Consider the following 111,803-nt stretch of genomic DNA (forward strand, 5'->3'; position numbering starts at 1 on the left):
GCGCCGGCAGCAGCGGACGGACAAGTCCCGCCAAAGGCACAAAGCCAGTCAGGGTTAGAGTCACATCTACTGCCACCAGGCATCAGCCCATCACCTTCCGAGCCGACACGGCTAGCCTCACAGTCAGGCTTGATCCCTCCGCGGGCGGGCCCCGGCGAACCCCTGACGCGGCCCCGGTCCGCATGATTGCGCCGGGCTCCACCCGCCTCTGACCGGTCGACCCGCTCGCCGGTCGGTCGGCGACGCTCCCCGGGGCCCGCCCGCTCCGGCTCGCTTCTCAAGCGGTAGATCTTGGTGGGAAACGGCCCCTCTGGGGGCCGAAATGCACCAAGATCTATGCGTGGCTCGGATTCATCGTCTGTCTGAGAGGGGGGCGGTGGCTGTTGCTGCGCGTTTGTCTGTCGCGGAGTGGTGTCGTGTTCTCAGGCTTTGTGGCACACCCGCATCGATTCGGTTCCGTCGTATGCTGTGCGCGGCCCGAAGCGGCCGAGAATGGTGTGAGGCAGCAGTCGATCTTGCGCAGGCAAGTGAAGGAAGACTGCACGCTTGATCTTCAGTGCTCCAGGCCAAGAAGGCTGCTCCCCGCGTAGGCGGGGGTGGTCCCACCGTGGTGGAGCTGACCCCCTCAGCGCCTTCCTGCTCCCCGCGCACGCGGGGGGTCCCATTTCCCGGGTCATCGCCACCGCCTGGACGTCCTGCTCCCCGCACGCGCGGGGGTGGTCCGGGCGTCGCAGGGGGTTGGTGTGTGTGCTCTTTGCCCCTGCTTTGCGCCCCTGCTCCTGTCGGTATCCCACGCATGGCGTTGGTGCAGGTCGGTGTGGACGGCCTGTTGGCTTGTATCCGGTGTAGAGGGTCGTCGATCGATAGGGTTCGAGGATGACTCCGGACGAGTTGGTAGGGGCCGCGCTGAAGGTCGCCGAGGAGGGGCTGGCTGCCGGCGAGCAGCCCATCGGGGCGGTGGTGCTGCTGGGCGACGAGATCATCGGTCGGGCGTACACGCAGGAGCGGACGAGCGGGCGGCGACTCGTGCACGCCGATCTGCTCGCCATGATGCAGGCCGACGAGGCGTTGGGCTGGCGTCGCCGTCCGTACCCGGTGCGACTCGCGGTGAGCCTGGAGCCCTGCGTGATGTGCCTGGGTGCGGCCATGGCGATGAGGGTGGACGAGTGTTACTTCGCGTTGGAGTCGCCGAGTGACGGCGGGGCCGCGCTGGCGGCTGCCTGGCGGCCGAGCCCCGACCTGCCCTGGTTCGCCCCACCGAAGTTGTTCGGCGGCATCCGCCGCGAGGAGAGTCGCAGTCTCTTCCGCCGCTACTGCGAGACCGCCCCGGAATCCGGCGCGCGCCGTTGGGCCCAGTCCCTCCTGACCGTGTCGTCGCCCTCGGTGGGTCCTTGATCGTCTGCTGAAAGGTGAGACGACGCACCGGCGGGAGTGTCTGAAAACGACAGACGATCATGAAAGTGCTCGTCGGGTGAGCCGTGGAGGCGGCCGGCAGGACGGGCGGCAGGAGCCTCCTGCCGCCCGTCCTGCCTGGTTCGGGCGTACCGTCGTGGGTTGACTCTCAGTCATGAAACGAACCTGGAAGGTGACCTCTCGCCTCCTCGCCGCAGGGGTCCTCGCCGGTGCCACGGCGTTGGCCGGCCCGGCGGCGGCCCCCGCCTCCGCGCAGGCCGCCCCCGCCCCGGGGGCGGGCGGCACGACGATCCTCGACCTGATCCCGGGCGGCACCCGGGACCGGATGATCGCGCAGGTGCCGCTGGTCGACGCGGCGACCGGGCTGCGGGCCGCCGTCGAGCGCGCCCCCTCGCGCGGGTACGCCGGGATCGGGCTGGTCGGCGACCACGTCACGCTCTGGTGGAAGGGCAACCTCCCGGCCGACGTCGCCTCGGCCGTCGCCGTCGCCCGCCGGATCGCGCCGGTCGAGGTCGCCAAGGCGGCGTACGCCAAGACCGAGCTGGCCGCCGCAGCCGCGCGGATCGCGCCCGTGGTGGACGGCGACGCGCGCGACTCGGCGCACGACGTGCGGTTGCGTACCGATGGTTCGGGCATCGAGATCGCCGTCGACGACGCCGACGCGGCGCTGCCGAAGCTGCCGGCGACCGGGGTGCGCACCACGATCGTCGAGCGGGACCCGCTGGTTCCCCGCTCGCGTGAGGACGACTCCGCGCCCTGGAACGGCGGGGCCCGGATCTGGAACGACTCCGGTGCCGGCTGCACCGTCGGCTTCGGCGTGCGCGAGGTGGCGACCGGCACCAACCACCTGCTCAGCGCCGGGCACTGCGGCTCGGTGGGGTCGCAGTGGAGCGACGGTCAGGGCGAGCCGATCGGCGTGCAGACCCACAAGAACACCGACCACGACACGATGCTCATCAGCACCCCGTCGGCCGGCGGCTGGCTCTACGTCGGCGGCTCGAACGACGAGGTGAAGGCCCGGGTGGTCGGCTGGACCGAGGTGTTCCCCGGCCAGATCCTCTGCCAGTCCGGGGCGACCTCGGCCTGGGAGATCGGCGTCCCGGTCTGCGACCTTGAGGTGCAGTTCCACTACGACGACCGGGAGGACCTGGTCGAGGCCACCCAGCTCGACGGCGACGAGTCGGCCCGCAGCGGTGACAGCGGCGGCCCGGTGTACGCCGTCAACGCCAACGGCACCGTCCTGGCCGCCGGCACCACGACCCGCTCGGCGGGGCCCGGGTTCGGGTTCCAGGACTTCGCCACCGCCCGGGACGACTTCGGCGACATCGTGCCGGTCACCGGGGCGGCCGCTACCTGCCGGGTGTCCTTCGCCGTCGTCAACTCCTGGGGCACCGGCTACGAGGCGGCCGTCACCGTCTACAACGACGGCCCGCAGGTCACCGGCTGGAACGTGGGTTGGACGTTCGGCGGGAGCCAGGTCGTGCAGGGGCACTGGAACGGCGTCTTCCAGCAGACCGGCGCGACCGTCACGGTCAGCAACGAGAACCACAACGCGACGATCGCGTCCGGTGGCTCGGTGAGCTTCGGCTTCACGGCCGACGGGGCCCCCACCAACCCGGCCCCGTTCGCCCTGAACGGCGCCACCTGCTCCTGACCTCAGCTTCCCACCACGGGCGGGTCCCATCGGGCGGGCACCCGGTGGGACCCACCGCTCTGCCGTCCACGCCCAGCATGCCGAGCTGAGCCCACCGCGCCCGCCTGCGTCGCGCCCGCCCGGGTGTGAGAAGGGGACCCTTCTCTACCTCAGGCGTTAACAGGGGGCCCTTCCTTACTCCTCCAGCGCGAGGCGTTCGCGGGCGTAGATGCGGGTCAGGCCGTGGAAGGTGTACCGGTCGCCCCGGGGCAGCAGCAGGCCGGCGTCGACCAGCTCCTCGGCGGCGGCCGCCGCACTCTCGACGTCGACGTGCGTGACGGCGGCGAGTAGGCCGGCGTCGAACTCCGCCCCCGGCACGAGGGACGCCCGCCGGAAGACCCCGGCGATCGTCGCGCCGAGCCGGCGGTACGACACATCGAACGTCGCCCGGACGTCGAGGTCCCCGGCGGTCAGCGCGGTCAACCGGCGGCGTGGGTCGGCGAGTTGGGCGACGAGTTGGCCGACGGGCCAGCCCGGCCGGCTGGCCAGCCGGTTCCCGGCGACCCGGATCGCCAGCGGCAGCCGGCCGCAGAGTTCCACCAGTTCGGCCGTGCCGGTCGGGTCGGCGGCCAGCCGGTCCTCGCCGGTGATCGAGGCGAGCAGCCGCCAGGCGGCATCCGGGGCGAGCAGCCCGACGGGGACGCGGACGGCGCCGGTGAGCCCGGTCAGCGGTCGCCGGCTGGTGACCAGGGTCAGGCAGTGCCGCCCGGCCGGCAGGAGCGGGCGTACCTGGGCCTCGTCGGCGGCGTCGTCCACCACGATCAGCAGCCGCCGGTCCCGGGTGAGGGTGCGGAACAGCCGGCCGCGCTGCTCCGGCTGACCCGGGATCGCCTCCTCGGGCACTCCGAGCGAGCGCAGCAGCCCAGCCAGCGCCTCGGCCGGATCGACGATGCCGGCGAACGCACCGCCGGTCCGCCCCGTGTCGACTCGCCCGGTGTCGACCCGCGCGCCGTCGGCCCGCCCGGTGTCGGTGGGCGCGGTGCCGTGCAGGTCGAGGAAGAGTTGGCCGTCGGTGAACGCGGTGCCGAGGCGGTGGCCGGCGGCGACGGCGAGGCTGCTCTTGCCGGTGCCGGGCGGGCCGTGCAGCACGACGACGGAGGCGGTCGTGGCGCTGCCGTCGGTGACTCCGGTGGTGAGCCGGGCCAGCACGGTGAGTTCGGCCTCCCGGCCGACGAGGTTCGGCACGGCGGCGGGTAGCTCCGAGGGGAGCACCGGGGCCGCGGCGACGACCCCTGGGTCGGGCTGCGGGCGGTGCCCGGCGCGGGCCAGCCCGACGAAGCGGTCGCGGTCCGCGCCCGCCAGGCCGAGCGCGTCGGCGAGCAGTGCGACCGTACGACGTTGGGGTGTGCGGACCCGGCCGCGTTCCATCTCCCGGATGGTGCGGACGCTGGAGCCGGACGCCTCGGCCAGCTCCTCCTGGGTGAGGCCGCGGGTGTCCCGCAGCGCCCGGAGCCACTGCCCGAAACCAGCGCGATGCTGCATGCCGACGCGCATGTCCCCCCACAACCGCTGACACGTCTGCGCTCACTGAGCGTGTGTCGATCGTGGCACGGCGCGATGGGGCGACGATATCCACAGTGGCGTGAGCATCGCCATAACAACTGGTGAGTAACCGGCCGCCACCGCCGGCCGCCGCCACCGCCGGCCGCCGCCGCGTGCGGATAGGTCCACCTGCGACGGACTCCGGCTCGATACGATGACCCGTTCCGGATCCCGGCACCGCAGGAGCCGCACATGCACCACACCGCACCGGCGCCGATCGCGGCACTGCTCGCCGGCTACCGGCCGCGCACCGCCGCCGAGAGCGCCGACGTGCGCCGGGTCCTGGACCTCGTGGCGGCCGGTGACCCCTGGTCCCGTGAGCTGCCGCTGCACGTCACCGCGTCGGCGTTGGTCGTCCATCCGCCGACCCGGCGCGTGCTGCTGCGGTGGCACGTCCGGATGCGGTCCTGGTTGCAGATTGGCGGCCACGGGGACCCCGGCGAGCGCGACCCGCTCGACGTCGTGCTGCGCGAGGGGGCGGAGGAGACCAGCCTCGACGACCTGGTGTGCTGGCCGGACGGCGCGGTCCGGCAGGTGGTGGTCCTGCCCGTGCCGGCCAGCGCCACCGAGCCCGCCCACGAGCACGCCGATCTGCGGTTCGTGCTGGCCACCGGGCAACCCGAGCGGGCCCGGCCCGAGCAGCCGGCCGCCGCGCTGCGCTGGCTGAGTCTGCCCGAGGCACATGCCCTCACCGCCGAGCCGAACCTGCGCGAGCTGTTCGCCCGCGTCGAGGAGTTGCTCGACCAGCACGGTTGACCCTGCGAAGGAACCCCTTGAGCTATCTCGACCTGCTCCGCCGCTCGTCCGTCGCCCGGTTGCTGCTGGCCGCCGTCGTCGGACGCCTTCCCACCTCGATGGTCGCGCTGGCGTTGACCCTGACGCTGCGGGAACACGGCATCGACTTCCGGTTCATCGGGGCGGCCCTGGCGGCACTCACCGTGTCCCAGGCGGTCGGCGGCCCGGTGTTGAGCCGGCTCGTCGACCGGCGGGGCCAGACCTCCGTGCTGGTGCTCGCCGCGGTGGCGTCGTCGGCCGCCGTGGTGGCGGTGGCGCTGCAACCCGACAACCGGGCCGTGGTGCTGGCCGGCATGGCGGTGACCGGCTTCGCCACGCCGCCGTTGGAGCCCTGCCTGCGTGTGCTGTGGCCCGGGCTGGTCGGGCCGGAGAACCTGCAACGGGCGTACTCGCTGGACTCGGTCGGCCAGGAGATCATCTTCGTGGCCGGCCCGGTGCTGGTTGCCGCGACCGTGGCGGTGTGGTCGCCTGCCGTGGCGCTGGTGCTGACGGCTGCGCTGTGCCTGGCGGGCACCGCGCTGTTCGCGTCGTCGGGGCCGTCGCGGTTCTGGCGGGGCGCCCCCGGCAACGCCGGGCTGCTCGGCCCGCTGCGCAGCCCGCTGCTCGTGCTGCTGCTGGTCGGCGTGGGAGCCACGGTGGTGCCGATCGGCGCTCTCAGCATCATCATGGTCTCGTACGCGGAGCAGCGCACCGTGTGGGGCGGTGCGAGCATGCTGCTGGGTGTTTCCGCTGTCGGAGCGCTGGCCGGCGCGCTCGTCACGGGTCGCGTCCGGTGGAAGAGCACCGCCACGAGCCGGGTCATCGTGTTGAGCGCCTGTCTCGGCGGGGCCTACCTGCTGGTCGCGTCGCTGGCGCCGGTGTGGGCGATGGTGGTGATCGTGTTCGTCGCCGGGTTCTTCCTGCCGCCGTTGCTGGTCATCGCGTTCTCGCTGATCGACGAGCTGGCGCCGCCCGGGACGATCGTCGAGGCGTTCGCGTGGCTGGTGACGCTGTTCGCGATCGGGTCCGGGTGCGGCGCGGCCATCGCCGGCGCGGTGCAGGACCAGTCGGGTACGCGGGCGGCTGCCGTGGCGGTCGGCGGCCTGGCCTTCGTCGGCACCGCCGTGCTCGCGCTGTTCCGCCGCGCCCACCTGGCCCGCGCCCGGGTGGCGGCGACCTGATCGATCCACGGGGTGCGGAAGAGCCGGCGCGCGGCAAGAGCACCGCCGCGCTCGGTGTGGCGACGCACGAGGTCGCCAGGGCCTGCCCTTTGTCAGCCCCCGCTGACGCTGGTCTGGTCCACCGGCCCGATCCGGTGGGCGCCCGTGTAGACGTTCATGGTCCGGCCGCGCAGGAAGCCGACCAGGGTCATGCCCGCCTCCTCGGCCAGGTCACCGGCCAGGGTGCTGGGGGCCGAGACCGCCGCGAGCAGCGGCAGCCCGGCCATCCACGCCTTCTGGGTCAGCTCGAAGCTCGCCCGGCCGGAGACCAGCAGCAGGTGCCCGGCCAACGGCAGACGGCCCTGCCGGACGGCCCATCCGACGACCTTGTCGACGGCGTTGTGCCGGCCGACGTCCTCGCGTAGCACCACCAGCTCCCCGTCGCCGGTGAACAGCCCGGCCGCGTGCAGCCCGCCGGTGCGGTCGAAGTGGCGCTGGGCGGCACGCAGCCGGTCCGGCAGCTCGGCCAGCAGGGCGGCCGGCACGGTGAGCGGGTCGTCCGCGACGGCGTACGGCGAGCGGGTCCGCACCGCGTCGATGCTGGCCTTGCCGCAGACCCCGCAGGAGCTGGTGGTGTAGAAGTTGCGGGTCGGGTCGGCGGCCGGCTCGGGCACGCCGGGGGCGAGCACCACGTCGACCACGTTGTAGGTGTTCGGCGTGTCCGGGCCGGCGCAGAGCTGCGCGGTGCGCACGTCCGCGTCGCTGCGAATCAGCCCCTCGGTGAGCAGGAACCCGATCGCCAGGTCCAGGTCGTCGCCAGGGGTGCGCATGGTGACCGCCAATGGCCGCCGCCGGCCCGGCCCGGCGGGCCCGACCCGGATCTCCAGCGGCTCCTCGACGGAGAGGCTGTCCGGTCGGCGGGTCGCGACGCGGGCCGGGTCGGCCGTGTCGAGGTCGATCCGCAGCACGTTCCGCCGGTCAGTCGCCCGTCCCATCCCGCCATCCTGCCTGACCGGCCGCCCCGGCGAGGTCGCGGACCCTGGCCGCCGCCTGTTGCGGCCGCGCCGGAGAGGAGGCCGGTGCCGACGAGGCGCAGACCGTGGCCGGCTGACCCACCGGCCGGCCACTGGCCAGCGCCCCGACGGGACTCAGGGTTCGGGTTCAGACGTTCGGTGACTGGCCGAGGTCCACACCGCTGACCGCGCCGATCGAGTTCACCGGACTGCTATGGGTGAGGGTCCGCCCGAAGCACACCGACCACGAGTTCGCCCCGACCCCCGACGACGAGCAGACCCAGTCGCCCAGGTAGGCGCCCGAGGAGGTGTACAGGTCCATCGCTGCTGTCACGGAGTAGAGGCTGGATCGGTTGTTGCGCACGATGACCGCCGCCTGCACGGCTCCCCCGCCTGCCGACCTGATCGCGCAGACCTGGGCGAGCACGTTGGTGACCACCGTCTTGGTGGCGGCGCAGTGCCACGTGCTGGGGCTGGAGGTGATCGGGTTCGTGTTGCCGTAGGCCCGCCAGGAGCCTGACTCCGTGGCCGCGGCGGGGCCGGCGGTCGCCACGCTCAGCCCGACGACAGCGGTGGTTGCGGCCGTCAATTGCGCGGCCATCCGTGCGATTCCCATGTCGATCCCCTTCTGGCTGCGAGACGAAAGGAACAGGTCGAAGCCTAGTGGGGAATTCCCGATTGTGGTGAGACGCACTTTTTACATTGACTTTACTTAATGACCTTGTTTGTCGGTCGGCTCCTCGGAGTCGCCGGCCAGGATGCTCTCCAGCCAGCTCACCACGAGTTCGGCCACGGCGTCCGGCGGGGGCATGGCGATGCCGAGGGCGTTCTCCCGTCGCCACAACTCGAAGATCACCCGCTCCTGCGGTTCGACGACGGTGTGGCCCTCGTCGCGCAGCGCCTCCACGTGCCGCCGGGTGGTCTTCTTCGTCCACATCGACCTGTTCATGCTCGGGAAGAAGATCGCCGGGCGTTCGCTGGCCAGCAGGGCGGTCTGCGCAGGGGTGCCGGCCAGGCCGAGTGCCGCGGCGGCGATCGTGGCGGCGGTCGCCGGCAGGACCACGATGCCGAGCGAGCGCCGGGCGAACTCGGTCGGGTTCAGCGCGGGGTCGCCGCTGGCGTACACCTCGTCGGCGTACCAGGCGGCGACCTGGGGCTGCACGAACCGCTCGGCGCTGGCGGTGAGCAGCACCCGCAGCGGCAGGTCGATCTCCTGGCGCAGCCAGGACAGGTAGCCGGAGGCGGCCATGGCGGCGCTGGAGCCGCAGATGATCACCGAAAGCGCGTCGTCTCGCATCCGGACAGCGTCGCGGCGCGGCGACGCCGGGGACATGGGGGAACGGCCCCATCTTCGCCCCCGCCGCGGAGCGGGAGTTTGGGTGTCGCTCCCCATGCCGCCGGGCGCGCCCGGCTGGCAGGTTCGTCCTCAGCCGGCCGCCCCAACGACCAGCCGGCCGAGGAGGTGAACGGAAATGAAGAAGATCACGATCCGCAAGACGGGCTCCATCAAGCTCACCACGTCGGCGCCGCTGTACTGCACCGACTGCTGCTGACCGGTCCGGCCGTCCCGGCTCCCGAGCCGGGACGGCCGTCGCCGGGTCCACCCCTGGGAGGCCACCCCGAAAGGCCCGGTCCACGCGCTGGAGGAGCGATGTCAAGCACCCGCCTGGAGTTCCATCCGCTCACCTACGTGCCGGAGCGGGACGGGGTGACGGTCGGCCGGGTCGACGCCACGTCCTTCGCCCTGCTGCCCGAGGACGGCGTCGCGCTGCTGCGCCGGCTCGCCGACGGGATGCCGGTCGGTGAGGCGGAGCAGTGGTACCAGCGCACCTTCGGCGAGCCCGTCGACATGGCCGACTTCGTCGACACGCTGCGCGAACTCGGCTTCGTCCGCGCCGACGGGGAACCGCCGGCCACCGCGCCGAAGGTACGCTTCCGCCGGCTCGGCCGGGCCGCCTTCTCCCCGCCGGCCTGGGCGGCGTACGCGCTGATCGTGGTCGCCGCCGCCGTGGCCATGGTGTCCCGGCCGGAGCTGCGACCGCACGCCTCGAACGTGTTCTTCGTCCCGTCGCTGCTGGCCGTGCAGCTCGGGCTGGCCCTGTGCCAGTCGCCGGCCATCCTGTGGCACGAGTGGTACCACCTGCTCGCCGCCCGCCGGCTCGGCCTGCCGACGAAGATGCGGGTCGGCCGCCGGCTCTACTACGCGGTGGTGGAGACCGAGCTGGACGCCCTGCTCACCGTGCCGGCCCGGCAGCGTTACCTGCCGATGCTGGCCGGGCTGCTGGCCGACGCGGTGCTCTTCGGCGCGCTGGTGCTCGTGGCCTGGGCCGGCCTGTCCGACGGCCTGTCCTGGCCGGGGCGGCTCGCGCTGGCGGTGGCGTACACCGTGCTCCTGCGGATGTCCTGGCAGTGCTACGTCTTCCTGCGCACCGACCTGTACTACGTGGCGACCACCGCGCTGGGCTGCACGAACCTGGACGAGGTGAGCCGCGCCTGGCTGCGCGACCGGCTCGCCTGGCTGCCCGGGGTGCGCCGGCCGGACCTGGCCGACGCCGACTGGTCCCCGCGCGACCGGCAGCTCGCCCCCTGGTTCGCGCTGATCACCTGCGGGGGAGTGGCGGCACTGCTGATCACCGTCACCCTGTGGACCGCGCCGCTGGTGCTGGAGTTCGCCTCCCGGGTCTTCACCGCCCTGGCGCACGGTTCGCCCACCGGCCCCGGCTTCTGGGACTCGGTCGGCTCGCTGCTGCTGGTCGCGTTCGAGATCGTGCTGCTGCCGCTGCTCGCCGGGCGTACCCGACGGCGGCCCGCCCCCGCCACGGAGCCGGCAGCGGCCGGCTGACGGCCCCGCCCGGCCCACCTCCCCCGACACCCACCGCGAACAAGGCCCACCAAGCGAGGAGCAACGGCATGACTGCACATCAATGGCGGATCGGGCCGGCGCCGGTCGACGGCGAGCAGGTCGATCTCGCGGTCGACTCGCACCGGGGCCTGCGCGGCCCCTACACCGGGCTGGGCAGCGTGCTGCGGCAGCTCGTGCCGCAGGCGTACGAACGCTGGCCCGACCTCGTGCAGCGGCACCTGACCGAGATCCTGTCGGCGGCCCCGGAGCTGCGCGGGACGCTCGACGCAGCCCCCGAGACGCTCACCTCGTTGGCGGTGCCCGAGGAGCGGACCCGGATCTATCCGGCCAACCGCACCCGCCGGCTGGCCCACGGCGCGACGGAGTTCCTCGCCGGGTACGCCACCCGCGCCGGCCGCCTCCCGCTGCGGCTCGCGTTCGACCGGGTGGACCAGGCGGACCCCACCGACCAGGAGTTCCTGGCCATCTTCCTGCGGCGGGTGCGACCCGACGTGGTGCGGGTGCTCGTCGGCACCGACGGCGCACCGCTGGAGCCGGAGCTGACCGGTGCCCTCGACCGGTACGCCGACCGGCTGCCGGAGCTGCCCCGCGCCGCCAACCCCGCCGGGCGCGGGCCGGAGGCGCTGCTTCGGGCGTACGTCGACGCCGACGGCACCTCCACCGACCCGGCGGAGTCGGCCGCGTACCGGCAGGCCGACCCGCAGGTGCGGGCGGCGTTGCACGACGCGCGCGCCGCGCTGCTGCGCGAGCGGGGCGAGTGGAGCCTGGAACTCGGCGCGATCCCCTGGCACCTGGAACGCGGCAGCGACCCCGCCGGGGCCGGCGCGGAGGCGCTGTACGAGGCGGCGCGGCACTGCGGCGCGCTGGGCTACTACCACGCGGTGATCGACTACGGGACCCGTGGCCGGGCGATCGTCGACCCGGACACGCAGATGGAACGGTTCTGGCTGCTCAGCACGCGGGCGAGTTCGGCCATGGTGGTGCTCGGCCGCACCGTCGAGGCGGAACCGACGTACCTCGACCTGCGCAGCCGGTACGCGGACCCCGAGCTGCAGATGTCCACCGGGTACGCGCTGGCGATGCTCTACACCCGTTTTCATCCCGAGGAGCTGAAGGACCACCACCTGGCCCGGGGCTACATCAACAACTCCATCGCGCTCGCCTCGCTGCTGCCCGACCCGCAGAAGCGCGCCTTCCACTCGGTGTTCCAGAACAACGGGCTGGCGCTGATCGAGATGCGGCTCGGCCGGGTGGCGGCGGCGCTGCGGCTGGTCGACGACGGGCTCGACCGGCTCGACCGCGAGCTGCCCGGCGACAAGCACCGGCTGCACCGCTCGGTGCTCGTGCACAACCGGGGCAAGGCGTACCTGGCCCTGGGCCGCCTGGACGAGGCCCTCATCGACCTGACCCGGGTCATCGAGCTGGACCCGAACTACGCCGACTACTACTTCGACCGGGCCGACGTGCGGCGGCGCCTCGGCGACCTCACCGGCGCGGTCGCCGACTGCGACACGGCGATCAGCCTGTCGCCGCCGTTCTTCGAGCTGTACTACAACCGGGCCGACCTCAAGGCCGAGCTGGGTGACGTGGCCGGGGCGATCGCCGACTTCGGCTACGTGGTGGAGCTGGAGCCCGACCAGCTCGACGCCCGGGTGAACCTGGTCAGCCTGCTGCTCGACGACGGGGCCGTCGACGCCGCCCGGCCGCACGTCGAGGAGGGCCTGCTGCGCCACCCCGCCGACGCCCGGCTGCTGCACCTGCGGGGTGTGCTGGCGCTGGCCGACGGGGCGGAGGCGGAGGCCCGCCGCTACCTCGACGAGGCGCTGGCGGCCGACCCGGGGCTGGTCGCCGCGCTGGCCAGCCGGGCCGCCCTGGCGTTCGACGGCGGGGACCACGGGAGGGCCGTCGCCGACCTGACGGCCGCGCTCGCGGTGGACGGCGACAACCCGGACCTGCTCTACAACCGGGGGTTCGTCCACGAGGCGGCGGGCCGGTGGGCGGAGGCGGTCGCGGACTACGGCCGGGCGCTGGAGCTGCCCGGCGCGGACCGGGCGGAGCTGATCGGCCGCCGCGCCCGCTGCCAGGCGGAACTCGACGGGACGGCCGCCGGAGGGCCCGGCGGGGCAGCGGGGCGGCCGGACCTGGCCGGCGCGCGATGACCACCGTGGTCCCCCGGCACGCGGTGACCGGACCGGAGCGGGCCACCCCCGCCGACGGCGCGGGGCCGGACCGGGCGGCTCCGCGCGGGTCGGGCCCGGAGCGGGCAACCCCCGTCGGCGGGCCGGAGCTGCGGGAGTTCATGCGCAGCTGGGCCACCGGCGTGGCGGTGGTCACCAGCCGCGCGGCCGGGCACCCCGTCGGCTGCACCGTGAACGCGTTCACGTCCGTGTCCCTGCATCCGCCGCTGCTCCTCGTCTCGCTGGCCCGGACCAGCCGCACCCTCGCCGCGATCACCGCCGAGGGCGGGTTCGCGGTGAACCTGCTGGGCCGCCGGCAGCGCGCACTGGCCGACCGGTTCGCCACCGGCGCCGTCGAGGACCGGTTCGCCGGGGTGGCGCACCGTGCCCTCGACGGGATGCCGCTGCTCGACGGGGCGATGGCGGCGGCCGTGTGCGCGGTGACCCAGCTGATCGCCGTCGCCGACCACGTGCTGGTGCTCGGCTCCCCGTACTGGTGCGAGGCCACGGACGACGCCGACCCCGCCGTCTTCCTCGGTGGCCGCTACCGGACGGTCAGTCCGGCCTGACCTCCTCGCGGACCCGGGCGGCGTATCGGTTCAGCGCCGCCCGGTTGGCCTGCTCGGTCTTGGCGATCAGGCTCGCCACGTGCTTCTCCACCGTGCGTGGGGAGATGAACAGCTCGCTGGCGATGCTCCGGTTGTCGGACCAGTCCGCCATGAGCTGGAGCACCTCGTATTCCCGCTCGGTCACCCCGATCATCCGCAGCGGCTGCGGGACCTGGCTGTCGGTGCGCCGGTGCGGCACCACCACCCCGAGGTCGCGCAGCTGGGCCCGGCAGGCGCGGGCCGGTGCCGGCACCCCCGCCAGCCGGAAGTATTCCTCCGCGCCGCGCAGCCAGTCGACCGGCTCACCCCACCGGTCCGCGTGGGCGCAGGGCGCGACGAGCCGCAGGCCGAGGTGGAGCGCCACGGGGTGGGCGGGGGTCCGGCGGAGGGCCGCCACCGTCGCGCCGGCCGCCTCCCGGTCACCCCGCCGCCCCAGCAGCACCGCCCTCGCCAGCAGGGCGAACTGCCGGTTCCAGTGCAGCCGCCCGGCGGGCGTGCCACCGGCGTCGTCGCCGAGCCGCCGGTCGGCGTCGCCGGGCAGCACCGCCAGGAGCAGGGCCAGCCCGTGCTGGCCGGCGAGCGGATAGGGCGCGGGACAGCCTGCGTCGTACGCCGCCGCCCGGTCCAGCTCCCGGCGCGCCCGCGCCGGGTCCTCCTCCAGCAGCGCGCACACCGCCGCGGCCATGCCGTGGGCGAGGGCCGCCACTCCCGCGCCGTCGCCCGACAGGCCGGTCAGGGCCGCGTCCAGCTCGTGCCGTCGCCCCCGGTGCCCCGCGCAGACGGCCCGGACGAGCGACAGCAGCGGCGCGGACTCGCCCAGCCCGAGCCGCTGCGCGTCGGTCGTGCACTCCTCGACGAGCCGTTCGGCCTCGGCGTACTCGGCCCGCAGCGCGTGGTCCCAGGCGAGCCGGACGTCGACCGCGTGGCGCAGCGCGTGGGCGCCGAGCTGCCGGGCCCGTTCCGCGCTGCGGGCCAGCGCGTCGGCGTCACCGGTGAGCAGCCACCGCTGCTCGGCGAGCAGGGCGGCGGCCCGGGTGCGCCACAGCGGCAGGTGGTGCCGCTCGGCGATCCGGCGCATCCGGGTGAAGCAGGGCTGGGCCCCCTCCGGCCTGGTCCGGCGGGCCAGCACCCCCCGCGCCTGCCAGCTGAGGCAGGCGACGCCGGGCAGCCCGGCGCTCTCCGCCGCCGCGGCGGCACGCGTGGCGAGCCGGGTGGCCCGCCCCGGGGCGTCCAGGCCCAGGTGGGCGGCGACGGCGTCGACCGGCGCGGTCTGCCGCTCGGACGCGCCGGGGCCGAGCAGCGTCCGGGCGGAGTCGAGCTGCGCGGCGGCGTCGGTACGCCGCCCGGCGAGCAGGGCGAGCCGGGCGAACAGGACGTGTACGGCCGCCAGCCGCTCGGGCGGGACCGCCGGGTGGCACAGGTCGTCGAGGCTGTCGAGCAGCCGCAGCCCGCGTCCGGCCTCGCCGCTCTCCAGCAGCGCGCACAGCAGCTCGTGCAGCACGTCGGCGCGCAGCGCGACGTCGACCCCCGTCGCCGCCAGCCGCCACGCCCCGTCGAGGGTCTCGGCGGCCGACCGGAGCCGCCCGGCGTTGAGGTCCCGGCGACCGGCGAGGGCGAGCAGCCGTACGGCGCCAGGCACGTCGCCCGCCAGCCGGGTGAGCCGGGCCGTGAACCGGCACCAGTCCCCGGGCAGGCCCGGGTGCAGCTCGTTCACCGCGTCCACCGCCTGGTGTGCCAGAGCGGCCCGGTCGGTGGGGGTGAGCTGGCCGAGCAGGGCGACGGCGGTGGTCATGGTGCGGAACGCGTACCAGTCGTGGTCGCCGCCCTCGGCGGTGACGAGTCCGGCCGTGACCGCCGCGCGCAGGTGTCGGAGCAGGTCGTCCTGCCCCATCTTCAGCGCCAGGCCGAGCACGGAGACCGGGAACCGCTCGCCGATCACGGCCGCGGCGGTGAGCAGGTGCCGTCCGGCGGGGCCGAGCCGGTCGGCCTGGTCGGTGACGCTGCGCCGCACGGTCGGCGGCACCTCGGTGCGGACGCCGTCGACCAGCCGGCACCCGTCGCCGTGCACCGCCAGGTTGCCGCTGTCGAGCATGGCGTGGAGCAGCTCCGCCGCCAGGAACGGGTTGCCGGCGCTGTCGCGGCAGAGCCGGTCGAGAACCGGCTCGGCGATCCGCTCGGGGGCGAGGCCCAGCCGGGACGCCACCAGCAGGCGCACGGCGCGCCGGCTCAGCGGTTCGAGGCGCAGGACGGTGCCGCTGCACCGCCGGCCCAGGGCCTGCGCAAGGTCCCACGCCGGCCCCGGCTCGGCGCGGAGGGTGGCCAGCAGCAGCACGCCCTGGTCGGCGAGGTTGTCGGCCAGGTACTCCACCACGGCCAGGGTCGCCGGGTCGGTGTCGTGCAGGTCCTCCAGGGCGAGCAGGCAGCCCCGCCCGGCCCCGGTGACCGAGAGCAGCCGCAGCACCGCCTCGGCGAGCAGCACGGGCGACGGTGGACCCGCCGTCCCCACCGACAGGTCCTGGGGGATGAGCCTGCCGAGGGCGGACCGGTAGGGCCGCAGGCTCGCGTGTTCCAGGGCGGGCTCGGTGCGGGACAGGGGGGCGAGCGCCTCGGTCAGGGGGCGCAGGGCCACCGCCGGGCCGGTCGAGCCGGCGCGGCCCACCAGCACCGCCATGCCGGCCTGCCGCCCGTGCTGCGTCGCCTCCAACGTCAGCCGGGACTTCCCCAGGCCGTCGCCGCCGACCACGAAGATCGCGCCGCCGCATCCCAAGCGGGCCTGGTCCAGCGCCTCGCGCAGCAGCGCGCGTTCGGAATCCCGGCCGACCAGGACGGGCAGCTCGGTGTGGTCACCTGCTGGCATGTGGCACCTCCGTCCACCTCGAAGAACGTCACGCCCGGCTGAAGGAGCGGTCGTGATCGGCCGGACCCGACGAGTGGGGCGGACTTCGAAACGTAACGTTCCTGAGTCGTCACTTTAGGAAGTAAGCAACAAGATTTACAGGCCCGCCGGATCGACCTGCGGCGCTCCGCCTGTCGACTGCGCGACATGCCCCCTCGGCCCCACCGGGCGGTACGGTGGCCGCGTGGGGGACTGGGCGGCGGTCGTGCTGGCGGGCGGGGCCGCGCGCCGGATGGGCGGCGTGGACAAGCCCGGGGTGCCGGTCGGCGGCCGGCCGATGCGCGACCGGGTGCTCGACGCCGTCGCCGACGCCGACGTCCGGATCGTGGTGGGCCCGGCCGGCCCGGTGCCGCCGGGCGTCCGGTCGACCCAGGAACGCCCCCCGGGAGGCGGGCCGGTGGCCGCCGCCGCGGCCGGCGTGTCCCTGCTGCCCGTCGGCACGACGACCGTGGCGCTGCTCGCCGCCGATCTGCCCCTGCTCACCCGCGACGCGGTACGCCTGCTGCGCGAGCAGCTCGCCGACCCGACCGTGGACGGGGTGTGCCTCGTCGACGGCGACGGCCGGCGGCAGCAGCTCTGCGGGGTGTGGCGGGTCGCGCCGCTGCGGGCCGCGTTCGGCCGCCTCGCCTCCGCCCGGGGCGGCTCGCTCGGCGGCGCGGCGGTGCGGGTCCTGCTCGCCGGGTTGACGGTGCGCGACGTGCCCTGGTCCGGGACGGGCCCGCCGCCCTGGTTCGACTGCGACACTGACGAGGACGTACGCCGGGCGGAGGGGTGGACACGTTGACGACGCTGGAGGACTGGGTGACGGCGGCCTGCGCGGAGCTGGGCCTCGACCCGGCCGAGGTGCCGGTGCCGGTGGTGCTCGACCTGGCCCGGGACGTCGCGCACCAGGTGCTGCGGCCCGGTGCGCCGGTCTCCGCGTACCTGCTGGGGGTGGCCGTGGGACGCGGGGCCGATCCGGTCGCGGCGGCCGACCGGCTCAGCGCGCTGGCGGGCGGTTGGCCGGTCGAGCTGGGGGAACGGCCCCCGGCCTGACGGCTGCCCCGGCCCCGGCCTGACGGCTGCCCCGGCGCGTCGATGTCCGATCCCGGTCCGGCCTGATCCGGGTTCCGGGCGGCCTGGGTAGGGTGACCGCAACGGACGGAGGCGATCATGACGGTAGGCCACCCCTCGACGCCGGCCTCGGACCCGCCCGGCGGCACCCCCGGGCACGACGGCGAGCCGGAGCACGGCGGCCCGTCGGCGTCCGGCGGCCCGTCGGAGCACCAGCACGAGTCGATCCTGCTGGACGAGCCGACCACGGCCGACCTGCGGGCGAAGGTGACCCAGGCGTGGCGCGAGTTCGCCCGGGCGCTCGCCGAGCGGCTGCGGGAGCTGCCCGCCGGCACGCACGTCGAGCTGACCCTCGACCCCACCGCCTCCGGCACGGGCGACGCCATCTACTCCATCAGCATCGACCTCGCCGACGACGGCCGGCTCTCCGCGTGGGCCGTCGGCAACGCGACCCTCCCGCAGGGCTACCGGCTGGACCGGGCGGCCGTCGCCGACATGGTGGCGCTCGGCTGGTCCCCGCCCGGGGTGGTCGAGGGCTCCGGCGAGCACTTCGGGCTGACCGGCGACACCACCGAGGCGACCCGGCTGGCCGCCCTTCTCTCCCGCACCCTGCGGGACGTCTACGGGGCCCCGCACCCGGCGTTCCTGGTCTATCTGGTGCACGACGCCGAGGGCGGGCCCGTGCCGATGGAGCCGCTGGGCACCGCGCGCAGCGAGTTCGGCCCGGACCAGGACGTCGAGGCGGACCTCGACGAGGCGCTGGCCGCTGCCCAGGGGCCGCGCACCGACGTGCTGGCCCTCGCCGAGCAGGTGCGGACCGTGGTGTCCGCCATGCTCAAGTCCGACTCCGACAAGTTGCAGGTCGACTCCGACGGCGACATCAACATCCGGGCCGGATCGGCGATGGTCTTCGTCCGGGTCCGCGACAACCCGCCGCTGGTCGACGTCTTCTCGCCGGTGCTCACGGAGGTCGAGCCCACCGAGCGGCTCTACGTGAAGCTGTCCGAGCTGACCAACCGGATGCCGATCGGGCGGCTCTACTGCGCCGACGACACGGTCTGGGCGTCCATCCCGGTCTTCGGTCGCGACTTCCAGGCCACCCACCTGATGCTGGCCGTGCAGGTGATGACCGGCCTCGCCGACGAGCTGGACGACCGGCTGCACGGCGAGTTCGGCGGGAAGCGGTTCTTCGGCGAGGGCGACAAGCCCGGCCGGCGGGACCAGGGCGAGCACCGCACCGGCATGTATCTCTGAGACCGCCGGCAGGGCTCTCCGCGGCCGGCTGACCTCTGCCGCCCGCAGGGCTCCCCCGACGACGCGGAGGCGGGTGGGGCCCGGTCGGCCCGAGTGCCGGGCCCCACCCGCCGGCTCGGAGGGTCAGGTCGCCGGGAGCCAGGCGATCCTGACCGGCCCGGCGACGCCGGCCGGGTCGTCGGCCCGCAGGCCGGCGTCGGAGACGGTCCAGAGGACGCCGCCGACCAGCAACGACCGGCTCACCGGGGCGCGGCCGGGGTGGGTGACCGTGCCGGCCGGCACGATGGTCGCCCCGGCGACCCGCAGCAGGAGCAGCCCGCCGTCGTGGACGGGGAGCGCCACCAGCCCCGTCCCGGGGTCGTACAGGAAGGCGTGCGGGTCGAACTCCACGGCCGAACCGGCTCCCGGCACGTGGTGGCGGGCCAGCCGGGTGGGCCGGGTCGGGTCGGCGACGTCGAACAGCGAGACCTGGAGGCCCTGCGCCCGCCCGTCGGCGTCCGCCTCCTGGCCGACCCCGAGCAGCCGCCCCGGCCCCGCCGGGTGCAGGTACGCCGAGTACCCGGTGATCTTCAGCTCGCCGGTGACCCGGGGCGCCGCCGGGTCGGTCAGGTCGAGCGTGTAGAGCGGGTCGGTGCGCCGGAAGGTCACCACGTGACCGGTGGGGCCGAGGTAGCGCACCGAGTGGATCCGCTCGCCCCGGCCGAGGCCGGTGACCGCGCCGACCCGGGTCAGCAGGTCGCCCCGCCGGGCCAGCACGTACACCCCCGACTCGGTCGTCGGGCGGGACCACCGGTCGTCGCCGCTGGTGGTGGCCACCCGCAGGTGGCCCTGCCACTCCGACAGGGCGTACTGGTCGAGCAGCGTGCCCGGCACGGTGCCGGCGGCCAGGTAGCGGGGGCGGCCCGGCGCGCGGGTGTCGAACTGGTAGATCGCGGTGCCCGGGTCGCGTCCGGCCGGCCCGCCCCAGCCGCGCGGCCGGAGCTGGCCCGGCCGCTGCCGCTGCCCGGCGAGGTAGAGGCTGCCGGCGGTGCCGTAGACGGTGTCCGCGTCGCCGGCCACGCTCACCGGGTCGCCGTCGCCGAGGCGGCCGGCGGCCAGGTCGAAGCTGAGCACGGTCAGCAGGGCCGTGCCGGTGGTGTCGGCGGTGGCGGCCAGCCGGTCGCAGCCGACCCGGCCGCCGCCGCGCCGGTCGCCCTCGGTCCAGTCGTACGCCGGCAGCCACGCGTCCAGGTCGGCCCGGCCGATCGCCGCCCGGTTCGCGGCCAGCCGCTGCGCCTCGGTGGACTCGTCGCCCGGCTCGGGGAGGACCAGCCGGGCCTCGGAGCGGACCACGACCCGGGCCGTCGGGCCGGTCAGCCGCGCGTCGAGCAGGCTCCCGTCGATCCGGTACGTCCCGATCAGCGCGGGCCGCCCGGCCAGGTCCACCAGGAGCAGCCTGGCCCCGGTGGGCCCGCCCGCCGGCCGGCGGGCCGACGTACCGTTCGGGAGCATCGGCGTGCTGCCCCGGAGCAGCACCAGCGCCCGGTCGCCGTGCAGCAGCAGGCTGCCGTCCCCCGGCCCGGGTCGCGCGTCGTCGCCGGTCAGGTCCAGCCGCCCGCTCGTGCGCCGGGTGGCCGGGTCGACGACCCGCAGCACGCCCCCGGTGACGGTGACGATCCGCCGGCCGTCGGTCTTGACCAGGTCCGGCTCGTCGGCGCCCGGCTCGTGGACGTTGGTGCCGGAGTGCTCCGGCGTCGCCCGGGCACCGTCTCCCGCCCTCGAAAGCGCCAGCGGCTCGCCGGCCCCGCCCGTGGCGAAGCCGGTCCGCCAGCCGGGCTGGAAGCCCCAGGGCCCGACCGAGGCGGAGGCGGCGGCGCGCAGCCGGGCCAGCGCGTCGGCGCAGGTGTCGAAGGAGACCAGCCGGGGCGCGGCGGTCGGCGGCGCCGGCTGCGGGGCCGGCCCCGCGGGGGCGCTGCCGGCGAGCAGGGTCAGGGCGGCCAGCGTGCCGACGGCGGTGACGGTTGCCCGGGTCATGCCGCTTCGACGCCGCGTGCCCGACTCCGGTTCCCGCGCCGCCCGAGCGGCTCAGGCCGGCGTCCCTCAGGTGGAGGGGCCGACGCCGGGGGACTCGGCGAGGCGGGAGAGCACGATGGTGCTGCGGGTGGAGGTCACGAACGACTCGGCGCGCAGCCGTTCGAGGGCCTCCTCCAGGTGCGAGATGTCCGCCGCGCGCAGGTGCACCAGCGCGTCGGCCTCCCCGGAGACCGTGTACGCCCCGACCACCTCCGGATGCCGGCGCACGGCCACCCCGATCTGGGCGGGGGTGGTCCGCCCGGCGCAGAACAGCTCGACGAAGGCCTCCGTGGTCCAGCCGACGGCGGCCGGGTCGACGACGGCCGTGAATCCCCGGATCACCCCGGCGGCGCGCAGCCGGTCCACCCGGCGCTTGACGGCCGGGGCGGAGAGCGAGACCCGGCTGCCGATGTCGGCGTACGAGGCGCGGGCGTCCGCCACCAGCAACGCAATGATTCGCTGATCCACCGCGTCTATCTGCAACGTTCCGCCCTCAGGAAGCAATGGTTGTGGCTGTTACCAAGGTTCAAGGCTACCTACTCTTGGTTTCCGTGAACCAGCACCGGATCCCCAGAAAGCGGACATATCTCATGTGTTCGCCCGAGCATTTCGCCGTCGCGTACGCGATCAATCCGTGGATGGACGTCACCACGCCCGTCGACGCGGCGCTGGCGGTCAAGCAGTGGGACCGGCTGCGCGAGACGCTGCTCGGCCTCGGCCACGACGTGCACCTGCTCACCCCCGAGGCCGGCCTGCCCGACATGGTGTTCGCGGCCAACGGCGCGTTCGTCGTCGACGGGACGGTCTACGGCGCCCGGTTCAAGCACGAGCAGCGGGCCGCCGAGGCCGCCGCACACCGCGCCTTCTACGAGGAGCGGGGCTGGCACTTCATCGCCCCGAACGAGACCAACGAGGGCGAGGGCGACTTCGCGTACCTGCCGGAGGCGCACGGCGGGCTGGTCCTCGCCGGCCACGGCTTCCGCACCGAGCTGCCGGCGCACGCCGAGGCGCAGGAGGCGCTCGGTCGGCCGGTGGTGTCGCTGCACCTGGTCGACCCCCGCTTCTACCACCTCGACGTGGCGTTGGCCTCGATCGACGACGGGAACGTCGTCTACTACCCGGGCGCGTTCTCGGCGGCCAGCCAGCGGGTCCTCGCCCAGCTCTTCCCGGACGCGATCGTCGCGGACGACGTCGACGCCCTGGCGTTCGGCCTGAACCTGGTCAGCGACGGGGCGAACGTGGTCCTGAACAGCGAGGCGTCCCGGCTCGCCGGCAAGCTGAAGGCGGCCGGCTACACCCCCGTGCCGGTCGAGTTGACCGAGGTGCGCAAGGGCGGCGGCAGCGTGAAGTGCTGCATCGCGGAACTGCGCGACTGACGGGCGCGACCCACCCGCGTACGGGCCGGTCCCACCTGGGGGTGACCGGCCCGTGCGGTGTCGTCGGGCGGGCGGTCAGCCGAGCGTGGCAAGCTCGTTGATCAGGACGTTGGAGAGCACCTGACCGTCGCGCTGCACCTTGCGCAGGTACCACTTCTGCTGGGGTGTTCGTGGCTGGTTGAACTGCCATGCCCCGCGCGGGCTGTCGATCTGGCCGATCTTGCCCAGCGCCAGGTTGACCTGCTGCGGGGTCGGGTCGCCCCCGGCCAGCCGGATCGCCTTGTCCAGCACCTGCGCCGCGTCGTACGACGCCATCGCGTAGGTGGTCGGGGACGCGCCGTGCGTCTTGCGGTACGCCGAGGCGAAGGTGCGGTTGGCGGTGTTGTTCAGGTCGGCGGAGTAGTTCAGCGCGGTCACGATGTTGCGCGCCTCCACCTCCTGCACCTCGTCGAGCACGGTGCCCTCGGTGAGGAAGCCGGGCGCGTAGATCGGGCCCGTCCACCCCTCGCGGTAGAGCTGCTTGATGAACTGCACCGCCGCCGGCCCGGCGAAGTGGCAGAAGATCGCGTCCGGCTGGCGGGCCAGGGCGGTGCGGATGTCGGCGGTGTACGCGGTGCCGCCCGGCGTGCTGCTGGTGTCGGTCCAGATCACCGGGTCGGCGATCCGGGGATCGCCCGTTCCGGCGGTGCTGAACTGGGCCTGGAGCCCTTGGATCACGTCGCGGGAGCCGAGGTTGTCGGGGGCGATGATGGCGACCCGACTGCCGGTGGGCAGCCGCTGCGCCATGTACGGGCCGATCGCCCGGCCCGGCTCGTCCAGCACGTAGGAGGTGCGCCAGATGTAGACGACGCTCTGGAGGCTCTTCGGCGAGGCGTTGGAGCCGACCAGCGGCACCCGGGCCTTCTCGACGGTGTCCCGGATGCCCACCATGACGGCCGAGTTGACCACGCCGGTGAGCGCGAGCACGCCCTGCTTGAGCAGGCTGTCGACGGCCGCCTTGCCGGTCTTGGCGGTCTCACCCTCGTCGGCGGTCACCACCGTCACCGGATGCCCGCCGAGCTGCTGGCCGTTGAGGGTGAGATAGAGCTGGAAGCCGTTGACGATCTCGTCGCCGATGGCCTTGAAGCCACCGGTCTGCGGTGCGATGAGACCGATCTTGACCGGCTTGCCGGTGGGGGCCGCCGGCCCTTCGTCGCCGTCCGTGGCGCAGGCGGCGGTCAGGCCCGTGGTACCGAGGGCGGCCAACAGTTGGAGTGCCCGCCTGCGGTTCATCTGGGACACCGAGTTCCTTCCGGGAGCTGAGCAGGGCCGATACCGTCCCCTCGGCGTTCTACCCGTTCGGCGACGCTGCGTCAATGTTCAGTGATCAAAGTGCAAGGTTCGCAGCCCACGGGCCACCTCCGGCCAGGCGGCGGACTCGGGATCGATAAGACCGAAATGCTCGCATTCGGGAAGCTCCACGAGCGTCACCGGGCCGCCGGCCGCCCGCGCGGCGGCGGCATATGACCGGCTCACCCCCACCGGCACCTGCCGGTCCAGCAGGCCGTGCAGGATCACCGTCCGTGTCGGGGCGGGCACCAGCAGGCGGGGGTCGGCGGCGGCGTACCGCTGCGGGTGCTCCGCCGGCCCGCCGCCGAGCAGCGCGGCCACCGCCCCGCCGTCCAGGTCCAGCCGGTACGCCTCGGCCAGGTCCGCGACCGGGGCGAGCGCCAGCACCCCCGCCACCGTCCCCGGTGCGGTGGCGGCGGCGTACAGGGCGAGATGGCCGCCGGCCGAGTGGCCGACCAGCAGCGGCGGCCCCGGGCGCAGCCGGTCGCCCATCACCGGCCCGGCCAGCCCGGGCAGCGCGGCGACCCCCGCCAGCACGTCCGCGAGGGTGCCCGGCCAGCCGCCGCCCGGCTGTCCGGTGCGCCGGTACTCCAGCTGGGCCACCGGATAGCCGAGCGCGGCCAGCGCCGCCGCGAGCGGCCCGGTGTGGCCGCGGTCGTACTCGGCCCGCCAGAAGCCGCCGTGCACCACCACGACCAGGGGGAGCGGCGGGCCGTCCCCCGCCGGGCGGCGCAGGTCGGCGACCTGGTCCGGGTGCCCGCCGTACGCGACGGTGGCGTCCGGCGCGGGGGCGGGGCGGTCGAGCACGGAGCGCGGGTCGGCGGGCATGCCGGCGACGGTAGCGCGGCAGAAGGCCCCGAGGGTGCCCGGTCGGGGAACACCCGCGACCGGTGCCGGTCCCGGCGAGCGGGCGGCCCGTCGCCTGGGTCAAGATGGAACGCATGACCGAAGCGCACTCCGCTGGACAAGACGACGAGCCGGGCCACGACGGCACCGGGCGATCCGGCACCGTGGTGGTGGTCGGCCCGGACGGCCGCCCGGTCGGCACCGTGCAGACCGACGAGGCCGCGGGCGAGGACCCGACCCGCCTGGTCGAGCAACCCGCCAAGGTGATGCGGATCGGCAGCATGATCAAACAGCTGCTGGAGGAGGTCAAGGCAGCCCCGCTCGACGACGCGAGCCGGCACCGGATGCGCGAGATCCACGAACGGTCGATCGTCGAGCTGAAGGAGGGCCTCGCCCCCGAGCTCCGCGACGAGCTGGAGCGGATCTCGCTGCCCTTCACCGAGGACAAGGCGCCCAGCGAGGGCGAGCTGCGGATCGCCCACGCCCAGCTCGTCGGCTGGCTGGAGGGGCTGTTCCACGGCATCCAGGCGGCCCTGGTGGCCCAGCAGATGGCCGCCCGCGTGCAGCTGGAGCAGATGCGCTCCGGCCGGCAGGCGCTGCCCAGCGGCCCCGCCGGGATGATGCCGGGCATGCCGGGCATCGGCCAGCCGCAGGGCGGCGAGGGACACAGCACCGGGCAATACCTCTGACACCGTCGCGGGGCCGGCGGGCGCGGGGCCGACGCAGGCCCGGCGCGCGTCTCAGCCCACCCCGAAGACCTTCTCCAGGTACGCGGCCACGCCGTCGGCGGAGTTCGCCGCCGTCACCTCGTCGGCGATCGCCAGGACGGCGGGGTGCGCGTTCGCCACCGCCACCCCCCGGCCGGCCCAGGTCAGCATCGGCACGTCGTTGGGCATGTCGCCGAAGGCCAGCACGTCCTGCTCGTCGATCCCGAGCCGGGCGCAGTACCAGGCCAGGCCCGCCGCCTTGGTCACCCCGGCCGCCGAGATCTCCACCAGCCCCGTGTACGACGAGTGGGTCGCCTCGGCCAGCCCGCGCAGCGCCCCGGCGACCACCTCCACGAACACGTCCGGGTCCTGCTCGCCGGCGCGGGCCAGCAGCTTCACCGCCGGCACCGAGTGCAGCTCCTCCGGCGAGGTGATCGCCCGGATCGCCTCCGCGTCGGCGTCCCAGCGCAGCGGATAGCCGGCCTCGTGCCGCATCTCGCGGCTGTCCACGATCTCCACCGCGAAGCTGACCCCGGGCACCTCGGCGCGCAGCCGCCGGGCCACCTCGGCGAGCAGCTCCGGCGCGAGCGGGTCGGCCCGGAGCACCTCGTCGGCCACCGGGTCGTACACCACCGCGCCGTTGGCGCAGATCGCCGGCAGCGGCTCGGCGAGCTGCTCGTACACCAGTTGGAGCCAGCGGATCGGGCGGCCGGTGACCAGCACGACCGGCGTGCCCCGCGCGGACATCCGGGCCAGCGCGTCGCGGGTGCGGGGGCTGAGCGTCCGCTCGTCGGTGAGCAGGGTCCCGTCGATGTCCGTGGCGACCAGCCGAGGTGTCTCTCCCATCACCGGGAGAGTAGTCGGTCCAGGTAGACCGCGACTCCGTCGTCGTCGTTGCGCAGCGTCACCTCGTCGGCGGCGGCGCGGACGGTCGGGTGGGCGTTGGAGACGGCCACCCGGGACCACCCGGCCCACTCGAACATCGGCAGGTCGTTGGGCATGTCACCGAAGACCAGCACGTCGGCCGGGTCCACCCCGAGCCGCTGCGCCACGACGTGCAGCCCGGACGCCTTGTCGACCCCGGGCGGGGAGATCTCGACGAAGCCGAGCCCCGCCTGGGTGAGCGCGGCCACCTCCGGGCCGACGATCCGGCGGGCGGTCTCCAGCAGCGCGTCGACGTGGTGGTCGGCCGTCCGGGCGAACGCCTTGATCACGTCGGTGGCGAGGCACTCGTCGCGGGTACGCGGCTCGAACAGGTCCGGGTACGGCCAGCTCGGGTGGTAGTCGCCCCAGAGCGGGGCACCGGTCTCGCCGGACGCCTCGACCATCACGGTGAGCGGGCCGACCTCGGCCTCCAGGTCGGCGAGCAGCCGCGCCAGCACCTGCCGGGAGAGCCGCTCCTCGCGCAGCACCTCCGGCCCGGCCGGGTCGCTCTGGTCGACCACCCAGCCACCGCCGGCGAGCACCAGGAAGTCGGCGGCGCGGATGTCGTTGCGGGTCAGTTCGGTGAGTCGCGGGCCCCGGCCGGTCGCGCCGACCACCGGGATGCCGGCGGCGCGCACCCGGTCGAGCACCTCATGGGTGTACGCGGAGACGGTCTCGTCGCTGCGGACCAGCGTCCCGTCGAGGTCGGTGGCGATCAGCTTGGGCAGCCCCGGGCGGGTCATGGCTCCTCCTTCGCCCGCCGCCGTCGCGCCGGCCCTGTCTCTGGGTCGTCGGTGCCTCGACCAGCAGTGACGGCGGGCAGCCACCGTACCTCGCGTAACCGGGCGCGGCCATGGCTTCCCGACGAACCGGGCGGCAACTCGACACCACACCCAGGTTGCGCGCGCCCCGGGCGCTATTCCGGGCGGGCGAAGGGGACCGTCGGCTGCACCGTGAGGTCGGCCGGCCCGGGGGGCAGGTCGGCCTCCTCGGCGGGCGGGTGCTCCGCCCGCGGCGCGCTCTCGTCCGGTCGCCCGGCGTCGGTCCGGCCGGCGAGGTACAGCGCCGCCGCCAACAGCACGCAGGCCGCGAAGGCCGCCACCAGCCCCCGGCCGTACTCGACCTGGAAGCCGTCCTCCGAGGAGTAGAGGGCCCGCCGGCCCGAGTCGTCCAGCGACACCGACGTGGCGACCAGGACGCCGATCAGGGCCGTCGACAGGGCGAGGCCGGCGACCCGCGCGTCGTGCCGCACGGCGGCGCTGCCCCGCAGGGCCAGGGCCGCAGCCGTGACCAGCGCGAACAGGCCCACCAGATAGCCCAGCCCGAAGCCGCCGACGTCGGACACCCCGCCCGGCACCCGCAGCGTGTCGCCCTCGGCGGGCCCCCCGGTCGGCACGGTCATCACCAGCCACTCACCGACCAGCGAGGCGAACGCGGCCACCCCGCCGAGGCCGGCCGCCACCAGCGGGATCCGGCGGTCCCGCCCGAGCCGGGACAGCGGGCGACCCACCCGCCCCGGCGGGGCAGGCTCGGACCCACCCCACTCCACGACGGTGGCACCGCCGGCCCGGCTGTCCTGCCGGGGAATGGAAAGATCGTCGGACATCGGCCACCTCTCCGCGTTCGCGGGCCTGAACATCGTGGTCCTGAACCTCGTGGGCCTGAGCCGAATCATGACACAGCAGGCACCGCGTGGCCGGGAACGCGACCGCCACGATCGGTGTGGCCGGATCACGGGCAGCGGGTCGCCCACCGCCCGGCTTTCGGTTAGCGTCGGCTCATGCCTATCCGTACCGCTTCCGCACGCTGGCAGGGCGATCTCACCGAGGGTTCCGGCACGGTCCGCACCGGCAAGGGCGGGCTCCAGGGAAACTACTCCTTCAAGTCGCGGTTCGAGGAGGGCGAGGGCACCAACCCCGAGGAACTCATCGGGGCGGCCCACGCCGCCTGCTTCTCGATGGCGTTCTCCAAGCAGCTCGCCGACGCCGGCGCGACCGGCACGTCGGTGGAGACCACCGCGAAGGTGCACTTCGACAAGACCGACGCGGGGATGACCGTGACCCGGATCGACCTGGAGACGGTCGGCCAGGCCCCGGGGCTCGACGAGGCCCAGTTCGCCAAGCTCGCCGAGACCGCCAAGGAGAACTGCCCGATCTCGCGCCTGCTCTCCCCGGGTGCCCAGATCAGCCTCACGGCCCGCCTCGCCTCCTGAGGCTCCCCGCACCCACGTGACACGGAACGGTCCCCGTCCGTACGGACGGGGACTTTTCCGTACGAGAGGGATCTTGGGCCCCGTTCGCGGGGCCGGCTCGGGGACAATGGGGGCGTGGCGGTCCAGATGAGCCGGGAGCGCTTCGAGGAACTGGTCGGGGACGCCCTCGACGAGGTCCCCGAGGAACTGCTGCGGCTGATGAGCAACGTGGTGATCCTCGTCGAGGACCACCCGCCCCCCGGCGACGAGGACCTGCTCGGCCTCTACGAGGGGCACGCCCTCACCGAGCGGGGCTGGGACTACGCGGGCGTCCTGCCGGACCGCATCTTCATCTACCGGCACCCCATCCTGCGCATCTGCGACAGCGAGGAGGACGTCGTCGACGAGGTGGCGGTGACCGTGGTGCACGAGATCGCCCACCACTTCGGCATCGACGACGAACGGCTGCACGACCTCGGCTGGGGCTGACGGGTCGGCGTCGGAGTCCCCTCCGTCCGGTCCGCGTCGGCGTCCCCGTCCCCGTCCGTCCGGTCCGCGCCCCGCGACGGCGGGCCGGCCCCGCTCGGCCGATGTCACCGGTTGCGCTGGTCACCTACCCTCCGGGCAGAAACCCCGAGTCAGGAGGCACTTCCATGCGCAGCGCGCTGTTCTCCGCCGAGAACCTGGAGAAGGAGTCCACCCAGCCCGGCATGCGGCTGCAGAACTCCAAGATGTTGAAGATCGAGCTGAACGGTGAGGCGATGGCCCGGGTCGGGTCGATGGTCGCCTACCAGGGTCAGGTGCAGTTCCAGGCGCTCGGCTCCGGCGGCCTGGGCAAGTTCCTCAAGCAGAAGCTCACCGGCGAGGGCGTCCCGCTGATGAAGCTCACCGGCCGGGGCGACGTCTTCCTCGCCGAGCTGGCCAAGGACGTGCACATCATCGACCTGGAGCCCGGCGACGCCCTGTCGATCAACGGATCCAGCGTGCTGGCCTTCGACTCGACCCTGCAGTACGACATCCGCATGGTCGGCGGCGCCGGGATGGCCTCCTCGTCCGGCCTGTTCAACTGCGTCTTCACCGGCCACGGCCGGATCGCGATCACCACGAAGGGCACCCCGGTGGTGCTCAACGTCGACGCCCCGACCTACGTCGACCCGCAGGCCGCCGTCTGCTGGTCGGCCAACCTCCAGACCGGCTACCACCGGGCCGAGCAGCTCGGCCTGGGCACGCTGCTGGGCCGCAGCACCGGCGAGGCGTTCACGATGAGCTTCGCCGGGCAGGGCTTCGTGGTGGTGCAGCCCTCCGAGGAGCCGCCGATCGCGGGCAGCGGCGCCCAGGAGCAGCAGGGCGGCCTGCTCGGCGGCCTGCTGAGCTGACCCGTCGCCGCGCCGTCGACGAGCTGACCCGGGCGGGGCGCCCGACACGGGGCGCCCCGGTCTCAGCTCGCGCCGCGAGCCGGGCCGGCGAGGCCGGGGTCAGCTCAGCTCGCCGGCGCGCAACCGGGCCAGCCAGGCCGCCGCGTCGGCGTAGTCGGCGTCCGACAGGCCGGCCGGCGCGGGAATGGGCCGGTCGCCCGCCGGCTGCGCCCACCGGTGCCGGGGGTACGACCCGAGGAACCGCACCTGGGCACAGACCCGCCGCAACCCCTGCAACGCCTCCCCGAGCCGCGGCTCGGCGACGTGGCCGGTGCAGTCGAGGAAGAAGACGTACCGGCCCAGCGCCTCGCCCGTCGGGCGGGACTCGATGCGGGTCAGGTTCACCCCGCGCACGGCCAGCTCCATCAGCACCGACAGCAGCGCGCCCACCCGGTCGTGGGCGATGTAGACGGCCAGCGACGTGAGGTCGTCCCCGGTGGGGGGCGGGGGCGGGCCCGGGCGGGACAGCAGCGCGAACCGGGTCACCGCGTCGGGATGGTCGGCGATCTTGTCGGCGAGCACCGCCAGCCGGTGCCGGGCGGCCCCGATCGGGGCGCAGATCGCCGCGTCGTACTCGCCCGTCGCCGCGCCCGCCGCGGCGGCCCCGTTGGAGAGCACGTCGACCACGACCGCGTCCGGCAGGTGGGCGCGCAGCCAGCCCCGGCACTGCGTGGACGCCTGAGGATGGGCGGCCACCGAGCGGATCTCCTCCGGCGACGTCCCCGGGCGGGCGCCGAGCACGAACTCGACCGGCAGGATCACCTCGCGGGTGATCACCAGCGGTTCCCCCTCGGCCAGCTCGTCCAGGGTCACGCCGACCGCGCCGCCGATCGAGTTCTCCAGCGGCACCAGGGCCGCGTCGGCCTCGGAGGCGCGGACGCTCTCCAGGGCCTCGCCGACGCTGCGGGCGGGCGTGCGGGTGCCGCGCTCGGCGGCCGGCACGGTGCGCAGCGCCTGCTCGGCGAAGGTGCCCTCGGGGCCGAGGTAGACGAAACGGGTGGGCGGTGTTCCCGGCATGCCGCCAGCCTACGCACCCGGTACGGCACCGGGGACGGCGTCGCAGGCGAGTGCCCGGATGCCGGGCGGCCCGGCCACCCGTACCTCGATGGTGCAGACGTCGGTGCCGGCGGTGACCAGCTCCAGGTCGCCCGGCCGGCCCCGGGTGACCACCTGCAGCTCCTCGTGCCCCGTCACCCGCAGCACCGTGTACTGCCAGTCCCCGGCGCAGAGCGGGCCCTCGCCCGCCCGTACCGCGACCGAGCGGGACAGCACCCCGGCCGGGCCGCGCAGCAGCGCGACGACCCGGTCCACCGACGGGCCGTCGGGGCAGGGGCCAGCGACCAGGTCGGCGGCCGGGGTGGTCGGCGGCCCCGCCGCCGGTGGGGTGGGCGGCGTCGCCAGGCCGGTGGGCGGGGCGGAGGCCGACGGGGTGGGGCCGGGCGTGCCGACGCTGGGCAGGGTGGCGGGCTGGCGCAGCTCCGGCGGCGTGCCGCAGCCGGCGAGCGTGCCGGCGAGGACGGCGAGCAACACGACCGCGCCGGGCACCCGGAGCGCACCGGAGCAGCCGGGCACCCGGGAGTAACCGGTGTGACCGGGCGCGCGGGACGGACCGGGGGCGCCGGGCGCGCGGGACACCGGTCGGTGCGGTGCGGTTGGCGGCACGAGCCGATCCTTGCATCGGAGAACGTCGTTGTGGCCGGGTGGCCGAGCTCATCGTAGGAGCGATCGGTGCGGCCGTGAAGGCCCACCGGGCGGGTCTCGCGCGGGCGACCGCCCAGGGGGCGTCAGTCGAGGACGCGGTGGCCGGCGCGGCGCAGCGCGGCGGTCGCCTCGCCCAGCCGCACGGCCGGGACCAGCACGTGGTCGGTGTCGTACGTGGAGAACGCCACCGGATCGACCCGCGCCTCGGTCAACGGGCCGATGAGCGCGGCCAGGGTGCCGGTGACCGCCTGGCCGAGCGGGCCGACGATCCGCAGGCACCGCCAGTCGGTCTCCACCTCGGCCGGCGCGCGGGGGACCGGGCAGATCACGGAGACCCCGTCGGCGGCCCAGCTCACGCTGACCACCTCGGCGTCGCCCAGTTCGCCCCAGAGGGCGGGCCCGAGGACGGCACCGGCGACCAGCCGGCACACCGCGTATTCCCCCGGCAGCAGAGCGACATCGACCATGAGGGCACCCTACGGCCTGGCGGGTGTCCGCCACAGCTCCCGGGGGTGCGGCGGATGCCACATTCGCCCAGGTCAGGCCCGCAGTGCGGCCATCGCTCCACAGGGCAGCCGGGATCGGGCCGCAGCGGAGCCGGGTCAGACCTCGGAGAAGAAGGTCAGCGACCCGGCGACCCGTCCGTCGGTGAGCACCGGCGTCGAGATGGCGTCGACCGTCGGGTCCGTCCGGCCCGCCGCCGCGGCCTGCACCCGCAGCAGTCCCCGGGCGAGACGCCCGGAGTGCAGGGCGAGCAGCGGCGGGATCTTGTCGGTCTCCTGCTCGGTCAGCTCGCCCCGGTGGGCGGTGAAGTCGAGCAGCCGCAGGCAGCCGTCGAGCAGCGGCAGGCCGATCACGTCGTCGGGACAGCCCAGGCAGAGCAGCTCGCAACCGGACGCCGACACCGCGACGACCCGGGTGTCGGCGTCGATCAGGAGGCAGGGCTCGTCGGCCCGGGTCACGGTGACGGACCACTGCCCGAAGTTGTCGGACTCCTGCTCCAGCGGTGTCCGGGCGGTGGGCGCGAACACTTCCGAGAGCGAGAGTTCGACGTGGGCCACCGCGCCTCCTATGTACACCGACGGTCTGTCCACGCTAACCGGTCGTCGTGGGTGCCGCCGACCGCGCTGGGGCCGCCGGGACGCCGGGGATCGGTTGCCCTCACCCGGGCGTCCGGCGCCGGCGCGGCCGGTGGTTGCTCCGGGTGCGGGCCGGACCGCGTGGCGTCGCGGGAGACGTTACCGGCGGTTGGCCGGCTTGTCAGCCGCCGTTCGGCCGCCGTCGTACCACCGGTAGTCGCCCGCTGGACGGTACGTGCCGTTCATCCAGGTCCCCGGGTGCTGCGCCACGCGGGCGAGTTTCTCGGCCGTGGCCGGGGTGATCCGGTTGCCCCCGGCCACGAGCAGGCGGTCCAGCTCGCGGTGGGTGGCCATGAGGCAGTCCTTCGGCAGGCCGTACACGCTGATGACGCCGGAACCGACGAAGGTCAGCACCGGCGTCACGGGAATGGGCAGTCCCACCGCCTGGGAGAGCACCTTGCTCGCCCGCTTGGCGTCCCGGCGGGCCTCGGCCACGTACGGCGGGCGCTTGCCGTTGATCTGCACCACGTCACCGGCTACGAGCACCCGGGCGCGACCGTGGTCGGCGATGGTCACCGCGAACAGGCCGCCCGGCCCGATGGCGAGGAACCCGGCCCGGTCGTCCTGGGCGGGGTCGAGGAGGAGATCCGTGGTGTCCGTGCGGGGCCACTCGACGACGTGCCACCCCGGCCCCAGATGGTCGAGCCGGCCCAGGGCGCGGGCCCCGGCCGCTTCCAACCGGCGGGCCCCCCGCTCGGCGCGCCGCCGCCGGGCCCACTCCAGGGGGCTCGGACGGGTCGGGTCGAGCACCCCGGGGGCATCCGCCCTGGGGTGTGGCACCGAGACGGGCGGCAGTGCCCGTGCGGTGGGTGCGGCTCGACGTGCGGGAAAGACAGTCATCGCGACCTCCGGCAAAAGGTCCCTCGAAGTTATGTCCTCACTACCCTACGTTGACATACCGGGTACCCGGCAAGTCGGAGCGCCGGAGTGAGTGCGGATGAATGCCATATTCATCCACAGACGTTTTACCGGATGCCGCCAAACCCTGCCCTACCCTTGGCCGGGTGACCCACTACGTGGACAGTGAAGTCGGCCGCCTCGGCACCGTGCTGCTGCACCGGCCGGGCCCCGAACTGGCCCGACTCACCCCCCGGAACAACGACTCGTTGCTGTTCGACGCTATCCCATGGGTCGGACGGGCACAGGAGGAGCACGACGCGTTCGCCGCCGAGCTGCGCGCCCGCGGGGTGGAGGTGCTCTACCTCGCCACCCTCCTCGCCGAGACCCTCGCCGTCGCCGAGGCCCGCACCGAGCTGACCGAGCAGGTGCTCAGCTCGCCCCGGCTCGGCGACACCCTGCGCCGCCGGGTGGCCGACCACCTCGCCTACCTCGACCCCGCCGCCCTCGCCGACGTGCTCATCGCCGGGCTCGCCCACGAGGAGCTGCGGATCAGCCGGGAACGGCCCGGCGGGCTCGTCTACTCCCTGATGGACCGGCACGACTTCGTCATCGATCCCCTGCCCAACCTGCTGTTCACCCGCGACTCGTCACTGTGGATCGGCGACCGCGTCGGCGTCACCAGCCTGGCCATGCCCGCCCGGCGGAGAGAGACGAGCATCACCGACGCGATCTACCGGCACCACCCGCGCTTCGTCGGCACCGAGTTCGTCTACCACCCGGGGCTGGAGCACCTGGAGGGCGGCGACGTGCTGCTGCTGGCCCCAGGCGTGCTCGCGGTCGGGGTCGGCGAGCGCACCACCCCGGCCGGCGCGGAGCGGCTCGCCCGGCAGGTCTTCGCCGCCGGGCTGGCGCACACCATCCTGGTGGTGCCGATCGCCCAGGAACGCGCCACCATGCACCTGGACACCATCTGCACGATGGTCGACGTCGACGCCGTGCTGATGTACGCGAACGTGGCGAGCAGCCTCGTCGCGTACACGGTGGTCGCCGGCCCCGACGGCGAGCCGCAGGTGGACGGCCCCGCGCCGTTCCTGCGGGCCGCCGCCGACGCGATGGACCTCGACCAGCTCCGGGTGATCGACACCGGCCTCGACCCGGTCACCGCCGAGCGGGAGCAGTGGGACGACGGCAACAACACCCTCGCCATCGCCCCCCGGCTCTGCGTCGGCTACGAGCGCAACACCGGCACCAACGCGCAACTGGAGCGGGCCGGCATCGAGGTGATCCCGATCGCCGGCTCCGAGCTGGGCTCCGGCCGGGGCGGCCCGCGATGCATGTCCTGCCCCCTGGTCCGGGAGTAAGGAAGGGCCCCCTGTTAACGCAAAACGTTGTACAGGGGGCCCTTCCTAACACTTCGCTCAGCGCAGGGTGAGCTGCCGGCCGAGCAGGCCGTGCCGGGCGCGGCGGCCCGCCGCGTCCAGCGGCTCCTTCTCGGCGAGGGCCTCGGCGTAGCGCTCGGCGAACTCCCGCACCGGCTCCTCCCAGTCGGCCGCCGGGACGTCCTCGGGCAGGTCCCAGACCGGCACGAGGCGGCCGTGGGCGCGGAACATGCCGGCGAACTTCGTGCCCCCGGCGAGGGGCAGCGTGCCGGCGGCGCTCAGCCGCGCCAGGGCGTCCAGCGCGGCGTCCTCGTCGTCGGGGAGCACCCAGCGCACGTGCGCCTTCTCCGGCACCTGACACCAGTACGCCGCCCGCGCCGCCGCCAGCCGCACGGTCGGGTAGATGGCCGCGTTGGCCCGCTCCAGCGACGCCTGGACGGTCGGGTCGTCGGCCGCCCCCGGGTCGAGCCAGAACTCGAAGCCCTCGTGCATGCTGATCTCCAGCGGCCCGTCGACCAGGATGTCCTGGAGGCGGGGGCCGGGGCCGGGCAGCGGCGGCACGGTGACCGTCCGGCCCGGCTCGGTGCGCAGCGCGCAGAGCAGCGCCTCGGCCAGGTCCCGGGAGACGTCGCCGGACTGTTGGTGGCGCTGGAGCCCGACGAAGACCCGACCGTCCGCCTTGGTCATCGCCGGGGCGGCCATCGGCAGCACGGTGGCCAGGGTGACCGGGCGGTCGCCGTGCTCCTCGACCAGCTCGGGGACGAGCCGCAGCGGCGCGGACGCGGCGGGGACCAGCTCACGCAGGGCGATCCACTCCGGCTCGTCGGCCAGCCCCTCGAACGGTCGGGGCACGAAGACGTCCCGCACCTTCTCCCGCTTCCCGGTGGCGCTGACGTCGGCGGCCCGCTGGATCCTTCTACGCTTGCTCACGGCGAGACAGCCTAGAGCCCACGCCCCGCCGGGGTGGGGAGGACCCGCCCCGCCCGCCCGGCCCGCGTGGCTCAGCCGGTGGCCCGCGTGGCTCAGCCGGCGGCGACGAGATCGGTGCGGGGCGTGGCGGCGGGGTCGAACTCGGCCCACACGCACTGCCCGAGGCCGTCCCGGTCGACGCCCCACCGGCTGGCCAGGCCCGCGACGATGTGCAGGCCCCGGCCGTCGACCGCATCGGGGCTGGCGGCCCGCACCAGGGGCCCGGCGGCGGCCCCGCCGTCGGTGACCCGGAGCTGGACGAACTGCCCGTCGGGGGTGCGGCGCAGCCGCCAGGCCACCCGGACCACCCCGCCGGGGAGCGCCTCGGCATGCCGGACGGCGTTGCCGACCAGCTCGGCCAGGACCGCCACCAGGTCGGCCAGGAGCATCGACGGCACGACGTCGGCCAGCTCGTCGGCGAGCCGGTGCCGGGCCAGGCGCGCACCGGTCGGGTGGTGCGGCACCACCACGCACCACGACCTCTCGACCGGCTCTCCCGCCACCGTCGCTTCCTCTCGCCCCACCACACCCCGGCCGCGGAGACCTGCCTCGCCGCCGCGGCCCCGGCCCCGCCGGCCGGGCTCACCCGCGTGGCAGCCGGACCTCTGCGACCGTACCGCCACCTTCCCTCGGCCGGAGGGACACCCAGCCGTTCTGTTGTTCAACGATCCGGCGGACGAGATAGAGGCCGAGCCCCGCGCCCGGATATCCCCGGCGGTCGCCGGACTCGCCCTGCCAGAACCGGTCGAACGCCCGCTCGACGTGCTCCGGCCGGATGCCGATGCCCCGGTCGCTGACCCGCAACGACACGGTCCGCTCGTTGCCTCCGGCGGTGATCTCGATCGGGGTGCCGGGCGCCGAGTACTTGTCGGCGTTGGTCCCCAGCTCGGTCAGCACCGTCGTCAGCGACTGCCGGCTGCCGAGCGCCTTCGGCAGGCCCTCGGGCACGTCGAGGACGACCCGGCGGCGCAGGTCGGTGGGCAGGTCGGCGACGGCGGCCCGGAGCGCCTCGCCCAGGTCGAACGGGACGGACGGCTCGCCGGGCCGGCCCTCGGTGGCCGAGGTGAGCAGCCGGTCGACCAGCCGGGCCAGTTCGTTGGCCCGCTGCCCGATGACCCGGGCGGCCTGCCGCCGGTCGGCCTCGGTGAGGGAGTCCCAGTGCTCGGTGAGGGTGTCGGCGTACCCCTTGATGACGGTGACCGGCGTGCGCAGCTCGTGGCTGGTCACCGCGACGAAGAGGTCCCGGTCCTGGTCGCGGAGCTGCTGGTCGGTGATGTCCCGGAAGGTGACCACGCGCAGCGCCCCGGGGCCGGGCAGCTCCCCCGAGGTGATCTTGATCCAGCGGCCGTCGGGCAGCCGGTGGTCGAGGACCTGCCCGGACGGGGGGAGGGGGAACGGCAGGGCGCGGTTGAGCGACTCCGCGACCGACCGGCCGGTCACCTGGGCGGCGGCCGGGTTCCAGAGCCGGACGCGCCCGTCCCGGTCGACCACGGCGAGCCCGTCGGCCAGCGCCGCGACCACCGGGCCGTCGCCGTGCACCGGCAGCCCGCTCTGGTCGCTGTACATGTGGGCGATGCAGGAGGCGATGTACGCCACCACCTCGTGCTGCCCGGCGGCCGTCGAGTCGTCGTCGTCCGGGTAGAACGCGTGCAGGCTGCCGACGGTCAGCCCGCCGATCTCGGCGCGGGCGGCCACCATCCGGCGCAGCCCCCGGTCGACCAGCTCGGCGCCGATCGGGCCGGGGATGCGGTCCACCCGGATGTCGCGGACCCGCGGGCCGGAGAGCAGGCAGACGGTGGCCGGGTCGGTGGGCGACACGGGCCGGCCGACGGCCCACTCGGCGCCCCCGGTCGCGGCGATCACCCGGCCGCCGGTGGGCGCGAACTCCACGAAGGCGGTGCTGGCCGCCCCGATCGCCGGCTGGACCACCTGGAGCAGCCGGGCGAGGACGGGCAGACCGGCTTCACCAGAGTTGATCATCTCGATAACCCTGCCATGGCCGGTTATCAGGGCGGCGAGGTCGGTACGGTCCGGCATGTCCCGAGTGTGCCGCGCCGGCCCGCTCCCCGACACCCCCGCGCGGGCGGCCCCGGCATCCGCGCCGCCCGGCGAACCCGGCCTGACCAGCCAGCGGACGACGCCGCCCCGCCGGTTCACCGGCCCCGTCCGGTGCGGAGGCGACCTCGGCGGCCGGTGCCGCCCGCCCCGTTCACCGGCCCAGCCGGGCCAGCGCGTGCGCCGGCCGGTCGGTGATGATCCCGTCCACCCCGACGTCGAGCACCAGGTCCAGTTCGGCGGGCTCGTTGACGGTCCAGACGTACACCTGGTGGCCGGCGGCCCGCAGCGCGGGAACCAGGCGCGGCCGGGCCCGGACCAGCTCGACCCCCGGCCCGGCGATGCGGGTGCCGAACGGCAGCCGGCCGAGCCGCAGCCAGCGCGGCAGCACCTCCAGCAGGAGCACCGTGGGCAGCCCGGGGGCGAGGTCGCGGACGCGGCGCACGGCCAGCGGCGAGAAGGACATCACGGTGACCTGGACCAGGGCGTCCGGGTCCGGCTCGGCCAGGCCGTAGCGGCGCAGCAGGGCCACCAGCCGGCGCTCCACGTGCCCGCCGTACCGCGAGGGGTGCTTCGTCTCGATCAGCAGCCGCACCGGGCGGCCGGCGGCCAGCACCGCGTCGAGTAGCCGTTCGAGGGTGAGCAGCCGGGTGTGCGACTCGTCGGGCAACTCGTCGCCGTCGGGCGGCACGCAGCCCGGGTGCCAGGAGCCGAAGTCCAGCGCCTCCAGCTCCGCCAGCGTGCGGACGCTGACCAGGCCGGTGCCGTTGCTGGTGCGGTCCAGCCGCCGGTCGTGGACGCAGACCAGGTGCCCGTCGCGGGTCAGCCGGACGTCGCACTCCAGCCCGTCGACGCCCTCGTCGAGGGCCCGCAGGTACGCGGCGAGCGTGTGCTCCGGCAGGTCCGCCGAGGAGCCGCGGTGCGCGAAGACCAGGGGGTCACCCATGCCCGTCGCCCGTCGCTCTCAGATGACCTGGCCCGGCCCGCCGTCCCCGGTCACCACGGGTCGGCCGACGGCCGCCCACTGGCGCATTCCGCCGTCGGCGTTGCGCACCTGGTCCCAGCCGTTGTTCCGCAGGTAGGCCACCACCTGCGCCGAGCGCCCGCCGGAGCGGCAGATGACCGCCACGTCGCGGTCGGTGGGCACCTCGGCCATCCGGGCGGGCAGCTCCATCATCGGCAGGTGGTGGGCGCCGGGAGCGTGCCCGGCGGCCCACTCGTCGTCCTCGCGGACGTCGAGCAGGTAGGTGTCGTCGGCGATCTCGGTCACGGGCACGGTGGGAACCTGGGGTCCGAACACGGTCACCAAGCCTAGAGCCTCGCCCGGCCGTCCGGTCGGGGGCGTGCGAATCCGGGCGGGTCGGGACGAATCCGCAGGTCAGAGGCGGGTCACCCAGCGCGGGTTGGCCTGGACCCAGCCGGGCATCCGGGCGCCCCGGACCGCCTCGAAGAGGGCGCTGCCCCCGCCGTCGAGCACGACGTACGAGATGCCGTCGATGGTCTGGGGGTGGGAGGGGATCTGTACGCCCGTCAGCGCGTTCGGGGGGAGGTCCCGGAGGGTGAGCAGCAGGTCCTCCAGGGGCACGCCGTTGGTGTCGACGGTCAGCGACGCGCCGACCGCCCGGATGAGCCGGTCGAGCCGCACCGGGTCGCGACGCAGGTTCGTCTCGCCGGCCCGGTCCAGCATCGCCCGCAGGAGCTGCTGCTGGTGGCGCTGCCGGTCGTAGTCGCCGCCGGGCAGGTCGTAGCGCTGACGGACGTAGTCCAGCGCCCGCGCGCCGTCCATCTGCTGGCAGCCGGGGCTGAACAGGGTCTGGGTGTGGATCGAGCGGACCTCGGTGTCGACGCACATGCGTACGCCGCCGAGGAGGTCGATCACCTGCCGCAGCCCGGCGAAGTCGATCAGGGCGGCCCCGTCGAAGCGTAGCCCGGTGAGCCGGGTGAGGGTGGCCGAGAGGAGCTGGACGCCGGCCTCGCCGCCGCCACCGTGCTCGTACGCCGCGTTGAGCTTGTCGCTGCCGCCCCCGTAGCCGTTTCCCCCGGGCGGGATGCTGACCAACAGGTCGCGGGGGAACGAGACCAGATAGGCGCTCTTCGTGTCGGCCGGCACGTGCACGACCAGGATGGTGTCGGAGCGTTGGTCGTCGCCGGCCGCGCCGGGCCGCCGGTCCGAGCCGACGAGGAGGTAGTTGAGCGCCCCGTCGAGGTCCGTCCGGTCGCGCCGGGCGTCCGCGTCGAGCAGGTCCTCCTGGGTCACCGTGCGCTCGTACCGCTGGCCGAGGGCCCGGAGCCCGACCACGGTGCCGGCGGCCAGCAGCGCCAGGGCGAGGCCGACCCCGAGCAGGACCCGGCTCCAGCGGGGTACGCCTCGACGGGCCGGTCCCCGCCGTCCCCGTCCGGTTTCCCCCGACCTGGCCGTGACGCCCCCCGTCGCCGTACGTGAATGGTTCTCACGTCAGGCTACGGGGGGCGTCGGGTCCGGCGGAGGGTTTCCCCTGATCAGGGTGCTACTTGCGGGTCGACAGCACGCTCGGATTGGCGTAGACGAACTCGGCGAGCTTGTCGTCCTTGATCGCCTGGAACATCTCCATGGTCTGCGGGCTCAGCGACTCCTTCGTCCCGCTGGCGTTCGCGTGGAACGTGCCGCCGTTGGTCCGCAGCGTGGTCAGGTCGTTGCCGGTGACCCCGCGCATCGTGTAGATGAAGTCGATGATCGGCACGCCGCCGGTGTCCAGGACGAACGCCTTGCCGGCCGCCTTGATCAGCCCGTTGAGCTTCACCGGGTTGGTCAGCGTGCCGTTCTCGGTCGCCTTCTTCGCCATCGCCTTGATCAGCTGCTGCTGGTTCTGCTGGCGGTCGTAGTCGCTGTTCGGCAGGCCGTAGCGCTGCCGGGCGTAGTCGAGGGCCGCCCAGCCCTTCATGTCCCGGCAGCCCTTCTTGTGCACCACCGGGGTCATCGGCTTGCCGGTCTTCCTCGCGTCGGCGTTCCACATCGGCTTGCCGTCGACGTACGACATGTGGTGCGACTTGACCTCGTGGCTCACGCAGATCCGCACGGTGCCGAGGGCGTCGATGACGCCCTTGAATCCGCCGAAGTTGATGATGGCCGCGCCGTCGAAGCTGATCCCCGTCATCTTCTTGATCGTCTGGGCCATCAGCTGCGCGCCGCCCTCCCAGCCGCCGCCGTTGCGGGCGCCCGCCTGGAAGGCTGCGTTGATCTTGTCGGTGCCGCCGCCGTAGCCGCTCTTCTTGAACGCCGGGATCTGCGCCTCGGTGTCGCGCGGAATGGAGATCAGGTACGCCTGGTCGTGCGAGGCGGGGATGTGCAGCACGATGATGGTGTCGGCCCGGACGTCGTCGGCGGCCCAGCGCTCGCGGGCGTCCACACCCAGCAGCAGCATGTCGATCGGGCCGTCCAGGCTCGCCCCGCCCTCGGCGTCGGACTTGCCGGCGTCGCCGAGCAGGTTGCGCTGCGCGATGTTGCCGGTGGCCTGGCTGATGAACGCCTTGCTGCCGACGATGGCGATCCCGCTGGTCATCATGAGGATCGCGCCGAAGACGACGGTGAGGCGGGCCCACAGCGGGTCCTTGCGGCGCTTCTTGCGCTTACGGGCGGGGACGTCGGCGGGGGGTCGGCCGCCGCTGCGGGGTTGCGACGGGATGGCCGACGGAACCCGTGCGACCGCGCCGACGGGCTCCTGCGACGGAGGGCGACGGCTGGTATGAACCGGCATGCGTGCTCCAGCTCGCGTGATCGGGGGGCGGGACCACTGTACGTACCGCTTCCCGTCAAGGCGAGTTCGTCCGCCGGCTATTCGCAGTTATCCTGGCAGTTGCCTGCGGAATTCACCCGTTCGGTCAATCGAAAGCAGCCGGTCGGCGGTAGGGCCCCCGGTGGAATGGGGTCCGACCGCCGACCGGCGCTGACGTGTGTCGAAGTAACGACCAGCCGAATCCGTCTCCGTTACCGGAAACTCGTCACCCCGAGCTGCCCTCCGGCGGGTTGGCCTTCACCCACTCGGCCATCTTGTCGGCCGTCATCGCCTGGTACATGGCCAGCGCCTTCTCCCGGTCCGAGACCACCACCGACTCGCCGTTGATCGTGTCGCTGCCCGAGTTCGGGCTGGTGACGAAGATCAGGTTCTCCCCGCGCAGGCTGCGGAACTGCAGCGCCATGTCGACCAGCGAGAAGCCCTGGTCCACGGTCACCGCGTCCGTCACCGACTGGAGGAACGCGTTGAGCTTCTTCGGGTTGGTCAGCGTGCCCGTGCTGGCCGCCTTGTCCATCAGGGCCTTGAGGAACTCCTGCTGGTGGCGCATCCGCGCGAAGTCGCCGTCGGGGAACTGCTTGCGCTGCCGGATCCAGTCCAGCGCCTCCGCGCCGTTCATGTGCATGGTGCCCTTGGTGAACTTGCGGAACGGCTTGTGGATCGAGGTGATCGACCGCTCCACCTTCAGGTCCACCCCGCCGAGCGCGTCGGTGACCTGCTTGAACCCGGCGAAGTCGATCGCCATCACGTTGTCGATGCGGACGTCGGTGAAGCACTCCACCGTCTTCACGGCCAGCGGCAGGCCGCCGAACGCGAACGCGGCGTTGATCTTCGCCCGCTGCCCCGAGGCGCAGTCCGCCTGGGCGTTCTCGGGGATCGGCACGTACAGGTCGCGGGGGATGGAGACCAGGTAGGCGGACTTGTGGTCGGCCGGGATGTGCATGACGATGATCGTGTCGGCCCGCCACTGGCTCTGCTGGTCCACCGGGGCGTCCGGGTCCCGCGAGTCGCTGCCGACCAGCAGGATGTTGAGCGCACCGTCCACCGCCTTCGGCGGTCGGCCGCCGGTCAGCTCCGAGAACGGGTCGGTGCGGGCCAGGTCCTGGTTGAGGTTGCGGGTGTAGAACCACGCCCCGGCCCCGCCGAGCAGCGCGAGGACGAGCACCGCCACGCCGGCCACCAGGCCGATCCGGCCCCACCTCGGGCGCGGCCCGCGCCCACCGGCCCGCCGGGGAGCGCCCGGTCCCCCGGGCCCGCCGGGGCCGTCCGACCCGCCGAAGCCGCCGCCCCGGGGCCGGTCGTCGTGGGTGGGATACCACTGGGCCCCGGGCACGCGGGCGCGCCCCGAGCCCTCCTGGCCGGGGCCGGGCACCGGGGCACGCCCCGCGCTGCGACGCAGGTGTGGGATCGGAACGCCGGCGGAAGCGGTCGCTGACATGTACCCGAGGGTACGTAGCCCCGTCGAGTGTCGCCCTCAATCGCAGGTCGGCCGGCGGGCCGCGTCGCGCCGACCGGCTACCCTAGCCGCTCGCGGAAGTGCTCGATCGTGCGTCGGAGGCCGTCTTCGGGCGCCACCGCCGGCTCGTATCCGAGCAGTTCACGGGCAAGGGTCAGGTCGGGGCGGCGCATCTCCGGGTCGTCGGCCGCCCGGGTGACGTACGTCACCTCGGACGTGCTGCCGGAGAGTGACACGATCAACTCGGCCAGTTGCCGCATGGTCAGCTCGTGCTCGGTGCCGCAGTTGACCGGGCCGGTCTCCGTCGAGTCGAGCAGCAGCAGGATGCCGCGCACCAGGTCCTCGACGTAGCAGATCGACCGGGTCTGGTTGCCGGTGCCGTGCACGGTGATCGGCTCGCCGCGCAGCGCCTGCGAGATGAACGTCGGGATCGCCCGGCCGTCGTCCGGCCGCATCCGCGGGCCGTACGTGTTGAAGATCCGCACGATCGCGGCGTCCAGCCCCCGGTACCGGTGGTAGGCCATCGTGGCCGCCTCCGAGAACCGCTTCGCCTCGTCGTAGACGCTGCGCACGCCGATCGGGTTGACGTTGCCCCAGTACGTCTCGCGCTGCGGGTGCTCCTTCGGGTCCCCGTACGCCTCGGAGGTGGAGGCCATCAGGAACCGGGCGCCGTCGGCGACCGCGCGGTCCAGCAGGTGCAGGGTCGCCACCGACCCGACCCGGAGGATCTCCACCGGCAGGGTGGCGAAGTCGGTGGGGCTGGCCGGGGAGGCCATGTGCATGATCGCGTCGAACCGCTCGGCCAGCGCCGGGTGGTGGGTCGGCAGCCCGTCGGAGATGTCCGCCTCGACCAGCGTGAAGTTCGGCTTGTCGTGCAGGTGGGCCACGTTGTCCTTGGAACCGGTGACGAAATTGTCCAGCGCCACCACCGTGCAGCCGCGGGCGACGAGTGTGTCGACCAGGTGCGACGGCACGAAGCCGGCGCCGCCGGTGACGAGGACGCGGTGACCGGGACCGAAGCGCGGGGCAACCTTCATGCCGACCAGCCTATACAGGCACGAGATGGAAGGAAGGGCCCCCTGTTAACGCGAAACGTTGTACAGGGGGCCCCTTTAACCAGCTCGGCCGGTGCGGAGCCGAGCAGGCTCGGTACGCACCCGGGCCGGTGCGTACCGGCCTCAGTGCGCGCCGGCGCCGGTGAGGGAACGCACCTCCAGCTCGGCGTACTTCTCCTCGTCGCTCTCCTTGGAGATCATCGTGCCGATCCACCCGCACAGGAACCCGAACGGGATGGAGAGGATGCCCGGGTTGGACAGCGGGAACCAGTGCCAGTCGTGGTCCGGGAACATCGACGTCGGCGCCCCGGAGACCACCGGCGAGAAGAACACCAGCAGCACGGCGGCGAGCAGTCCGCCGTAGATCGCCCAGACCGCGCCGGAGGTGTTGAACCGCTTCCAGAACAGGCTGTAGAGGATCGCCGGCAGGTTTCCGGAGGCGGCCACCGCGAACGCGAGCGCCACCAGGAAGGCCACGTTCAGGCTCTGCGCGTAGATCGACAGGGCGATCGAGACCGCGCCGATGACCAGCGCCGAGACCCGGGCCACCCGGACCTCCTGGCGCTCCGATGCCTGCCCGTTCTTGAGGACGTTGGCGTAGAAGTCGTGCGCCAGGCTGGACGACGAGGCCAGGGTGAGCCCGGCGACCACCGCCAGGATGGTGGCGAAGGCCACCGCCGCGATGATCGCCAGCAGGGTCGCGCCGCCGAGGTCGCCGCCGAGGAAGGTGATGCCCAGCTTCTCGGCGAGCTGTGGCGCGGCCGTGTTGCCGGCCTTGTCCTGGGCGGTGATCGCCGGGCCGCCGACCAGGGCCGCCGCGCCGAAGCCGAGGGCCAGGGTGAGCAGGTAGAACGCGCCGATGATGCCGATCGCCCAGAGCACGCTCTTGCGGGCCGCCTTGGCGGTCGGCACGGTGTAGAAGCGGATCAGGATGTGCGGCAGGCCCGCCGTGCCGAGCACCAGCGCGATGCCGAGCGAGAGCAGGTCGACCTTGTTGTAGAACGTCTGCGTCGCGTTCCCGGCCACCTCGACGCCGTAGCGCAGGCCGGGTTCGAGGAAGGCGCTGCCCTTGCCCGAGGAGGCGGCGGCGTCGCCGAGCAGCGACGACAGGTTGAACTTGTACTTCGCCAGCACCAGCAGGGTCATCACCAGCGCGCCGGTCATCAGCAGGAACGCCTTGACGATCTGGACGTACGTGGTGCCCTTCATGCCGCCCACGGTGACGTAGATGATCATCAGGGCGCCGACCATGATGATCGTGGCGACCTTCGCGGTGTCGGCGTCCATGCCGAGGAACGTGGTGCCCGGCTTGATGCCCAGCAGCAGCGCCACCAGCGCGCCCGCGCCGACCATCTGGGCCAGCAGGTAGAAGATCGACACGGTGATGGTGGAGACCGCCGCCGCCGTGCGGACCGGCCGCTGGCGCATCCGGAACGCCAGCACGTCCGCCATCGTGTACCGGCCCGAGTTGCGCAGCAGTTCGGCGACGAGCAGCAGCGCCACCAGCCAGGCGACCAGGAAGCCGATCGAGTAGAGGAAGCCGTCGTAGCCGTAGAGGGCGATGATGCCGGCGATGCCGAGGAACGACGCGGCCGACATGTAGTCGCCGCCGATCGCCATACCGTTCTGGAAGCCGGAGAAGGACCGGCCGCCCGCGTAGAAGTCGGTGGCGGTCTTGGTCTGCCGGCTGGCCCAGATGGTGATGGCCAGGGTCACCGCCACGAACACCAGGAACAGCGTGATGGTGAGGTTGCGGGCGGTGCCGCTGCCCGCCTCAGCCGCGAGGACCGTGTTCATGGGTCACCTCCCCCATCTCGGCGCGGATGCGGTCGGCGACCGGGTCGATCTTCCGGTCGGCGAACCGGGAGTAGAGCCAGGCGATCAGGAACGTCGAGACGAACTGGAGCAGGCCGAAGATCAGGGCGACGTTGATGTTGCTGCCGAACAGCCTCGTGCCCATGAAGTCCCGCGCGTACGCGGAGAGGATCACGTAGAGCGCGTACCAGAGGAAGAACGCGACGGTCATCGGGAAGATGAAGCCGCGCAGAGCGCGACGCAACCCGGCGAACTCGTCCGAACGCTGTACGGCGAGGTACCGGTCCGCCGTGGACGCGGCCGGGCCCGCCGTCTCCGGCTCGGCCGGTGCGTCCGGCGGGGGTGTGTCCGTGGACATCTGTGGATCACCACCTTCACAGGCGTAGGGGGTTTCGCGCACGGTAGGAACCGCGCGCCCCGCCCGGGAAGACGTGGATCGACGAGGGTCTCCACCTGCGCCGAGCGGTCGCCTGCCTGCGCCGAGTGACCCAGGTCACTCCGGTGACCGGTAGTGGCTGGTCAGGTCAGCTCGTGGTAACGACCCCGGTAGTGCAGCAGCGGGTCGCTCTCCCGCGTCAGGTCGATGCACTCGATGGTGGCCTCGACGAGCAGCGCCCAGCCGTACTCGCGGGCGGTGTCGAGCCGGCACCCGGCCCAGCCGGCGGCGTCGGTGGGCACCGGGCCGTACTCGGTCTCGGTCCAGACGCCGGTGGCGAAGAGGCCGCCCGGCGACGGGAACAGGCCGGCGAACCGGTCGGCGAGCTGCCGGTGCGGCGGACCCAGCGGCGCGACGGCGAACCGCCCCGCCGCCTCGACCGCCGCCCACAGGTCCGACTCCGCGTCGACCAGGCCCAGCAGCCGGTCCGGCTCCCCCTCGGCGACCAGCGTGGAGGACACGGTCAGGCCGGCGGGACCCGGCGCGGTCCACAGCGTGACCGGCGCGGCGAGCCGACCCCGCAGCCGCCGGGCCGGGGAGCGCTGTCCCGCTGGTACGGCGAACGGGTCGACATGGTGGATCTCGGCACCCGGCTCTGGATTCACGTGAAACATTGTGCAGCCCTGGACGCGTGCCTGCCTCGGAGATCGCTTTCTCGAAGCCAAAGCTCTGTGCCGCCGCAAGCCCCGACCGCCGCCTCCCCTCCTTCGGTGACAACTTGTCCCCACGCAAGCAGCCTGAGCCCGCGACCGGCAGGCAGCCAACAGATCGAGCGGACGTTCCTGTCCGCGTACGCATCCTGGCTTAGGTCGAGTTCGTCGCCGTTCGCTGCTTCGTCCTCTCGGCGTGGGCCGCCATGCTCCGTGAAACACGACACCTTCATTCGTGCCCAAGCTTGGTTGGCGAAAGCAGTAAAGCCAAGCTCAGGGCGGTTGGTGGCGCTTTCAAGATCCGCCATCAGGTTTCTTCAGTGCGCTCGCTGGATGTGGAGGTCAACCACTGCAGCTAACAATGAATGACTTGTTTCCAGAATAAGTCATCGACGTGCTTCGAAATACATGTTAGGCTATCGGTGATGTTCTTGCCCTCCGAACCTCCCTGTCGCGGAAAGGACCCAATGAGCATCAAGAGGCTTGCTGCAGTTACCTCGACCCTGCTGCTGGTGTCAACCGGATCCACCGTCCTGGGTGCTGCAGCTCCGGCCAGCGCTTCATGTAGTCATGCAAATACTTATGGCGACGGGCGTTACGGGAACTTCTTTGAAGTCAGTAACGCCAGTATCCGTACGGGCCCGCACACGTCCTGCGGTGTTGTTGCCTATGGGCAAACTTCTCACCTCGTGGATTACTATTGCTTCGTCACCGGCGATTCGGTAACGGCGAATGGTCGTACGTCCAATACCTGGACCTACCTGCGGGATGTAACCACTGGCTACAAGGGTTGGGTGAGCGACACTCTCCTCTGGGACTGGGGGAGCGATACGACTTGCTGACATGCTGGCTGGATCAAGATCTATGGTAATGAAGATTACTGGCGAGGTGTTCGACCGAAGAATCCGGTCGAACACCTCGCGCTGCTTGCGTCCTGGACGTGCATTCGGTTAATTTGTTTACCTGATGAGCTGGCGCATTGAAATGGGCCCTGCGCAAGGTCAGAGGACTTCATGTGCAGGTTCCTGTGGGTGGCTGTCCGCAAGGCTTGCGACTAAGGGTTGTTGTTTTCGGCGCGTCAAGGATGCTTCGGCTTCTGCGTAATCCGTCGTAATCTGATAGATGCTTTTCTTGTTGCGACGGAGTGCGTAAGCGAGTAGCTCTAGGTCGAAACCTGGTCGCCCGGATGGTCTTTGGCAAGACAGTGGCGGGCGGCGGCCAGCACCTCCGGGTCGGTGCAGCCGGCGGCGTACCCGGCGATCCGGCGGCGGATGTCCCGGCCGAGCAGCCAACTCCCGACCCGATGCGCGACGGGGCGCAGGAACGCCGGCCGGCAGCGGAAGTGGTACCGCCAGGTGGCGACCGACGTGCCGGGCTCCGGGCCGGGGGCGAACCGCCACCCGCCCGCGAACATCTCGAAGAACCACGGGCCCCGGACCATCTTCATCCCGACGTGGCTCGGCGGCGCGAAGGAGACGTACTCGCTGACCATCGTCAGGCCGTGCCGGGATCGGGTGAAGGTGCGCACGCCCTTGCCCGGGCGCGTCGCCCCGTCGGTGAAGTGCTGCTCGCGGACGAACGGGTCCCAGCGGTACCGGGCCGGCGCGACGGTCTGCGACACCGCGAAGGCCAGCTCGGGCGGCACCGGCACGGTGATCACCGACTCGACGACAGGCATCGTCCCATTGTGCCGGCACGCGTGCGGGGGGCTCCTATCGTGCCGGGCATGAGTCCCGTGACGCCGCAGCAGCTCGCCCAGACCCGCGTCGTGGCCGCCGACGCCGTGCTCCGCAACGAGGTGGACTTCCGGGGCTATCCCCACCGGCACCTCGCCATCGCCGCCCGCCCGCGACTCAGCAGCAGCGGCGTCACCCAGCTCCTGGAGGCCGTCGAATACCTCGCCCACTACGGGTGGGAACTGGTCAACGTCAGCTCCTCCAGCAACAGCGGCCTGTTCTACGCGTTCCTGCGCCGCCGCTGAACCGCGGCCCCGCCGCTGGGCAACGCTCAGCGGCGCGGGGTCACGGCCGTCAGCAGCTCGGGGGCCCGCCGGTCCAGCACGTCACCGGCCAGGTACGCGCCGAGCAGCGCCGCGCCCAGCCCGTACGCCAGCCCCAAGGGCGTGGCCAGCCAGAGCCAGGCGTCGCCGAGCAACGCCGCGGCGACCACCATCGGCACGCTCGCCACCGCCGTGCCCAACATCGACAGCAGGGTGAGGAAGCTCTTCGCGACCCCGGCCCCGCTGTTCATCGCGAACGGGTTGCTCGTCTCCGGCAGCGAGTACGCCCCCAGCACCGAGACGAAGGCGCTGATCGCCAGCCCCGCACCGTACGTGGCGAGGAGGCTGCCCGCCATCACGCCCAGCCACGCCGGCCGACCCAGCAGCATCCCCAGGATCACGGTGACGACGGCGAGCATCGGCAGGACGTACACCGAGAAGGCGGCCATCCGGGCCCGCAGCTCCAGCCGGCCGGGGACCCCGGCGACCACGTTCGCCGCGTACGCGCTGCCGTCGAAGCCGAACTGGTTGGCCAGGGTCACCGAGGCGAGCAGGCCGACGAAGACCATCGAGATGCTGACCAGCACCGGGGACGAGTCGGGGGCGGCGAACTCCATGCCCTCCCCGGTGGAGAAGCTCGCCCCGCCGAAGTTGACCATCACCGGCACGAAGATGCCGACCACGGCGATCGTGATCAGGTTGGCCCGCCGCCGGGCGTCCCGCCACCAGTAGCGGCACTCCCGGGCCACCAGCGCGCCGAACCGGTCCCGCCGCGCCCAGCCGACCGCCTTCGGAAAGAGCTGCCCGACCGCGCCGGAAACAGCCCCCGCCGCGCCGCCCGCCGCCGCGCCGCCGCCGGTCTTCGCCGCGCCGCCGCGCACCCTGATCCGGCCGCCGCTGGCCGCCCCGACCATGGCCGACTCCAGCGACCGGGACCACCACCACAGCAGCGCGCCGATCGTCAGCGCGGTGATCAGCAGCTTCACCGGCACGGCCCAGGCCCGCCCCTCGGCCACGTCGATGCCGACCGTCCACGGCGCGCCGAACGGGGTCCAGCCGACGACCCGGGCCACCCCGGTCAGCCGGTCCCAGTCGGCCTGCTGCACGGCGGCCACCACCACGATCTGCAGCGGGCCGAGCAGCGCGGCGAGCACCGCCAGCAGCACGGCCGCCAGGTCGCGTACCCGACGGGAGCGCAACATGGTCGCGAACGCGCTGGTCATCGCCCGGCTGGCCGCGACGCAGAGCAGCAGCCCGGCGACCACCCCGACGGCCGCGACGAGCGCCGCCGCCGCGCCGCCGAGCAGGCCCGAGGTGAGCACCAGCCCGCCGGTCGCGATCAGCGCCGCCACCGCCGGCACGCTGACCAGCGCGGCGGCGAACAGCCCGGTGACCAGGGTGCGCCGGGACAGCGGCAGCAGGGCGAACCGGGCCGGGTCGAGCGTCTCGTCCACCCCGAAGAAGACCAGCGGCAGCAGCAGCCAGCCGAGCACCAGCAGGCCGCCGCCGAACGCGGCGGCCATCAGCGCGTACGTCGGCTCGTCGGCCAGCCCGGGGGCGGCCAGCAGGAAGAAGCCGGTGGCGGCGAACCAGAGCCCGGCGATCATCCCGCCCACGAACATGGCGATGCGCCAGCCCTGGCCCCGGAAGTTGTTGCCCATCACCCGCAGCTTCAGCCGGACGAAGTGCCGGGCCGAAACGGGGCGGACCCGCTCGGCCGGCTGGCCGCCCGGCCCGGTCACCGCCGTGGTCGCGCCCCGCTGGCCCGCGCCGGTCACCGGGACAGCCACGCCAGCTCCTCGCCCGTCGCTGTGCGCCCGCCGACCACCTCGACGAACACGTCCTCCAGCGAGCGGTCGCCGCGCACCTCGTCGAGCGTGCCGACCCGCTTGATCGTCCCCTCGGCGAGGATCGCGACGTGCGAGCAGAGCCGCTCGACGACCTCCATGACGTGGCTGGAGAAGATGACCGTCCCGCCGCCGACGACGTACCGGTGCAGGATGTCCCGGATCAGGGCCGCCGACACCGGGTCGACCGCCTCGAAGGGCTCGTCGAGCACCAGCAGCCGGGGCCCGTGCAGCAGCGCGCAGGCCAGGCCGATCTTCTTCTTCATGCCCGCCGAGTAGTCCACGACCAGCGTCCGGCCGGCGTCGCCGAGGGCGAGCACGTCGAGCAGCTCCGCCGCGCGCTGGTCGACCACCGCCGGGTCCATGCCGCGCAACAGACCGTGGTACGCCAGCAGCTCCGCCCCGCTGAGCCGGTCGAACAGCCGTACGCCGTCGGGCATCACGCCGAGGAGCTGCTTCGCCCGGACCGGGTCGGTCCACACGTCGTGCCCGAGCACCCAGGCGCCCCCCGCGTCGGGGCGCAGCAGTCCGACCGCCATGGACAGGGTGGTGGTCTTGCCGGCCCCGTTCGGGCCGAGCAGCCCGTAGAACGAACCGGCCGGCACGTCGAGGTCGACGCCCGCCACCGCCACCTTGCCGTCGAACCGCTTGGCGAGGCCACGCAGCGCGAGCGCGGGGTGCTCATCAGTCATGTTCCGACCGTATCCGGCGCTGGCCAGCGACCGCTCCCGCCCAGGGACGACCTGCGCCTCCTCCCCGGGCAGGAGGCGGCTCGGGTAGGTTGACGAAGGTCGTTCTTCGGATCCCGGTGCGAGGTGGCAGACAGTGCGGACGAGACTGGTGAACCCGAGCGGAGCGCCCGCCCCGGCAGGGCCCTACTCCCAGGTCGCCGAGGTGCGCCTCGGCGGTGCCACGCTTCTCGTGCTCTCCGGTCAGGTCGCCCTCGACGACGACAACCGCGACATCGTCGGGCCGGGCGACATGACGGTGCAGGCCGAGCGGACCCTGGACATCATCGGTCAACTGCTCGCCGCGCGCGGCGCGACCTTCGCCGACGTGATCAACATCCGGACCTACCTCACCGACATGGCCCACCGCGCCGAGTACGCGGCGGTGCGCGGGAAGTACTTCACCGGTGATCTTCCGACCAGCACGACCGTCGAGGTGTCGAAGCTGTTCCGCGACGACGCGCTGATCGAGATCGAGGTCACGGCAGTCGTCAGCGCCACCTGAGCGCCGGAGTGTGAGAGGGGAACCCTTCTCTACCGGATGCGTTAAGAAGGGGCCCTTCCTTCGGAGCGGAGCGCCTCGGGGGAGTGCAGGCGCAGCATGGTGCCGGCCACGTCGGCCGGCAACCGCCGCCGGGACGCCACCGACACCGCGATCATCACCGTGAACGCGAGCGGCACCGTCCACGCCGCCGGCTGCGCGGTCAGCGTGGCCGGCCAGCCGGACAGCGGCGGGCCGAGCACCGTGACCAGCACCGCCCCGATCGCCGCCCCGCCGCCGGCCAGCACCCCGGCGGCGGCCCCCACGTCGGTCAGCCCCCGCCACCAGATGCCGAGCACCAGCAGCGGGCAGAAGCTGGACGCGGCGACGGCGAAGGCCAGCCCGACCACCTGGGAGACGTCCATCCCCGACACGTTCAGCGCGAGTGCCGCCGGCACCCCGCCCGCGATGACCGTGGCCAGCCGGAAGCCGCGCACCGAGCCCCGCCCCAGCACGTCCGTGGAGATCACCCCGGCGACGCTGGTGAGCAGCCCGGACGACGTCGACAGGAACGCGGCGAACGCCCCGGCGGCGACGAGCGCGGCGAGCAGCCGGCCGGTCAGGCCGTCGCCGAGCGCCGCGCCGGGCAGCAGCACCACCACCGCGTCGGTCTGCCCGGTCACCAGCAACTGCGGGGTGTAGATGCGGCCCAGCACCCCGTAGAGGGTGGGCAGCAGGTAGAACACGCCGACCAGGGCCAGCACCACCAGCGTGGTGCGCCGGGCCGCCGCCCCGTCGGGGTTGGTGTAGAACCGCACGAGCACGTGCGGCAGCCCCATGGTGCCCAGGAACGTGGCCAGGATCAGCGAGTACGTGGCGAACAGCCCCCGGTCGTCGTCCCCGGCGGCGCTGGGCAGCAGCCAGTCCGCGGCGTCGGTGGCCGTGCCGGAGACCTGCGGCACCGGGTCGCCGGCGGCGAAGTCGAGCCGGTCGCCGGGGCGTACCTCGCGGATGTCGCCGTCGGGGAGGGTGAGGGTCGCGCGGTGCTCGACCACGACGGTGGTCGCGGTCCGGAACGCCGGCCCGTCGGGCGGGGTCACCGCCGGGCGGGCGTCGGCCTGCCACTGCAACACCAGGAAGATCGCGGGTACGGCGAGCGCGGTCAGCTTCAGCCAGTACTGGAACGCCTGGACGAAGGTGATGGCCCGCATCCCGCCCAGCGCCACGTTCGCGGTGACCACCACCGCCACCACGAGCGCCCCGACCGGGTACGCCGCCCCGGTCAGCGTGGCCAGGGTCAGCCCCGCCCCCTGCAGCTGCGGCACGAGGTACAGCCAGCCGATGAAGATCACGAAGGCGGTGGCGAGGGTACGCAGCCGCCGCGACCCGAGCCGCACCTCGCAGAAGTCCGGCAGGGTGAACGCCCCGGAGCGGCGCAGCGGCGCGGCCACGAACAGCAGCAGGGCCAGGTAGCCGGCGGCGAAGCCGACGGGGTACCAGAGCACGTCCACGCCGTACTTGAGGATCAGCCCAGCCACGCCCAGGAAGCTCGCCGCCGACAGGTACTCCCCGCCGATCGCGGCGGCGTTCCAGGTCGGGCTGACCGAGCGGGAGGCGACGAGGAAGTCGGAGGTGGTCCGGGCCAGCCGCAGCCCGTAGAAGCCGATCCCGACCGTTACCAGGGTGACCGCGACGATCGCGGGGACGACGTACCCGTTGCCCATCTCAGCGCTCCGGCCGCTGGACCAGGTCGGTGAAGTCCTGCTCGTTGCGCTCGGCGAGCCACACGTACGCCCAGCCGACGGCGATGAGGAACGGGAAGGAGACCAGCCCCAGCAGCAGCCAGGGCAGGTTGATGCCGAACACGGTGACCCGGCCGACCGAGGGCGCGATGGCGAACAGCCAGGGCAGGCCGCCCAGGCCGATCAGCACCACCAGGCTCAGCCGCAGCGCCAGGGCGAGCTGGGCCCGCACCAGGCCCCGGACGAGCGCCTCGCCGACCCGGGTCTGCTGGGCCAGCTCGGCGCGGGCCCGGTCGGCGTCGGGCTCCCGGCGGGACACCTCGGCCAGCACGATCCGGGTCCGGCCGGGCGCGGTCGCCGCTGCGCCTGTCGCCTGGCCCGGGGTGCCGCCCGGCGTCTCGTCCCGGGCCGGTGCCCGGGGTGCCGGTGCGGGGTCGTCGGGTGCGGCCACCCCGGCAGTCTGGCCCGATCGGTGGGAATGTCAAGACCGGTGTGGCCGCTGGGCGCATCGCCCCGGTTCACCGGTTCCCGCAGTCGACGGCCGGCGCGCCGATCGGTCCCGCCGCGAGCAGGTCGCGGGCGGTCGCCCGGCCAAGGTTGGCCGTCCAGGCACCGTCGGCCGGCAACGTGCCGGCGAGGTCCCGCAGCGCGCAGGAACGCAGCGGCTCGGGCAGCCGGGTCAGCGCCGGCACCGCGTCGGCCGACAGCCCCGACAGGTACGACACGTCGATCCGGCCGGTCTGCCGGTGCCGGTCGACGTTGCGTTCGGCGATCAGCCGGTCCGGGTTCACCGCGGCCAGCCCGAGCAGGGCGAGCACCGCCGTGCCCACCACCAGCACGGGCAGTCGGCCCGCCCGCAGCAGCAGCACGGCCACGCCGACCAGCACGAACAGGGCCCCGAGCCACAGTTCGACGGCGGCCACCACCAGGCGCAGCCGGGTCGCCCCGTACGCGTCGGCGTAGACCTGCATCCGATACAGCGCCGAGGCGACGACGACCAGGCTGAGTGCGGTGAGCGTGCCGAGCAGGACCCGGACGAGGACCCGGTCGGCTCGGGTGGTGCGGGGCGCCCAGCGGGCCGCCCCGGCGATCACCAGCAGGGTCAGCGCGGAGACCGCGAGGAGCTGCCAGAACCCGCCGCGGGCGTACTGGGCGTAGCTGAGGCCGGCGGTGCGCAGCACGTGCGCGGAGCCGCCGAACAGCACGGCGAGCTGCACCAGCACGAACGCGGCGAACAGCGCGTCGAGCAGGGCCAGCGGCACGGCCCACTCCAGCCGGCGCACGGACCGGGCCGGGGCGACCCGCAGCCTGTCCAGGTCGGCCGGCGCGATCACCAGGTACGCCGCGCCGAGTAGCCCGCCACCGACCAGGGCGACGCGGAACAGCCAGCCGACCGCCCCGCCGACGCCGACCTCGGGCAGCGCGCCGGTGAGCAGGTCCGCGAAGACCGCGTCGGCGGAGGCGAGCAGCAGGCCGAAGACGAGGAGCAGTCCCACCGAGGCGGCGCCGGTGGCGAGCGCGCGCCGCAGCGTCGAGGCGGCCGGGCCGACGCGGCGCGCACCCCGTACCGCCCAGGGCAGCGCCCGGAACGGGGCGGCCGGGGTCAGCGCGACGGCGGCCAGCATGCCGAGCGGCGTCCGGGCGCCCACCACGGCGAGCGCTCCGGTGACCACGGCGGCGAGCAGGCAGAGCGCGAAGAGCCAGCCGGCGGCCCGCACGTACCCGACCGAGACGAGGGCGATCGTCGCGGCGGTCCAGGCCAGCCGGGCGGCCCGCCCCGGCGCCCCCGTGGCGTCGGGACGGGCCACCCCCGCTGCGTCCCCGCCGCTCTCGGCGGGAGCTGGGGCCGTGGCCGTGGCATCGGCCGGTGCCGCCGGTGCCGCCGTGGCGGCAGGGGTGGACTTGGCGCGGGCCGCCGTCACCAGGGCGGCCGTGGCGACGAGCGTGGCGAGCGGCCAACCGAGGCCGGGGCGGTCGAGCGGGACGACCGTCGCCGCGACGACGGCGGCACCGGCCACCGCGCCGAGCACGACGGGCCGAGCACCGCTTGTCGCCCCCGACGCCTTCAGATCTTGGTACGAATGCGCCCTCATGGGGGCCGTTTCGTACCAAGATCTCCCGGCGGGTTGGGGTGCAACAGGCATGGTGACTCCTCGGTCGGGCCGGGAAGGGACAAGTCGGGCCGGGAAGGGAGAAGAGAGGAAGAGACCGGGTCAGAGCGGGGCGGTGGCCGGGAGGGTGACCCGGATGCGGCAGCCCGGGGGTGCGCCGGGCGACTCCGGGTGCGGATCGAGGACGGCGATCGTGCCGCCGTGCAGCTCCACCACCCAGCGCGCGATGGCCAGCCCCAGGCCGGTGCCGCCGCCGGGTGACCGGTCGCCCCGGGTGAACCGCTCGAACACCCGGGACCGCTCCTCGACCGGGATGCCGTCGCCCTCGTCGGCCACCTCGAAGTGCAGCCGGCCGTCGCGTTCCGCCGCGCTGACCAGCACCGTCCCGCCCGGCGGGCTGTGCCGGGCGGCGTTGTCCAGCAGGTTGGCGAAGACCTGGTGCAGCCGCCCCGGGTCGGCGTACCCGGTCAGCGGGGTCGTCGGCGGGCGGAGCCGGAACCGGACGTCGCGCCCGACCCCGGCGGACGTCGCCGCCGCGTGCTCCACCGCCTCGCCGAGGAAGTCGACCAGGTCGATCCGCACCCGGCGCAGCGGCACCACCCCGGCGTCCAACCGGGACAGGTCCAGCAGGTCCGCGACGAGGTGGCCGAGCCGCTCCGTCTGGGCCAGCGCGGTCCGCAGCGCGGCCGGCTCGGTGGGCGCGACCCCGTCGACCAGGTTCTCCAGCACCGCCCGCAGCGCGGTGATCGGGGTACGCAGCTCGTGCGAGACGTTCGCGATCAGCTCCCGCCGACGCTGGTCGGCGGCGGCGAGGTCGGCGGCCATCTTGTTGAACGCGTGGGCCAGCTCGCCCACCTCGTCGCGCGAGGTGGCCCGCACCCGCCGGGAGTAGTCGCCCCGGGCCATCGCCCCCGCCGCCGCGGTCATCTCGCGCAGCGGGGAGGTCATCCCGTGCGCCAGCACCTGCGACGTGAGCAGAGCCAGGCCGATCGCGGTCAGCGAGGTCATCGGCGGCAGCCAGCCGATGGCCCACCAGAAGTAGCCCATCCCGGCGGCACCCGACGCGACCAGCAGCAGGCCGAGCTTCACCTTGATCGAGCGGACCGGGTCGAGCGGGCGGGGCAGCACCTTGTTGAGCCAGGTCACGAGGCGGTCGGTCACGGCTGGACCTCCAGCGCGTACCCGACGCCGTGCACGGTGCGGATCAGGTCCGCGCCGAGCTTGCGCCGCAGGGCCTTGACGTGGCTGTCCACGGTGCGGGTGCCGGAGCCCTCGGCCCAGCCCCAGACGTCGGCGAGCAGCCGCTCCCGGGGCAGCACCGTGCGCGGTCGGCCGGCCAGGTGCACCAGCAGGTCGAACTCGATGGGCGTCAGGTGCACCTCGACGCCGGCCCGCGACACCCGACGCTCGGCCTGGTTGATCGCCACGTCGCCGACCGTGAGCGCGGCGGGCGCGGCGGCCGCCGCCCGCTCGACCCGGCGCAGCAGCACGTGCACCCGGGCGGCCAGCTCGCGCAGCGAGAACGGCTTGGTGAGGTAGTCGTCCGCGCCGACGGCCAGCCCGACCAGCAGGTCGGTCTCGTCGTCGCGGGCGGTGAGCATGAGGACCGGCACCGGCCGGTGGGCGCGGGCCGCCGCCGTGGCGTCGGGCGGCCCGGCCTGGATCCGCCGGCACACCTCCAGGCCGTCGAAGCCGGGCAGCATCACGTCGAGTACGACGAGGTCGGGCTGCCACGCCCGGAACCGGGCGACCGCCGTGGGGCCGTCGCCGGCGGTCTCCACCGTGAATCCCTCGGCCCGCAGCCGGGCGGCGACCGACTCGGCGATCGTCCGCTCGTCCTCGACCACCAGGATCCTGCGTTCCCTCATGGCAGCTGACTGTAGGCAGCGGCTGTGGAGATCGGTGGGGAGCGTTGTGAACAACCTGTGGAGAACTCTCCACACCTGTGGATAACCCGGTGGATAACCCGTGGACGAGCGCTGTGGACAACCTGGCCGACCAGACTGCGTCAGCGGTTCCAGTCCTGCTTGGCGGCGCGCACCAGCTTGTCCTTCAGCTCCCGGGTGTGCCGGCGGCTCACCGGCAGCTCCGCCGAGTCGATCACCACCACGTACCCGGAGTTGACCAGCCGCAGCTCGGCGATGAGCTTGAGCTGCACCAGGTACGACCGGTGGATGCGGACGAACCCGGCGTCGGCCCAGCGCTCGGCGAGGGTGGCCAGCGACACCCGCACCAGGTGGGAGCCGTCGGCGGTGTGCAGCCGGGCGTAGTCGCCCTGCGCCTCCACCCAGCGCACCGCCGAACGGGGCAGCATCCGCGTGGTGCCGGCCAGCTCGATCGGGATCGTCGGGTCCTCCTCGGCGCGGGCCAGCGCCGCCGGATGCGTGGCGACCACCCGCGAGCCGATGACCCGGCGCAGCGACTCGGCCAGCCGCTCCGCCCGCACCGGCTTGCGCACGTAGTCCGTCGCGCCCAGGTCGAACGCGTCCACCGCCCCGTCGTCGTACGCGGTGACGAAGACGATCGCCGGGGGCCGGGCGAACCGGCGCAGCACCCGGGCCAGCTCCATCCCGTCGAGGCCGGGCATCCGGATGTCGAGGAACACCACGTCCACGTCGGCGTCGCGGAGCACCCGCAGCGCCTCGGTGGCGTCGCCCGCCGTGTGCAGCCGGGCCACCCGGGGGTCGGCCCGCAGGTGGTACGCCAGCTCGTCCAGCGCCGGCGGCTCGTCGTCGACGGCGAGCACCCGCAGGAAGCCGGAGCTGGTCACGAGGCGACCCGCACACCGGGGTGGAACTTCGGCACCCGCATGCTCACCTTCGTGCCCGAGCCGAGGCCCGTCTCGACGACCAGGCCGAACCGGTCCCCGAAGGCCGAGCGGAGCCGCTCGTCGACGTTCGACAGGCCGACGTGCTGGCCCGGGTCGTCGGCGGGGTCGCTGCCGGCCCCGGCCAGCTCGGCGATGCCGGCGGTCAGTGTCGTCGGGTCCATGCCCACTCCGTCGTCCTCCACCGTGATGTGGCATTCGGCACCCGCGTCGCGGGCCTCGATGCTCACCATGCCGGTGCCGGGCTTGCGGGACAACCCGTGCCGGACGGCGTTCTCCACCAACGGCTGGAGGCAGAGGAACGGCAGGGTCACCGGCAGCACTTCCGGGGCGATCTGCAGCCGCACCTGCAGCCGGTCGCCGAACCGGGCCCGCTCGATGGTCAGATAGCGGTCGATCGAGCGCAGTTCCTCCGCGAGGGTGGTGAACTCGCCGTGCGCCCGGAAGGAGTAGCGGGTGAACTCGGCGAACTCCAGGATCAGCTCCCGGGCCCGTTCCGGGTCGGTGCGCACGAAGGAGCCGATGGCGGTCAGCGCGTTGTAGATGAAGTGCGGGCTGATCTGGGCGCGCAGCGCGCGTACCTCGGCGCGGGCCAGCCGCTCCCGGGAGGCGTCCAGCTCGGCCAGGGCGAGCTGGTTGCCGGCCCAGTGCGCCGTCTCCAGGGTGGCCTGCACCAGCCCCGGGGCGGGCTGGTCGTCGGCGACGGCGATCAGCGCGCCGACCACCCGGCCGTCGGCGCGCAGCGGCGCGACCACCGCGCCCCGCACCGGGCAGTCGACCCGGTCGCAGTGCAGCTCCGCCTCCCCCAGCACCGTGGACCGCCCGCCGGAGGCCGCCCGCCGGGCCGCCGCGACGAGCTGGTCGGCGTGGTGCGTGCCGCGCCCGTCGAGGGCGAGCAGCGCGTCCCGGTCCGTCAGGGCCAGCCCGGCCGCGCCGACGAGGGCCCGCAGATGGCGTACGGCCTTCGCCGCGCCCGCCGCGCTCAGGCCCGTACGCAGCGGCTCGGCGGCCAGCCCGGCGGTGTGCAGCACCTCGTACGTGGCCCGCTGGGTGGCGGTGGCGATGCCCCGGCGGGCGCGCAGCCGGACCACCGCGTACAGGGCGGCGCCCAGCGCGGTGACCAGGGAGACGACGCCGAGCACGGCGGAGAGGTTGCCAGCCACCCCGCGATCCTGACGGCTGTCGTCGCCGCGCGCTAGTACGCGCCCTTGCGGGCCAGCACCACGCCCACCGTGCGCCACAGGATGCTCAGGTCGTATGCCAAAGACCAGTTGTCGACGTAGTAGAGGTCGAGCCGGACGGCCTCGTCCCAGGACAGGTCGGAGCGGCCGGAGACCTGCCACAGCCCCGTCATGCCGGGCCGCACCAGCAGCCGGCGGCGCACGTCGCCGAGGAAGTCGCCGTCGTCGGCGGGCAGCGGACGCGGCCCCACCAGCGACATCTCGCCCCACAGCACGTTGATCAACTGGGGCAGCTCGTCGAGCGAGGAGGCCCGCAGGAAGCGGCCCACCGGGAAGACCCGGGGGTCGTGCTTCATCTTGAACAGCATGCCGTCGGTCTCGTTCTGGTCGACCAGGCCGGCGAGCCGGTCCTCGGCGTCGACGTACATGGTGCGGAACTTCCACACCCGGAACGTGCGGCCCTCGTGGCCGACCCGGGGCTGGCGGAAGAAGACGGGGCCGGGGTCGGAGAGCCGGATGGCCGCCCCGATCGCCAGGAACACCGGCACGAGCAGGAGCAGGCCGAGGCCGGCGGCGACCCGGTCCATCAGGTTCTTGGCCAGCAGCGCCGGGCCCGACAGGGTCGGCTCCTCGACGTGCAGCAGCGGCAGCCCCTCGATGGGGCGGATGTGCACCCGGGGGCCGGCGATGTCGGTGAGCTGCGGGGCCACCACCAGGTCGACGCCGGAGCCTTCGAGCTGCCAGGCCAGCCGGCGCAGCTCGCCCGGCTCGGCGCTGGCGGAGCCGCAGACCGCGATCGTGTCGCCGCCGACCTCCCGCACCAGGGCGAGGACGTCGCGGCCCGCGTACACCGGGACGGGGGTCTGGATGCCCCGGGCCGCCGCGTAGCCGTCGGTGATGTGGATGGCCACCGGGACCAGCCCGGCGCTCGGGTTGCGGGTGACCGCGGTGTAGACCTCCAGGCACTCCGGCAGGGTGCCGACCAGCACCATCCGGTGCCCGGCCTGGCCGACCCGGCGGCGCACCGCGTGCAGGGTGAACCGGGCCAGGATGCGGCCGAACAGGATCAGCACCAACGCCCCGAGCAGCGCGAAACCGACCGTGTAACGGGACAGGTCGGTCTTGGTGGCGAACGCGATGAACGAGACGGTGGCGGCCACCGCCACGCCGGCACGGATCACCCGTTTGAACTCGTCCGGCCCGAGCCCCATGTAGCGCCGGTCGTAGGCCCGGTTGCCCCAGAGGATGACCAGCCAGCCGAGCGGCAGCAGCAGGAACGCGACCGTGTAGAACCAGGTCGGGTCCGCCTGGGCGTTGTAGAAGCCGGCCCGGGCCTGCCCGAACGCCTCCTGCGCGGCCCAGTCGGCCAGCACCACGGCGAGGAAGTCGACCAGCAGCAGGGCGGCCGTGTAGGGGCGGTGCCAGCGGGAGACGCGCCGGCGGGCCCGCGCCCACGCCGACCGGGGGACACCGTTGTGGGACGGCGGTGTCGGCGGCTGGATCTCGAAGCTGTCGACGTGCCGCACGAGTTGGCTCCGGCCTGTGTTGGTTACCGGGCGCTGGAGGCTAGTCGTCACCTCACCCATGTCCTCCCGCATGACGCGCGCCGCTCACTCGCAGTGAGGGCCCGGGTCGCCCACCGTTCAGTTTCCCACGCGGGGCCCGCGCCGGACGTCGACCCGAGGGAGTTCGCGCCCAGTGCGCCGCATGGGATCCGGCCGGCTCCACCTCAGGTGCGAAAAGCCGGGGACCGGGCCACTATACCGATGGATGACGGACCGGGTAGAGGCGCGGACCGGGAGGATCGGCGCTCCGGAGGCGAATCCCCTCCGTAACCCCCGGGTGTCGTTACTCACCGTACGATTCGCGACAACCGTCGGTCAGCCAACGGCTTCCCGCCGGTCTGACAGGTCGGGCAATATTGCAGGCTCGAATCGGCGAAACTGACCTCCCGGACCGTATCGCCGCAGACGGGGCACGGCAGGCCGGTGCGGGCGTGCACGGCCAGCCCCGAACGCTTCTCACCCTTCAGTTCCGCCGCCCGGTGTCCCAACGACCGGGACACCGCGTCGCCCAGCACCCGCCCGGTCGCCCCGTGCAGGGCGGCGACCTGATCGTCGGTGAGCCGGTCGGTCAGCGCGAACGGCGACAGCTTCGCCGCGTGCAGGATCTCGTCGGAGTACGCGTTGCCGACCCCGGCCAGCACCGACTGGTCCGTCAGCACCCCCTTGACCTGGCCCCGCCGGCTGCGGATGCGCGCGGCGAACGTGGGCAGGTCGGCGGCGAGCGCGTCCGGGCCGAGCTTCGCCACTCCCGGCACCGTCGCCGGGTCGGCCACCAGGTAGGCGGCCAGCTTCTTCTGGGTGCCCGCCTCGGTCAGGTCGAAGCCGGAGCCGTCGTCGAGCCGCACCCGCAGCGCGATCGGCCCCTTGCCGGGGCGCAGCGGCGCACCGGACGGGAACGACTCCCGGTAGTGCAGCCAGCCGGCCCGCGCCAGGTGCACCACCAGGTGCAGGTCGTCGTCGAAGACGACGTCGAGGAACTTGCCGTGCCGCCGCGCGTCGGTCACCGTGCGCCCCGACACGGCGGCCGGCGCCGGGTCGTACGTCTTCAGGGCGCTGATCGCGGCGACCTCGACCCGGTCGACGCGCCGGGACACGGCGCGCTCCCGCAGGTAGCCGGCGAGCGCTTCCACCTCGGGAAGTTCGGGCATCGTTCAACGGTAGCCTTCATCCCCGTGAGAATCGTGGTGGCGCACAACCGGTACCGGGAAGCCCAGCCGTCCGGCGAGAACACCATCGTCGACGCGGAGATCGCCCAGCTCCGCGCGGCGGGGGTGGAGGTGCTGCCGTTCCTGCGCAGCTCCGACGAGATCCCGAGCCTGCCGAAGACGGCGAAGGCGCTGCTGCCGATCTCCCCGATCTACGCCCCCCGCGCCCAGCAGGAGCTGAGCCGGCTCATCACCGAGCACCGGCCGGACGTGCTGCACCTGCACAACCCGTACCCCCTGCTCTCGCCCTGGGTGGTGCGGACCGCGCACAAGCACAACGTGCCGGTGGTGCAGACGGTGCACAACTACCGGCAGGTCTGCTCCTCCGGGCTCTACTTCCGCGACGGGGTGATCTGCCAGGACTGCCGGGGCCGGGCGCTCGGCGTGCCGGCGATCGTGCACCGCTGCTACCGGGGGTCGCGGGCGCAGAGCGCGCTGATGGCCACCACCCTGGCCGTGCACCGGGGCACCTGGCACTCGGTGGACCGGTTCATCGCCCTCACCAGCGCCGTCGGCGACCACCTGCGCGACTACGGGGTGCCGGCGGAGCGGATCGTGGTGAAGCCGAACGGCATCCCCGACCCGGGCATCCCCGCGCCGCTGGGCGACGGCTTCCTCTACATGGCGCGGCTCTCCCCCGAGAAGGGGCTGGGGCTGCTGCTGGACGCCTGGCGGCGGCACCCGGACGGTTCCCTCGGGCCGCTGCGCATCGCCGGGGACGGCGAGCTGCGCCACCTGGCCGAGGCCGCCGCCGCCGAGCGCGCCGACGTCACCTATCTGGGGCCGCTGGACCGCGCCGGGGTGCGCGCCGCCATCGACGCCAGCGCGGTGATCATCGCCGCGTCCACCTGGCACGACGTGCTGCCCACGGTGATCATCGAGGCGCTGGCCAGCGGGCGGCCGGTGCTCGGCACCGCCCTCGGCGGCATCCCGTACCTCGTCGGCGCGGACGCCCCCCGCGAGCCCGCAGGCACCGGCCCGGCCGCCGTCGCCACGGCCGCCCCCGGGGTGGGCCGCGTCCCGCTGCCGCACGGGGTGCAGGAGGGCGAGACGGGCTGGGTGGTGGCCCCGGAGCCGGCCGCGATGGCCGCCGCGCTGCCGGTGGCCCGCGCGGGCGCGGCGGCGCTGGCCGCCCCGGCGCGGTTGCGCTACGAGCGCACGTTCCACCCCGACGTGGTCACCAAGCGACTGATCGACGTGTACGCCTCGCTGGCGCGCTGAGCCCTCCCCGGGCCTTTCGGCGGCTGCTACGAGGCGAGCCGCTCGGGTGCGTGGCGGCGGGGGTCGGTCGGCTCGATGGCGCGCACGGGCCTGTCGACCTCGGCCTTGTTGATTTCGGCCCGGTTGATTTCGGCCCACACGGCGTCGAGGGAGAGGCCGAGGACGTCGGCGATCGCCGCGATGGTCGAGAAGGCGGGGGTCGCCACGCGCCCCGACTCGATCTTGCGGAGGGTCTCCGGCGAGACGCGGGCGTCGAGCGCGGTGTGGAGCATCGAGCGGTCCCCCCGGGCGTGGCGCAGCAGGGCGCCGAGGCGCTGCCCGCGCTCGACCTCCTCGGGGGTGAGCGGCAACCTGACCATGCGGCCGATTCTAGTACCGGGATAGTATGGCCGGGATAGTTATTGGTGGCACGAGGAAGGCGCCGCATGATCGAGATCCTGAGCCCCACCCAACTGCCCCGGGCGCGGGAGGCCGGCGCCCTGGTCGCCGAGATCCTCCAGACGCTCAAGGGCCGCTGCGAGGTGGGCACCAACCTTCTCGACATCGACCGGTGGGCCCAGGCCATGATCGTCGAGGCTGGGGCCTCGTCCTGCTACGTCGACTACGCGCCGTCCTTCGGGCGCGGGCCCTTCGGCCACTACATCTGCACCTCCGTCAACGACGCCGTGCTGCACGGGCTGCCCCACGACTACGCGCTCGCCGACGGCGACCTGCTCTCCCTCGACCTCGCCGTCTCCGTGGGCGGCGTCGTCGCGGACTCGGCCGTCAGCTTCATCGTCGGCGACTCGAAGCCCGCGGAGAGCGTGGCGCTGATCGCCGCGACCGAACGCGCGCTCGCCGCCGGCATCGCCGCCGCCGGGCCCGGCGCGCGCATCGGCGACCTCTCCCACGCCATCGGCACGACGTTGCAGTCCGCCGGCTACTCGGTCAACACGCAGTTCGGCGGGCACGGCGTCGGGTCGACGATGCACCAGGACCCGCACGTGTCCAACACCGGGCGACCCGGCCGGGGCTACAAGCTGCGCCCCGGGCTGCTGCTGGCCCTGGAGCCGTGGATCATGGCGGACACCGACGAGCTGATCACCGACGAAGACGGATGGACGCTGCGCAGCAAGACGGGCTGCCGTACGGCACACAGCGAGCACACGATCGCCATCACCGAGGACGGGGCCGAGATCCTCACCCTGCCGAGGCAGGCGTAGTCGTGCCGCCGTAGAACGGTTTGTGGGTACAGTGGTGGCGTTGTCGGCACAAGGGAGGCGTGCGATGAGCACCGTGTCTGTGCGCGAGTTCTCCTACAATCCCAGCGCGATGTTCGCCCGGGTGGAACGGGGCGAGACGATCGAGGTGACGCGGCACGGCAGCGTGATCGCCGTGCTGCTGCCGGGCGCTGGGACGCTCGGCAGATACACCTCCCTGGTGGCCAAAGGCGTGATCCGCCTCAAGGCGACCACCACGAGCGACCTCGACCGGCTACCCCGTTACGATGCACCGCCCGATGTGTCGCCCCTTGACCTGCTGCTGGCCGACCGCGAGGACGACGAACGTTGATCTACCTCGACTCGTCCGCCCTGATCACACTGCTCTCCGGCCGCACCTACGCCACCGAGCTGCAAGAGTTCCTGGAAAGCCGGGCTGGTGTGCCGATGGCGACCAGCTCGGTGGGATTCGTCGAGACGGTACGCACCCTCGACCGGATCGGCGACTATCCGGACGCCATGCAGATGCTGGCCCGAAACTTCACCGAGATCCTGCTGACCGAGGAGGTTCGGGATCTCGCGGCAGCTCTCCCCACCGGGATCCGCACGTTGGATGCCCTGCACGTGGCGAGTGCCCAGGTTCTCGGTGATGCGCTCGACGTGCTGGTCACGTACGACAAGCGGATGGCGGACATCGCAGCCTCGGTGGGCGTGCCGGTCGCGGCTCCCGGCACCGACCAGCCAGCCACCTGACCCTGTGACACGGCAGCGGGGTGAGGGGTGCAAGGTCGTGCCCGATCGCGGAAATAGTGGCCTCCAAGCGGCCACGATGCCACTCCTTCCCTGATCGAGCGCGATCTTCCGCCCAAGGTGTCGCCCCTCGGTCTGCTGCTGGCCGACCGCGAGGACGACGAGCGGATCGGCTACAGGCCGAGAACCTGTCGGACGCACTCTTCGACGCGGTGGAGCTCTGCCGGTGCCAACCTGCCGAGTCGTCGGCGCAGGCGAGGTTTGTCGACGGTGTGCAGGTCGGTGCAGTTGATCCGGCTGGTCCGTCAAACGTGACCTCACCGCACCTGACCTGCCTGGCTGCGGTGAGGTCGACGTCCGGTCACCGCTGGGTGTTGCCTCCCGGGGCCCACTCGTTGGCGAAGGTCTCCATCTGCCGGATGACCAGATCGACGGCGGCGCGCTCGTGGTCCGGCGGGTAGTCGTAGCGAGCCAGCAGCCGGCGGATGTGGCTGCGGAGCTTGGCACGCACCGGCTCACGGGAGAACCAGTCGACCGTGATCGACGACTGGATCGACCGGACCAGCTCCCGGGCGATCTCGGCCAAGGTGCCGATGCCCATGAGCTCGGTGGCTGCGCCGTTCTGCGCGACGGCGTCGTAGAAGGCCAGCTCGGCGTGGTTGAGCGGAGGGTCGAACTGGTGGCCGCGCCGGGCGTCCGCCGACACCTGCTTGGCCAGCTCGACCAGCTCGACGATGAGCTGCGTGCTGGTCAACTGCTGGCGCATGTAGCGGTTCATCAGGTCTTCGAGCTGGGCGGAGAATCGCTCCTGACGAACCACGTTGTGCTTGGTGACCTCACGCATCTTCTGCTCGATCAGCCGACGGAGCGCGGAGACGGCGAGGTGTGGGGTCTCCGAGTCCCGCAGGCGCTGCAACGCGACCTCGTTGAGCTCGGTGATGTCGAGTTTGCCGAGGCCCGCCTCCTCGTAGATGTCGGTGATGTCGGCGGCGTCGACCACCTCGGCGGCGAGCGCGGCCAGGTAGCGTTCGACCTGAGCCGTGTTGGGCAGGCCCCTGGCCTCCCGGTCGGCGGCCTCCTCTTTCACGATCCAGACCCGGACGTCCCGGAAAAACTGGATGTCGCGGCGCAGGCGCTGAATGTCGCCGGCACGATCAACGAAGTAGTTGCTGCTGGAGCAGAGCGCGTAGAACCGCTCCATCCGGCCCGCCGAGTCGCGGAACCGCTGGTGCAGCGGCTTCGTGCCGGGCTCGACGGCGTTGCCAGGGGTGCGCGGATCGCGCAGGAAGTTGACCGTCTTCCGCACCGCCCGCAGCCAGCGGGCGGGGATCTTCGCGTCGTCGAGGATCGCCCGCCACTTGACCGGGGCCACCATGGCCTCGATGGCGGCTATCTCGTTGTGCACCTCGCTGACCGCCCGGTCGATGTCCCGGCCCAGGGTCTGGTCCTCCTGGTCGCTCGGGGTGTATTCGGTGAGCGCCTTGCGCAGGTTCTCGGTCAGCGGGGCGTAGCCGACCAGCAGCCCGTCCTGCTTCTCCCGGAAGCGACGGTTGACCCGGGCGAGCGCCTGCATGAGGTTGGCGCCCTTCATCGGTCGGTCCATGTAGATGGTGTGGATCGGCGGCGCGTCGTAGCCGGTGAGCAGCATCGAGTGCACGATGAGCAGCTCCAGCGGGTCGTCCGGGTTCTTGGCGCGGGCCTGGACGATCTTCTGCTGCGACGGGCGCAGGTGATGCGGGCGGAACATCTCCTCGTCGCTCGGGGCGCTATGGAAGACGATCTTCATCTTGCCCTTGTCGACGGCCGGGTCCGCCCAGCCTTCCCGCTGCTTCAGCTCCTTGATGGCATCGAAGACGCGGACGCAGATCTCCCGGGTCGCGCAGACGAGCATCGCCTTGCCCGGCCCGCCGAGCTGAGGCTTCATCAGCTCGCGCCGCTTCTCCCAGTGTGCGACGAGGTCCTTTGCCAGGGTCTCGACCCGGTCGGGTGCACCGTAGATGGTGTTCATGGTGGCCGCGTATGCCTCGGCCCTGCGCCGCTCGGCGTCGTCCAGGCTGGCGGTGAGCGTCTCCACCTGCTCGTCGATGCTGTCCGGGTCGATGTCCGGCGGCAGCGACACCGGGATGATCCGCGGCTCGTGGTAGACCCGCACGGTCGCCTCGTCGTCGACGGCGCGCTTGAGGTCGTACACGTCGATGTAGTCACCGAAGACGGCGCGGGTGTTCACCTCGGCGCTGGCGATCGGCGTGCCGGTGAAGGCGATGAACGTGGCGTAGGGCAGCGCGTCGCGCAGGTGGCGGGCGTAGCCGTCGAGGCTGTCGTAGTGGCTGCGGTGCGCCTCGTCGACGATCACCAGGATGTTGCGCCGGTCGGAGAGCAGCGGGTGCGCCCGCCCGGCCTCCCGTTCCTCCCGCGTACGCCCGAACTTCTGCAAGGTCGTGAAGATGATGCCGCCGGCGTTCCGGTTCGACAGCTTGTCCCGCAGTTCGGCGCGGGTCTCGGCCTGCTCCGGCTCCTGGCCGAGCAGCAACTGGCTGTCCTGGAACGTCTCGTAGAGCTGGTCGTCGAGGTCGGTGCGGTCGGTGAGCACCACGATGGTCGGGTTCTTCAGCGCCGGTTGACGGCTGGTCAGCGCCGCCGTGCAGACCATCTCCTCGGACTTGCCGGAACCCTGGGTGTGCCAGACGACGCCCGCCTTCCCGTCGCTGCGCGAGGCCCGCACGATGCACTCGACGGCCCGGACGACCGCGAAATACTGGTGTGCCTTGGCGATCCGCTTGCCCTTCGGCGTGAAGTTGACGAAGCCGCTAGTCAGTTCCAGGAAACGCCGCTGGTTGAACAGGCCGTGGAGAGCGACGATCAGCGCCTCCGGGCCGTCGTAGTCAGGCGCGGTGGTGTCGACGGGAACGCCCTCGTCGTCGACGTTCCACGGCGCGAAGTGCTCGTACGGGGTGAACGGGGTGCCGTACTTCGCGGTGATCCCCTCGGAGATCAGGCACAGCACGGCGTGCCGGAATGCGAGCGGGAACTCCGCGAGGTACGTCTCAAGCTGGGCGTGCGCGCCGGTGAGGGTGGCGTTCTCGTCGGCGGCGTTCTTCAACTCGACGATGGCGACCGGCAGCCCGTTGAGATAGAGCACGATGTCGAGCCGCCGCCGGAAGTCGCCGTCGATGACCGTGACCTGGTTGATCGCCCGGTAGACGTTGCGGCCGGGGTCGTGCAGGTCGACCAGGCGCACGGTCGGGTTGTGCTCGGCACCGTGCGCGTCGGTGTAGACGATCGAGATGCCGTGCACCAGTCGCTTGTGCGCCTCGCGGTTCTCGGCGAACGCAGCTCCGGACTGTTCGTCGGCGGCGACCCGCACCGCGTCGGCGACCGCTGTGGGGGGCAGGTCGGGGTTGAGACGCTCGATGGCAGCGCGAAGGTCCTCGACGAGCACCAGGTCGGCCCAGTTCCGCCGCTGCCCGGAGCCCGGCGCGAAGTCCTTTCCGGCCCCGGGCTCCCAGCCCAGCTCACCGAGCTGCTCCAGCGCGAGCGCCTCCCAGCCAGCCTCGTTCATCCGCCCGTCGAATCCCATCCCTAGCCCCTCCCCAAGGACTCTTCTTCTACCTAAACAGCTTCTTCGACAACCTTCTCGGCGTCCTTGACCCGCAACCGCCCCGACATCAACTCCGGCAGCAAGGTGCCTCTAATCTCTGCCAGCACCCGGATTTCCTGCGTTGCGGAATGGGTGCGTAGCCGGGCGGACCAAGCAAGCGCCTCAAATCTGTCTCGATGTTCGTCTATGACGTCAATAATTGGTGCGGCTAGGAACTTTTCAGCTCGTACGGCCGGATAAGCACTTCCCTCGGCAACGCTCTCAAGGTACGCAACGAACTCGTCTCTTCTTGCGCTCTCGTAGAGGAACGCGGGGCCTACGCCGCGAGGAGTGAGGACTGCGAACCCCGTGGATGCGACAAGCAGCGGATCCTCGTCGAGCACAAGGGTGTGGGATCGGCGGTTCGGTCGAACCGTGGACCAAAGAGTATCGCCTACGGAGATTCCACGTCGAGCTCGGCTTGGTGCATCGTTCCATGAGGTGCGTTCAGGCCATGTAAGGGTGCCATCGCCGACGCTGGAGATGTCTACGTATCGCAGGCTGCCATTCGCTGTTGGCTTGACAGTTCTTGTGTTGATCAAAGCCACGTCGCGTAATTCGGCGGTCCCTTTGGCGTTGCTCGCGACGATATCTTCAAAAAGTGCGGCGCAATACTGGTTCGCAGTTGCAGCGATGCGGTCGTTGACTGCAATCTTGTCATCGACTGCCCCGAGAAGGTCGATTATGGCATCTTGTCGGCTAAGGGGTGGGATGCCAATCTGCATCCGTTGAAGATCTCCGAGGCTGAGGAAGTCGGCCATATCGGTCTGGCTCTTAAGTGCATTGGCCTGGTTCCAGAACTCGGCGCTCTTGAACCAGTAGTAAAGGAACCGCGACCTTAGTGGACCGTTGGCGGCAGGGCGAAAATAGCAGAGTTGGGGGCTGTAGGCGAACGCTGGCCCATCGGGCGGCATTAGGGCTACTCGCCCTACGGTGCCCTTGGTCGTGAGAACAACATCACCGGGCCTTGATACCTTAGATCCTGCGCCCTGTGTATCTCGATTTAGCGTTCGAGCCTCGATTCTCGGCTGGACTTTGCCATCCAAGACATCGGCAACACGTAGGATGGGAAGCTCGTATCCGTCAATATTTACGGTCCGTGGTCGTCCCGCTCCGATCTCGATCGAATGCTCTTTGGCCAGATCAGAGAATGTGGTGATGAGGTTAGGCATCGAGATGCTCCAGTTGCTGGCGGATGACAGTCTCGAGGCGGGTCGACTCCTCGAAGTGGGCGTACAGCTCCTTGGTGAGGCGTTCGATGCGGTCAGCGATTGGCTCCGCGTCTGGGTCTTCCTCCGCTTCGGCAGCGCCCACGTAGCGACCCGGGGTCAGCACGTGGTCGTGGGTGGCTACCTCGTCCAGGTCTGCGGAGTAGCAGAAGCCCGGCATGTCCTCGTACGTCTGGCACTTGGCCTTGGCTGACTTGGTGCCGCGCCAGGCGTGGTAGGTGTCGGCGATCTTGGCGATGTCCTCGTCGGTGAGGACGCGCTCGGTGCGGTCGACCATCGTGCCGAGCGCGCGGGCGTCGATGAAGAGGATTTCGCCGCGTCGGTCGGCCAGCGCCTTCGCGCCCTGCGGTGATTTGTCCTTGGTGAGGAACCACAGGCACGCGGGGATGGCGGTGGTGCGGAACAGGTTCGGTGGGAGGGCGACCATGCAGGCCACCACGTCCGCCTCGACCATCGCACGGCGGATCTCCCCTTCGCCCGACTGCTTGGAGGACATCGAGCCGTTGGCGAGGACGACGCCTGCGCTGCCGCGGTCGCCCAGTTTGGAAAGTATGTACTGGAGCCAGGCGTAGTTGGCGTTGCTCTGCGGCGGCGCGCCGTAGCGCCAGCGCGGGTCATGCTCGCGGCGCTCCCAGTCGCTCATGTTGAACGGCGGGTTGGCCATGATGAAGTCGGCCCGCATGTCCGGGTGCTTGTCGTCGGCGAACGTGTCTGCCCAACGGTCGCCGATGCCCACCGGGTCCATGCCGTGGATGGCCAGATTCATCTTCGCCAATCGCCAGGTCCGTTCGTTTTTCTCCTGGCCGTAGATGGCGATGTCGTGGGTGTGCTCCCGCCCTGCGTGCTTCTCCACGAACTCTCTTGACTGCACGAACATGCCGCCGGAGCCGCAGCACGGGTCGTAGACCCGGCCCTCGTAGGGCTCCAACACCTCGACGAGGATCCGCACCACGCTGGACGGGGTGTAGAACTCGCCCGCCCGCTTGCCCTCGGCGCGGGCGAACCGCTCCAGGAAGTATTCGTACGTCTCGCCGAGGACGTCCTGCGCCTTGCGATCGCCGTGGCCGGTGAAGCGGGCGTCGCTGATCAGGTCGACGAGTTCCTTCAACCGCTTCTGGTCGACGTTGTCCCGGTTGAAGATCTTCGGGAGGACGCCGGTCAGCGCTCGGTTCTCCCGCATGATCGCGTCCATGGCATCGTCGAGCAGCTCGCCGACGCCGCTGGGCGCGTTCTCCACCAGGTAGTCCCACCTGGCAGTTTCCGGGACCCAGAAGACGTTGGCGCTGGTGTACTCGTCGCGTTCGTCGAGGAAGGCGGCGCGGCGGTTCTCCGGGATGTCGGAGAGGCTGGCCTCGATCTGGTCGCGGCGTTCGGCGAACGCGTCCGAGACGTACTTGAGGAAGACCAGGCCGAGGACGAACTCCTTGTACTGTGCGGCGTCCATGGAGCCGCGCAGCTTGTCGGCGGCCTTCCACAGGATGTCCTGGATCTGCTTGGTGCTGGACACGCCGAACAGTTCGGCCTGTCCGCTGGCACGTTTACGTGGTGGCACGTGATGTTCCGTTCTCTCGATCAGGAGTTCGTACCGTACAGAGTCGTGAGGGTTCCGTCGGCGAAGCCGGTCACGGTGAGCGCGCGCAACTCGGTCAGGAGGTCGGCCTGCTGGCGCAGTAGACGCTCGCGTTCCTCCAGGCGGCGCAGCACCTCGTCGAGGCGGGTCGCCTCGTCCCGGCTCAGGTCGGGGATCGTGGCGTCCTGAAGTCGCGGGCCGCGTACTGCGCCAGGGCTGCGGGCGGTGTTGCGGGCGGTGGCCAGGAGGGCCCGCAGCACCCGGGGGGTCAACGAGTCGCCGGGAGAGATGCGCAGGCCGCAGGCCGGGAACTCGATCACCGAGAAGCCGTCGTCGTCGAGGAAGACGCCGAACCGGGGCATGCGGGTGACCACGAGGTCCCCCGGGTCGGTGAAGGTGACGTGCGGGTATTCCGCTGCGAGCACGAGCCGGTCCATCCAGCGCCCGGACGCCTGCGCGAGGACCTCCGACGGGCCGATGACCCGGTGGTGACCACGTGGTCCGACATGCTCAGGATCGAGGCGGTGCCCGGTAAGTTGGCGGACCCGGCGCGCCGTTCGTAGCGCCCCGAGGGAAAGCTCCTTCGGCCTGGCTCCGTCGCGCTGCGCCGCCCCGGTGTTCAGGGGGCCGTGCTCCGCCGCGTACCGGATGGCCTCTTGCTCGGCGTCGGTGAGGCGGCGCTCGACCTCGCCGACGAGCGCGGGGCGGTCGGCGGCCTGCCGGGCCCGCAGGGTGACCGACGCCGGCCCTGGCGGCCGGAGTGCGGCACCCCGATACAGGTCGAGGCTCTCCAACGGGACGACCCGGCCGGTGCGCGGATCGTGCCCGTCGGGGCGGTGCCCCTCGGCCCGCCAGAGCAGGATGTCCTCGGCTGCGGACTCGATGGTGGGTTGGTCGAGCGCGGTGCCGCCGAGATCGGCGAGCAGCACGCGGCCCCTGGTGGTGGGGACCGGTGCCTGGGTCAGCAACCACAGCGCGGCGGGATAGCCGGGCCTGGCCGGATAGACACCGCCCGGCAGCCGCACGACCGCCTCGACGACACCGCTGCGCAGCAACGCCGCGCGGCGCATTGCCGCAGGCCCGTCTCGAAGCCTGTCGACGAGGCTGCTGGCGGGGCCGACGACGATGGCCGTGCGGCTCCGCCCGAGCAGATCGGCGATGGCCTCGACCTGGTCGAGGTCGGTGAGGGCGTCGCGGCTCTCCGCCGGCTGGTAGGGGAGCCGGGTGACGATGAGGTCCGGGTCGGCGAACTCCTCGCTCAGCTCGTCGGCGCGCACGTCGAACTGGAACTCGGGCAACTCGGCGAGGAGCAACTGCCGGCGCACCAGGCGGGCGAGTTCGTCGTTGGCGACGGCCGCGTTGACGCGCAGGTTGTCGCGGTCCTGATCGGTCACGAGCGCGGCCAGCAGGTCGCCGCTGCCCGCGTTCGCGTCGGCGATGGTGACGGTGCCGTGGGTGCGGAGCCGGGTCGGCAGGTCGGCGACCCGGCGGATCAGGGTGACCACCTCCGGGGTGAGCGCGTCGGCCGTCAGTTCCGGCCAGCCCAGTCGGTTGGCGGAGCTGAGCAGGAACCGACAACTGCGCCAGGGGTCATAGGCGCCCTCGATCAGTTGCTCGACCAGTTGGGTGAGCCTGGCAGGCTCAGGCGCGTCGGCCAGCTCGCGCAACAGAAAATCGTCCTCGGGATCGAGGCGGCGGGCCAGCGGCAGGGGATCGGTTGGCAGCGTGCGGCCGGCGAGGTGGCGGAGGCACAGCGCGGCACCGAGGACGACGACCGTGCGCCTGCCGCCGTGCCGCCGGGCGAACGCTGCCAGCGTGTGCATGGACTGCTCGGCGCGCAGGGTGTCGGGGTCGGCGTGGCCGAGCCCGGTCTGGAGCAGCCAGGCCACGACCGCGTCTGCGGAGAAGAGCGGTTGGCCGTGGTCGCCCGAGACAGGTGCGGGGAAGTCGGGGTGCCGCCGACGCCAGGTGATGACCGCTGGCTTGCTGACGCGTGCGAGCAGTGCGATCTCGCGTTGCGACATCAGCTCCGGCTCCATGGCTCACCTCCTCGCTCTGGCGGTCACGGTATGAATTCTGAGGTAGCCAGCTCGACCCTGTTGCTGTTATCCCCGGATAACAGTAAGTAGGACAGTCTAGGCGATCGATCTGCGATTCCCTCGATGCGCCAACAACATCAGGGGGTCTGATGGACGACACGCTCACGCTCTACCAGGAACTCTCCGACCGCCTCCAGCGGTCCCAGGTGCCCCGCGAGGTCGGCGACCTGGTCCGTGCCGCCTTCTACGGCGAGCAGGTTCTCGACGCCGCGCTGCGGGGTGAGGCCCTTCCCCCGTCGCCGGAGCCCGGCGAGTCGGTCGACGCCAAACCCCAGGCGTTCCTGGAGGAGATCCGGGTCGCCGGCTTCCGCGGAATCGGCCAGCCGGTCACGGTCGGGCGGCTGCCCAAGACCGGGCTCACCGTCTTCGTGGGCCGCAACGGTTCCGGGAAGTCCAGCATCGCCGAGGCCATCGAGTATGCGCTGACCGAGGACTCCGCGCGCTGGGCGCAGCGCCCGTCGGCCTTCCGCGAGGGCTGGCGGAACCTGCACCACGAGGGCGCGCCGGAGATCCGCCTCAGCCTCCGGCTCGACTCCGGCCAGCAGGTGACGACCCGCCGCACCTGGCCGGCCGGTTCCACCGACCTGACCTGCGCGACGGTCACCACGACCATCGGCGGCGCCGCGATGCCGCCCGGTCAGGTGCCGCAGTGGCTCGGCCAGGCCGCCCGCTACCGGCCCTTCCTGTCCGCCCGGGATCTCGAACGGGTCATCACCGCCACGCCGGCCGAACTGTACGACGCGATCGCGCCGATCCTCGGCCTCGGGGCGCTGCGCGACACCGACGCCCGGCTGAGGCTGCGGCGCAAGGTCTACGACGACCGGGCCAAGGCGCTCAAGGCGGCCTTCACCGAGCTGCGCGAACAGCTCGGCAGGCTCGACGACGAGCGCGCCCGCGACGCCCTGAGCGCCCTCGGCACGCAGGCCGGCCGGGCCGACCTGACCAGGCTGGCCGACCTCGCCCGCAGCGACACCGCCGCGTCGGAGGAGCACGCAGCGGCAGCCGCGCGGCGGCTCGCCGAGCAGGACCTGCCCGACCTCGGTGCGGCGTTGGTCGCGCTGGACGAGGCCGAGGCGGCGGTGCGGCAGGCGAGTGCCACCGACAGCGGCGTCGCCGACCGGAGCGCCCACCTGCTGCGGGCCGCGCTCGATGTGCACCACGACCGGGGCGACGGCCCCTGCCCGGTGTGCCAGGTCGGCACCCTCGACCAGGACTGGCGTACGCAGGCGGAGAAGGAACTCGACCGGCTGGCCGCAGCCGCCGAGGCGGCACGTACGGCCGAGGTGGCCCACACGCGCGCTCGGCGGACGGTCGACGGGCTGGCCGGCGCTGTGGGGCGGCTCTTAGCACCAGCCGCCACCGCGCTGGCACCCCACCTTCCCGCGCAGAGCGCGGCGATGCGCGAGGCTCTCGCCGTGCTCGGCGACCCGGCCGCCTGGCCCGGCGTCGTCGCAGCGCACGCCACCCTCGCGTCGGCGGCAGCCGACTGGCTCGCCCAGCGTCACGACGCCTGGCGCGAGCCCGGTGCCGCGATCCGGCGCTGGGTCGACGCCGCGACCCTGGTGCGGGCCGAAGCGCCGACCCTCGCCCTGCTTACCAAGGCCCGGACGGCGCTCGACAGCGCCGACAAGGCGATGCGCGCCGATCGACTGGCCGACTTCGCCGTGCAGTCGGACCGGATCTGGCAGAAGCTGCGGCAGGAGAGCAACGTCGAGATGCGCCACCTGCGGATGGAAGGAGTGAACAACACCCGTCGGGTCCTGTTCCCCGTCGCCGCCGACGGCGTCGAGACCAACGCCCTCGCGGTGATGAGCCAGGGTGAGCTGCACGCCCTCGGGCTGGCGGTCTTTCTGCCCCGCGCCTGCGCCGAGGCCAGTCCGCACCGTTTCGTGATCATCGATGACCCGGTGCAGAGCATGGATCCCACCAAGATCGACGGCCTGGCCGAGGTGTTGCGGGAGATCGCCCTGACCCGGCAGGTCATCGTGTTCACGCACGACGACCGGCTGCCGGAAGCGATCCGTCGGCTCGATATCGAGGCCGACGTCCGCGAGGTGACTCGCCGCGAGGGCTCGATCGTCGAGGTCCGCCCGGTCTCCGACCCGGCGGACCGCTACCTCGACGATGCCCGCGCCCTGGTCGCCGCCGAGATCCGGGACGAGGTGAAGTACCTGATGGTGGCCGGGTTCTGCCGGTCCGCGATCGAGTCGGTGAGCATGGATCGCTACCGGGCCGCCCAGCACCAGCGCGGCACGCCCTACCACCAGATCCAGGAGGAGCTGAGCGGGGCGCACACCGTCCAGGACCGGCTCAGCCTTGGGCTCTTCGGCCGCATCGCGCCCCGGTCGGACCTCTTCGCCCGGCTCGACCGCGACTACGGCGGGCAGGCCACCCGGACGGTCAAGGCGGTGGCGCAGGCGCTCCACGGTCATCGGACCATGCCCCTCCAGCCCATGGTCGACAACACCGCCTCGCTCGTGCGGCGGTTGCGATGACGACGTCCCCGTACCTCGCAGCCGCCGACCGCATGCTCACCAGCGTCATCCGGGGCGCGCGAGGAGCCTGGCCCCGGGCGTGCGCCTGGCTGCTGCGCCATGAACTGGAAGCAGCGATGGACCGGTACTGGGCCCGGATCTGCCCGGAGATCGGACTGACCCGGGCGCAGCGGCCGAAGCTGCTGCTGCTCGCCCACTACGCCGGCCCCGAGCTCGGGCACCGGGCCGGCTACCTGTGGTGGGCGCTGTCCCGCGCCGGTCACCACCACTCCTACGAACTCGGCGTCACCGCAGCCGAGCTCACCCGGCTCCGCACCGACCTTCTCGACCTCGTCACTCTTCTCGACCACCTGGAGGCCCCACATGCTGAAGCGGGACTACGCCCTGCTGATGCTCGGCGTTGAGGCGCTGGCCATCGTCGGCGTCGTCTACTACCTCGTGACGCTCGACCTCATGAGCCTTGCCTGGTCGGCGTCGATCATGATCGCTATCCCGGCCTGGGTGCTCGCCGTGAAGGCGCCGACGACGTGCGGCGTGACCACCCAGAAGGGCGGCCGGTGCGGGCGGAAGGTCAACGGGGTGATCTTCGGTTGCGGCCGGTCGAACCACACCTGGGCCAAGTTCTTCACCCGCTTCGGCTGGCGCCGTCAACCGGATCCGAGCAGGTCGACCAGTCGGGGGAAGCCCTCCGGCGAGGACTCGGAGGCCCGCGAGGTCGTAACGGTGAGGATCGCCGAGGATTGGAAGAGCACCGCAGCGTTCTGGCTCGCCCTCACCGCCACGACATGCGCCCTGGTCAGCGCCACCGTCGATGCGACCAACTTCGTGCGTTCACAGGACCAGCCGAAACCGCCGGCCGCCGTCTCAAGCTGACTGAGCGCCCGAACGAGCTACCGCCCATCTGCGTCCGCCGCTCGGCAGTCAGCGGCGGCGCGGATGACGTTGCGGGCGGCGGTCGATACCTGACACTCCGGAGTCCGGCACACCCGGCAGCGGCCGTCCGGCCCGGCCCGATGGTCGCGGAGCACCGCCCTGGCGGTCAGGATCAGCCGGTTGCGGATCTGGGCCAGCGACAGGAACGGCCCGGTCATGCTCAGGTCACCCCGACGGCGACGGCGAGCTGAACGATGGTGGCCGGGGCGTGCGGGTCGCGGGCAATCTGGGCGAGCACCTCCCGGGCGGCCGGCCGGTGGCGTACCTCTGCGGGTGCCAGCCGGTCCGCGTCGAGCAGCACCCGACCCGCGCGGGCCGGGTCGTCGGCCCAGGCGTAGGCGCGGGCCGCGTCGACCAGATGCGCCGCGCGGTGCTCCAGCGGCAGCCACCGCCAGCCGTCCCGCCTGGTCGTCCGCTCGTGCCAGGCGACCGCCCCGCCCGCGTCGCCCAGGTCGAGGGCTGCGGCGGCACGGGCCAGGTCCACGGCCGTCGGCCCGAACGCGGTCCGATGATGATCCTGGCCGTCGCCCACCCGGGCGGCCAAGCCGGCGGCCTCGTCGAGCAACTCGTCGGCGGCGCGGTCGTCGCCCCGGCGGGCCGCCGACAGGGCCCCCTGCACCAGCAGCGTCCCGCACAACGACAACGCGCCGGGCGCACCGTCCGCCGGATCGGCCGGCGCGATTCGGTACGCGGCGGCCAGCACCGCCGACTGCGCCGCCCGCGCCCGTCCCGCCGCACGGAACACCTGGCCGAGCTGCACCGCAGCGGCGGCCACCAGCACGGGATCGCCGGTCGCGGCGGCCATCGCCCGGTCCGCCGCCAGCCAGCCCAGCTCCACCTCGCCGAGCTTCACCAGCACCGACGCGGCGAGCCGGTATCCCTCCACCAGCAGCGGCCCACCCCACCCCGGATCGTCCGCGGCGGCCCGCTGCAAGCCTGCCAGCAGGCCCGGCACGGCGGCGATCACCTGCGGATACCGCGCATGCTGAAACGTCACCCACGCGTGCTCGACGTCCCGGGCCAACCGGTCCGCCGGCACGGCACCGTCGCGGGCCGGCGGCCGACCCAGAGCGATCTCGTACGTCGACAGGGCCTCCCGGATCCGCGCCACCCCCTCGACCCGCTCGGCCATGGCGGCGGGCTGGGCGTCCCGGCCGAGGAGCACGGCGGTGTCGATCCGCAGCACGGCGGCGATGTCCCGCAACGTCGACACCTTGTCCAGCGACCGCACACCCCGCTCGACCTTGTCGACCCAGGATTTCGACCTGCCGAGCCGATCGGCGAACACCTGCTGCGACAGTCTCCGCCGCCCCCGCCAGTACGCCACCCGCCGGCCCACCGGCAGCAGCTCAGGGCTGTTCACGCTGCCACCGCCGGTCCGGCTTCGCCCGGGTGCTCTCCTCGGCGGGTATCCGCTCCGCCTCGGCCTGGGCGAGGATCCGCTGCCGGGCGGCCTCCCGTTCGGCGGCCTGGATCTGCTCGCCCCGGTCCTCGCGCTCGGGCTTCCGTCGCGCCGTCACGACCAGCGCCCCGCGCGGTGGTCCCCGGCGAGGGTCGGCAGCGCCCGTTCCGGCAGGTAGGGCACCCGCGCCACGCCGACGGCCCGGTAGGCCGTGGGCCGATCCGGGGCTGTCCTCGGTGGGCAGAGACAGTCGAGTGGGTTCGCGCGGCGGCGCTCGAAGGGCCAGAGCCGGCGCAGCAGACCGGGGCGCGTCGGGTTCTTCGCATGCCGAGCCATGAGTCCTCCCGAAAGACCTTCTGGTTCCTCAAATTAGGAGTCCAGAAAAGTAGGCTAGCGAGACGATCCTGATTTGGGAACTCACGGCGTGTCGCCGGATCGGCGGCAGCAGGGGCGGGATACTCGCCGCATGGTCACCCCGACGATCCAGCGGCGTCGCCTCGGCAACGCCCTCAAGCGCGCCCGCGAGGCGGCAGGCAAGACGCAGGAAGAGGCCGCCGAGATCATCGACTCGGCGTCGAGCAAGGTGAGTCGGCTGGAGCTGGGCCAGTCCGGCATCCGGCTGACCGACTTGAAGCTGCTGCTCGACTTCTACGGGGTGGCCGGGGAGGAAGCCGAGCCGCTGCGGGAACTCGCCCGCGCCGGACGGCAGCGGGGGCGGTGGAGCGGCTACCGCAACGTCGTGCCGGACTGGTTCCGGCAGTATCTCGACCTGGAGGCGGACGCGGCGGAGATCCGCTGGTACCAGTCCGAGGTCATCCCCGGCATCCTCCAGACCGAGCCCTACATCCGGGCGATCATCGAAGGAGACGATGTAGAGCAGCAGACCGCAGTGCGCCTCGAACGACAAAAGGTCATCGATCGCCCGGACGGGCCGGAGCTGAACTTCATCCTCAGCGAGTCGGCGCTGCGGCGAGACCTCGGCGACCGGACGGCAATGCGGGAGCAGCTGTCCCATATCGCCGCTGTCGCCGGCCGCCCGAACGTGACGATCCAGGTCTTTCCGCTGGATGCCGAGACGTATGTGACATCCTCGTACAACTTCATCATCCTCCGGTTCGGGGAGGAGGTCGCCTCGGACGTCGTCTACCTGGAGACGTTCACGGACGCGGATTACCTCGACAGCCCCGAGGCGCTCCGGTCCTACAATCGGCTCTGGGGCCGTCTCCAGGCTGCGGCCCTGGGGCCGGCGGAGTCCCGGAAACTCATCCGGCGGATCGCCGACGAGATGAAGTAGAGGCTGACATGTCGAACCCGGACCTCACCGGCGCGGTGTGGCGCAAGTCCACCCGCAGCGACTCCAACGGCGGCGCGTGCGTCGAGGTGGCGGACCTCCGCGACGGAGTGGCCGTCCGAGACAGCAAGGACAAGTCCGGCCCGACGCTGGCCTTCGACGCCCACGGCTGGCGCGCGTTCGTCGACTCCCTCAAGAGCAACTAGCGTCACCTCCCGCATCGACAACACGGCACTGTGCCCCGGCTCCCTTCTTCGGAGCCGGGGCACAGTGCTTTCCTGAGCAGTCGAGAACCGTCACCGGCGGCTACTACGGCAGTGGGCGTTCGAGGTTTCGCTGAACGAAGCGGACGGACGTGCCGGTGCCACCACCTGATCGTCCGCTTGGCGGGCGTCCTTTCGGATCTGGCCTTGGCCGGAGGCCGCACCGTAGCCTCGGTGGTTCTCACCACAGTGGATGGTCATCGGGTCGCCCACGCCGCAGACGCTCACTCAACGACCCGCGCGCCAGGACGGCGTAGCGGGGACGTGACGATCTAAGGAGTTCAAGGCATGGCAGCAGATGCCTTCGACGGGCCGGTTTCGGAAGCAGCCGTACGTGGGCAGCAAGTCCTTGACCTTCTGCACAAGGCAATCGACATGCAGAGCCCACTGGTACGCAAGAACATCACCCGGGCCCGCCAGCGGAACCCGGAGGCGACGCCGGCAGAGGTGATCCGCAATCTGGAGCGGATGTACGTGAGTGCCTTGACCGCGACGGGTGCTGCGGTGGGCGGAGCCGCAGCGGCACCCGGCGTCGGCACGGGTGTCGCACTGGCACTGTCGGCCGGCGAGGCCCTCTCGTCTCTTGAGCTGAGCGCCCTCTTCGCGCTCTCGGTCGCCGAAGTCCACGGGGTCCCCATCGACGAGATTGAGCGTCGCCGAACGATCGTCCTGGGAATCATGCTCGGCGGGTCCGGCTCCGCCACCATCACCAAGGTCGCCGAGCGTACGGGGCAACACTGGGCACGTCAGATCGTCGCCATGGTGCCGGGCGAGACTCTGCGCCAGATCAACAAGGTTCTGGGGCGACACTTCATCACGAAGTACGGGACCAAGCAGGGAATCATCGTTCTCGGTCGAGTGGCGCCGTTCGGCGTCGGTGCTGTGATCGGCGGTGGCGCCAACGCCGCCCTCGCTGCTCTGGCTGTGCGGGCCGCTCGTCGCGCCTTCGGCGAACCCCCGGCCAACTGGCCAGCCTGACCCGCCAACATTCCCCTCTCCACATCCCACTACGCGACGATCTTGCACTTTCGGCCCTCGGAAGGGTGCTTCACCCCTTTTGTCGGGGCCGTAACTGCAAGATCGCTGCAGGGGCGGGCAGGTGGACCGCGAATCGGTGGCGTGCGGCGGGTGTGAACAGCGTCGCGGTGTTACTCGTTCCAGTGGACACCCCAGTACGCGGTTACCTTTCGAAGGTCGCCGCCGTATCTGATCGCGCCTTCCCGCTTCCAGCCGCAGTCGACCAGGCGTATCGACACGGCCCGCTCCTGGGGGTAGCCGAAGACGATCGCATGCTCGACCGTCTGACCGAGCAGGCACATCTCATCCTGGGGTGGATCGGTCGGCAGGCCGTTCAGGTACGCCGAAAGCTCATCGACGCGCTCAGTGAGCTTCCTGCTGGCGTCCAGCCGTAACGGGATCACGCTGCCGTGCCGGTAGGTGCAGAGGAGCACCTCGGTAGCCCCTGTCGGCACCAGATCAGCCATGCCGCCGGACGGCGAAGAGCGCTCGTCCCAGGCATCCGGGCAGCGGGCGGGGCCACTCTCGGTGTTGTCCATGGAGGCCGGCTGGGCCTGTGCCTGTGCCGGTCTCTCCTGACCGTGCAGCAGGGTGAAGGCCGCACTGAGGCAACCCACGGCCAGGACCGCTGCGGCTATCGCGAGACGCCGCCGCCCGAGTGGGAATCCTGCATTGTCGACCGTTTGTGCCACCGACAACTACCAATCAACGACTCTCGTGCCACCGACATCATAGGTGCCCCCGGTGGGACCGCCGCTGACTCCGTCACGCGGTGCCGGGGTGCTTCTGGCGGCGAAGGCCGTACCGGAGTGCGGAGCTTCAGGGGCGCCTGGGCATCTCACGCGTCCGGGTCATCCAGAGAACGACAGGTGTGGAGCCGTGTCGCGTACCAGCGCCCCGCAGCCTGTCATACGGGGTTGGCATGATCACCTGTGCGCGGTCCCGGGGTGCCGGTCGCGCTGGGCGACAGCTATCCGAAGGAGACGTCGTGTCCGACTGGGACGACCTGCTTGGTCACGCGTTCGGGCTGCTGCTCGGCCGGCCGTTGGCGGAGTTCGACGCGGCGGGGACGTACGCGGTCTTCCACTACGACGACGAGACCGCCGGCGATGTGCTCGAGGACCTTGATCCCGCAGAACTCGTCGCCGACGTCAACGGAAGGTCAGGCGACAACGGCGGCGACTGGCTCTACCCGGACCGCTGGATGGATGACCTGGCCAGATCGGCGTTCATCGCCACGGAGGTGCGGCCCGCCGCGCTCCAGCCGCTGCTGACCGTCACGACGGACGACGACCGGGCCCTGGTGTGGGGCAGGGACATCGGCAGGGCGCTACAGGCCGGCTCGCTGAGTCTCGACGAACTCACCCCCGATGGCTACCGGCTGTTTCCCCACCTGCTTTTGCGGCCACGGACGGACGGCTCGCTGTTCGACGCGATGCGGGCGGCGACGTGGACGATGAGCGCTCCGGACGGCCTGTCCGACATCGGCGAGAGCCTCGTGCGGGAAGGGTACGTCACGTCCGAGGCGAGTGTGGTTGACCCTCGCTGGGAATCGGCCCTGGACCAGGTCGGCGACGATGCGCTACGACGGCATCTCCGCGGGCTGTGCCTCGACGCTCACTGGGCACGGATGGCCGGCGCGTACTACCTCGGCCCCGGTAAGTGCCCAAGCGATTTCGGGCCGATCGCCGCCCTGCCGGGCAGCAAGGCGATCGCCGGCTGGGAGTTCGGTGAGGGCCAGGGCGCCATGGTCGTCATGCACCTGAGTGAGCCTTCCGTCGGGTCGCACGGATGACGCCGGCCGGTCGGGCGACCCGCTGAAGGTGGTCCGCCCCCTCCGCCCGCCACGACGCACCGATCTTGCACTTTCGGCCCCTCGGATACGTGCTTCACCCTAATTGCCGGGGCCGTAACTGCAAGATCGCGGTGGGCGGGGCGGTGCGGGAGCGCGGACAGCGGGGACGGAGCCGGTCCCGTGAGGGGATGGGCTGGCCTGGAGTCGCAGCCGGATCGGGTCGCGCCTTCCCCAGGCTGTCCGCGTGCGTTGAAAGGTTGTTGATGCGCTCGCGGCCTTCCTGCTGGTGGCTGGACCGTGTTGGTCGTCGCCCGAGCCGGTGCCGGTTCGCCTGCTCACCGGCCCACCGGGTGCTTGACCCGTGTTATCGACGGAACCTAAACTTTCGATCTGTTATCGCTAACAGTGGCGTCAGTCGATGAGAGCCGACGGGTCATTGACGCCGGGGTCAAGGGCAGTCCCCAAGGCGACGCTGGAGGGCGGTGCCGACCGGTCCGGGCAGGACCGGGGCACGCGCGTATCACCACCACCAGCCAGGAGGACGCAACATGACGCAGGATCAGACCGAGTCGGTCGGCGGCGAGCGGCGCACGCTGAGCCGGAGAACCGTACTGACGACGGTGGGGGCCGTGCCGGTCGCGGCGGCCGCCGGGACGCTGCTGGGAGCGACGGGAGCCTCGGCCGCGCCCGCGACCATCAACCTGTCGGCGCAGCGGCAGACGATCAAGGGGTACGGCGCCATGGCCCACGCGGCCTGGATCGGCGACCTGACGGCCGCCCAGCGGGAGACGGCCTTCGGCACCGGTGAGGGCCGGCTGGGCTTCTCCATTCTGCGGATTCCCGTCGGCGAGAGTTCGGCTGACTTCGGCCGCGACCTCGCGACGGCGAAGCGCGCCGTCGAGCTGGGGGTGACCGTCTTCGCGTCGCCGTGGAACCCGCCGGCCAGCATGATCGAGACCTTCACCCGGGGCAGCCAGACCAACGCGAAGCGGCTCCGGGCCAGCTCGTACGCCGCCTATGCGCAGCACCTCAACGACTTCACCACGTACATGCGCAACAACGGGGTGCCCCTCTACAGCATCTCCGTGCAGAACGAGCCCGACTACGCCCACGACTGGACCTGGTGGACCTCCGCCGAGATGGTCAAGTTCCTGCGGGAGAACGCCGGCTCGATCAGCACCAAGGTCATGGCGCCCGAGTCGTTCCAGTACATCAAGTCCATGTCGGACCCGATCCTCAACGACGCCACCGCGCTGGCCAACGTGGACATCATCGGGGCCCACCTCTACGGGACGTCGTACTCGAACTTCCCGTACCCCCTCTTCAAGCAGAAGGGTGCGGGCAAAGAGCTGTGGATGACCGAGGTCTACTACCCCAACAGCAACACCAACTCGGGTGACGCCTGGCCGGAGGCGCTCGACGTGGGCGAGCACATCCACCGCGCCATGGTGGACGCCGAGTTCCAGGCGTACGTGTGGTGGTACCTGCGGCGCAGCTACGGCCCCATGCGCGAGGACGGCCAGATCAGCAAGCGCGGTGCCATGATGGCGCACTTTGCTCGGTTCGTCCGGCCCGGCTACACGCGGATCGACGCGACGGCGAACCCGGCGTCGAACGTCTACGTGTCGGCGTACCGGGGTGGCAACACCGTCGTCATCGTCGCCGTCAACAAGAACACCTCGTCGGTGAGCCAGCAGTTCACCCTGTCGGGCGCCACCGCGTCCGGCAGCGTCCAGAACTGGCTGACCGACGCGAGCCGGACCGTCGCGCCGCAGAACGCGCTCACGATGTCGAACGGCTCGCTCACCGTCACGCTGCCCGCCCGCAGCATCATGACCTTCGTGACCAGCGTGAACGGCACCCCGCCGCCCACCACGCCGCCGCCCACCTCCACCCCCACCCCGACCCCCACCCCCACGTCCGGCGGGGGCACGGGTCCCCGGGTCGCCTACACGATGAACTCGTGGGGCACCGGCTTCACGGCCAGCATCGACATCACCAACACGGGCACTTCGGCGATCAACGGCTGGACGCTGGCGTTCACCCTGCCGTCAGGCCAGTCGATCACCTCGGGCTGGGGTGCCACGTACTCGCCGTCCAGCGGCCAGGTGAGCGCCCGCAACGTCGAGTACAACGGCACGATCGCCCCCGGGGCCACCATCAACGTCGGCTTCCAAGCCACCACCAGCGGCAACACCGCCGAGCCGACCGCCTTCACCCTCAACGGCGTCGCCTGCACGGTGGTCTGACCGGCACGCTGGCCACCTGAGATAGCTGGAGACCGGGTGCGGTTCCTCCGTCGGGGAGGGGCCGCACCCGGGTGCTCAGGTCGTACCATCGGTGCTTTTCATTTGTGAAACGGCGGCCCGGCGGGTGGGCTGCCGGTCATCGGGCCGGGCCCGTCTCTGGCGGTGTCGACGAGGCGGCGGGCCGCGCACCGTGTGTGCGCGACCCGCCTGGGTACGGTCGGACTCTGCTCGCCTGGGCCTACTTGTAGACGATGTTGGACGACGTGTACTTGCAGTACGTACCGTCGGGGCCGCTGCCCGTCTTGACGGGTTCCTTGCCGGTGTTGTTGCCGGTGTAGCGCTCGCAGATGGCGATCTTCTTGCTGCTGTCGCCGTAGATGGTGATGCCCGAGAAGGTCGCGGTGTCGCCGTAGTTGGTGTTGATGCCGGCGAGCGACTTGCCGGGCGCGGTCACGGTGACGTTCTGGATGACGACCGTCCGCTTGTACTGGGTCGAGCAGTTGCCGCACGACCGGTACAGCTTGCCGAAGTTGCTGACGTCGAAGTTCTTGATGGTCAGCTTGCCGCCGCCGTTGTGCTGGAACACCTTGTCGGAGGCGGACCGGGCACCCCCGCCGTCGACCGTGTAGTTCGCCGACGAGCCGCCCTTGAACGTGGCGGCGTCCTCGCCCACGTCCTCCCACCAGACGTTGATCAGCGTGCAGCTGCCCTTGCAGTGGATGCCGTCGGCGGCCGGCGAGCCGATGATCAGGTTCTTGACCACGGCTCCGTCGGCCAGCTCGAAGAGCGGCTTCTGGCTCTCGCTCTGGCCGCCGTCGCCCATCGCGCCGCCGGCCTTGTAGCGCACCAGGCCGAAGTCCTTGGTGCCGCTGACCGGCTGGGTGCTGGTCACGGTGGTGGTGCTCTTGGGCGTCGGCCAGGTGGCGGCCTGCGCGCCGGTCTGGGTTACGGCCAGGCCGGTGGCGACCAGTCCTGCGGTGACGAGCGGCAGCAGGGCGAGCCGCCACCGCCGGTGGCGGGGCGTCGCGCCGTTCTCACGTGTGGTCACGTGTCCTCCGAAGGGGATCAAGGGACGGGGTGGTGTGACGGACGTGCGTCCGCGTGCGTAGGGACGCCTTCCCGTATGCGCCGCACGCAGTGGGAAAGCGCTTGCCTACGAGTTGTTACAGTACGACAACCGTCGATGGCGCGGAAGGGGTTTCCCTGGTGGGTGCCGAAATCGGCACCCACACCGTCACACGTTGTCGAGGACGAACGACCGCATGAGGGTGGCGCACTCGGCCGCGTGCGTCTCCAGCAGGAAGTGCCCGGCGTCGTAGATGTGCGCGTCCATGCGGTCGAGGGCGCGGTGGTACGCGAGAACCTCGTCGACATCGAAGTACGCGTCGTGCCGTCCCCACAGCACGAGCGCCGGCGGCTGGTGGTCCCGGTGGTACGCGGCGATCTCGCCGAACCGGGCGCGGTGGTTGGCATAGTCGCCGAACAGCGCGAACTGCGCGTCGAGGTTGCCGGGCCGGCCCATCCGCTCCCAGTCGAGGTGCCACGACTCGGGCGCGTGCAGCGTGCGCAGGCGCTCAGGCAGCCCGGCGACGTACTGGTCACGGGTGCCGGCGAAGGTCAACCAGTCCGGCAACTCGGCGCGCCGGTCGTCGGTCGGGTCGGCCCAGTACGCCCTGGCGCCGTCCCACTGCCCGCCGAGGCCGTCCTCGTGCGCGTTGCCGCTCTGCACGACGAGACCGCGGACGCGATCCGGCGCGCGGGTGGCCAGGTGGTATCCCACCGGCGCGCCGAAGTCGTGCAGGTAGACGAAGAAGCGTCCGACCCCGAGCTGGTCGAGGAGGCTCCCGATCGTCCGGGAGAGGTTCTCGAAGGTGTAGTCGTACTCCTCGACGGTCGGCGACGAGGACATCCCGAAGCCGGGAAGATCAGGCGCGATGACGTACGCGACGTCGGCCAGCGTCGGCATGACCTCGCGGAACGAGTGCGAGGAGCTGGGGAAGCCGTGCAGCAGGAGCACGGCCGGCTGGCCGGGGTGCCCGGCCTCGCGGAAGAAGACCTCCAGCCCGTCGACGTCGGCCCGTCGATGGCGCACCTTCTGCACCGCCCGCACCGCGCCGCCCCCGTCCCGCCCCGCGCGCACCCTCGCGCCCCGCGCACTCTCCTGCCCAGCGCACCCTCCCGCCCAGCGGCGGTTAAGAAGGGGCCCCTGCTATGCAGAATGCGTTAACAAGGTGCCCTTCCTTACAACGAGGCGCGGGCGGAGAAGGCGATGCTCGCCAGGAGGAAGCCGCCGTTGACCACCGTGAACGCCACGATCACCCAGAAGGTGAGGGCCGGGGCGAACGCCAGCACCAGGCCCGCCACGAAGATCACCGCGCCGTAGTCGCGGACCAGCTTCACCAGGCGCACCGGCAGGGAAGTCGAGGTGACCATGCTGGCCGCGTTCGGGCCGGACTGCATCACCGACGTCACCAGGTTGACCATCCAGGTGCCCGCGAACAGGGCGACCAGCCAGGTCGGCGTCGATGGGCGCTGCGCCACGGCCGTGGCCGACAGGGCGGCCACCAGGGCGATCTGGGCGGCCACGTCGGCGAGCACGTCGACCCGGGCGCCCGCCGGGCTGCCCGTCTTGGTCACCCGGGCGAGCTGCCCGTCGGCGCAGTCCAGCGAGTACGCCACCTGCCAGCCGACCAGCGCCGCCAGCCCGACCGCCCACGCGGGGACGGTGCCGGCGGCCACCTCGTCGGCGAGCGCGACCACGGTCACCGAGGCGGCCAGCCCGAGCACCAGGTTGGCCAGCGTCAGCGCCGTGGGGCGCAGCCCGAGCCGCTGGGCGACCAGCGCGAACACCGCGCCCAGCCACTGGCTGACCGACTCGCTGAACAGGCCGCCGCCCCGGTTGACCCGGTGGAAGTCGGCTACGGAGGGGCGGGCGGGATCAGCCAAGGTCGCGGAGTGCACCGGCGTAGTCTGCCAGCCGCTCCCGCGTCTCGGTAGCCGACATCGCCAGGTGCTCCAGGATGGTGTACCGGTCGGGGCGGGTGGCCGGCGCGAACTGCACCGCTTCGACGAACTGGTCGTCGGTGAGCCCCACCTCGGCCGGGAGCCGGGGCAGGTTGTGCCGGGACAGGCAGGCCGACATCTCCGCGAAGCGGCGCGTGTCGCCGCGCAGGAACGTGCAGAACAGCGCGCCCAGGCCGGCCAGCTCGCCGTGCGAGGCGGTGCCGGGGAAGAGCGCGTCGATCGCGTGCATGATCTCGTGGCAGCCGCCGCTGGACGGGCGGGACGTGCCGCACACCGCCATCGCCAGGCCACTGGAGATCAGCGCCTCGGCGAGCACGGTGACGAACGCGTCGTCGGTCATGTCGCCCGGGTGGGCGAGCACCGCCTCCGCCCCCATCCGGGCCAGCGACGCGGCCAGGCCGTCGACCGGCTCGCCGCGCACCTGGCGGGCCAGTTCCCAGTCGGCGAGCGCGCTGATGTTGCTCACCACGTCGCCGATGCCGGCCCGGTTGTGCCGCTCCGGCCCGGCCTCCACGAAGTCGAGGTCCACGATCACGGCGATCGGGATGTGCACCCCGTAGGAGCCCTTGATCCCGCCGGTGATCAGCGACGCCACCGGGGAGGCGATGCCGTCGTTGGCCAGGCTCGTCGCCACGGTCACCATGGGCAGGCCGCGCCGGGTGGCCGCGTACTTGGCCACGTCGATCGTCTTGCCGCCGCCGATGCCCACCACCGCGTCGTACGACCGGGCGCGCAGCTTCCCGCCCAGGTCGTCGGCGGCCTCCAGGGTGCCCCCGGCCACGGTGAACACGTCGGCCGAGCGCAGCGACGGGCGGATCAGCTCGGCGATCTGCCCGCCCTGCCCCGGCCCGACCACCACGGCGACGTCCCCGCCGGAGGAGATCCGCCCGTCGGCCAGGATCGCCGCCAGGTCGGCCACCGCGCCCCGCCGCACGTCGATGTGCAGCGGGGTGAGGATCGTCCGGGCTAGTAGCGGCACGCGATCTCCCGCGCGCGGGCCAGGTCGTCGTGGTTGTCGACCTCCACCCAGGAGACGTCCCCGATCGGCGCGGCCCGCACCTCGCCGCCCCGCTCGGCGAACTCCTGGTAGCCGTCCTCGTAGTAGAGGTTCGGGTCGCGCCGCCAGGTCGCCTCCAGAGCGTCGGCGAGCGCGTCGGCCACCTGCGGCTCGATCAGCGTCGCGCCGATGTACTCCCCGTACGCCTCGCCCGGATCCATCAGCTTGGTGATGCGGGTGAGCTGGCCGGCGGCGTCGAAGGTGGTCTTCATCTCCTCCTCGGCCAGCGTCTTGAGCGTGTCCACGGCGAGCAGGATGCCCGGCCCGCGCTCGGCCAGCAGGGTCCGCTCCACGCTCACCGGGTGCACGGTGTCGCCGTTGACCAGCAGCACGCCCTTGGCGAAGTGCTCCCGGGCCAGCCAGAGCGAGTACGCGTTGTTCCACTCCTCGGCCTTGTCGTTGTGCACGAGGGTGAGCGTGACGCCGTGCCGCTTCTCCAGCTCCGCCTGGCGGGTGACGACCGCGTCGGCGGCGTACCCGACGACGACCACCACGTCGGTGAGGCCGACCTCGGCGAGGTTGCGCAGCGCGATGTCCAGGATGGTGGTGTCACCGTCCACCGGCACCAGCGCCTTGGGCAGGGTGTCGGTGTACGGGCGCAGCCGACGCCCCGCACCGGCCGCGAGGACCATCCCGATCATGCAGTTGCCTCCCTGGTTCGACTCCGGGTCACCGGTGGAGGATAGCGCCGGGGCCGACCCCGCCCACCGCCAACCGGGGCGTCAGCCCGGCAGGGCGGACAGGTCCGCCAGCATCGTCAGCCGCTCCTCGGCGGTCAGCGCCGCGTACGGGCCGGCGGCCCGGCGGTCCGTCTCCAGCTCGATGGCCAGCCGCTCCGGGCCCGCCGGCAGCTCGCTGACGCTCAGCGCGGTGTGCCCCGCCGCCGTCCACGCCGCGGCGTGCGCGTCGGCCCGGTGGTAGCGCAGCGTGCCCAGCCGGTTGAGCAGCAGCACCCCCGGCGCGGTGCCGTCCGGCTCGTACGGCGGCGCGGTCACCGCGAACGCGTCGCCCAGCACGTCGGTCTCCTCCTCGGCGCTGACCAGCGCGTGCGCCAGCAGCCGGCCCAGGGTCTCGACCAGCCGGAGCACCCGCTCGTCGTGCCCGGCCCACAGTTCCTCGGTCACCTCGGCGTGCACCTGGAACAGCTCCGCCAGGAAGGCGAGGCCGCGCTCGGTGGCGCAGAGGCAGCCGTCGGGGCGGCGGTGCAGCATCCCGTACGCGACCTGCTTGTCCAGCGCCCGCTGGCAGGACGCCGGGTCCCGGTACCGGGTGACCGCGGCGAAGCCCGCCGGATCGACCGTCCCGCCCGGCGCAGCCAGCCGGGTGCGGAACTCGACGAGGAAACCGGTGGCCGCCGGCCCGCCGTACCGCTGGCTGAGCTCCGCGCCGCCCCCGTCCCGCCCGGCGAGGATGCCGGCGGCGAAGACCCGGTCGACTGCCGGGGCGACCAGCCCGGCGAACCGGTGCGGCGGAAGCTCGACGTCGTCGCTCACAGACCGATCGAGCGCAGCGCCGCGAAGCCGTCCTCGGCGATCCGCCGGATCAGCCCGTCGTTGACGTCGCGGTGTTCGTCCAGCACGGCCAGGTCCCGCTCGGTCAGCCAGCGGAACTCGGTGTGCTTGCCCGCCTCCAGCCGGGGACGGGCCAGGTCGCCGTCGACCCGGACGAGGAAGTCGCTCTCGACGCGGGCCAGCCCGTCGTTGCCGGTCCACCGGTATTCGCCGACCGTGCCGAGGATGTGCGACACCGTCCAGCCGGTCTCCTCGGTGACCTCCCGGCGCAGCGTGTCCTCGATCTCCTCGCCCGGCTCCAGGTGGCCGCCGACGATGTCCCAGGTGTCGGGGAAGAGGACCCGCTGCGGGGACCGGCGCTGGAAGAAGAGGCGGCCGTCGTCGTCGACGATCAGCGCGCCGGCGCAGCGGAGAGGCTCGGTGGGCACGTCACGACAGTAGCGAGCCGGGGCCGTCAGGGCGATGCCCGTACGGCCCCGGCTCGTCACCGCTGGCGTCGTGCTCGGGTCACGGCCCGAATCTCGCTCGGGTCACGGCCCGACGAAGACCGCCTTCGCCCGCCAGTCGATGCCGCTGAGGAGGCGGCTGCTGCGCAGCGTCCAGCTGCCCGACGGCGCGCCGTTGACCCAGCTGGCCGACGACAGGTTGCCCAGCAGCCGGCTGACCAGGTAGATCCGGTCACCGGAGACGAAGACCCCGCCGGAGTCGGAGAAGCCGGTCGTGGCGGCGGTGAACTTGTCCGCCCCGACGGTGCCGCTGTCGGGGTTGAACCAACGCCAGTACAGGCCGTTCTGCCCGCTGAGCGTGTAGTAGAGCCGGCCCTTGGTGTAGAACATGCCGGTCACGTTGGCGATCTCCGGGTAGAAGCTCACCGTGTTGCCGGCGTACGTCTGGCCCTCCGGCCCGGAACCGGTCACCACCGTGTCCCACAGCTCGTCGTGGTACGGGTCGACCTTCGTCGGGGTGCCGAAGGTGGTGCCGTCGAACGTGCGCCGCCACAGCGCGCCGCTCATCCCGTAGAACAGGGTGCCGCCGACCCAGAAGGCGCTCTTCGCCGACGACCAGGTGGTGCCGTCGGTGTTGTCGACGGCCGTGGCCGCGCCGATCGCGCTCGTCCCGTCGTACGTCCGGCTCTGCACCGCGTTGACGGAGCCGCTGCTGAACCCGGCCAGGTAGACCTTGCCCGGCAGGGTGGCGGTGGCGGTGGAGTGCGGGGCGGCCCCGCCGCTGAGCGGGAAGAACGCGATCCTCCCCCGGCGGTACTGGAAGTTGCCGATGTATTCCTGGTCGGAGCCCAGCCAGATGCCCTCCGGGGTGACCAGCAGCTTCGCCACGCCGTAGCCGCGCGGGTGCCGGCCCGGGTTCCACGACAGCGGCAGGCCGTTGAGCGGGTCGAGCGCGGCGATGCTGGGCCGGGCCACCGCGCCCGCGAACGCCGAGTTGGTGGCGGAGGTGTTGTTGAGCCAGCGGAAGTGGCCGCCGACGTAGATCGCCTGCTCGGTGATGCCCACGGAGAGGAACGTGTCGCCGCCGGTGTAGTTGACCCAGGTCGGCTGGACCGACGTGCCGGTGGACGACGTCTCGAAGCGGGCCGCCGCGTCGCAGAGCGTCCCCGCGTACGGGGCGCCCGTGCTGACGATGACGAAGTAGCTGCCGTCGGGGGAGAAGCTGACGTCCCGCACGTACGAGTCGAACGACTTGTAGGAACAGCGCGGCTCGAACCGGTTGGTGTTCCACGACGACACGGTCGCGGCGGACGCGCCCAGGTCGAGCCGGACCACCTGGTCGTGCAGCACCCCGTCGGCCTTCTTGAAGTTGCCGATCACCACGAGCTGGGTGCCGTCGGGCGAGACGGCCAGCTTCTCGGGCCCGATGCCGGCGCTCGCACCGCTGACCCCGTCGTAGTTGTGGTGCTCGGTCAGCGAGGTGGTGAGGTAGTCGTCCACCACGCCGGTGACGGCGTCGAGCGAGGCCAGGCCGGCGCGCGGCTTCGTGGCGGCGGTGGTGAAGATGCCGCCGACGAGCAGCCGGTTGCCGACCTTGACGACGTCGTTGACCAGGCCGTTGAAGGCCAGGTTGGGGAAGCTGGTGACCACGCTGCCGTCGGCGAGGTTGAGCAGGGCCAGCTTGCGGCGGTTGGTGCCGTTGACGGTGTTGAACTTGCCGGCGAGGTAGACGGTGCCGGCGGTCGGGCCCGCGAGGATGTCGCTGACCTCGTTGTCGACCACCGGGGCGAACGCGGTGTCCACCTGGCCGGTGGCCTTGTCGAAGGCCAGCACGTAGTTGCGGGCGATCGTGACGTCCGAGTTGCGGTTCTTCACCTGCGTGAACGAGCCGCCGACGATGACCTTGTCGCCGGCGTCGTGGATGGCGAAGACGGTGCCGTCCACGATGTTCGGGGTGAGGGCGGAGGGGACCGCGCCGACCACGGTGGTGTGGTCGGGCGCCGCGGGGGCCGGGCCGGCGACGAGGATGCCGGAAACGGTCAGGGCGGCGGCGGTCAGGACCGCGAGAGGTCGGCGACCAAGCGCCGGGAAACGGGCCACGGGCAACTCCGGATGAACGGCGGAGATCGATGTGAGGTGCCTCCGTGCGAGCGGGCGAACCCGTTCGGTGACCGCCGGGCGCTGAGGCGGCGACCGGGGGACGGAAAGCTCGATGACACAATCGCGCACGGAAGGCGCGGCGTCTACCCCGGGTTGCGTCTTGTGGCCGACAACGCGTCGGCCGTTGCCGGGACAGCCGGTCGCGCCGGACGAAAAGACGAGTTCACTGGGTTCGTGGGCCGTGCGCCGGGGTGGGGGGCGGCGGCGCGGAGAACCACGGGTCGGCCGTCAGTTCCCGGAATGCGGCCAGGCCGTCCGGGTCGTCGTTGAAGGTGCTGTCGTACGCGGGCTTGGTCTGCTTAGCGGCGAAGTAGACGACCGCCTTGATCTGCGGGTGCCGCTTGATGTAGTCGCCGGCCTCGCGCAGCCACGCGCCGCGCTGCCCCGGCGAGCCCGGGTAGGTCACGCCGAACTCGCCGATCACAATCGGACGCGGATGCTGGGCGGCGAACGCCATGAACTTGTCCATCTGCGGGGCGAACCCCTCGAACCCCTTGCCCGGGTAGACGTCCGTGCAGAGCCAGTCGACCTGGTCGTCGCCCGGATAGTACGCGGCGGCGTCACGGGAGGAGTCGACGAACCCCTGCACGTGCGGGCACCAGACGAAGCCGGCGTTGGTCGCGCCGACCTCGGTGAAGATGCCCCGGATGCGCTTCCAGGCCGCCACGTAGTCCTCGGGCGAGTGGATGCTCTGTTGCAGGTTGGGCCGGTCCATCTCCCACCGCCAGCGCAGCAGCAGCGGCACCCCGAACTGCTTGATCTTCTCGGCCCGCTGCCGGATGAGCTGGTCGTAGACGCCGTCGCGGATCGACCGGGTGTCCGCGCCGGACCAGGAGATCATCTGGAGCTTCCCGGCGGCCTGGAAGGCGTGCTCGGTGGGGCCGGGGAAGTCGTCCTCCCACTCGTGGAACATGTGCGCCAGGTTCACGTTGCCCTGGGTCTGGGCGGCGAACGCGGCGAGCGCCTCGACCCGCCCCTCCGGGGTCTGCCAGTCCGGCTTCACCCACGCGCCCAGCCAGGCGCCCTTCGCGGGCAGCTCCGGGCCCCGGCCCGTGGTGGCCAGGTCGTCCGTCGTGCGGGGGGACACCGTCGGCGCGGCGCTGGACGGGGGCGGCACGAAGTCCGGGGCCTGCTCGGAGCAGGCCGTGACGGCCAACGCCGAGGCGAGCAGGAACGCCGCCGCCCTGTGGAACCGCTTCATCGTCTGCCGCACCTTCCCCATGCCGCCGACGTGCCCGGCGGTCGTTTCCGTGGCTGTGAGACCCGTGCCGGGCCTCAGCGTCGGCGGCCCCGGCGCAGGGCCCGCAACGCGTCGAGCTGGAGCACCCGCCGCAGCCGCCACGCACCGGCGAGATAGCCGGCGGTGCCGAGCACCGCGAGCACCGCGAGGGTGACCGGCCCGGAGTCGAGCACCGCGCGGGCGATCAACGCCGGCACGCCGAAGCACGCCACCGCGAGGCCGGCGGCGGCGAGCGTGCCCCGGCCGAACGGGTGCAGCCGGTACGCGTGGTGCAGCTGCGCCAGCGGCACCAGGTTGGTGATCACGATGGACGCCGACCAGGCGACCGCCGCACCCATGATGCCGAAGCGCGGGATGAGCAGCACGTTCAGCACCACGTTGACCAGGGTGCCGGCCAGCGCGTTGTAGAACGTCCAGGACGTGCGCCCGGCCATGTTGAGCACCGTGTCGACCATGCCGCAGCCGGTGGCCACCAGCATCGTCAGGGCCAGGAACACGGTCACCCGCGCCCCGGCGGAGTATCCCTCGCCGAACAGGTGCAGCATCGGCTCGGCGAACACCGCGAACAGCAGGTACGCCGGCCAGGCCAGCAGCACCAGCCAGCCCGTCGCGGCCTGGTAGAGCCGGCCCGCCGCGTCCCGGTCGTCGCGCACCAGGTGCTCGGCCAGCCGGTGCTGCACGGCGGTGGACAGCGCCTGCCCGGAGAGCTGCCCGAGGGCGAGGAACCGGGTGGCCGCCGTGTAGAGCGCCGCCTCGGACAGCCCGCGCAGCGCGCCCAGCAGCACGATGTCGAGCCGCTGCACCGCCATCTGGGCCAGCCCGCTCAGCGCCCGGGGCCCGCTGTAGCGCCAGTACGGCCCGAACTCCTCGCGCAGCGACACCGCCGGCACCTGCGCGCCCCGTTCGGCACGCCGCACCAGCCGGGCCAGCCACACCGTGGCGACCAGGCCGGCCGGCAGGTAGGGCGCGACCCAGGCCAGCGGCAGCGCCGTCGTCGCCGAGAGGCCGAGGACGGCGGCGAGCCCCACCCCGGCCACCTGCAACCCCGTGCGGCCGAGGCGTTCGATCAGCAGCAGCGGGCGCATCTTGCCGAAGCCCCGGCAGGCGGCCAGGGCGAAGTCGCACAGCGCGGCCACCGGCACGAAGACCAGCAGCACCCGCAGCGCGCGTACCGCACCGGGCACCGGCTCGTCGAACGTCAGCGCCACGATCCGGGGGGCCGCCCACCAGCCGGCCACCGCGATCAGCGTGCCGACCCCCAGCACCGGCAGCAGCCCCACCAGCACCGACGCGCGCAGCCGCTCCGGCTGGCCCAGCGTGCGGTAGCGGCTGATGAAGTAGACCGAGCCGACGCCGGTGCCCAGCCGCGCCGCCGCGTACGCGATCATGAAAGCGCTGGTGGCGGCGAAGAAGAGGCCCGCGTCGGACATGGACCAGCCGCGGGTGACGATGATGTTCAGGCCGAACCCGGCGACCGCCGCGACCGCCACCCCGAGCAGGTTCGCGACCCCGTGCCGCGCCGCGCCGCCCAGCTCGCCGGCGGCCGACCGGGCCGGGGCTACCGTCGCCACGACGGCACGCGTCCCCACCAGGTGCTCAACCGCTCGTCGTACGGGGCGAAGTGCTCCTCCAGGCGGGTCCGCAGCGCCGGATCCATGGGCGAGCGGGACCGCGCGTTGTGCTTGCCGAACGAGATGTCCGCCCAGTGCGGCAGGCCGAGGAAGTCGCACACCGCGTCGAACGCCGGCCGGGGCTCGGCGAAGAAGTCGTCCGCGTCGATCACGTGCAGCCGGTCCCGGCCGAAGATCGACTCCAGGCGTTCGAGCTGCTCCACGTACTGGCCCCGGGTCAGGTACGCGTTGTGCTGGAAGTGGTGGCTGTGCGCCGTCGGGTCGGCGAGCAGCCGCTCCCGTTCCCCGGCGATCCGCTCCTGCTCCAGCTCCAGGGCCCGCTCGAAGCCCTCCGTCTCGAAGCCCCGCGCCGCCTCGTGGGTGTGCGCCGAGTACGCCCGCTCCACCGGGTCGCGCAGCAGCACCAGCAGCCGCACCCCCGGCAGGTCCTTCGCGATCCGCTCCCCCGCGAGCGGGTGGAACATGTAGTACGGGCTCGACTCGCCGGTCACCCCGCGCACCCCGACCTGCTCGCGGACCGCCTCGGCCCGGCGCACCGTCGGGAAGTGCCCGAGATACCAGTCCATCCCCCGGTCGTAGCCGGTGTCGAAGTAGTGCACGCCCTTGTGGTAGACCGCCGGCAGCACCGCCGGATGCTGCGACAGGGTCTTGAACAGCGAGGTCGTGCCGCAGCGCTGGGCACCCACGATGAGGAAGTCGGGGGCGAGCCGCGACCCGGCGGTCCACCGGCCGTACGTCCGGCTCACCGACCGCACCGCGCGCCGCGCCTGTGCCTTGACCAGCGTCACTTCGCCACTCCTCCCGCACCCGGCCGTCCGGCCAGGTGTTCCTCCACCGCCGGCAGCAGCCAGGCGTCCACGTGTCCCAGCCGGGCCCCCGCCTCGGCCTGCCGGTCGCGCAGGTAGCGCGCCGCCAGCTCGACCAGGTAGAGCACGGCCACCAGGTCGGCGACCCCGGCCGGCTGGCCGAACGGGGTCAGGTCGTCGGCCGCCCCGGTGATCAGCCGCCCCGCCGCCGCCCGGGGCTCCACCCCGGCCCGGGTGATCGCCGTCTGCACCCGCCGGTGCAGGGCGTCGAACCCCAGCGGCACGTCGTCGGCGAACCGCTCCCAGTCCCACACCAGCACCCGGCCGTCGGCCAGGGCGGCGCTGTTGCCGCCGTTCCAGTCGCCGTGCCAGGCCCCCAGGCCCAGCACCGGGTCGACGCGGCGCACCTCGTCCAGCACCGCGCGCAGCCGGGCCGCCTCCGGCCGGTCCCCCAGCGCCGCCAGCTCGGCTCCGAGCCGCCGGTCGTGGGCGCTGCCCGCGTACGGGCGGTGGTCCACGCCGGCGCAACGGCTCACCGCGACCATGGCGGCCCGCTCCGCCTCGACGGCCGGCGCGGGCGCGGCCCGGGGCAGCCCCACCGGCAGGGCGCTCTGCACCAGCAGCGCGTGCCCGCCCCAGACGCCGTGGTGCAGCACCTCGGCCACCTGCACGCCGGGCACGGCGAGCATCGCCAGCCGGGCCAGCGCCGCCGCCTCCGCCTCGACCAGGGCCCGGGTGAGCGGGTCGACGCCGAGCTTCGCGTACCCGATCGGGACGCCGGCGGCGTCGAGGAGCTGGACCACCGGCTTGCGGTTCGCCCGCGCCGGCCCGATGTGGATGCTCAGCAGCGCCGGGCGGCCCAGCACGGCGGCCAGGTGCGCGTCGAGCGCGCCGCCGCCCGCGTTGCCGCCCGGGTCGACGACCAGCCGGTCCCGGAACGCGAGCCGGCCCAGCCCGGTGCGGAACGCGGTGGCCAGCACCGCGCGGCGCAGCCGGGCCTTCGCGCTCTGCGCCTCCGTGGAGTGCCGCACCGCGCCCGCCGCCGCCCGCCGGGAACCGGCCGGCACCAGCAGCCGCGGCCGCGCGGCCGAGGGCACCACCGCGAAACCGGCCCGGCCGCCGCGCCGCAGCGCCGGTCGGGCCGGCGCCGGCCAGACCAGGCCGGCCAGCTCCGGCAGGTACGCGCCGCGCGCGTCGGCGCCGGGGGGAGGGGTGAGCATCAGCGGAACCGCCGTTCGGGCCGGGCACCCGGCGCGGCCGGCGCGGACGCGGCCTCGACGGCGGCGAGCCGGGCCTCGCGGCGCTCGGCGCGCAGGTGCAGGTCGTTGCGGGCGAGCAGCGCCACGCTGATCAGCCCGTACGCCAGGGTGGTGTTCAACGAGCCGTAGAGGAACTGGAAGAACAGCATCAGGATCAGCACCAGGCTGCCGGCGATACCGATCGGGGTGTTGTCGTGCCGGAACCGCCACAGGCACCACAGGAAGAACGCGCTGTAGCAGAACGCGCCCACCCAACCCTGGCCGGTCAGCAGGTTCCACACCTGCCCGTTGCTGCCCAGCTCCCGGTTGCCGCACTGCTTGCACTCGGCCGACTTGCCGATCGCGATCGACCGGTTGCTGCCGATCAGGGCACGGTTGCCCCCGTAACCCAGCACCGGCGAATGGTTGGCCGCCTCGACCGCGCCGCTGGACAGGGTGGCCCGGATGTCGTCGCTGTGGCCGTTGGCCATCCGCTCGTTGAGCAGGTCGCCCAACGGGGAGGCCAGCACCGCCACCCCCATCAGCCCGCTCGCCAGCGCCAGCCCGACCAGCACCACGACCCGGCCGCGCAGCGCCAGCCGCACCGCGACGTACACCGCGCCGACCACCAGCCCGATCCACAGCCCCCGGTTGAGCGAGTAGACGATCGGGAAGACGGCGGCGACCACCACGAGGTAGCCGGTGAGCCGGCGCGGCCCCCGGCCGAGGACCACCCAGCCGACGATGAACCAGATCAGCAGGATCGCCATGTTCTCGCCCCAGGTGTTGGTGTATTCGAAGGGGGCGGCCGGGCGGGGCGAACTGGCTTCCCCGGCGAGCACCTCCTGCACCTGGGCGACCTCGACGTGCATCAGCCGGTTGACGAACGGTTCCTTGGCGATGGCGGCGGGCAGGATGTAGTTGAGCGGCGCGACGAACTTGAGCTGCGGGAACAGCGCGCCCACGTACCCGCCGATCACGGTGACCACGGCCATGAAGCCGAACAGCTTCACCAGCCGGCCCCGCGGCAGCTCCCGCTCGCTGAGGTTGAGGACGTAGAGCATCGTCACCGTCAGGGCGGTGTAGTTCATCACCCGGATGCCCCAGCCGATGAATCGGCCGGAGCCGCTCGGGGGGAGCGTGTTGGGCGCGGTGATGCCGAGCATCAGCCCCGAGAGCACCACCCAGGCCAGCAGGATCAGCCAGATCCCGAAGCCCGGCGGCACCTTCACGTTGCCGCGCCGGTAGAGCTGGAACGCCATCGGGATGGCGAGGATCGCGAAGATGAACGAGGGCAGGCCCAACGCCCACCACACCGGGTAGAGCACGAAGAGCGCGGTCACCGGCCAGGCGACGGGCAGCCGCAGCGACCAGCGCCGGGTTGGCTCCGGCGGGTGCTGCGCGGGGTGCTGCGGCGGGCCGGCCGGACGCCGTCCCGCCGGTGCCGGCTCCGGTGCCGGCCGGAGCGGGGCGGCCATGGTCATGTCACGCTGACCTTGGCGGTCTTCGGGGCGTAGATCACCCAGGCCGGGCCGGGCTGCGGCCGGACCTGGAAGCCGCCCTCGTCGGTGACGTTGCAGACCAGCTTCTGCCCCGGCTTGCTCCACTGCGCCTTGGCGCTGGACGGGCCGGAGACCACCAGCGCCGGCCCGGAGCCGTAGACGTTCGCCCCGGGCAGCGAGCGGGGGCTCGGCTTACGCACGGTGAGCGTGCGGTATTCCATCGTGAGCACCACCACCGAGGCGACGCTCACCGTGACCTTGCCGATCCTGCCCCGCCACGACGCGCTGGCCGCGTCGTACGTCCAGGTCTGCGTGGGGTGCCCGGGGGCGGCGATCGTCAGCTTGCCGGCCGGGGCGACGCCCTGGCTGGCAAGCGGCGCGCCCGGGGTGGCGTGGTCGAGGACGGGGGTCGGCGCGGCGCCGCCCTTCGGGGCCGCCGCCCGCAGCGCGGCGGTCGACGCCTGACCCGACGGGAACGCCCCCTCGCGCTGCGTCGGGGTGACGCCCTTCAGCTCGGCGGCGGCGAACTGGTTGAGGAAGCCGGTCGGCCCGCCCGCGTAGCCGACGAAGGGGTGCAGCACGCCGACGGTGCGGATGTCCACGGGGCGGATCTCCGCGACCGGGCCCACCTTCGCGGCGTCCCGGGACTGGTAGACCGCCGTCAGGTGCAGGCTCTCCGACTCGGCGAACTCCTGGTAGACCACGTCGGCCTCGGCCAGCCCGACGGGGCTCGTGCCGGGCGTCACCCGCACCGGCACCACCACCGCCTGGCGGCCCGCGACCTCCTCGGCGACCGGCTTGCCCGACAGCGGCGCGGTCGGCAGGCTCGGGGTCGGGGTGGGCCGGGGGGCCGGTGAGCCCGGGTCGACCACGTTGGTGGCCCCGGGCGGCTGCTCCTCGGCGCAGCCCGCGCCGAACGCGGCGACCAGCGCCACCGAGAGCGTGCTGCCCAGGGCGCGCCGGCGGTTCACTCCCTGTCCTCGACCGGGTCGAGGGCCATCGAGTATCGGCCCGGGTCGACACCGTCGGAGTCCCGTGACGACCGGTAGACGGTGGACTTGCCCGGGGGCTTCGGCTGCGTCGTCGGCCGGGCCGGCGGGACGGGCGGCGGGCCCTGGACCGCCGGGGGCGGCGTCGGCCTGGCGGAGGCCTGCGGGCCGGTCGGCGGATGGGCGTCCCGGCCGCCGGCCGAGGGGCGGTGGTCCGGCCCACCAGCCGACGGGCGGTTGTCCCGGTTGCTGGTGGCGGGGCGGGGCAGGATCATCGTCGACTCGATGTTGGGCGGGCCGGCCTGCGGTGGCACCGGGTTGGGCCGCGGGCGGGGCGACGGCGGGCCGTCCCGCCGCGCCGCCGGGGCCGCGGGCGGGGCCGGGACGCGCTCGGCCAGCCGGGGGGCCAGCACCGCGCCGAGCACCGGCGCGTCGACCTGCTCGAACTGGTGGATCGCGGCGGTGATCTCGCTGCTGCGGGTCTGCCCGCCCTCGATCACCAGGATCACCCCGTCGACGTGCCGGGCCAGCGCCTGCGCCTCCACCGCCGCCGTCGGCTGGGCCGTCTCGATCAGCACGTGGTCGAAGCGGGCGGCCAGCTCGCCGAGGACCTCCAGCATCATGGCGACGGGCAGCTCCACCTCGGTGTCGAGGGCACCGGGGAACAGCACCCGCAACTGGCCGAGGCCGGGGGCCGGGGTCAGCGCGGTCAGCGCCGACACGTCGTGGCGCAGCACGTCGGCGAGGGTGTGCCGGGGCTTGATCCCGCCCAGCATCGTGGGCAGCGGGGAGTCCCGCTTGGTCGTCACCACCGCCACCTGCGCGCCCGTGCGGGCGTACGCGGCGGCGAGGTTGCCGACGACGAAGCCGGCCGCCGGGCCGGGCGAGGTGTCGGTGAGCAGCAGCTGGCGGCCCCGGCCGGGCTGCGGCTCGGGCATGGTCGACAGCAGCACGTTGCGCAGCCGGCCCAGCTCGCGGGAGACCTCGTGGCCCGCCGGCAGGATGGTCAGCCCGGCCTGGCCGGTCGGCAGCTCCAGCAGCATCGGCACGCCGAGCCGGTCGGCGACGTCCCGGCCGCGCCGCACGCGGGTGTCGAGCCGGTCCAGCACCAGGGCGACCACGATGCCGAAGAGCAGCCCCGCGCCGAGGCCGCTGGCCAGGTTGAGGGTCGTGTTCGGGGAGCTGGGCTTCCGGGGCAGCGGCGCGTCGGAGATGATCTCGCCGGGGTCGAGGGCGGTGCTCAGCAGCGGGCTCAGCCGGCTGTTGAGGCTGGCGAGCTGGTTGGTCAGCACGTTGCGGTCGGCCTCGGCGCGGGCGCGCTCCACCGAGTTCGGCGGCGCGGCGGCGATCTTGCCGGCGACGGCGGCGAGCTGCTTGTTGGTCTCGGTGATCTGCTGCTTGAGCGCGGTGGTCTCGTTCTCCAGGGACCGGGTGGCCGTGGCCAGCCGCAGGTCGAGGTACGCCTGGGCGAAGGAGTGCGAGCCCGCCTGCGCCGCCTCGGGGCTGCCCGCCTCGAACGCGATCTGGAGCACCTGGCTGTTCGGCGGCACCGTCACCGACAGCGACCGGACCAGATCCTCGGCGGGGAGGTCGGTCTTCAGCAGGGCCTGGGCCCGCTCGGCGACCACCAGGGAGCGGACGACCTGCGCCTCGGTGTCAAGGTTGACCTTGGCGCCGGGGTTGGCGTCCGGGCCGACCTGGCGGACCAGCAGCGACGTGGTCGACACGTAGGTGCGGGTCTGCACCTGGCTGACCAGCATGCCGGCGCCCGCGCCGAGCAGCGCGGCCACCACGAGGATCCACCACCGGCGGCGTAGCCACTCGAGGTAGGTCATCAGGGTGGGGCCGTCTGAGTCGCGCAGATCGGCGTGGTGAGACGAGGGCATCGGGGTGTGTCGCTCCCTTTGGACCGGACCGGCCAGTCGTCCGTGACGGGCGGCGTCACGGCGGAAACCTGAGTCTCCCTGATCCGGGCGGTCAGGGGAAGCCGACGAAGCGTCGCTTTCCAGCAACGGCGTCGCAAGGGAGGATAGGCGGGTGCGGTTTTGCTACCACATCCAGAGCCACCGGTCGCCCGAGCAGCTGAACCGGCTGGTGCACGCGGTGAAGAAGTACAGTCCCGACAGCATTGTGCACGTCAGCCACGACGTGAACGGTGCCCCGCCGGACCTCGCCGAGCTGCGTTCGATGACCGACGTCGTCGTGCAGATGCACGAGGGTGGATACGGTGACTTCAGTCATGTCGACCGCTACATGGCCGCCGTCGACTGGCTGAACGACGAGGGGGTGCAGGTCGACTGGCTGGTGAACATCACCGGTCAGGACTACCCGCTGCGGCCCCTCGGCGAGTCCGAGGCGGAGCTGGTCGACTCGGGCGCCGACGGGTTCATGGAATATTGGGACGCCTTCGGGCCGGAGAGCCACTGGCCGCGCAGCCGCGTCCGCTCCCGCTACCACTTCCAGCACCGCCGGGTGCTGCCGCTCAGCCCCCGGGGCAAGAAGCTGCTCCGCCCGCTCCAGGCGGTCAACCGGGTGCAGCCCCTGGTGCGGGTGCACGTGTCGTACGGGCTGGCCCTCGGCCGCCGTGCCCGCACCCCGTTCGGCCCCGACCTGCGCCTGCACGGCGGGTCGGCGTTCTCCTCACTGAGCTGGCCCGTGGTGGCCTACCTGCGGGACTACTTCGACCGGCGGCCGGACGTGGTGGAATATTTCCGACACTGCCTCTCCCCGGTCGAGGCGGTCTTCCAGACGATCGTGTGCAGCGCCGACCGGTTCAACCTGGTGCCGGACTGCAAGCGCTACTTCGACTTCCGCAACAGCACCTTCAACCACCCCAAGTCGCTGACCGCCGAGGATCTGCCCCTCGCGCTGGCCAGCGGGGCGCACTTCGCCCGCAAGTTCGACTACGAGCGGGCCCCCGAGCTGATCGACACCCTCGACGCCCACCTCGCCGCCGCCGCGGCGTAAGGAAGGGCCCCCTGTTAACGCTTGCGGTATAGGAAGGGCCCCCTCCTAACACCTCACCTAGCGGTAGCCGTAGCGGCGGCGCAGCGGCCAGGTCATCGCCCCGACCAGGCGGCGGGGCCCCGGGGCGTACTCGCGACGCCACTTCTCGTCCAGCGCCAGCGTGATCGGGCCGCTGCGCATCCGGATCCGGCCGCCGGCCACCGCGTGCGAGCCGGCCTGCTCGAACTCGTTGTCCCGCAGGAACTCCAGCGGGTCGACGACCCCGGTCACGTCGGCCGTCAGCGCCGCGATCCGGCCCAGCTCCCCGCGCGGGTCGCGGACCAGGTCCTCGTACCGGACGGTGACCCGGGGCACGCCCCGGCGGCCCAGCGCGGCCACCATCGCGTTGACGGTGACCCAGCGCCGGGCGGTCAGCCGCGCCGACCGCTGGTTCATCCGGCCCTTGGTCGAGGTGCCCTCGGGCAGCTCCACCACCTGGCTCCACGAGTACGCCACTCCGCGCGGGTCGCGCAGCACGTGCACCAGCCGCAGGTCGATCTGCGGGGCGCGGGCCAGGATGTACGCCAGCGAGGGGCGCTTGGTCGAGTCGACCACCACCCGGGCCCCGGACACCTCGGCCACCGCCCGGTAGAGCGGGGTCAGCAGCTCGACGTAGCGGTCCAGGTCCCGCCGGAAGGCCGTGGACATCCCCGGGTTCACGATCAGCGGGATCTTGGCGGTGGCGTCGACCCGGCTCTGCAGCGCCCGCACGTCGGCCACGTCGATCTGCGACCACCCGCCGTACGCCCGGCGGCCCACCTCGCCCCAGAACGGGCACGCGTCGAAGTGCTCGCCGCAGGCGCACCGGAAGTTGCGCTCGACGCCGGACTGCCAGAGGTAGAACAGCTCGCCGACGTCGCAGTGCCCGACGAACTGGCCGAGCATCAGGTCGAGCAGCGTGGAGCCGCTGCGCGGCATGCCGCAGACGTAGAGGACGGTGACCGGGTCGGGGGCCACCCCGTCGCCGGCACCCTGCGCTGCCTCGGCCGTCTGGTCGGTCATCCGCGATCCCCTCGCCCCCGGTGCTGTCAGCGGCAGTCTAGGTGCGCAACGGGGGAGCCCGGCATTGGCGGAAGGTCCTGCTGGCAACCATCCGACAGGCCGGATGATGGTGAACGCCACTTATGTTTCAGTTCCGGAGGCCGCTACATTGTGGCGGCGTCGCGCCGTCCGGTCGACCGCCCCCGGTGGGCGCGTCCCGGGGCGCGGTGGGCCCTCGGGAGGCGGGTGGACGTGGAGTCTGGTGAAGTCATGCTCGTCGGTTCCAGCGGCGGGCACCTCGCCCAACTGGTGGCGCTCGCACCGTGGTACCGCGACCGGGCCCGCTCCTGGGTGACCTTCGACACCCCGGACGCCCGCTCGCTGCTCGACGGCGAGGACGTCGTCTGGGCATACCACCCGACCACCCGCAACTTCAAGAACCTGGCCCGCAACCTGTGGCTGGCCGTGCGGGTGTTCCGGGGGCGGGACGTCGCCGCGGTGGTCACCACCGGCGCCGGGGTCGCCCTGCCGTTCGTGATCGTGGCCCGGCTGCGCGGCATCCCCACGGTCTACATCGAGGTGTACGACCGGATCGACACCCCGACGCTGTCGGCCCGGCTGTGCCGGCCGTTCCTCTCGGCGATGCTCGTGCAGTGGGAGGAGCAGCGCCGGCTCTACCCGAAGGCGACCGTGGTGGGAAACCTGCTGTGAGCCTGCCCATCCCGCGCCAGCGCGGCAACTCCCCGGCCCCCCGCACGATCCTCGCCATGGTCGGCACGGACGTGCACCGCTTCGACCGGCTGGTCGACTGGCTGGAACGCTGGCACGCCGGCCGCGACGCCGCCGCGCCGGAGGTCCGCCTCGTCGTGCAGCACGGCCGCAGCCGCGCGCCCCGGCTGCCGGGCGGGGCGCCGTTCCTGGCCCACGACGAGCTCCAGCGGGCGATGACCGAGGCGGACCTGGTGGTCTGCCACGGCGGTCCCGCCACCATCACCGAGGCCCGTCGGCACGGGCACCTGCCGATCGTGGTGCCCCGGGACCCGACCCGCGACGAGCACGTCGACAACCACCAGCAGCTCTTCGCCCGCCGGCTCGGCGCGGCCGGGATGGTCAAGCTCGCCGAGGCCGAGGCCGACCTGGTCGAGGCGCTAGACAAGGGCGTGGCGGACCCGCTGACGTACGCCCTCGCGGCCGACCCGGACCGGCCCGACCCCCGGGTCGCCGCCGCCACCGAGGTCGGCCGGATCGTCGAGGACCTGGTCCGCGCCAGCCGGGCGCCGGGTCGGCGCAGGTGGTGGCGGTGAGCGCCCGGGTGCTCTTCGTCGGCGGGCTGGGGCGCAGCGGCTCCACCCTGCTGGAGCTGATCCTCGCCCAGCACCCCGACGTCTGCGCCGTCGGCGAGGTGGTGCACCTGTGGGAGCGGGCGCTCGGCGGCGACGAGCGGTGCGGCTGCGGCGAGCGGTTCACCGCCTGCGACTTCTGGCAGCGCGTCGGCGAGCACGCCTTCGGCGGCTGGTCGGCGGTCGACCGCGCCGAGGTGCTGGCGCTCAAGGACGCGGTGGACCGCACCCGGCACATCCCCCGGCTGGCCCGCGCCGAGCTGCCCGCCGCACAACTCGACGAGGTGCGCCGCTACGCCGACCTCTACACCCGCATCTACGCCGCCGCGATGGCGGTGACCGGCGCGCGGCTGGTGGTGGACTCCAGCAAGCACGCGTCCACGGCGTTCGCGCTGCGCTGGGCCGACGACCTCGACCTGCGGGTGCTGCACCTGGTGCGGGACAGCCGGGCGGTGGCCTACTCGTGGGCCAAGCAGGTGCGCCGGCCCGAGGTGGTCGACGCCGAGGCGTACATGCCGACCTTCTCGCCGTTCACGGTGAGCAAGCTGTGGACGGCGCAGAACGCCGCGTTCCACCTGCTGGCCACCCGCGCGCCGGTGGTCCGGCTGCGCTACGAGGACTTCACCGCCGACCCGCGCGGCACGGTCGCCCGGCTGCGCCGCTTCGCCGGCCTGCCCGACGACCCCGAGGCGCTGCGGGTGCTCGACCCGTCGCCCGCGCCGCTGCGCCGGGCGCACAGCATCGCCGGGAACCCGCTGCGGTTCAACGCCGGCCCGCTGCGGGTCCGGCAGGACGACGCCTGGCGCACGGCCCTGCCGTCGCGCAGCCGGGTGGTGGTGAGCGCCGCGACGCTGCCCCTGCGTCTGCGGTACGGATACGTCGGCCTCGGCCGCCCGGGTTCCACGGAGGCACCATGACCGAGCCGGTGAACGACGCGGGCGCGACGGCCGAGTCGGGCGCGACGTACCCGTCGGTGACCGCCGTGGTCCCCACCCGGGACCGCCCCGAGCTGCTGCGCAAGGCCCTCGACGCGATCCTCGGCCAGGACTACCCGGGTCGGGTCGACGCGGTGGTCGTCTACGACCAGTCCGAGCCGGACCGGTCGCTGGCCGACGACCCCCGGATCACCGTGCTGGTCAACCAGCGCACCCCCGGCCTGGCCGGCAACCGCAACACGGGCATCCTGGCCGCCACCGGCGACCTGGTGGCGTTCTGCGACGACGACGACGAGTGGCTGCCCGGCAAGCTCGCCGCGCAGGTGGCGGCGCTCGCCGCCGCCGGCGACGGCGCGTTCGTGAGCTGTGGCATCCGCGTCGACTACGACGGCCGCCAGGTCGACCGGGTGCTGCCCGTCGACCGGGTGCCGCTGGCCGCCCTGCTGCGCGACCGGCACACCGAGCTGCACCCGTCGACGTTCCTCATCCGCCGGGACGCGCTGCTCGACGGCATCGGGCTCGTCGACGAGGAGATCCCGGGCAGCTACGCGGAGGACTACGAGTTCCTGCTCCGGGCCGCCCGGCACGCCCCGCTGGTCAACCTGGCGCAGCCGTACGTGACGGTGCGCTGGCACAAGCAGTCCTACTTCGCCCAGCGCTGGGAGACCATCTCCGTGGCGTTGCAGTGGCTGCTCGGCCGCTATCCGGAGTTCGCCACCGTGCCGGCCGGCGAGGCCCGGGTCAGCGGGCAGATCGCGTTCGCCCAGGCGGCGCTGGGCAACCGGGGCGAGGCCGTGCGCTGGGCGCGGCGCACGCTGTCGCGCAACCCCCGGGAGCCGCGCGCGTACCTGGCCCTGGCCGTGGCCAGCCGGGCCGTCGACCCCGACCGCGTCCTGCGTACGCTGCACAAGCGCGGCCGGGGCATCTGAGCCTCGTCAGGAGGCGGCGCACCAGGCCCGCCACGCCTCCCGGCTCGGCGCGTCGAGGAGCCGGAAGTCGCCGCCGGCCACCTCGTAGTCGTAGTACGCCACCCACAGCGGGCGCTGCGCGTCGAGGTAGCGGCTCATCGACCGGATCCACGCGGCCCGGCCGGTGCCGCTGCTGTCGCCGGCGATGCGGACGCTGCCGGTCTCGGCCAGCCCCCACGGCTTGCCCAGCGCCTTCGACTTGTTGATCATCGGGGTGAAGACCTGCGCCGGGTCGGTATACCGGTCGTACTTCCCGCCGCTGTTGTAGCAGTCCCAGCCGAGCACGTCGATCGCCTCGCCGCCCGGCCAGTAGTCGTCGAAGCTGCGCCGGGAGTTCGGGTTGAGCGTCCAGCACATCAGGATGAGCGTGGACCGCAGCCGGGAATTGCCGGCCCGGTCGGCGAGGCCGGCGAGGCGCTTCCACGCGGACCGGTACTGGGCGGCCGTGTACGAGCCGCGCTCGATGTCGTCCTCCGGCTCGTGGAAGTAGGACCAGTAGACGTCGAGGTCCCGGGGCACGGAGCGGAACCAGGAGGTGAGCCGCGAGTCGTGCTTGCCGGCGGCCACCTCACCGGGCGGGGCCTTGAACGAGACGACCACCGTCCGGTCGGCGACGTCGGCGCGGGAGCCCGACCAGGACGGCGGCAGCCCCGGATAGAAGACCCGCACCATGCGCAGCGGGCCGTAGCTGCGGTCGGACCGGGCCAGCCCGGCGGCGAAGCTCTCCCCGTTCTGCAGGTAGATGCTCGCCCCCGGCAGCGTGTTCCGGCTGCCCGGGAAGCCACCGGACTTGGCCCCGCCGCTGGTGCTCGGGCTCGGTGAGCCCGACTTCGGGCCCGCGCCGAAGCCCTCGTTGCCGCCCGGGGTGGGGCGGCTGCCGGAGGCGGCCGGGCCGAGGCCGGCCTTGCCGCCGGTGGCGTCGGTGCCCGTCGGCGCCGGCCGGCCGGGCAGGTCACCGTTGGTGGCGAGGGCGACCGTGGTGCCCAGCGCGAGCGCGCCGGCGGTCAGCGGCAGCAGCCACCAGCGGCCCAGCAGCAGCCGTCGCCGGCGACGGGGCGGGTCGGGCTCGGGCGGAGCGGGCGCGAGGGTGGGCGCGGCGGTGGGGCCGGTGCTCATGACCCTCCTCGGATCGGCGGTGCCGGAAGCGGGCGTCGTCAACGGTAGCGGTCGATGGCCGCGAGCAGGGCCCCCGCGTGCTCCGGCCGGCACACCAGCAGGTCCGGAAGGCGCGGGTCGTCCCGGTTGTAGCGCAGCGGCGAGCCGTCGATCCGGGACGCGTGCATCCCCGCGCCGAGGGCCACGGCGACCGGGGCCGCCGAGTCCCACTCGTACTGGCCGCCGGCGTGCACGTACGCGTCGACCTCGCCGGTGACCACCGCGCAGACCTTCACCCCGGCCGAGCCCATCGGCACCGCCGTGGCGCCGATGCCCTCGACCAGCTCGCTGACGAACGCGGGCGGACGGCTGCGGCTCACCGCGATCCGCAGCGGCCCGTCGACGGCCGGCGCGGCCGGCACCCGGTTGCCGAGCACCAGCGGCGCACCGTCGGGGCCGGTCCGGGCCGGCATGCCGACCGCGCCCGCGACCAGCGCGCCGTCCGGGCCGGCCGAACGCTGCCACAGCGCCACGTGCACCGCCCAGTCGTCGCGCCCGGACTCGGAGAACTCGCGGGTGCCGTCCAGCGGGTCGATGATCCACACCCGGTCGGCGGTGAGCCGGGTCGGCCGGTCCCCGGCGGACGGGTCGTCGGCCCAGGCCCGCCGGCTGTCCGCCTGCTCCTCGGAGAGCACCGCGTCGGCCGGACGCCACCGGGCCAGGGCCGTCGACATCAGGTCGTGGGAGACCTTGTCGCCGGCGTCCTTGAGCGCCTTCGCGTCGGCGAAGCCCTGCTCGGCGCGGAGCGCGGTCAGCGCCACGCCGGCCTCGCCGGCCAGCCACTCGGCGAACGCCTGGTCGTCGAGCCGACCCGTACCGTCCTCGGTCACGTGAACCTCACCACTCCTTGAGTGCCACCGCCGGACCGTCCTGCGCCGTCCGGCGGACGCCATCCTTCGGCGGTCGCGCGGTCGCGGCCAGACACCGGTCCGATAATCGACAACGAGTGTCGCGCACGTTCGGTGTCTCCCGCTTCGGCCGTTCGCCGCCCGTGTGCTGCCCGCATGTTGAACTTGGCGTGTATGCCGGTCGGAGCGCCCGGGCCAGGCCCTAGGCTCGTCCGCATGACCGCCGAGCAGCTGATCTCCTTCGCCCGTGGCGCTCCCTCGCTGGACATCGTCGATGTCGAGGGGCTCAAGGCCGCCGCCGTCCGCGCCTTCGACGCCGACCCCGCCGGGGTCACGGCGTACGGCACCTCCGTCGGGTACCCGCCCCTGCGGAAGTGGATCGCCGAGAAGCACGGCGTCGAGGCGGACCAGGTGCTCGTCACCAACGGCTCGCTCCAGGCCGACGCGTTCCTCTTCGACCACCTGGTCCGGCCCGGCGACACCGTCGTGGTGGAGCGCCCCACGTACGACCGGACGCTGCTCAACCTCCAGCGGATGGGCGGCGAGGTCCACGGCGTGACCGTCCAGCCCGACGGCCTGGACACCGCCGAGCTGCGCAAGCTGCTGGAGTCCGGGGTACGCCCCAAGCTCGCCCATGTCATCCCGAACTACCAGAACCCGGCGGGCGTCACGCTGTCGCTGGACAAGCGGCGGGAACTGCTCGACCTGGCCGCCGAGTACGGCTTCACCCTCTTCGAGGACGACCCGTACGCCGACATCCGGTTCCGGGGCGAGCCGCTGCCCTCCATGCTGTCGATGGACACCCGGGGCGTGGTGGTGCACGCCTCCAGCTTCACCAAGACGGTCTGCCCCGGCGTACGGGTCGGCTACCTGGTCGGGCCGGCGGACCTGATCGGCGACATCGCGAAGAAGGCCACCAGCCTCTACATCTCGCCGGGCATGGTGTCCGAGGCGATCGTGCACCAGTTCTGCGTCTCCGGCGACATCACCCGCTCGATCGAGAAGGTCAGCACCGCCCTCGGCGAGCGGGCCCGGGTGCTCGCCGAGTCGTTGCGCCGGCACATCCCCGAGGCGCGCTTCGTCGAGCCGGACGGCGGCTACTTCCTCTGGGTCGAGCTGCCTGAGGACGTGCTGGTCGACCGCCTCGCCCCGGCGGCGGCCGAGCGCGGCGTGGCGGTCGTCAAGGGCAGTGACTTCGTGGTCGACGGCGGGCAGCACGCCCTCCGGCTGGCCTTCTCGGCGGTCACGGCCGACCGGATCGACGAGGGTGTTCGTCGACTCGCGGAGGCGATGGCGGCCGTTCGGGGCTGATTGCCTGTCAGTTTGGTCACAACACGGTGGTGTGGGCTGGGTGGGGTCTCCCGCCCGGCCGATCCACGGCCCACAATGCTGCGAGCGCCGTTCACACCGGCCGGCCCACCTGCCCCGACGCGGGCCCGGCGGCCTGGCCGGCGGCGCGCGAGGCATCACCCCCGCCCCCAAGGGCGCCGGGTGGGCCGGGTCGCCCCTCACCCCCCTGATGCGACCCGGCCCACCCGGCGCCGCCCCGCCCGGTCCCGGCGGAAGTGGCGGTCGGCCC

General features: G+C 72.8%; 106 protein-coding genes. 36 read left to right on the top strand and 70 right to left on the bottom strand.

Annotated features, from left to right (window positions below; translation table 11 throughout):
- The first annotated feature begins 876 nt into the window (after positions 1 to 876).
- Complete coding sequence (locus LPA42_RS06225) at positions 877 to 1,395, top strand: nucleoside deaminase (protein WP_077935316.1); 519 nt, start codon at positions 877 to 879, stop codon at positions 1,393 to 1,395.
- Positions 1,396 to 1,567: 172 nt separating this feature from the next.
- Positions 1,568 to 3,067: a cellulose binding domain-containing protein gene (locus LPA42_RS06230; RefSeq protein WP_077935315.1), complete on the top strand. Its 1,500-nt coding sequence runs from the start codon at positions 1,568 to 1,570 to the stop codon at positions 3,065 to 3,067.
- Positions 3,068 to 3,241: 174 nt separating this feature from the next.
- Here LPA42_RS06230 and LPA42_RS06235 read toward each other — a convergent pair whose 3' ends face one another.
- Entirely contained in the window at positions 3,242 to 4,588 is a 1,347-nt protein-coding gene (locus tag LPA42_RS06235) for a helix-turn-helix domain-containing protein (RefSeq protein ID WP_158229352.1), read from the bottom strand.
- 252 nt (positions 4,589 to 4,840) lie between these two features.
- Here LPA42_RS06235 and LPA42_RS06240 point away from each other — a divergent pair, with 252 nt between their 5' ends.
- Entirely contained in the window at positions 4,841 to 5,404 is a 564-nt protein-coding gene (locus tag LPA42_RS06240) for an NUDIX hydrolase (RefSeq protein WP_077935313.1), read from the top strand.
- Between the two features lie 17 nt (positions 5,405 to 5,421).
- Positions 5,422 to 6,603 carry an MFS transporter gene (locus LPA42_RS06245; protein ID WP_077935312.1) on the top strand — a complete coding sequence of 394 codons (1,182 nt, stop codon included), beginning with the start codon at positions 5,422 to 5,424 and terminating at the stop codon, positions 6,601 to 6,603.
- A 92-nt stretch (positions 6,604 to 6,695) separates the two neighbouring features.
- On the opposite strand, the gene fdhD is transcribed toward LPA42_RS06245, so the two are convergent.
- From fdhD to LPA42_RS06260, 3 genes are all read right to left on the bottom strand, one after another.
- Positions 6,696 to 7,577, bottom strand: coding sequence for a formate dehydrogenase accessory sulfurtransferase FdhD (gene fdhD, locus LPA42_RS06250; protein WP_077935311.1), 882 nt, complete (start codon positions 7,575 to 7,577; stop codon positions 6,696 to 6,698).
- Between the two features lie 166 nt (positions 7,578 to 7,743).
- On the bottom strand, positions 7,744 to 8,211 hold the full coding sequence (locus LPA42_RS06255; RefSeq protein WP_077935310.1) for a hypothetical protein: 468 nt from the start codon (positions 8,209 to 8,211) through the stop codon (positions 7,744 to 7,746).
- Between the two features lie 96 nt (positions 8,212 to 8,307).
- Positions 8,308 to 8,892, bottom strand: a complete 585-nt coding sequence (locus LPA42_RS06260; RefSeq protein WP_228986405.1) for a flavoprotein — start codon at positions 8,890 to 8,892, stop codon at positions 8,308 to 8,310.
- Positions 8,893 to 9,246: 354 nt separating this feature from the next.
- On the opposite strand from LPA42_RS06260, the gene LPA42_RS06265 reads away from it, so the two are divergent.
- The 3 genes from LPA42_RS06265 to LPA42_RS06275 all read left to right on the top strand — a co-directional run bounded on the left by LPA42_RS06265 (position 9,247) and on the right by LPA42_RS06275 (position 13,204).
- Entirely contained in the window at positions 9,247 to 10,437 is a 1,191-nt protein-coding gene (locus tag LPA42_RS06265) for a hypothetical protein (RefSeq protein WP_228986406.1), read from the top strand.
- Between the two features lie 68 nt (positions 10,438 to 10,505).
- Positions 10,506 to 12,617, top strand: a complete 2,112-nt coding sequence (locus tag LPA42_RS06270; RefSeq protein ID WP_077935306.1) for a tetratricopeptide repeat protein — start codon at positions 10,506 to 10,508, stop codon at positions 12,615 to 12,617.
- Positions 12,614 to 13,204: a flavin reductase family protein gene (locus LPA42_RS06275; RefSeq protein WP_077935305.1), complete on the top strand. Its 591-nt coding sequence runs from the start codon at positions 12,614 to 12,616 to the stop codon at positions 13,202 to 13,204. Before LPA42_RS06270 ends, LPA42_RS06275 begins: the two co-directional genes overlap by 4 nt.
- Here LPA42_RS06275 and LPA42_RS06280 read toward each other — a convergent pair.
- Positions 13,191 to 16,100 (bottom strand): LuxR family transcriptional regulator, encoded by a 2,910-nt coding sequence (locus tag LPA42_RS06280; protein WP_077935304.1) that lies wholly within the window; start codon positions 16,098 to 16,100, stop codon positions 13,191 to 13,193. The two genes, LPA42_RS06275 and LPA42_RS06280, sit on opposite strands and share 14 nt — an antisense overlap.
- Before the next feature lie 223 nt (positions 16,101 to 16,323).
- On the opposite strand from LPA42_RS06280, the gene LPA42_RS06285 reads away from it, so the two are divergent.
- The 3 genes from LPA42_RS06285 (at position 16,324) to LPA42_RS06295 (ending at position 18,446) form a co-directional block, all read left to right on the top strand.
- On the top strand, positions 16,324 to 16,923 hold the full coding sequence (locus LPA42_RS06285; protein WP_228986407.1) for a molybdenum cofactor guanylyltransferase: 600 nt from the start codon (positions 16,324 to 16,326) through the stop codon (positions 16,921 to 16,923).
- Entirely contained in the window at positions 16,920 to 17,174 is a 255-nt protein-coding gene (locus LPA42_RS06290; protein WP_077935307.1) for a DUF6457 domain-containing protein, read from the top strand. Before LPA42_RS06285 ends, LPA42_RS06290 begins: the two co-directional genes overlap by 4 nt.
- A 117-nt stretch (positions 17,175 to 17,291) precedes the next feature.
- Positions 17,292 to 18,446 (top strand): hypothetical protein, encoded by a 1,155-nt coding sequence (locus LPA42_RS06295; RefSeq protein ID WP_077935302.1) that lies wholly within the window; start codon positions 17,292 to 17,294, stop codon positions 18,444 to 18,446.
- A 123-nt stretch (positions 18,447 to 18,569) separates the two neighbouring features.
- On the opposite strand, the gene LPA42_RS06300 is transcribed toward LPA42_RS06295, so the two are convergent.
- Entirely contained in the window at positions 18,570 to 20,459 is a 1,890-nt protein-coding gene (locus tag LPA42_RS06300) for a beta-propeller domain-containing protein (RefSeq protein ID WP_228986408.1), read from the bottom strand.
- Between the two features lie 66 nt (positions 20,460 to 20,525).
- On the bottom strand, positions 20,526 to 20,981 hold the full coding sequence (locus LPA42_RS06305; RefSeq protein ID WP_043960922.1) for an Lrp/AsnC family transcriptional regulator: 456 nt from the start codon (positions 20,979 to 20,981) through the stop codon (positions 20,526 to 20,528).
- A gap of 59 nt (positions 20,982 to 21,040) precedes the next feature.
- On the opposite strand from LPA42_RS06305, the gene ddaH reads away from it, so the two are divergent.
- Positions 21,041 to 21,874 (top strand): dimethylargininase, encoded by an 834-nt coding sequence (gene ddaH, locus LPA42_RS06310; RefSeq protein WP_368665501.1) that lies wholly within the window; start codon positions 21,041 to 21,043, stop codon positions 21,872 to 21,874.
- 75 nt (positions 21,875 to 21,949) lie between these two features.
- Here ddaH and LPA42_RS06315 read toward each other — a convergent pair whose 3' ends face one another.
- A complete protein-coding gene (locus tag LPA42_RS06315; RefSeq protein WP_077935298.1) occupies positions 21,950 to 23,155 on the bottom strand; it encodes an ABC transporter substrate-binding protein in 1,206 nt (401 codons plus the stop codon).
- Between the two features lie 78 nt (positions 23,156 to 23,233).
- The gene (locus tag LPA42_RS06320; protein ID WP_077935297.1) at positions 23,234 to 24,031 is read right to left on the bottom strand and encodes a S9 family peptidase; all 798 of its coding nucleotides are present in this window, start codon (positions 24,029 to 24,031) and stop codon (positions 23,234 to 23,236) included.
- A 104-nt stretch (positions 24,032 to 24,135) separates the two neighbouring features.
- Between LPA42_RS06320 and LPA42_RS06325 the strand changes: the two genes are divergently transcribed.
- Positions 24,136 to 24,738 (top strand): bacterial proteasome activator family protein, encoded by a 603-nt coding sequence (locus LPA42_RS06325; protein WP_077935300.1) that lies wholly within the window; start codon positions 24,136 to 24,138, stop codon positions 24,736 to 24,738.
- Between the two features lie 51 nt (positions 24,739 to 24,789).
- Here the strand turns inward: LPA42_RS06325 and LPA42_RS06330 are convergent, their stop codons facing one another.
- The 3 genes from LPA42_RS06330 to LPA42_RS06340 form a co-directional block, all read right to left on the bottom strand.
- The gene (locus tag LPA42_RS06330; RefSeq protein ID WP_077935296.1) at positions 24,790 to 25,602 is read right to left on the bottom strand and encodes an HAD family hydrolase; all 813 of its coding nucleotides are present in this window, start codon (positions 25,600 to 25,602) and stop codon (positions 24,790 to 24,792) included.
- Positions 25,602 to 26,423 carry an HAD family hydrolase gene (locus LPA42_RS06335; RefSeq protein ID WP_077935295.1) on the bottom strand — a complete coding sequence of 274 codons (822 nt, stop codon included), beginning with the start codon at positions 26,421 to 26,423 and terminating at the stop codon, positions 25,602 to 25,604. The genes LPA42_RS06330 and LPA42_RS06335 overlap by 1 nt, the downstream gene beginning before the upstream one ends.
- A gap of 173 nt (positions 26,424 to 26,596) precedes the next feature.
- On the bottom strand, positions 26,597 to 27,286 hold the full coding sequence (locus LPA42_RS06340; RefSeq protein WP_077935294.1) for a hypothetical protein: 690 nt from the start codon (positions 27,284 to 27,286) through the stop codon (positions 26,597 to 26,599).
- A 174-nt stretch (positions 27,287 to 27,460) separates the two neighbouring features.
- Between LPA42_RS06340 and LPA42_RS06345 the strand changes: the two genes are divergently transcribed.
- The 3 genes from LPA42_RS06345 to LPA42_RS06355 all read left to right on the top strand — a co-directional run bounded on the left by LPA42_RS06345 (position 27,461) and on the right by LPA42_RS06355 (position 29,247).
- Positions 27,461 to 27,892 carry an OsmC family protein gene (locus LPA42_RS06345; protein ID WP_043960915.1) on the top strand — a complete coding sequence of 144 codons (432 nt, stop codon included), beginning with the start codon at positions 27,461 to 27,463 and terminating at the stop codon, positions 27,890 to 27,892.
- Between the two features lie 126 nt (positions 27,893 to 28,018).
- Positions 28,019 to 28,360: a metallopeptidase family protein gene (locus LPA42_RS06350; protein ID WP_043963608.1), complete on the top strand. Its 342-nt coding sequence runs from the start codon at positions 28,019 to 28,021 to the stop codon at positions 28,358 to 28,360.
- A 164-nt stretch (positions 28,361 to 28,524) separates the two neighbouring features.
- The gene (locus LPA42_RS06355) at positions 28,525 to 29,247 is read left to right on the top strand and encodes an AIM24 family protein (RefSeq protein ID WP_077935293.1); all 723 of its coding nucleotides are present in this window, start codon (positions 28,525 to 28,527) and stop codon (positions 29,245 to 29,247) included.
- 99 nt (positions 29,248 to 29,346) lie between these two features.
- Here LPA42_RS06355 and pheA read toward each other — a convergent pair whose 3' ends face one another.
- The 5 genes from pheA to LPA42_RS06380 all read right to left on the bottom strand — a co-directional run bounded on the left by pheA (position 29,347) and on the right by LPA42_RS06380 (position 32,966).
- Positions 29,347 to 30,303 (bottom strand): prephenate dehydratase, encoded by a 957-nt coding sequence (gene pheA, locus LPA42_RS06360; RefSeq protein ID WP_043960913.1) that lies wholly within the window; start codon positions 30,301 to 30,303, stop codon positions 29,347 to 29,349.
- A gap of 9 nt (positions 30,304 to 30,312) precedes the next feature.
- Positions 30,313 to 30,948 carry a hypothetical protein gene (locus LPA42_RS06365; protein WP_308291146.1) on the bottom strand — a complete coding sequence of 212 codons (636 nt, stop codon included), beginning with the start codon at positions 30,946 to 30,948 and terminating at the stop codon, positions 30,313 to 30,315.
- Between the two features lie 122 nt (positions 30,949 to 31,070).
- Positions 31,071 to 31,454 (bottom strand): ACT domain-containing protein, encoded by a 384-nt coding sequence (locus tag LPA42_RS06370; protein ID WP_077935287.1) that lies wholly within the window; start codon positions 31,452 to 31,454, stop codon positions 31,071 to 31,073.
- Between the two features lie 135 nt (positions 31,455 to 31,589).
- Entirely contained in the window at positions 31,590 to 32,048 is a 459-nt protein-coding gene (locus tag LPA42_RS06375; protein ID WP_077935286.1) for a hypothetical protein, read from the bottom strand.
- 177 nt (positions 32,049 to 32,225) lie between these two features.
- Positions 32,226 to 32,966, bottom strand: a complete 741-nt coding sequence (locus LPA42_RS06380; RefSeq protein ID WP_043960910.1) for a hypothetical protein — start codon at positions 32,964 to 32,966, stop codon at positions 32,226 to 32,228.
- A 164-nt stretch (positions 32,967 to 33,130) separates the two neighbouring features.
- Here LPA42_RS06380 and LPA42_RS06385 point away from each other — a divergent pair, with 164 nt between their 5' ends.
- Positions 33,131 to 34,327 carry an arginine deiminase gene (locus LPA42_RS06385; RefSeq protein ID WP_077935285.1) on the top strand — a complete coding sequence of 399 codons (1,197 nt, stop codon included), beginning with the start codon at positions 33,131 to 33,133 and terminating at the stop codon, positions 34,325 to 34,327.
- A gap of 57 nt (positions 34,328 to 34,384) precedes the next feature.
- On the opposite strand, the gene LPA42_RS06390 is transcribed toward LPA42_RS06385, so the two are convergent.
- From LPA42_RS06390 to LPA42_RS06450, 13 genes are all read right to left on the bottom strand, one after another.
- Positions 34,385 to 35,275, bottom strand: a complete 891-nt coding sequence (locus tag LPA42_RS06390) for a DUF5926 family protein (protein WP_043960908.1) — start codon at positions 35,273 to 35,275, stop codon at positions 34,385 to 34,387.
- 92 nt (positions 35,276 to 35,367) lie between these two features.
- The gene (locus tag LPA42_RS06395) at positions 35,368 to 35,784 is read right to left on the bottom strand and encodes an ATP-binding protein (RefSeq protein ID WP_091275830.1); all 417 of its coding nucleotides are present in this window, start codon (positions 35,782 to 35,784) and stop codon (positions 35,368 to 35,370) included.
- 112 nt (positions 35,785 to 35,896) lie between these two features.
- Complete coding sequence (locus LPA42_RS06400) at positions 35,897 to 37,351, bottom strand: PAS domain-containing sensor histidine kinase (RefSeq protein ID WP_077935283.1); 1,455 nt, start codon at positions 37,349 to 37,351, stop codon at positions 35,897 to 35,899.
- A gap of 172 nt (positions 37,352 to 37,523) precedes the next feature.
- Positions 37,524 to 38,315 (bottom strand): glycerophosphodiester phosphodiesterase family protein, encoded by a 792-nt coding sequence (locus LPA42_RS06405; RefSeq protein WP_043960906.1) that lies wholly within the window; start codon positions 38,313 to 38,315, stop codon positions 37,524 to 37,526.
- A gap of 18 nt (positions 38,316 to 38,333) precedes the next feature.
- Positions 38,334 to 38,669 carry a rhodanese-like domain-containing protein gene (locus tag LPA42_RS06410; protein ID WP_074478287.1) on the bottom strand — a complete coding sequence of 112 codons (336 nt, stop codon included), beginning with the start codon at positions 38,667 to 38,669 and terminating at the stop codon, positions 38,334 to 38,336.
- A 78-nt stretch (positions 38,670 to 38,747) separates the two neighbouring features.
- Positions 38,748 to 39,686: an LCP family protein gene (locus tag LPA42_RS06415; RefSeq protein WP_077935282.1), complete on the bottom strand. Its 939-nt coding sequence runs from the start codon at positions 39,684 to 39,686 to the stop codon at positions 38,748 to 38,750.
- A 190-nt stretch (positions 39,687 to 39,876) separates the two neighbouring features.
- Complete coding sequence (locus LPA42_RS06420; protein ID WP_077935281.1) at positions 39,877 to 41,103, bottom strand: LCP family protein; 1,227 nt, start codon at positions 41,101 to 41,103, stop codon at positions 39,877 to 39,879.
- Between the two features lie 244 nt (positions 41,104 to 41,347).
- Positions 41,348 to 42,577 (bottom strand): LCP family protein, encoded by a 1,230-nt coding sequence (locus tag LPA42_RS06425; RefSeq protein WP_077935280.1) that lies wholly within the window; start codon positions 42,575 to 42,577, stop codon positions 41,348 to 41,350.
- A gap of 77 nt (positions 42,578 to 42,654) precedes the next feature.
- The gene (locus LPA42_RS06430; RefSeq protein WP_077935279.1) at positions 42,655 to 43,632 is read right to left on the bottom strand and encodes an NAD-dependent epimerase/dehydratase family protein; all 978 of its coding nucleotides are present in this window, start codon (positions 43,630 to 43,632) and stop codon (positions 42,655 to 42,657) included.
- Between the two features lie 141 nt (positions 43,633 to 43,773).
- A complete protein-coding gene (locus LPA42_RS06435) occupies positions 43,774 to 45,447 on the bottom strand; it encodes a cation acetate symporter (RefSeq protein ID WP_077935278.1) in 1,674 nt (557 codons plus the stop codon).
- Positions 45,425 to 45,823 carry a DUF485 domain-containing protein gene (locus LPA42_RS06440; protein ID WP_077935277.1) on the bottom strand — a complete coding sequence of 133 codons (399 nt, stop codon included), beginning with the start codon at positions 45,821 to 45,823 and terminating at the stop codon, positions 45,425 to 45,427. The genes LPA42_RS06435 and LPA42_RS06440 overlap by 23 nt, the downstream gene beginning before the upstream one ends.
- Before the next feature lie 161 nt (positions 45,824 to 45,984).
- Positions 45,985 to 46,515 (bottom strand): flavin reductase family protein, encoded by a 531-nt coding sequence (locus tag LPA42_RS06445; RefSeq protein ID WP_077935276.1) that lies wholly within the window; start codon positions 46,513 to 46,515, stop codon positions 45,985 to 45,987.
- Positions 46,516 to 47,713: 1,198 nt separating this feature from the next.
- Positions 47,714 to 48,229, bottom strand: coding sequence for an SRPBCC family protein (locus LPA42_RS06450; protein ID WP_077935275.1), 516 nt, complete (start codon positions 48,227 to 48,229; stop codon positions 47,714 to 47,716).
- A gap of 48 nt (positions 48,230 to 48,277) precedes the next feature.
- On the opposite strand from LPA42_RS06450, the gene LPA42_RS06455 reads away from it, so the two are divergent.
- A complete protein-coding gene (locus LPA42_RS06455; RefSeq protein ID WP_043960895.1) occupies positions 48,278 to 48,532 on the top strand; it encodes a hypothetical protein in 255 nt (84 codons plus the stop codon).
- Positions 48,533 to 48,558: 26 nt separating this feature from the next.
- Here LPA42_RS06455 and LPA42_RS06460 read toward each other — a convergent pair whose 3' ends face one another.
- Both LPA42_RS06460 and LPA42_RS06465 read right to left on the bottom strand, forming a co-directional pair.
- The gene (locus LPA42_RS06460; RefSeq protein ID WP_077935291.1) at positions 48,559 to 50,292 is read right to left on the bottom strand and encodes an ABC transporter permease; all 1,734 of its coding nucleotides are present in this window, start codon (positions 50,290 to 50,292) and stop codon (positions 48,559 to 48,561) included.
- 32 nt (positions 50,293 to 50,324) lie between these two features.
- Positions 50,325 to 51,089 carry an ABC transporter ATP-binding protein gene (locus tag LPA42_RS06465; RefSeq protein ID WP_077935274.1) on the bottom strand — a complete coding sequence of 255 codons (765 nt, stop codon included), beginning with the start codon at positions 51,087 to 51,089 and terminating at the stop codon, positions 50,325 to 50,327.
- 133 nt (positions 51,090 to 51,222) lie between these two features.
- Here LPA42_RS06465 and LPA42_RS06470 point away from each other — a divergent pair, with 133 nt between their 5' ends.
- Positions 51,223 to 51,630: a RidA family protein gene (locus LPA42_RS06470; RefSeq protein ID WP_077935273.1), complete on the top strand. Its 408-nt coding sequence runs from the start codon at positions 51,223 to 51,225 to the stop codon at positions 51,628 to 51,630.
- A 41-nt stretch (positions 51,631 to 51,671) separates the two neighbouring features.
- Here LPA42_RS06470 and LPA42_RS06475 read toward each other — a convergent pair whose 3' ends face one another.
- The 9 genes from LPA42_RS06475 to LPA42_RS06515 all read right to left on the bottom strand — a co-directional run bounded on the left by LPA42_RS06475 (position 51,672) and on the right by LPA42_RS06515 (position 62,180).
- Positions 51,672 to 53,330 carry a cation acetate symporter gene (locus LPA42_RS06475; RefSeq protein ID WP_077935272.1) on the bottom strand — a complete coding sequence of 553 codons (1,659 nt, stop codon included), beginning with the start codon at positions 53,328 to 53,330 and terminating at the stop codon, positions 51,672 to 51,674.
- A gap of 1 nt (position 53,331) precedes the next feature.
- Positions 53,332 to 53,682, bottom strand: a complete 351-nt coding sequence (locus LPA42_RS06480; protein WP_043963597.1) for a hypothetical protein — start codon at positions 53,680 to 53,682, stop codon at positions 53,332 to 53,334.
- A gap of 184 nt (positions 53,683 to 53,866) precedes the next feature.
- The gene (locus LPA42_RS06485; RefSeq protein WP_228986409.1) at positions 53,867 to 55,378 is read right to left on the bottom strand and encodes a DUF4153 domain-containing protein; all 1,512 of its coding nucleotides are present in this window, start codon (positions 55,376 to 55,378) and stop codon (positions 53,867 to 53,869) included.
- Positions 55,379 to 55,561: 183 nt separating this feature from the next.
- Entirely contained in the window at positions 55,562 to 56,620 is a 1,059-nt protein-coding gene (locus LPA42_RS06490; RefSeq protein ID WP_077935270.1) for a HAMP domain-containing sensor histidine kinase, read from the bottom strand.
- The gene (locus LPA42_RS06495) at positions 56,617 to 57,327 is read right to left on the bottom strand and encodes a response regulator transcription factor (protein WP_077935269.1); all 711 of its coding nucleotides are present in this window, start codon (positions 57,325 to 57,327) and stop codon (positions 56,617 to 56,619) included. Before LPA42_RS06495 ends, LPA42_RS06490 begins: the two co-directional genes overlap by 4 nt.
- 140 nt (positions 57,328 to 57,467) lie before the next feature.
- On the bottom strand, positions 57,468 to 58,229 hold the full coding sequence (locus tag LPA42_RS06500; protein ID WP_077935268.1) for a LytTR family DNA-binding domain-containing protein: 762 nt from the start codon (positions 58,227 to 58,229) through the stop codon (positions 57,468 to 57,470).
- Positions 58,226 to 59,449 (bottom strand): sensor histidine kinase, encoded by a 1,224-nt coding sequence (locus LPA42_RS06505; RefSeq protein ID WP_077935267.1) that lies wholly within the window; start codon positions 59,447 to 59,449, stop codon positions 58,226 to 58,228. Before LPA42_RS06505 ends, LPA42_RS06500 begins: the two co-directional genes overlap by 4 nt.
- Positions 59,450 to 59,481: 32 nt before the next feature.
- On the bottom strand, positions 59,482 to 61,053 hold the full coding sequence (locus LPA42_RS06510; protein ID WP_176734105.1) for a sugar transferase: 1,572 nt from the start codon (positions 61,051 to 61,053) through the stop codon (positions 59,482 to 59,484).
- Positions 61,054 to 61,319: 266 nt separating this feature from the next.
- Complete coding sequence (locus tag LPA42_RS06515) at positions 61,320 to 62,180, bottom strand: Fpg/Nei family DNA glycosylase (protein ID WP_077935265.1); 861 nt, start codon at positions 62,178 to 62,180, stop codon at positions 61,320 to 61,322.
- A 24-nt stretch (positions 62,181 to 62,204) separates the two neighbouring features.
- On the opposite strand from LPA42_RS06515, the gene LPA42_RS06520 reads away from it, so the two are divergent.
- Positions 62,205 to 63,458: a glycosyltransferase family 4 protein gene (locus LPA42_RS06520; RefSeq protein WP_077935264.1), complete on the top strand. Its 1,254-nt coding sequence runs from the start codon at positions 62,205 to 62,207 to the stop codon at positions 63,456 to 63,458.
- A gap of 26 nt (positions 63,459 to 63,484) precedes the next feature.
- Here the strand turns inward: LPA42_RS06520 and LPA42_RS06525 are convergent, their stop codons facing one another.
- Positions 63,485 to 63,817, bottom strand: coding sequence for a helix-turn-helix domain-containing protein (locus tag LPA42_RS06525; RefSeq protein ID WP_077935263.1), 333 nt, complete (start codon positions 63,815 to 63,817; stop codon positions 63,485 to 63,487).
- 66 nt (positions 63,818 to 63,883) lie between these two features.
- Between LPA42_RS06525 and map the strand changes: the two genes are divergently transcribed.
- The 3 genes from map to LPA42_RS06540 all read left to right on the top strand — a co-directional run bounded on the left by map (position 63,884) and on the right by LPA42_RS06540 (position 65,410).
- Entirely contained in the window at positions 63,884 to 64,660 is a 777-nt protein-coding gene (map, locus tag LPA42_RS06530; protein WP_077935262.1) for a type I methionyl aminopeptidase, read from the top strand.
- 64 nt (positions 64,661 to 64,724) lie between these two features.
- Positions 64,725 to 65,009: a type II toxin-antitoxin system Phd/YefM family antitoxin gene (locus tag LPA42_RS06535; protein ID WP_077935261.1), complete on the top strand. Its 285-nt coding sequence runs from the start codon at positions 64,725 to 64,727 to the stop codon at positions 65,007 to 65,009.
- Complete coding sequence (locus LPA42_RS06540; protein WP_077935260.1) at positions 65,006 to 65,410, top strand: type II toxin-antitoxin system VapC family toxin; 405 nt, start codon at positions 65,006 to 65,008, stop codon at positions 65,408 to 65,410. The genes LPA42_RS06535 and LPA42_RS06540 overlap by 4 nt, the downstream gene beginning before the upstream one ends.
- A 170-nt stretch (positions 65,411 to 65,580) precedes the next feature.
- Here the strand turns inward: LPA42_RS06540 and LPA42_RS34715 are convergent, their stop codons facing one another.
- The 5 genes from LPA42_RS34715 to LPA42_RS06560 form a co-directional block, all read right to left on the bottom strand.
- Positions 65,581 to 65,700, bottom strand: coding sequence for a type II toxin-antitoxin system PemK/MazF family toxin (locus LPA42_RS34715; protein ID WP_144082491.1), 120 nt, complete (start codon positions 65,698 to 65,700; stop codon positions 65,581 to 65,583).
- A gap of 68 nt (positions 65,701 to 65,768) precedes the next feature.
- Positions 65,769 to 68,984 (bottom strand): type I restriction endonuclease subunit R, encoded by a 3,216-nt coding sequence (locus tag LPA42_RS06545; RefSeq protein WP_077935259.1) that lies wholly within the window; start codon positions 68,982 to 68,984, stop codon positions 65,769 to 65,771.
- A 32-nt stretch (positions 68,985 to 69,016) separates the two neighbouring features.
- Positions 69,017 to 70,216 (bottom strand): restriction endonuclease subunit S, encoded by a 1,200-nt coding sequence (locus LPA42_RS06550; protein WP_077935258.1) that lies wholly within the window; start codon positions 70,214 to 70,216, stop codon positions 69,017 to 69,019.
- Positions 70,209 to 71,825: a class I SAM-dependent DNA methyltransferase gene (locus tag LPA42_RS06555; RefSeq protein WP_077935257.1), complete on the bottom strand. Its 1,617-nt coding sequence runs from the start codon at positions 71,823 to 71,825 to the stop codon at positions 70,209 to 70,211. Before LPA42_RS06555 ends, LPA42_RS06550 begins: the two co-directional genes overlap by 8 nt.
- A 20-nt stretch (positions 71,826 to 71,845) precedes the next feature.
- A complete protein-coding gene (locus LPA42_RS06560; RefSeq protein WP_077935256.1) occupies positions 71,846 to 73,882 on the bottom strand; it encodes a DNA-binding protein in 2,037 nt (678 codons plus the stop codon).
- A gap of 149 nt (positions 73,883 to 74,031) precedes the next feature.
- Between LPA42_RS06560 and LPA42_RS06565 the strand changes: the two genes are divergently transcribed.
- Genes LPA42_RS06565 through LPA42_RS06575 form a run of 3 tightly spaced genes read left to right on the top strand, consistent with a single transcriptional unit; the run spans position 74,032 to position 77,310 of the window.
- Positions 74,032 to 76,437, top strand: a complete 2,406-nt coding sequence (locus LPA42_RS06565; protein WP_077935255.1) for an AAA family ATPase — start codon at positions 74,032 to 74,034, stop codon at positions 76,435 to 76,437.
- Positions 76,434 to 76,841 carry a hypothetical protein gene (locus LPA42_RS06570; RefSeq protein ID WP_077935254.1) on the top strand — a complete coding sequence of 136 codons (408 nt, stop codon included), beginning with the start codon at positions 76,434 to 76,436 and terminating at the stop codon, positions 76,839 to 76,841. The genes LPA42_RS06565 and LPA42_RS06570 overlap by 4 nt, the downstream gene beginning before the upstream one ends.
- Positions 76,801 to 77,310 carry a hypothetical protein gene (locus LPA42_RS06575; RefSeq protein WP_077935253.1) on the top strand — a complete coding sequence of 170 codons (510 nt, stop codon included), beginning with the start codon at positions 76,801 to 76,803 and terminating at the stop codon, positions 77,308 to 77,310. Before LPA42_RS06570 ends, LPA42_RS06575 begins: the two co-directional genes overlap by 41 nt.
- Before the next feature lie 17 nt (positions 77,311 to 77,327).
- Here the strand turns inward: LPA42_RS06575 and LPA42_RS06580 are convergent, their stop codons facing one another.
- From LPA42_RS06580 to LPA42_RS06595, 4 genes are read right to left on the bottom strand one after another with little or no spacing between them, the layout of a single operon-like run.
- Positions 77,328 to 77,528, bottom strand: a complete 201-nt coding sequence (locus tag LPA42_RS06580) for a hypothetical protein (protein ID WP_077935252.1) — start codon at positions 77,526 to 77,528, stop codon at positions 77,328 to 77,330.
- A 2-nt stretch (positions 77,529 to 77,530) separates the two neighbouring features.
- Positions 77,531 to 78,733 carry a helix-turn-helix domain-containing protein gene (locus LPA42_RS06585; RefSeq protein ID WP_228986410.1) on the bottom strand — a complete coding sequence of 401 codons (1,203 nt, stop codon included), beginning with the start codon at positions 78,731 to 78,733 and terminating at the stop codon, positions 77,531 to 77,533.
- On the bottom strand, positions 78,720 to 78,890 hold the full coding sequence (locus tag LPA42_RS06590; protein WP_176734093.1) for a hypothetical protein: 171 nt from the start codon (positions 78,888 to 78,890) through the stop codon (positions 78,720 to 78,722). The genes LPA42_RS06585 and LPA42_RS06590 overlap by 14 nt, the downstream gene beginning before the upstream one ends.
- On the bottom strand, positions 78,887 to 79,108 hold the full coding sequence (locus LPA42_RS06595) for a hypothetical protein (RefSeq protein ID WP_144082490.1): 222 nt from the start codon (positions 79,106 to 79,108) through the stop codon (positions 78,887 to 78,889). The genes LPA42_RS06590 and LPA42_RS06595 overlap by 4 nt, the downstream gene beginning before the upstream one ends.
- A 130-nt stretch (positions 79,109 to 79,238) precedes the next feature.
- On the opposite strand from LPA42_RS06595, the gene LPA42_RS06600 reads away from it, so the two are divergent.
- The 3 genes from LPA42_RS06600 to LPA42_RS06610 all read left to right on the top strand — a co-directional run bounded on the left by LPA42_RS06600 (position 79,239) and on the right by LPA42_RS06610 (position 81,304).
- A complete protein-coding gene (locus LPA42_RS06600; RefSeq protein ID WP_077935289.1) occupies positions 79,239 to 80,066 on the top strand; it encodes a helix-turn-helix transcriptional regulator in 828 nt (275 codons plus the stop codon).
- A gap of 8 nt (positions 80,067 to 80,074) precedes the next feature.
- A complete protein-coding gene (locus tag LPA42_RS06605) occupies positions 80,075 to 80,269 on the top strand; it encodes a DUF397 domain-containing protein (RefSeq protein WP_077935251.1) in 195 nt (64 codons plus the stop codon).
- A 345-nt stretch (positions 80,270 to 80,614) separates the two neighbouring features.
- A complete protein-coding gene (locus LPA42_RS06610; RefSeq protein WP_077935250.1) occupies positions 80,615 to 81,304 on the top strand; it encodes a hypothetical protein in 690 nt (229 codons plus the stop codon).
- A gap of 170 nt (positions 81,305 to 81,474) precedes the next feature.
- On the opposite strand, the gene LPA42_RS06615 is transcribed toward LPA42_RS06610, so the two are convergent.
- Positions 81,475 to 81,882 (bottom strand): hypothetical protein, encoded by a 408-nt coding sequence (locus LPA42_RS06615; RefSeq protein ID WP_228986411.1) that lies wholly within the window; start codon positions 81,880 to 81,882, stop codon positions 81,475 to 81,477.
- 449 nt (positions 81,883 to 82,331) lie between these two features.
- Between LPA42_RS06615 and LPA42_RS06620 the strand changes: the two genes are divergently transcribed.
- On the top strand, positions 82,332 to 83,138 hold the full coding sequence (locus LPA42_RS06620; RefSeq protein ID WP_077935249.1) for a hypothetical protein: 807 nt from the start codon (positions 82,332 to 82,334) through the stop codon (positions 83,136 to 83,138).
- A gap of 548 nt (positions 83,139 to 83,686) precedes the next feature.
- Positions 83,687 to 85,387, top strand: coding sequence for a cellulose binding domain-containing protein (locus LPA42_RS06625; RefSeq protein ID WP_091275772.1), 1,701 nt, complete (start codon positions 83,687 to 83,689; stop codon positions 85,385 to 85,387).
- A gap of 238 nt (positions 85,388 to 85,625) precedes the next feature.
- Here the strand turns inward: LPA42_RS06625 and LPA42_RS06630 are convergent, their stop codons facing one another.
- From LPA42_RS06630 to LPA42_RS06700, 15 genes are all read right to left on the bottom strand, one after another.
- The gene (locus tag LPA42_RS06630) at positions 85,626 to 86,435 is read right to left on the bottom strand and encodes a pectate lyase (protein WP_077935247.1); all 810 of its coding nucleotides are present in this window, start codon (positions 86,433 to 86,435) and stop codon (positions 85,626 to 85,628) included.
- A 186-nt stretch (positions 86,436 to 86,621) separates the two neighbouring features.
- Positions 86,622 to 87,527 carry an alpha/beta fold hydrolase gene (locus LPA42_RS06635; RefSeq protein WP_228986412.1) on the bottom strand — a complete coding sequence of 302 codons (906 nt, stop codon included), beginning with the start codon at positions 87,525 to 87,527 and terminating at the stop codon, positions 86,622 to 86,624.
- Between the two features lie 101 nt (positions 87,528 to 87,628).
- The gene (locus LPA42_RS06640; RefSeq protein WP_077935243.1) at positions 87,629 to 88,348 is read right to left on the bottom strand and encodes a CDP-alcohol phosphatidyltransferase family protein; all 720 of its coding nucleotides are present in this window, start codon (positions 88,346 to 88,348) and stop codon (positions 87,629 to 87,631) included.
- Complete coding sequence (locus LPA42_RS06645; RefSeq protein WP_077935242.1) at positions 88,326 to 89,390, bottom strand: iron-containing alcohol dehydrogenase family protein; 1,065 nt, start codon at positions 89,388 to 89,390, stop codon at positions 88,326 to 88,328. Before LPA42_RS06645 ends, LPA42_RS06640 begins: the two co-directional genes overlap by 23 nt.
- Positions 89,378 to 90,109 carry a sugar phosphate nucleotidyltransferase gene (locus LPA42_RS06650; RefSeq protein WP_043960869.1) on the bottom strand — a complete coding sequence of 244 codons (732 nt, stop codon included), beginning with the start codon at positions 90,107 to 90,109 and terminating at the stop codon, positions 89,378 to 89,380. Before LPA42_RS06650 ends, LPA42_RS06645 begins: the two co-directional genes overlap by 13 nt.
- Positions 90,110 to 90,190: 81 nt before the next feature.
- On the bottom strand, positions 90,191 to 90,961 hold the full coding sequence (locus LPA42_RS06655; protein WP_077935241.1) for a hypothetical protein: 771 nt from the start codon (positions 90,959 to 90,961) through the stop codon (positions 90,191 to 90,193).
- A complete protein-coding gene (locus tag LPA42_RS06660; RefSeq protein ID WP_176734092.1) occupies positions 90,958 to 91,407 on the bottom strand; it encodes an NUDIX hydrolase in 450 nt (149 codons plus the stop codon). Before LPA42_RS06660 ends, LPA42_RS06655 begins: the two co-directional genes overlap by 4 nt.
- 102 nt (positions 91,408 to 91,509) lie before the next feature.
- Positions 91,510 to 93,525: a delta-60 repeat domain-containing protein gene (locus LPA42_RS06665; protein WP_077935239.1), complete on the bottom strand. Its 2,016-nt coding sequence runs from the start codon at positions 93,523 to 93,525 to the stop codon at positions 91,510 to 91,512.
- Positions 93,526 to 93,748: 223 nt separating this feature from the next.
- On the bottom strand, positions 93,749 to 94,786 hold the full coding sequence (locus LPA42_RS06670) for a glycoside hydrolase family 26 protein (RefSeq protein WP_228986413.1): 1,038 nt from the start codon (positions 94,784 to 94,786) through the stop codon (positions 93,749 to 93,751).
- 74 nt (positions 94,787 to 94,860) lie between these two features.
- Complete coding sequence (locus LPA42_RS06675) at positions 94,861 to 96,396, bottom strand: lipopolysaccharide biosynthesis protein (protein WP_228986414.1); 1,536 nt, start codon at positions 96,394 to 96,396, stop codon at positions 94,861 to 94,863.
- Positions 96,384 to 97,244 carry a sulfotransferase domain-containing protein gene (locus LPA42_RS06680; RefSeq protein ID WP_077935237.1) on the bottom strand — a complete coding sequence of 287 codons (861 nt, stop codon included), beginning with the start codon at positions 97,242 to 97,244 and terminating at the stop codon, positions 96,384 to 96,386. The genes LPA42_RS06675 and LPA42_RS06680 overlap by 13 nt, the downstream gene beginning before the upstream one ends.
- Positions 97,241 to 98,482, bottom strand: a complete 1,242-nt coding sequence (locus tag LPA42_RS06685; protein ID WP_228986415.1) for a hypothetical protein — start codon at positions 98,480 to 98,482, stop codon at positions 97,241 to 97,243. Before LPA42_RS06685 ends, LPA42_RS06680 begins: the two co-directional genes overlap by 4 nt.
- Entirely contained in the window at positions 98,482 to 99,984 is a 1,503-nt protein-coding gene (locus tag LPA42_RS06690) for an O-antigen ligase (protein WP_176734091.1), read from the bottom strand. Before LPA42_RS06690 ends, LPA42_RS06685 begins: the two co-directional genes overlap by 1 nt.
- On the bottom strand, positions 99,981 to 100,973 hold the full coding sequence (locus LPA42_RS06695) for a DUF3048 domain-containing protein (RefSeq protein ID WP_077935235.1): 993 nt from the start codon (positions 100,971 to 100,973) through the stop codon (positions 99,981 to 99,983). The genes LPA42_RS06690 and LPA42_RS06695 overlap by 4 nt, the downstream gene beginning before the upstream one ends.
- A complete protein-coding gene (locus tag LPA42_RS06700) occupies positions 100,970 to 102,826 on the bottom strand; it encodes a lipopolysaccharide biosynthesis protein (RefSeq protein WP_228986416.1) in 1,857 nt (618 codons plus the stop codon). The genes LPA42_RS06695 and LPA42_RS06700 overlap by 4 nt, the downstream gene beginning before the upstream one ends.
- A 202-nt stretch (positions 102,827 to 103,028) precedes the next feature.
- On the opposite strand from LPA42_RS06700, the gene LPA42_RS06705 reads away from it, so the two are divergent.
- Positions 103,029 to 103,958: a hypothetical protein gene (locus LPA42_RS06705; RefSeq protein ID WP_077935233.1), complete on the top strand. Its 930-nt coding sequence runs from the start codon at positions 103,029 to 103,031 to the stop codon at positions 103,956 to 103,958.
- 57 nt (positions 103,959 to 104,015) lie between these two features.
- On the opposite strand, the gene LPA42_RS06710 is transcribed toward LPA42_RS06705, so the two are convergent.
- Entirely contained in the window at positions 104,016 to 104,999 is a 984-nt protein-coding gene (locus LPA42_RS06710; RefSeq protein ID WP_077935232.1) for a sulfotransferase, read from the bottom strand.
- A gap of 249 nt (positions 105,000 to 105,248) precedes the next feature.
- Here LPA42_RS06710 and LPA42_RS06715 point away from each other — a divergent pair, with 249 nt between their 5' ends.
- From LPA42_RS06715 to LPA42_RS06730, 4 genes are read left to right on the top strand one after another with little or no spacing between them, the layout of a single operon-like run.
- Positions 105,249 to 105,689, top strand: a complete 441-nt coding sequence (locus LPA42_RS06715; protein WP_077935231.1) for a UDP-N-acetylglucosamine--LPS N-acetylglucosamine transferase — start codon at positions 105,249 to 105,251, stop codon at positions 105,687 to 105,689.
- 56 nt (positions 105,690 to 105,745) lie between these two features.
- Complete coding sequence (locus tag LPA42_RS06720) at positions 105,746 to 106,282, top strand: glycosyltransferase (protein ID WP_077935244.1); 537 nt, start codon at positions 105,746 to 105,748, stop codon at positions 106,280 to 106,282.
- Positions 106,270 to 107,235, top strand: a complete 966-nt coding sequence (locus LPA42_RS06725; protein ID WP_077935230.1) for a sulfotransferase — start codon at positions 106,270 to 106,272, stop codon at positions 107,233 to 107,235. Before LPA42_RS06720 ends, LPA42_RS06725 begins: the two co-directional genes overlap by 13 nt.
- Entirely contained in the window at positions 107,232 to 108,182 is a 951-nt protein-coding gene (locus tag LPA42_RS06730; RefSeq protein WP_077935229.1) for a glycosyltransferase family A protein, read from the top strand. Before LPA42_RS06725 ends, LPA42_RS06730 begins: the two co-directional genes overlap by 4 nt.
- 6 nt (positions 108,183 to 108,188) lie before the next feature.
- Here the strand turns inward: LPA42_RS06730 and LPA42_RS06735 are convergent, their stop codons facing one another.
- Positions 108,189 to 109,337, bottom strand: coding sequence for a hypothetical protein (locus LPA42_RS06735; RefSeq protein ID WP_228986418.1), 1,149 nt, complete (start codon positions 109,335 to 109,337; stop codon positions 108,189 to 108,191).
- 38 nt (positions 109,338 to 109,375) lie between these two features.
- The gene (locus LPA42_RS06740) at positions 109,376 to 110,206 is read right to left on the bottom strand and encodes a 3'(2'),5'-bisphosphate nucleotidase CysQ (RefSeq protein ID WP_228986419.1); all 831 of its coding nucleotides are present in this window, start codon (positions 110,204 to 110,206) and stop codon (positions 109,376 to 109,378) included.
- Positions 110,207 to 110,440: 234 nt separating this feature from the next.
- Here LPA42_RS06740 and LPA42_RS06745 point away from each other — a divergent pair, with 234 nt between their 5' ends.
- Positions 110,441 to 111,535 carry a PLP-dependent aminotransferase family protein gene (locus LPA42_RS06745; protein WP_077935227.1) on the top strand — a complete coding sequence of 365 codons (1,095 nt, stop codon included), beginning with the start codon at positions 110,441 to 110,443 and terminating at the stop codon, positions 111,533 to 111,535.
- Positions 111,536 to 111,803 lie beyond the last annotated feature (268 nt).

Source organism: Micromonospora sp. DH13 (assembly GCF_020873825.1).
Lineage (GTDB): Bacteria > Actinomycetota > Actinomycetes > Mycobacteriales > Micromonosporaceae > Micromonospora > Micromonospora haikouensis.

What these genes read in the sequence shown, in the direction of transcription:
- LPA42_RS06610 (WP_077935250.1), top strand. Translation starts at nt 80,615, where the DNA reads ATGGCAGCAGATGCCTTCGACGGGCCGGTTTCGGAAGCAGCCGTACGT.
- LPA42_RS06615 (WP_228986411.1), bottom strand. Translation starts at nt 81,882, where the DNA reads ATGGACAACACCGAGAGTGGCCCCGCCCGCTGCCCGGATGCCTGGGAC.
- LPA42_RS06550 (WP_077935258.1), bottom strand. Translation starts at nt 70,216, where the DNA reads ATGCCTAACCTCATCACCACATTCTCTGATCTGGCCAAAGAGCATTCG.
- LPA42_RS06465 (WP_077935274.1), bottom strand. Translation starts at nt 51,089, where the DNA reads ATGACTGATGAGCACCCCGCGCTCGCGCTGCGTGGCCTCGCCAAGCGG.
- LPA42_RS06400 (WP_077935283.1), bottom strand. Translation starts at nt 37,351, where the DNA reads ATGCCGGACCGTACCGACCTCGCCGCCCTGATAACCGGCCATGGCAGG.
- LPA42_RS06380 (WP_043960910.1), bottom strand. Translation starts at nt 32,966, where the DNA reads ATGACTGTCTTTCCCGCACGTCGAGCCGCACCCACCGCACGGGCACTG.
- LPA42_RS06240 (WP_077935313.1), top strand. Translation starts at nt 4,841, where the DNA reads ATGCACCACACCGCACCGGCGCCGATCGCGGCACTGCTCGCCGGCTAC.
- LPA42_RS06335 (WP_077935295.1), bottom strand. Translation starts at nt 26,423, where the DNA reads ATGACCCGCCCGGGGCTGCCCAAGCTGATCGCCACCGACCTCGACGGG.
- LPA42_RS06270 (WP_077935306.1), top strand. Translation starts at nt 10,506, where the DNA reads ATGACTGCACATCAATGGCGGATCGGGCCGGCGCCGGTCGACGGCGAG.
- LPA42_RS06510 (WP_176734105.1), bottom strand. Translation starts at nt 61,053, where the DNA reads ATGGGTGAGGTGACGACTAGCCTCCAGCGCCCGGTAACCAACACAGGC.
- LPA42_RS06420 (WP_077935281.1), bottom strand. Translation starts at nt 41,103, where the DNA reads ATGCCGGTTCATACCAGCCGTCGCCCTCCGTCGCAGGAGCCCGTCGGC.
- LPA42_RS06580 (WP_077935252.1), bottom strand. Translation starts at nt 77,528, where the DNA reads ATGACCGGGCCGTTCCTGTCGCTGGCCCAGATCCGCAACCGGCTGATC.
- LPA42_RS06715 (WP_077935231.1), top strand. Translation starts at nt 105,249, where the DNA reads ATGCTCGTCGGTTCCAGCGGCGGGCACCTCGCCCAACTGGTGGCGCTC.
- LPA42_RS06560 (WP_077935256.1), bottom strand. Translation starts at nt 73,882, where the DNA reads ATGGAGCCGGAGCTGATGTCGCAACGCGAGATCGCACTGCTCGCACGC.
- LPA42_RS06515 (WP_077935265.1), bottom strand. Translation starts at nt 62,180, where the DNA reads ATGCCCGAACTTCCCGAGGTGGAAGCGCTCGCCGGCTACCTGCGGGAG.
- LPA42_RS06495 (WP_077935269.1), bottom strand. Translation starts at nt 57,327, where the DNA reads ATGAGGGAACGCAGGATCCTGGTGGTCGAGGACGAGCGGACGATCGCC.
- LPA42_RS06260 (WP_228986405.1), bottom strand. Translation starts at nt 8,892, where the DNA reads ATGCGAGACGACGCGCTTTCGGTGATCATCTGCGGCTCCAGCGCCGCC.
- LPA42_RS06575 (WP_077935253.1), top strand. Translation starts at nt 76,801, where the DNA reads ATGCTGAAGCGGGACTACGCCCTGCTGATGCTCGGCGTTGAGGCGCTG.
- LPA42_RS06425 (WP_077935280.1), bottom strand. Translation starts at nt 42,577, where the DNA reads ATGTCAGCGACCGCTTCCGCCGGCGTTCCGATCCCACACCTGCGTCGC.
- LPA42_RS06690 (WP_176734091.1), bottom strand. Translation starts at nt 99,984, where the DNA reads ATGACCATGGCCGCCCCGCTCCGGCCGGCACCGGAGCCGGCACCGGCG.
- LPA42_RS06535 (WP_077935261.1), top strand. Translation starts at nt 64,725, where the DNA reads ATGAGCACCGTGTCTGTGCGCGAGTTCTCCTACAATCCCAGCGCGATG.
- LPA42_RS06600 (WP_077935289.1), top strand. Translation starts at nt 79,239, where the DNA reads ATGGTCACCCCGACGATCCAGCGGCGTCGCCTCGGCAACGCCCTCAAG.
- LPA42_RS06350 (WP_043963608.1), top strand. Translation starts at nt 28,019, where the DNA reads ATGAGCCGGGAGCGCTTCGAGGAACTGGTCGGGGACGCCCTCGACGAG.
- LPA42_RS06225 (WP_077935316.1), top strand. Translation starts at nt 877, where the DNA reads ATGACTCCGGACGAGTTGGTAGGGGCCGCGCTGAAGGTCGCCGAGGAG.
- LPA42_RS06295 (WP_077935302.1), top strand. Translation starts at nt 17,292, where the DNA reads ATGACGGTAGGCCACCCCTCGACGCCGGCCTCGGACCCGCCCGGCGGC.
- LPA42_RS06255 (WP_077935310.1), bottom strand. Translation starts at nt 8,211, where the DNA reads ATGGGAATCGCACGGATGGCCGCGCAATTGACGGCCGCAACCACCGCT.
- LPA42_RS06435 (WP_077935278.1), bottom strand. Translation starts at nt 45,447, where the DNA reads ATGAACACGGTCCTCGCGGCTGAGGCGGGCAGCGGCACCGCCCGCAAC.
- LPA42_RS06670 (WP_228986413.1), bottom strand. Translation starts at nt 94,786, where the DNA reads ATGAAGCGGTTCCACAGGGCGGCGGCGTTCCTGCTCGCCTCGGCGTTG.
- LPA42_RS06265 (WP_228986406.1), top strand. Translation starts at nt 9,247, where the DNA reads ATGTCAAGCACCCGCCTGGAGTTCCATCCGCTCACCTACGTGCCGGAG.
- LPA42_RS06325 (WP_077935300.1), top strand. Translation starts at nt 24,136, where the DNA reads ATGGAACGCATGACCGAAGCGCACTCCGCTGGACAAGACGACGAGCCG.
- LPA42_RS06320 (WP_077935297.1), bottom strand. Translation starts at nt 24,031, where the DNA reads ATGCCCGCCGACCCGCGCTCCGTGCTCGACCGCCCCGCCCCCGCGCCG.
- LPA42_RS06700 (WP_228986416.1), bottom strand. Translation starts at nt 102,826, where the DNA reads ATGACCTACCTCGAGTGGCTACGCCGCCGGTGGTGGATCCTCGTGGTG.
- LPA42_RS06545 (WP_077935259.1), bottom strand. Translation starts at nt 68,984, where the DNA reads ATGGGATTCGACGGGCGGATGAACGAGGCTGGCTGGGAGGCGCTCGCG.
- LPA42_RS06405 (WP_043960906.1), bottom strand. Translation starts at nt 38,315, where the DNA reads ATGGGTGACCCCCTGGTCTTCGCGCACCGCGGCTCCTCGGCGGACCTG.
- LPA42_RS06455 (WP_043960895.1), top strand. Translation starts at nt 48,278, where the DNA reads ATGAGTCCCGTGACGCCGCAGCAGCTCGCCCAGACCCGCGTCGTGGCC.
- LPA42_RS06275 (WP_077935305.1), top strand. Translation starts at nt 12,614, where the DNA reads ATGACCACCGTGGTCCCCCGGCACGCGGTGACCGGACCGGAGCGGGCC.
- LPA42_RS06430 (WP_077935279.1), bottom strand. Translation starts at nt 43,632, where the DNA reads ATGAAGGTTGCCCCGCGCTTCGGTCCCGGTCACCGCGTCCTCGTCACC.
- LPA42_RS06230 (WP_077935315.1), top strand. Translation starts at nt 1,568, where the DNA reads ATGAAACGAACCTGGAAGGTGACCTCTCGCCTCCTCGCCGCAGGGGTC.
- LPA42_RS06720 (WP_077935244.1), top strand. Translation starts at nt 105,746, where the DNA reads ATGGTCGGCACGGACGTGCACCGCTTCGACCGGCTGGTCGACTGGCTG.
- LPA42_RS06730 (WP_077935229.1), top strand. Translation starts at nt 107,232, where the DNA reads ATGACCGAGCCGGTGAACGACGCGGGCGCGACGGCCGAGTCGGGCGCG.
- LPA42_RS06605 (WP_077935251.1), top strand. Translation starts at nt 80,075, where the DNA reads ATGTCGAACCCGGACCTCACCGGCGCGGTGTGGCGCAAGTCCACCCGC.
- LPA42_RS06525 (WP_077935263.1), bottom strand. Translation starts at nt 63,817, where the DNA reads ATGGTCAGGTTGCCGCTCACCCCCGAGGAGGTCGAGCGCGGGCAGCGC.
- LPA42_RS06450 (WP_077935275.1), bottom strand. Translation starts at nt 48,229, where the DNA reads ATGCCTGTCGTCGAGTCGGTGATCACCGTGCCGGTGCCGCCCGAGCTG.
- LPA42_RS06735 (WP_228986418.1), bottom strand. Translation starts at nt 109,337, where the DNA reads ATGAGCACCGGCCCCACCGCCGCGCCCACCCTCGCGCCCGCTCCGCCC.
- LPA42_RS06235 (WP_158229352.1), bottom strand. Translation starts at nt 4,588, where the DNA reads ATGCAGCATCGCGCTGGTTTCGGGCAGTGGCTCCGGGCGCTGCGGGAC.
- LPA42_RS06355 (WP_077935293.1), top strand. Translation starts at nt 28,525, where the DNA reads ATGCGCAGCGCGCTGTTCTCCGCCGAGAACCTGGAGAAGGAGTCCACC.
- LPA42_RS06475 (WP_077935272.1), bottom strand. Translation starts at nt 53,330, where the DNA reads ATGGGCAACGGGTACGTCGTCCCCGCGATCGTCGCGGTCACCCTGGTA.
- LPA42_RS06445 (WP_077935276.1), bottom strand. Translation starts at nt 46,515, where the DNA reads ATGTTTCACGTGAATCCAGAGCCGGGTGCCGAGATCCACCATGTCGAC.
- LPA42_RS06340 (WP_077935294.1), bottom strand. Translation starts at nt 27,286, where the DNA reads ATGTCCGACGATCTTTCCATTCCCCGGCAGGACAGCCGGGCCGGCGGT.
- map (WP_077935262.1), top strand. Translation starts at nt 63,884, where the DNA reads ATGATCGAGATCCTGAGCCCCACCCAACTGCCCCGGGCGCGGGAGGCC.
- pheA (WP_043960913.1), bottom strand. Translation starts at nt 30,303, where the DNA reads ATGCCGGGAACACCGCCCACCCGTTTCGTCTACCTCGGCCCCGAGGGC.
- LPA42_RS06570 (WP_077935254.1), top strand. Translation starts at nt 76,434, where the DNA reads ATGACGACGTCCCCGTACCTCGCAGCCGCCGACCGCATGCTCACCAGC.
- LPA42_RS06685 (WP_228986415.1), bottom strand. Translation starts at nt 98,482, where the DNA reads ATGCTCACCCCTCCCCCCGGCGCCGACGCGCGCGGCGCGTACCTGCCG.
- LPA42_RS06595 (WP_144082490.1), bottom strand. Translation starts at nt 79,108, where the DNA reads ATGGCTCGGCATGCGAAGAACCCGACGCGCCCCGGTCTGCTGCGCCGG.
- LPA42_RS06745 (WP_077935227.1), top strand. Translation starts at nt 110,441, where the DNA reads ATGACCGCCGAGCAGCTGATCTCCTTCGCCCGTGGCGCTCCCTCGCTG.
- fdhD (WP_077935311.1), bottom strand. Translation starts at nt 7,577, where the DNA reads ATGGGACGGGCGACTGACCGGCGGAACGTGCTGCGGATCGACCTCGAC.
- LPA42_RS06565 (WP_077935255.1), top strand. Translation starts at nt 74,032, where the DNA reads ATGGACGACACGCTCACGCTCTACCAGGAACTCTCCGACCGCCTCCAG.
- LPA42_RS06330 (WP_077935296.1), bottom strand. Translation starts at nt 25,602, where the DNA reads ATGGGAGAGACACCTCGGCTGGTCGCCACGGACATCGACGGGACCCTG.
- LPA42_RS06280 (WP_077935304.1), bottom strand. Translation starts at nt 16,100, where the DNA reads ATGCCAGCAGGTGACCACACCGAGCTGCCCGTCCTGGTCGGCCGGGAT.
- LPA42_RS06440 (WP_077935277.1), bottom strand. Translation starts at nt 45,823, where the DNA reads ATGTCCACGGACACACCCCCGCCGGACGCACCGGCCGAGCCGGAGACG.
- LPA42_RS06345 (WP_043960915.1), top strand. Translation starts at nt 27,461, where the DNA reads ATGCCTATCCGTACCGCTTCCGCACGCTGGCAGGGCGATCTCACCGAG.
- LPA42_RS06710 (WP_077935232.1), bottom strand. Translation starts at nt 104,999, where the DNA reads ATGACCGACCAGACGGCCGAGGCAGCGCAGGGTGCCGGCGACGGGGTG.
- LPA42_RS06370 (WP_077935287.1), bottom strand. Translation starts at nt 31,454, where the DNA reads ATGGTCGATGTCGCTCTGCTGCCGGGGGAATACGCGGTGTGCCGGCTG.
- LPA42_RS06625 (WP_091275772.1), top strand. Translation starts at nt 83,687, where the DNA reads ATGACGCAGGATCAGACCGAGTCGGTCGGCGGCGAGCGGCGCACGCTG.
- LPA42_RS06300 (WP_228986408.1), bottom strand. Translation starts at nt 20,459, where the DNA reads ATGACCCGGGCAACCGTCACCGCCGTCGGCACGCTGGCCGCCCTGACC.
- LPA42_RS06650 (WP_043960869.1), bottom strand. Translation starts at nt 90,109, where the DNA reads ATGATCGGGATGGTCCTCGCGGCCGGTGCGGGGCGTCGGCTGCGCCCG.